Source organism: Corallococcus sp. Z5C101001, from assembly GCF_007352635.1.
GTDB lineage: Bacteria > Myxococcota > Myxococcia > Myxococcales > Myxococcaceae > Corallococcus > Corallococcus silvisoli.
The window spans coordinates 454446-568804 of sequence record NZ_VKLU01000008.1 but is presented as its reverse complement, the minus strand read 5'-3'; the positions used below and the strand labels follow the sequence as shown (position 1 = coordinate 568804).

92 protein-coding genes, 1 pseudogene and 1 CRISPR repeat array (1 of these 94 only partly in view) are annotated in these 114359 nt (G+C 70.9%); of the genes and pseudogenes, 43 read left to right on the top strand and 50 right to left on the bottom strand.

From position 1 onward, the window contains the following. The first annotated feature begins 362 nt into the window (after positions 1-362). From FOF48_RS20245 to FOF48_RS20230, 4 genes are all read left to right on the top strand, one after another. A complete protein-coding gene (locus FOF48_RS20245) occupies positions 363-1376 on the top strand; it encodes a protocatechuate 3,4-dioxygenase (protein ID WP_255442429.1) in 1014 nt (337 codons plus the stop codon). Between the two features lie 217 nt (positions 1377-1593). Then, positions 1594-2427 (top strand): aldo/keto reductase, encoded by an 834-nt coding sequence (locus FOF48_RS20240; RefSeq protein ID WP_143904081.1) that lies wholly within the window; start codon positions 1594-1596, stop codon positions 2425-2427. Between the two features lie 51 nt (positions 2428-2478). Beyond that, on the top strand, positions 2479-3009 hold the full coding sequence (locus FOF48_RS20235; RefSeq protein ID WP_221938242.1) for a hypothetical protein: 531 nt from the start codon (positions 2479-2481) through the stop codon (positions 3007-3009). A gap of 258 nt (positions 3010-3267) precedes the next feature. Further along, the gene (locus FOF48_RS20230; protein WP_143904079.1) at positions 3268-3765 is read left to right on the top strand and encodes a hypothetical protein; all 498 of its coding nucleotides are present in this window, start codon (positions 3268-3270) and stop codon (positions 3763-3765) included. Between the two features lie 95 nt (positions 3766-3860). On the opposite strand, the gene FOF48_RS20225 is transcribed toward FOF48_RS20230, so the two are convergent. From FOF48_RS20225 to FOF48_RS20190, 8 genes are all read right to left on the bottom strand, one after another. After that, complete coding sequence (locus FOF48_RS20225; protein ID WP_143904078.1) at positions 3861-4406, bottom strand: hypothetical protein; 546 nt, start codon at positions 4404-4406, stop codon at positions 3861-3863. Between the two features lie 485 nt (positions 4407-4891). Further along, positions 4892-11727: direct repeats of the CRISPR family, unit length 37 nt; unit sequence GTTTCAACCCACGCTCCGCCCCGGAGAGCGGAGCGAC. A 182-nt stretch (positions 11728-11909) separates the two neighbouring features. Further along, entirely contained in the window at positions 11910-12200 is a 291-nt protein-coding gene (cas2, locus tag FOF48_RS20220) for a CRISPR-associated endonuclease Cas2 (protein ID WP_143904076.1), read from the bottom strand. 4 nt (positions 12201-12204) lie between these two features. Continuing rightward, complete coding sequence (cas1c, locus tag FOF48_RS20215) at positions 12205-13233, bottom strand: type I-C CRISPR-associated endonuclease Cas1c (RefSeq protein ID WP_143904074.1); 1029 nt, start codon at positions 13231-13233, stop codon at positions 12205-12207. After that, positions 13230-13889, bottom strand: a complete 660-nt coding sequence (gene cas4 / locus FOF48_RS20210; RefSeq protein WP_143904072.1) for a CRISPR-associated protein Cas4 — start codon at positions 13887-13889, stop codon at positions 13230-13232. The genes cas1c and cas4 overlap by 4 nt, the downstream gene beginning before the upstream one ends. Beyond that, on the bottom strand, positions 13886-14833 hold the full coding sequence (gene cas7c / locus FOF48_RS20205; RefSeq protein ID WP_143904070.1) for a type I-C CRISPR-associated protein Cas7/Csd2: 948 nt from the start codon (positions 14831-14833) through the stop codon (positions 13886-13888). The genes cas4 and cas7c overlap by 4 nt, the downstream gene beginning before the upstream one ends. A gap of 60 nt (positions 14834-14893) precedes the next feature. Beyond that, on the bottom strand, positions 14894-16612 hold the full coding sequence (gene cas8c, locus FOF48_RS20200) for a type I-C CRISPR-associated protein Cas8c/Csd1 (RefSeq protein WP_143904068.1): 1719 nt from the start codon (positions 16610-16612) through the stop codon (positions 14894-14896). Next, entirely contained in the window at positions 16609-17277 is a 669-nt protein-coding gene (cas5c, locus tag FOF48_RS20195) for a type I-C CRISPR-associated protein Cas5c (RefSeq protein WP_143904066.1), read from the bottom strand. Before cas5c ends, cas8c begins: the two co-directional genes overlap by 4 nt. Positions 17278-17305: 28 nt before the next feature. Next, positions 17306-19609, bottom strand: coding sequence for a CRISPR-associated endonuclease Cas3'' (locus tag FOF48_RS20190; protein ID WP_255442428.1), 2304 nt, complete (start codon positions 19607-19609; stop codon positions 17306-17308). Positions 19610-19822: 213 nt separating this feature from the next. On the opposite strand from FOF48_RS20190, the gene adh reads away from it, so the two are divergent. Beyond that, the gene (gene adh / locus FOF48_RS20185; RefSeq protein ID WP_143904065.1) at positions 19823-21349 is read left to right on the top strand and encodes an aldehyde dehydrogenase; all 1527 of its coding nucleotides are present in this window, start codon (positions 19823-19825) and stop codon (positions 21347-21349) included. A gap of 8 nt (positions 21350-21357) precedes the next feature. After that, positions 21358-21747, top strand: a complete 390-nt coding sequence (locus tag FOF48_RS20180) for a DUF779 domain-containing protein (RefSeq protein WP_143904063.1) — start codon at positions 21358-21360, stop codon at positions 21745-21747. A gap of 29 nt (positions 21748-21776) precedes the next feature. Here FOF48_RS20180 and FOF48_RS20175 read toward each other — a convergent pair whose 3' ends face one another. The 8 genes from FOF48_RS20175 to FOF48_RS20140 form a co-directional block, all read right to left on the bottom strand. After that, the gene (locus FOF48_RS20175; RefSeq protein ID WP_143904062.1) at positions 21777-24635 is read right to left on the bottom strand and encodes a GAF domain-containing protein; all 2859 of its coding nucleotides are present in this window, start codon (positions 24633-24635) and stop codon (positions 21777-21779) included. A 157-nt stretch (positions 24636-24792) separates the two neighbouring features. Further along, on the bottom strand, positions 24793-25746 hold the full coding sequence (locus tag FOF48_RS20170; protein ID WP_143904060.1) for an aldo/keto reductase: 954 nt from the start codon (positions 25744-25746) through the stop codon (positions 24793-24795). Positions 25747-25777: 31 nt separating this feature from the next. Next, a complete protein-coding gene (locus FOF48_RS20165; protein ID WP_255442427.1) occupies positions 25778-26053 on the bottom strand; it encodes a DUF5985 family protein in 276 nt (91 codons plus the stop codon). Positions 26054-26066: 13 nt separating this feature from the next. Continuing rightward, positions 26067-26324 (bottom strand): DUF5985 family protein, encoded by a 258-nt coding sequence (locus tag FOF48_RS20160; RefSeq protein WP_143904058.1) that lies wholly within the window; start codon positions 26322-26324, stop codon positions 26067-26069. Then, positions 26317-26724: a hypothetical protein gene (locus FOF48_RS20155; RefSeq protein WP_143904056.1), complete on the bottom strand. Its 408-nt coding sequence runs from the start codon at positions 26722-26724 to the stop codon at positions 26317-26319. Before FOF48_RS20155 ends, FOF48_RS20160 begins: the two co-directional genes overlap by 8 nt. A gap of 127 nt (positions 26725-26851) precedes the next feature. After that, positions 26852-27673, bottom strand: coding sequence for a hypothetical protein (locus tag FOF48_RS20150; RefSeq protein ID WP_143904054.1), 822 nt, complete (start codon positions 27671-27673; stop codon positions 26852-26854). 32 nt (positions 27674-27705) lie between these two features. Next, positions 27706-28095, bottom strand: coding sequence for a response regulator (locus tag FOF48_RS20145; RefSeq protein WP_143904052.1), 390 nt, complete (start codon positions 28093-28095; stop codon positions 27706-27708). 14 nt (positions 28096-28109) lie between these two features. Next, entirely contained in the window at positions 28110-29582 is a 1473-nt protein-coding gene (locus tag FOF48_RS20140) for an ATPase domain-containing protein (RefSeq protein WP_143904050.1), read from the bottom strand. A gap of 79 nt (positions 29583-29661) precedes the next feature. Here FOF48_RS20140 and FOF48_RS20135 point away from each other — a divergent pair, with 79 nt between their 5' ends. Then, positions 29662-31008, top strand: a complete 1347-nt coding sequence (locus FOF48_RS20135) for a short-chain fatty acid transporter (RefSeq protein WP_143904048.1) — start codon at positions 29662-29664, stop codon at positions 31006-31008. Between the two features lie 125 nt (positions 31009-31133). Next, on the top strand, positions 31134-31634 hold the full coding sequence (locus FOF48_RS20130; protein WP_143904046.1) for a hypothetical protein: 501 nt from the start codon (positions 31134-31136) through the stop codon (positions 31632-31634). 81 nt (positions 31635-31715) lie between these two features. Here the strand turns inward: FOF48_RS20130 and FOF48_RS20125 are convergent, their stop codons facing one another. The 4 genes from FOF48_RS20125 to FOF48_RS20110 form a co-directional block, all read right to left on the bottom strand. Beyond that, positions 31716-33485, bottom strand: a complete 1770-nt coding sequence (locus tag FOF48_RS20125; RefSeq protein ID WP_143904045.1) for a DUF4397 domain-containing protein — start codon at positions 33483-33485, stop codon at positions 31716-31718. Between the two features lie 49 nt (positions 33486-33534). Continuing rightward, positions 33535-36264 carry a hypothetical protein gene (locus FOF48_RS20120; protein WP_255442424.1) on the bottom strand — a complete coding sequence of 910 codons (2730 nt, stop codon included), beginning with the start codon at positions 36262-36264 and terminating at the stop codon, positions 33535-33537. Between the two features lie 196 nt (positions 36265-36460). Next, positions 36461-37501, bottom strand: coding sequence for a Virginiamycin B lyase (locus FOF48_RS20115; protein WP_143904042.1), 1041 nt, complete (start codon positions 37499-37501; stop codon positions 36461-36463). Positions 37502-37620: 119 nt separating this feature from the next. Further along, on the bottom strand, positions 37621-38610 hold the full coding sequence (locus FOF48_RS20110) for a substrate-binding domain-containing protein (protein WP_143904040.1): 990 nt from the start codon (positions 38608-38610) through the stop codon (positions 37621-37623). A 586-nt stretch (positions 38611-39196) separates the two neighbouring features. On the opposite strand from FOF48_RS20110, the gene FOF48_RS20105 reads away from it, so the two are divergent. Together FOF48_RS20105 and FOF48_RS20100 are read left to right on the top strand one after the other, a co-directional pair. Further along, positions 39197-40606, top strand: a complete 1410-nt coding sequence (locus tag FOF48_RS20105) for a hypothetical protein (protein WP_255442421.1) — start codon at positions 39197-39199, stop codon at positions 40604-40606. A 250-nt stretch (positions 40607-40856) separates the two neighbouring features. Further along, positions 40857-43364: a sodium-translocating pyrophosphatase gene (locus FOF48_RS20100; RefSeq protein WP_143904038.1), complete on the top strand. Its 2508-nt coding sequence runs from the start codon at positions 40857-40859 to the stop codon at positions 43362-43364. A gap of 94 nt (positions 43365-43458) precedes the next feature. On the opposite strand, the gene FOF48_RS20095 is transcribed toward FOF48_RS20100, so the two are convergent. Continuing rightward, on the bottom strand, positions 43459-44007 hold the full coding sequence (locus FOF48_RS20095) for a hypothetical protein (protein ID WP_143904036.1): 549 nt from the start codon (positions 44005-44007) through the stop codon (positions 43459-43461). Between the two features lie 279 nt (positions 44008-44286). On the opposite strand from FOF48_RS20095, the gene FOF48_RS20090 reads away from it, so the two are divergent. Together FOF48_RS20090 and FOF48_RS20085 are read left to right on the top strand one after the other, a co-directional pair. Continuing rightward, positions 44287-44490 carry a cold-shock protein gene (locus FOF48_RS20090; protein ID WP_120537647.1) on the top strand — a complete coding sequence of 68 codons (204 nt, stop codon included), beginning with the start codon at positions 44287-44289 and terminating at the stop codon, positions 44488-44490. 258 nt (positions 44491-44748) lie between these two features. Beyond that, complete coding sequence (locus FOF48_RS20085) at positions 44749-45105, top strand: hypothetical protein (protein ID WP_235685634.1); 357 nt, start codon at positions 44749-44751, stop codon at positions 45103-45105. A gap of 251 nt (positions 45106-45356) precedes the next feature. On the opposite strand, the gene FOF48_RS20080 is transcribed toward FOF48_RS20085, so the two are convergent. From FOF48_RS20080 to FOF48_RS20065, 4 genes are all read right to left on the bottom strand, one after another. Beyond that, positions 45357-48476 (bottom strand): efflux RND transporter permease subunit, encoded by a 3120-nt coding sequence (locus FOF48_RS20080; RefSeq protein ID WP_143904032.1) that lies wholly within the window; start codon positions 48474-48476, stop codon positions 45357-45359. A gap of 64 nt (positions 48477-48540) precedes the next feature. Beyond that, entirely contained in the window at positions 48541-49647 is a 1107-nt protein-coding gene (locus FOF48_RS20075) for an efflux RND transporter periplasmic adaptor subunit (protein WP_143904030.1), read from the bottom strand. Beyond that, positions 49644-50402: a TetR/AcrR family transcriptional regulator gene (locus tag FOF48_RS20070; RefSeq protein ID WP_143904028.1), complete on the bottom strand. Its 759-nt coding sequence runs from the start codon at positions 50400-50402 to the stop codon at positions 49644-49646. The genes FOF48_RS20075 and FOF48_RS20070 overlap by 4 nt, the downstream gene beginning before the upstream one ends. 58 nt (positions 50403-50460) lie before the next feature. Continuing rightward, positions 50461-51162 carry a DUF2293 domain-containing protein gene (locus tag FOF48_RS20065; protein WP_143904026.1) on the bottom strand — a complete coding sequence of 234 codons (702 nt, stop codon included), beginning with the start codon at positions 51160-51162 and terminating at the stop codon, positions 50461-50463. A gap of 125 nt (positions 51163-51287) precedes the next feature. Between FOF48_RS20065 and rnz the strand changes: the two genes are divergently transcribed. After that, a complete protein-coding gene (gene rnz, locus FOF48_RS20060) occupies positions 51288-52211 on the top strand; it encodes a ribonuclease Z (protein WP_143904024.1) in 924 nt (307 codons plus the stop codon). Positions 52212-52253: 42 nt separating this feature from the next. On the opposite strand, the gene FOF48_RS20055 is transcribed toward rnz, so the two are convergent. Beyond that, positions 52254-52778, bottom strand: a complete 525-nt coding sequence (locus tag FOF48_RS20055) for a hypothetical protein (RefSeq protein ID WP_143904022.1) — start codon at positions 52776-52778, stop codon at positions 52254-52256. Positions 52779-52992: 214 nt separating this feature from the next. Here FOF48_RS20055 and FOF48_RS20050 point away from each other — a divergent pair, with 214 nt between their 5' ends. Together FOF48_RS20050 and FOF48_RS20045 are read left to right on the top strand one after the other, a co-directional pair. Further along, positions 52993-53766, top strand: a complete 774-nt coding sequence (locus tag FOF48_RS20050; protein ID WP_143904020.1) for a rhomboid family intramembrane serine protease — start codon at positions 52993-52995, stop codon at positions 53764-53766. A 115-nt stretch (positions 53767-53881) separates the two neighbouring features. Next, positions 53882-55288 carry an NAD(P)/FAD-dependent oxidoreductase gene (locus FOF48_RS20045; protein WP_143904018.1) on the top strand — a complete coding sequence of 469 codons (1407 nt, stop codon included), beginning with the start codon at positions 53882-53884 and terminating at the stop codon, positions 55286-55288. Positions 55289-55297: 9 nt separating this feature from the next. Here FOF48_RS20045 and FOF48_RS20040 read toward each other — a convergent pair whose 3' ends face one another. Continuing rightward, a complete protein-coding gene (locus FOF48_RS20040; protein WP_186001985.1) occupies positions 55298-55954 on the bottom strand; it encodes an HAD-IA family hydrolase in 657 nt (218 codons plus the stop codon). Positions 55955-56119: 165 nt separating this feature from the next. Here FOF48_RS20040 and FOF48_RS20035 point away from each other — a divergent pair, with 165 nt between their 5' ends. Further along, positions 56120-57826 carry an amidohydrolase gene (locus tag FOF48_RS20035; protein ID WP_143904286.1) on the top strand — a complete coding sequence of 569 codons (1707 nt, stop codon included), beginning with the start codon at positions 56120-56122 and terminating at the stop codon, positions 57824-57826. A gap of 21 nt (positions 57827-57847) precedes the next feature. Here FOF48_RS20035 and FOF48_RS20030 read toward each other — a convergent pair whose 3' ends face one another. Then, positions 57848-59863: a hypothetical protein gene (locus tag FOF48_RS20030; protein ID WP_143904014.1), complete on the bottom strand. Its 2016-nt coding sequence runs from the start codon at positions 59861-59863 to the stop codon at positions 57848-57850. Positions 59864-60176: 313 nt separating this feature from the next. On the opposite strand from FOF48_RS20030, the gene FOF48_RS20025 reads away from it, so the two are divergent. Then, positions 60177-61415 carry a DUF6068 family protein gene (locus tag FOF48_RS20025; protein ID WP_143904012.1) on the top strand — a complete coding sequence of 413 codons (1239 nt, stop codon included), beginning with the start codon at positions 60177-60179 and terminating at the stop codon, positions 61413-61415. A 12-nt stretch (positions 61416-61427) separates the two neighbouring features. Here FOF48_RS20025 and FOF48_RS20020 read toward each other — a convergent pair whose 3' ends face one another. Further along, on the bottom strand, positions 61428-63257 hold the full coding sequence (locus FOF48_RS20020) for a patatin-like phospholipase family protein (RefSeq protein ID WP_143904010.1): 1830 nt from the start codon (positions 63255-63257) through the stop codon (positions 61428-61430). A 167-nt stretch (positions 63258-63424) separates the two neighbouring features. Here FOF48_RS20020 and FOF48_RS20015 point away from each other — a divergent pair, with 167 nt between their 5' ends. Both FOF48_RS20015 and FOF48_RS20010 read left to right on the top strand, forming a co-directional pair. Continuing rightward, the gene (locus tag FOF48_RS20015) at positions 63425-64321 is read left to right on the top strand and encodes a bestrophin family protein (protein WP_143904008.1); all 897 of its coding nucleotides are present in this window, start codon (positions 63425-63427) and stop codon (positions 64319-64321) included. Next, positions 64302-65702, top strand: a complete 1401-nt coding sequence (locus tag FOF48_RS20010) for a rhodanese-like domain-containing protein (protein ID WP_143904006.1) — start codon at positions 64302-64304, stop codon at positions 65700-65702. Before FOF48_RS20015 ends, FOF48_RS20010 begins: the two co-directional genes overlap by 20 nt. Positions 65703-65764: 62 nt before the next feature. On the opposite strand, the gene FOF48_RS20005 is transcribed toward FOF48_RS20010, so the two are convergent. Together FOF48_RS20005 and FOF48_RS20000 are read right to left on the bottom strand one after the other, a co-directional pair. Beyond that, a complete protein-coding gene (locus FOF48_RS20005; protein ID WP_143904004.1) occupies positions 65765-66211 on the bottom strand; it encodes an organic hydroperoxide resistance protein in 447 nt (148 codons plus the stop codon). A 40-nt stretch (positions 66212-66251) separates the two neighbouring features. After that, complete coding sequence (locus FOF48_RS20000) at positions 66252-66686, bottom strand: MarR family winged helix-turn-helix transcriptional regulator (RefSeq protein ID WP_143904002.1); 435 nt, start codon at positions 66684-66686, stop codon at positions 66252-66254. Positions 66687-66833: 147 nt separating this feature from the next. Between FOF48_RS20000 and FOF48_RS19995 the strand changes: the two genes are divergently transcribed. The 3 genes from FOF48_RS19995 to FOF48_RS19985 all read left to right on the top strand — a co-directional run bounded on the left by FOF48_RS19995 (position 66834) and on the right by FOF48_RS19985 (position 69141). Beyond that, complete coding sequence (locus FOF48_RS19995; RefSeq protein ID WP_143904000.1) at positions 66834-67616, top strand: HipA family kinase; 783 nt, start codon at positions 66834-66836, stop codon at positions 67614-67616. Next, on the top strand, positions 67594-68019 hold the full coding sequence (locus FOF48_RS19990) for a DUF3037 domain-containing protein (protein ID WP_143903999.1): 426 nt from the start codon (positions 67594-67596) through the stop codon (positions 68017-68019). The genes FOF48_RS19995 and FOF48_RS19990 overlap by 23 nt, the downstream gene beginning before the upstream one ends. A gap of 150 nt (positions 68020-68169) precedes the next feature. After that, positions 68170-69141 carry an endonuclease/exonuclease/phosphatase family protein gene (locus FOF48_RS19985; protein ID WP_143903997.1) on the top strand — a complete coding sequence of 324 codons (972 nt, stop codon included), beginning with the start codon at positions 68170-68172 and terminating at the stop codon, positions 69139-69141. Between the two features lie 7 nt (positions 69142-69148). On the opposite strand, the gene FOF48_RS19980 is transcribed toward FOF48_RS19985, so the two are convergent. Continuing rightward, positions 69149-70009, bottom strand: coding sequence for a J domain-containing protein (locus tag FOF48_RS19980; RefSeq protein ID WP_143903995.1), 861 nt, complete (start codon positions 70007-70009; stop codon positions 69149-69151). Positions 70010-70173: 164 nt separating this feature from the next. On the opposite strand from FOF48_RS19980, the gene FOF48_RS19975 reads away from it, so the two are divergent. From FOF48_RS19975 to FOF48_RS19965, 3 genes are all read left to right on the top strand, one after another. Then, positions 70174-72783: a M1 family aminopeptidase gene (locus FOF48_RS19975; protein WP_143903993.1), complete on the top strand. Its 2610-nt coding sequence runs from the start codon at positions 70174-70176 to the stop codon at positions 72781-72783. A 202-nt stretch (positions 72784-72985) separates the two neighbouring features. Next, a complete protein-coding gene (locus tag FOF48_RS19970; protein WP_143903991.1) occupies positions 72986-74929 on the top strand; it encodes a PAS domain S-box protein in 1944 nt (647 codons plus the stop codon). Between the two features lie 144 nt (positions 74930-75073). Next, on the top strand, positions 75074-75253 hold the full coding sequence (locus FOF48_RS19965) for a hypothetical protein (RefSeq protein WP_143903989.1): 180 nt from the start codon (positions 75074-75076) through the stop codon (positions 75251-75253). A gap of 27 nt (positions 75254-75280) precedes the next feature. On the opposite strand, the gene FOF48_RS19960 is transcribed toward FOF48_RS19965, so the two are convergent. Continuing rightward, positions 75281-75811: a TspO/MBR family protein gene (locus FOF48_RS19960; RefSeq protein ID WP_143903987.1), complete on the bottom strand. Its 531-nt coding sequence runs from the start codon at positions 75809-75811 to the stop codon at positions 75281-75283. Positions 75812-76065: 254 nt separating this feature from the next. Here FOF48_RS19960 and FOF48_RS19955 point away from each other — a divergent pair, with 254 nt between their 5' ends. Genes FOF48_RS19955 through FOF48_RS19945 form a run of 3 tightly spaced genes read left to right on the top strand, consistent with a single transcriptional unit; the run spans position 76066 to position 80036 of the window. Then, the gene (locus FOF48_RS19955) at positions 76066-78423 is read left to right on the top strand and encodes a CHASE2 domain-containing protein (protein ID WP_143903985.1); all 2358 of its coding nucleotides are present in this window, start codon (positions 76066-76068) and stop codon (positions 78421-78423) included. Positions 78424-78453: 30 nt separating this feature from the next. After that, a complete protein-coding gene (locus FOF48_RS19950; protein ID WP_143903983.1) occupies positions 78454-79041 on the top strand; it encodes an SH3 domain-containing protein in 588 nt (195 codons plus the stop codon). After that, on the top strand, positions 79041-80036 hold the full coding sequence (locus FOF48_RS19945; RefSeq protein WP_143903981.1) for a M48 family metalloprotease: 996 nt from the start codon (positions 79041-79043) through the stop codon (positions 80034-80036). Before FOF48_RS19950 ends, FOF48_RS19945 begins: the two co-directional genes overlap by 1 nt. A 34-nt stretch (positions 80037-80070) precedes the next feature. Here FOF48_RS19945 and FOF48_RS37165 read toward each other — a convergent pair whose 3' ends face one another. From FOF48_RS37165 to FOF48_RS19930, 3 genes are read right to left on the bottom strand one after another with little or no spacing between them, the layout of a single operon-like run. Further along, a complete protein-coding gene (locus tag FOF48_RS37165; RefSeq protein WP_255442414.1) occupies positions 80071-81954 on the bottom strand; it encodes a hypothetical protein in 1884 nt (627 codons plus the stop codon). Between the two features lie 9 nt (positions 81955-81963). Then, positions 81964-82926: a ParA family protein gene (locus tag FOF48_RS19935; RefSeq protein WP_143903980.1), complete on the bottom strand. Its 963-nt coding sequence runs from the start codon at positions 82924-82926 to the stop codon at positions 81964-81966. Between the two features lie 48 nt (positions 82927-82974). Then, positions 82975-85383 (bottom strand): HEAT repeat domain-containing protein, encoded by a 2409-nt coding sequence (locus FOF48_RS19930; protein ID WP_143903978.1) that lies wholly within the window; start codon positions 85381-85383, stop codon positions 82975-82977. Between the two features lie 239 nt (positions 85384-85622). Here FOF48_RS19930 and FOF48_RS19925 point away from each other — a divergent pair, with 239 nt between their 5' ends. Together FOF48_RS19925 and FOF48_RS19920 are read left to right on the top strand one after the other, a co-directional pair. After that, positions 85623-86504 (top strand): nitronate monooxygenase family protein, encoded by an 882-nt coding sequence (locus tag FOF48_RS19925; RefSeq protein WP_143903976.1) that lies wholly within the window; start codon positions 85623-85625, stop codon positions 86502-86504. 447 nt (positions 86505-86951) lie between these two features. After that, positions 86952-87326, top strand: coding sequence for a helix-turn-helix transcriptional regulator (locus tag FOF48_RS19920; protein WP_143903974.1), 375 nt, complete (start codon positions 86952-86954; stop codon positions 87324-87326). 25 nt (positions 87327-87351) lie between these two features. Here the strand turns inward: FOF48_RS19920 and FOF48_RS19915 are convergent, their stop codons facing one another. From FOF48_RS19915 to FOF48_RS19905, 3 genes are read right to left on the bottom strand one after another with little or no spacing between them, the layout of a single operon-like run. Beyond that, the gene (locus FOF48_RS19915) at positions 87352-88716 is read right to left on the bottom strand and encodes a sensor histidine kinase (protein ID WP_143903973.1); all 1365 of its coding nucleotides are present in this window, start codon (positions 88714-88716) and stop codon (positions 87352-87354) included. A 40-nt stretch (positions 88717-88756) separates the two neighbouring features. Further along, complete coding sequence (locus FOF48_RS19910; RefSeq protein WP_143903971.1) at positions 88757-89365, bottom strand: glutathione S-transferase family protein; 609 nt, start codon at positions 89363-89365, stop codon at positions 88757-88759. Next, positions 89362-89988 carry a phospholipase D-like domain-containing protein gene (locus tag FOF48_RS19905; RefSeq protein WP_143904284.1) on the bottom strand — a complete coding sequence of 209 codons (627 nt, stop codon included), beginning with the start codon at positions 89986-89988 and terminating at the stop codon, positions 89362-89364. The genes FOF48_RS19910 and FOF48_RS19905 overlap by 4 nt, the downstream gene beginning before the upstream one ends. A 126-nt stretch (positions 89989-90114) precedes the next feature. On the opposite strand from FOF48_RS19905, the gene FOF48_RS19900 reads away from it, so the two are divergent. The 6 genes from FOF48_RS19900 (at position 90115) to FOF48_RS19875 (ending at position 94997) form a co-directional block, all read left to right on the top strand. Further along, positions 90115-90789: a TetR/AcrR family transcriptional regulator gene (locus tag FOF48_RS19900; protein ID WP_143903969.1), complete on the top strand. Its 675-nt coding sequence runs from the start codon at positions 90115-90117 to the stop codon at positions 90787-90789. Between the two features lie 39 nt (positions 90790-90828). Continuing rightward, complete coding sequence (locus tag FOF48_RS19895; protein WP_143903967.1) at positions 90829-92280, top strand: aldehyde dehydrogenase family protein; 1452 nt, start codon at positions 90829-90831, stop codon at positions 92278-92280. Between the two features lie 27 nt (positions 92281-92307). Continuing rightward, positions 92308-93747 (top strand): aldehyde dehydrogenase family protein, encoded by a 1440-nt coding sequence (locus tag FOF48_RS19890; protein WP_143903965.1) that lies wholly within the window; start codon positions 92308-92310, stop codon positions 93745-93747. 13 nt (positions 93748-93760) lie between these two features. Beyond that, the gene (locus FOF48_RS19885; RefSeq protein ID WP_143903963.1) at positions 93761-93967 is read left to right on the top strand and encodes a hypothetical protein; all 207 of its coding nucleotides are present in this window, start codon (positions 93761-93763) and stop codon (positions 93965-93967) included. Next, on the top strand, positions 93964-94569 hold the full coding sequence (locus tag FOF48_RS19880) for a nucleotidyltransferase family protein (protein WP_143903961.1): 606 nt from the start codon (positions 93964-93966) through the stop codon (positions 94567-94569). The genes FOF48_RS19885 and FOF48_RS19880 overlap by 4 nt, the downstream gene beginning before the upstream one ends. A gap of 170 nt (positions 94570-94739) precedes the next feature. Further along, complete coding sequence (locus FOF48_RS19875; protein ID WP_143903959.1) at positions 94740-94997, top strand: hypothetical protein; 258 nt, start codon at positions 94740-94742, stop codon at positions 94995-94997. A 46-nt stretch (positions 94998-95043) separates the two neighbouring features. On the opposite strand, the gene FOF48_RS19870 is transcribed toward FOF48_RS19875, so the two are convergent. Both FOF48_RS19870 and FOF48_RS19865 read right to left on the bottom strand, forming a co-directional pair. Beyond that, the gene (locus FOF48_RS19870) at positions 95044-96666 is read right to left on the bottom strand and encodes an ABC-F family ATP-binding cassette domain-containing protein (RefSeq protein ID WP_143903957.1); all 1623 of its coding nucleotides are present in this window, start codon (positions 96664-96666) and stop codon (positions 95044-95046) included. A gap of 162 nt (positions 96667-96828) precedes the next feature. Then, on the bottom strand, positions 96829-97191 hold the full coding sequence (locus FOF48_RS19865) for a cupin domain-containing protein (RefSeq protein ID WP_143903955.1): 363 nt from the start codon (positions 97189-97191) through the stop codon (positions 96829-96831). A gap of 81 nt (positions 97192-97272) precedes the next feature. On the opposite strand from FOF48_RS19865, the gene FOF48_RS19860 reads away from it, so the two are divergent. After that, positions 97273-97899: a phenylalanine--tRNA ligase beta subunit-related protein gene (locus FOF48_RS19860; RefSeq protein WP_143903953.1), complete on the top strand. Its 627-nt coding sequence runs from the start codon at positions 97273-97275 to the stop codon at positions 97897-97899. Positions 97900-97908: 9 nt separating this feature from the next. Here FOF48_RS19860 and FOF48_RS19855 read toward each other — a convergent pair whose 3' ends face one another. The 7 genes from FOF48_RS19855 to FOF48_RS19825 all read right to left on the bottom strand — a co-directional run bounded on the left by FOF48_RS19855 (position 97909) and on the right by FOF48_RS19825 (position 106958). After that, entirely contained in the window at positions 97909-98421 is a 513-nt protein-coding gene (locus FOF48_RS19855) for a gluconokinase (protein WP_143903951.1), read from the bottom strand. 165 nt (positions 98422-98586) lie between these two features. Beyond that, positions 98587-100692, bottom strand: coding sequence for a neutral/alkaline ceramidase (locus FOF48_RS19850; RefSeq protein ID WP_143903949.1), 2106 nt, complete (start codon positions 100690-100692; stop codon positions 98587-98589). Positions 100693-100929: 237 nt separating this feature from the next. Next, the gene (locus tag FOF48_RS19845) at positions 100930-103029 is read right to left on the bottom strand and encodes an ATP-binding protein (RefSeq protein WP_143903947.1); all 2100 of its coding nucleotides are present in this window, start codon (positions 103027-103029) and stop codon (positions 100930-100932) included. A gap of 152 nt (positions 103030-103181) precedes the next feature. Beyond that, positions 103182-103850, bottom strand: coding sequence for an acyltransferase (locus FOF48_RS19840; RefSeq protein ID WP_143903945.1), 669 nt, complete (start codon positions 103848-103850; stop codon positions 103182-103184). 27 nt (positions 103851-103877) lie between these two features. Then, positions 103878-105638 (bottom strand): histone deacetylase, encoded by a 1761-nt coding sequence (locus tag FOF48_RS19835; protein ID WP_143903943.1) that lies wholly within the window; start codon positions 105636-105638, stop codon positions 103878-103880. A gap of 100 nt (positions 105639-105738) precedes the next feature. Further along, positions 105739-106467 (bottom strand): phosphatase PAP2 family protein, encoded by a 729-nt coding sequence (locus FOF48_RS19830; RefSeq protein ID WP_143904282.1) that lies wholly within the window; start codon positions 106465-106467, stop codon positions 105739-105741. Between the two features lie 68 nt (positions 106468-106535). Further along, positions 106536-106958, bottom strand: a complete 423-nt coding sequence (locus FOF48_RS19825) for a biopolymer transporter ExbD (protein WP_186001984.1) — start codon at positions 106956-106958, stop codon at positions 106536-106538. Between the two features lie 287 nt (positions 106959-107245). Here FOF48_RS19825 and FOF48_RS19820 point away from each other — a divergent pair, with 287 nt between their 5' ends. The 5 genes and pseudogenes from FOF48_RS19820 to FOF48_RS19800 all read left to right on the top strand — a co-directional run bounded on the left by FOF48_RS19820 (position 107246) and on the right by FOF48_RS19800 (position 110693). After that, positions 107246-107854, top strand: coding sequence for a polymorphic toxin-type HINT domain-containing protein (locus FOF48_RS19820; protein ID WP_186001983.1), 609 nt, complete (start codon positions 107246-107248; stop codon positions 107852-107854). 1 nt (position 107855) lies between these two features. Then, positions 107856-108215, top strand: a complete 360-nt coding sequence (locus FOF48_RS19815) for an Imm10 family immunity protein (protein ID WP_143903937.1) — start codon at positions 107856-107858, stop codon at positions 108213-108215. A 15-nt stretch (positions 108216-108230) separates the two neighbouring features. Continuing rightward, positions 108231-108698, top strand: a pseudogene (locus FOF48_RS19810) (HNH endonuclease); the annotation flags it as partial. A gap of 5 nt (positions 108699-108703) precedes the next feature. Continuing rightward, positions 108704-109180, top strand: a complete 477-nt coding sequence (locus FOF48_RS19805) for an SMI1/KNR4 family protein (protein WP_143903935.1) — start codon at positions 108704-108706, stop codon at positions 109178-109180. Positions 109181-109286: 106 nt separating this feature from the next. Continuing rightward, positions 109287-110693 carry an NAD-dependent succinate-semialdehyde dehydrogenase gene (locus FOF48_RS19800; RefSeq protein ID WP_143903933.1) on the top strand — a complete coding sequence of 469 codons (1407 nt, stop codon included), beginning with the start codon at positions 109287-109289 and terminating at the stop codon, positions 110691-110693. A 6-nt stretch (positions 110694-110699) separates the two neighbouring features. Here FOF48_RS19800 and FOF48_RS19795 read toward each other — a convergent pair whose 3' ends face one another. After that, entirely contained in the window at positions 110700-111833 is a 1134-nt protein-coding gene (locus FOF48_RS19795) for a hypothetical protein (RefSeq protein ID WP_143903931.1), read from the bottom strand. Between the two features lie 147 nt (positions 111834-111980). Between FOF48_RS19795 and FOF48_RS19790 the strand changes: the two genes are divergently transcribed. Beyond that, complete coding sequence (locus FOF48_RS19790; RefSeq protein WP_143903929.1) at positions 111981-112955, top strand: COX15/CtaA family protein; 975 nt, start codon at positions 111981-111983, stop codon at positions 112953-112955. 6 nt (positions 112956-112961) lie between these two features. On the opposite strand, the gene FOF48_RS19785 is transcribed toward FOF48_RS19790, so the two are convergent. Then, on the bottom strand, positions 112962-114359 hold the 3' portion of the coding sequence (locus FOF48_RS19785) for a glycine betaine ABC transporter substrate-binding protein (protein WP_143903927.1). 99 nt of this gene lie beyond the right edge of the window; only the last 1398 of its 1497 coding nucleotides appear in the window; its start codon lies beyond the right edge, outside the window — the gene reads right to left on this strand; it ends in the stop codon at positions 112962-112964.

The following is a 114359-nucleotide window of genomic DNA, read 5'->3' as shown; positions in this document are numbered from 1 at the left end:
AGGCTGGAAAACATCTCGTTCACTCTCGAAGAAAGCCGCGTTTGCCAGTCTCGCGGTGGGCACCGGGAAGCCCTTGAGGAGTGCGAGGAGGGCGCGGATCCACGGCGTGTTGGGGGCCGGACAAAGCCCCCGGACTGAAGTGTCCTGCATGGATGACCGGGGTTCCGGGGCTCCAGCTGGAACGCAGCCGCGTTCGGCGGGGACGCGGGTGCCGGAGCGCGCGGCGTCCACTTCCAACTTGGGCGGAAGCCGAGGCGTCGGGGCTGGAACAGGGGGTGCGTGATCCACCGGACAGGGAGGGAGAAGCGCGCGGACACCGCGCCCGGTTCGTGGACCCTGTGGGCCGCGACGGGGGGAAGGACATGCGGGATGAACGAGGCGCGGCGGTGGGGCCCGTGGGAATGCCGGTCACGGCGGCGTTTTCGCGGCGGAGGGTGCTGCGGGTGCTGGGCACGGGGCTGGTGGCGTTGCCGTTCCTGACGCAGCTCGAGTGCGGCGATGACGACGACACGGGGACGCCGGACGCGGGGACGCACCCGACGTGGGCGACCACGGGGACGGCGGCCATCACCCAGGCGACGCGGGATTTTGATCCATTCACGGAGGCGCCGAGCGCGCCGTGCACGTTGACGTGCGCGATGACACAGGGGCCGTGTTACGCGCCGACGCGGGTGGCCCAGGACGTCACGGATGGGCTCGCGGGCGTGCCGGTGCGCTTCGCGTTCCAGCTGTTGGATGAGGACTGCCAGCCCATCACGGATGCGTCGGTGGACATCTGGCACGCGATGCCGACGGGGGTCTACTCGGGCGAGTCGGAGAACCTGGCGTTCTGCGCGGGCAGCGCGGCCAGCGAGGTCGAGCCGTTCCAGTACTTCCGGGGCGTGCAGTTCACGGACTCGCGGGGACGGGTGGACTTCTATTCGTGCTACCCGGGTTGGTACTCCAGCCGCACGGTGCACCTGCACCTGACGGTGCGGCGGGGCGTCACCCCGGACGGGGGCTACAGCGAGCAGACGGAGTTCCTGACGACGCAGCTGTTCTTCGACGACGCGCTGTCGGACGACATCTACGGCACCGTGGCGACGTATGCCCGGACGGAGACGCGGGACACGAACAACACGGACGACACGGTCATCGCGGCGTCCGCGGTGGATGAGTATCTGTTCGAAGAGACGGTGATGGACGACGGGTCGCTGCTCTGCGCGAAGACGCTCATCCTGCGTGCGTCCACGTCCGAGGCGCTGTGCGACGCGCCCGGCGGTTCGGGCTCGACGGACGGCGGCGAGGGCGGGCCGGGGCCAGGAGGCAGCCCGCCGCCCGACGATGGGGGCTTCATCCCACCACCGGGCGATGGGGGTGCGCCACCGGCGCCCTGAGCGGCAGGCGGCTCGAGGCCAGGAGAGCAGCCGGCCGGGTGAACGGTGCCAGGGCTGGGCCCGCGGTTGGCGGACGGCGCGGGGGGATGCCCACCCTTCTCGGGATGCTGCTGTGGAACGCGGTCATGCGGGGACCTTCACCGTCACGGGCTGGGATGGCGCCGGGTGGTGTCGGGCGTGCCCGCCGCTGGGAAGGCCCCTCACTCAAGGAGACGTCATGGCCACGCAGGCTCCGCGCGAGTTGGACGACGGGAACTCGATTCCTCCCCTGGGCTTCGGCACCTGGCCGCTGAAGGGCGACGAGGCGGCCCGGGTGGTGGAGATGGCGCTGAGGGCGGGATACCGGCTCATCGACACGGCGGCGCGGTACGACAACGAGGAGGCGGTGGGACAGGGGCTGCGGGCGTCTGGCATTGCCCGCTCGGAGGTCTTCGTCACGACGAAGCTGCGCGGGGCGGACCACGGCTACGACGCGACCCTGCGGGCCTTTGATGCGAGCGCGCGAAGGCTGGGGTTGGAGTCGGTGGACCTGTACCTCATCCACTGGCCGCTGCCGGGGCGGGACCTCTACGTGGATTCGTGGCGAGCGTTCGTGCGGCTGAGGGAGGAGGGCCGGGTGCGCTCGGTCGGGGTGTCCAACTTCGAGCCGGAGCACATCCAGCGGCTGGTGATGGAGACGGGCGTGATGCCGGTGGTGAATCAGGTGGAGCTGCACCCGGACTTCGCGCAGCAGGCGCTCCGGGAGGACGCCGCCGCGAGGGGAATCCTGGTGGAGGCGTGGAGCCCGCTGGGTCAGGGTGGGGACCTGCTGAAGCGCGAGGTCATCACCCGGCTGGCGAAGAAGTACGGCCGGAGTCCGGCGCAGATCATCCTCCGGTGGCACGTGGAGCTGGGGGACGTGCCCATCCCCAAGTCGCAGAACCCCCAGCGCATGCGCGAGAACCTGGAGGTCTTCGACTTCCGGCTGGACGCGGACGACCTGGCCGCGCTCGCGACGCTGGACCGAGGCCACCGGTTGGGCGGCGACCCGAAGGTGTACGTCGAGTTGTAGGGACGGTCCCAGGCTGGGATTGCGTGGGGGCCCGGCGGAAGGAGTCGTGTCATGCGTTCACGGTTTGGAGCGGGTCCGTTCCTGGTGGGCTGCGGACTGGCGGTCGTGCTGGGCGGGGGTGGAGCGGCGCGGGCACGAGAACCGGCTCCGGTGTTCAGCTACTGGCACAACTGGACGGACGACCACGGGGTCAGCCACATGACCCGGTGTCCCGTGCGGAGCTTTGATTTGAAGAGCATGTCGCCGCCCGCGGATCCGCAATGGCAGGCGCGCCAGCCTCCCGGGCAGGCGCAGGTCCTCTTCACGGTCCAGCCTGACGGATGGAAGGGTTCGTGGCACGAGGACCCGAAGGTCCAGTGGATCATCCCGCTCTCCGGGACGTGGTTCGTCGAAGCAATGGACGGCACGCGCGTGGAGTTGGGTCCGGGGGAGGTGTCCTTGGGCGAGGACTTGAACACGCGGCCGGACGCGCAGGGGCACAAGGGGCACCTCTCCGGCAACGTCGGTCCCGGGCCGGTGACCTTGATGGTCGTGCAGTTGGAGGAGCAGGCCACGGTCAATCAACCGTGCCGGTTCAAGTGAGGGAGGCGCGGATGGCGCTCAGGTCCAGATGGATGGCATCCGGAGAAGAAAGAGCGCGTGCGGAAGGCGTTGGAGCGGCAAAGGAAGAAGTGAGCAACCGTCTGTGATGGGTTGGCTGCACTGCGAAGAGATGGGAGGTCGCCAGTTCCAGGGTGCGGCATCTGCTACCCTCACCGGATGCTTCGTCGCGCCCTTGCCCCTATCGTGCTCTGCGCCACGGCTCTCTGGCCGCTGTGGGCGCTCGCTTGCATCAACTCGATGGACCGCATCGCCAGGGACGTCACCGTTCCCCTGTGGGCCGATCTGATCCCCTGGACCATTGGCTCGGTGGTCCTGAACCGCGTCGTCCTCGTCAACGTCCGGGGGTCGGCTGCAATGGACCGACCGAAGCCGTCCTGGTTCCGACAGGCCTTCTTCCTGCTTGTCGGTGCCGTGATCTTCTTGGTGCTGACCACGATCTCCGCGGGCGGGCCGCTCGTCGACCTCACCTCGGCGGACTTCGACAGGTGCACGGGGAGCGGTCCCCTGATTCTGGCGCTGGTGCTCAGTCCCGCGGTGCTGCTCATCCTGCAGGCCGCGTTCTTCCAGGGTACGGGCAAACAGCTGCTCGGTGACAAGCGCGGGGTCGCCCTCGCGAGCCTGGTCCTCTCATCCATCCTGCTGGTGATGGGGCTGAGGATGACCCGTGACGCGTTCATCATCCCGCAGCTCTGTCCGCTCGCCACGGCCGGGAGGCCCCCGGGGCCCTACGACTGATTCAGGACGTGTGAAGGTCGTGCAACTGGTCGGGTGCGCGTAGGACGGTGCGGGGTTTGCGCTCGCTCATCCCGTGGACAGCGTGCGCGGCAGCATCACGGCAAGCGACTCCTGAGCAGAAACCAGTCATTCAGCTCGGGATGCTTTTGCACCAGTCCTGTTTCAGAGATGAGGACCAGGGTATTGAGCGCGCTCTTGATGTAGCGCAGCCTGAGGAGCAGAGCTGTTGGAATCAGGCTCCAGTCCTGAAGGGACACGATCCTGGCTGCCTCCTCAATGGGGATGGAGGCAAGTTCCTGGAACCAGTCAAAGATGACTTCCGGCTCCAAGACAGCATCCCCTTCCTGCGCGCCAAGCTCCCTGATCATCCAGGCCCGCAGACTCATCGCTGAGAGCATGATGGAGTGGGTATCGCCGCCAGCCGAACGCCCTGCGAGCACTCCATAGACAAGGAGTGCGATATGCGCCCATGGAACGCTCCGCTCCTCTCTGGCTCGGGCTGCGGCGGTGAAGGCGAATCCATCCCAATTGAAGTTCTCGCCGCCCACTGGCTCGCCGATAGAAAGCCCGTCGAGCCAGGCTCGCACCTGCGGGAGCGGCCACTTCAGGACGGTTTGCAGAAGAGGAGTCTTCGTTTCCATAGTTACCGTCACGGAGCGAACGTGATTCCAAATCTGGCAAATGCCCGCCGACCGAGCTCCAGGACACTCTCGCTCGCGGCCTGGGAAGCCCCGTTCAGATAATGGCCGCTGCGAGACGTCAACTGGATTCCGAAGCGAGTGGTGCCGTGAATCGAGAGTTCTGCTTCACCGGCAGCCAACACGGGGCGACCTCCGCTCGCGACCGCATGAGAAAGCTCAACCCCCTGCCATGTATGTGGAATGACTCTCAGCTGGCCGTCCGCGGTGATGACCCATTTGATTCGTTCCGCGCTCGCATACCGCAGGGACTCAGGTGAATCCACGCTGACCGGCTAGATTCAAAATCGTCGAGAGTTTCAACCCTTGCTGCGCCCCATTGAGCAGAGCGACCTTGCCTATGGCTGCGACACGCAAAGACCGAACGCCGTTTCAATCCACGCCACGCCACGCCACGCCACGCCACGCCACGCCACGCCACGCCACGCCACGCCACGCCACGCCACGCCCGGAGAGCGGAACGACCTGCTCCGCGTTCGTAAACGAGACGCCGTACTTGAGTTTCAACCCACGCTCCGCCCCGGAGAGCGGAGCGACTGCCAGGGCCCGCGAGGGTGTACGTGTTGAGCTTCTTGTTTCAACCCACGCTCCGCCCCGGAGAGCGGAGCGACCGCCACTGGCGGGACTCCTGACCGGGCACGGCCCGTTTCAACCCACGCTCCGCCCCGGAGAGCGGAGCGACATCACCGCCTCACGGCTGAAGTGGCGAAGCTCAAGTTTCAACCCACGCTCCGCCCCGGAGAGCGGAGCGACATCACCGCCTCGTCGGTGAAGTGGCAAAGCTCAAGTTTCAACCCACGCTCCGCCCCGGAGAGCGGAGCGACCGTCCTTCCCAAGCGAATGCCCAGGACTGGGCGAAGTTTCAACCCACGCTCCGCTCCGGAGAGCGGAGCGACAGGCCACCTTGATGCCACTCTCACGCCAGTAGGTCCCGTTTCAACCCACGCTCCGCCCCGGAGAGCGGAGCGACCGCCCAGGCCGGCTTCACCGCCGCAGAGGCCATGTTTCAACCCACGCTCCGCCCCGGAGAGCGGAGCGACGCCGTCACGCTGTCGCGCTGCTCCTTCAACTGCTGTTTCAACCCACGCTCCGCCCCGGAGAGCGGAGCGACCAGGAGGCGGGCCCACCGGCCAGACGCCGCGGAGCGCGTTTCAACCCACGCTCCGCCCCGGAGAGCGGAGCGACCCACCAGCGCCGCCTTGAACTTCCACGAGGCGAGGTTTCAACCCACGCTCCGCCCCGGAGAGCGGAGCGACCAAGGTGCTCCATGTCCCGTGCCTGTCCCTCCAGAGGTTTCAACCCACGCTCCGCCCCGGAGAGCGGCTCACGCGGAAGGCGCCCGGCACGTACGACGTGCCAGAGGTTTCAACCCACGCTCCGCCCCGGAGAGCGGAGCGACCTCCGCAGGCGAGGGCACGGTGAGGTCCAAGCGGTGGTTTCAACCCACGCTCCGCCCCGGAGAGCGGAGCGACACGACGGGCCCGCGCAGGCCGTTGGTGCCCGCGTGGTTTCAACCCACGCTCCGCCCCGGAGAGCGGAGCGACCAGTCGTCACATCGCAGGGCTCGTGCTTGCGGGGTTTCAACCCACGCTCCGCCCCGGAGAGCGGAGCGACGCGCTCTGCATGGACAACCTCGATTGGATAGGGAGGTTTCAACCCACGCTCCGCCCCGGAGAGCGGAGCGACTCCCGGGGACAGGTGATCACCCGGGGGCGATGCTGTTTCAACCCACGCTCCGCCCCGGAGAGCGGAGCGACCGATCGGCCCCGCTCCGTTCACCGACCACGGGGTGTTTCAACCCACGCTCCGCCCCGGAGAGCGGAGCGACCCGCGCCGTCAGCGCCACAATCCCGGTGTTGCTGGTGGTTTCAACCCACGCTCCGCCCCGGAGAGCGGAGCGCCGTCGGGGCGCTGAATCACCACGGTCAAAAGCAACATGGTTTCAACCCACGCTCCGCCCCGGAGAGCGGAGCGCCGGTCCAGGAGACGCTCCTGGGCCTCGCATTTCCCAGCGTTTCAACCCACGCTCCGCCTCGGAGAGCGGAGCGACAGCGTCAGCCTTTCCGGCGCGCTCCCGAGTCGCTGGTTTCAACCCACGCTCCGCCCCGGAGAGCGGAGCGACCGGCGACGACGCGGCGCCGTGACGTGGAGGCCGGGTTTCAACCCACGCTCCGCCCCGGAGAGCGGAGCGACCTCTCTTCGATGTCGCCTATGCCCAGGAGCTGAAGGAGTTTCAACCCACGCTCCGCCCCGGAGAGCGGAGCGACCGCCCCACCTATGAGCGCTCCGAGGACACCAGCATGTTTCAACCCACGCTCCGCTCCGGAGAGCGGAGCGACGACGCTCCCCTAGCTCCCACGCGCGGTCCGTCGCGCGTTTCAACCCACGCTCCGCCCCGGAGAGCGGAGCGACCCTGGGGGACGACGGCGGGCACCGCGAAGCGCTTGGGGGTTTCAACCCACGCTCCGCCCCGGAGAGCGGAGCGACCTTGCCGGTGGTGGGCAGCGACGCGAACCGCAGCGTTTCAACCCACGCTCCGCCCCGGAGAGCGGAGCGACAGTAACCCGGCGCGTCGAGGATCGCCTCGTCCGCGCGTTTCAACCCACGCTCCGCCCCGGAGAGCGGAGCGACGAGGTGGAGGGGGAAAACTCCTGGCGGCTGCTGGTGTTTCAACCCACGCTCCGCCCCGGAGAGCGGAGCGACATGCACGCAGTCTATGACGACAGTGGCGAGCATGAGTTTCAACCCACGCTCCGCCCCGGAGAGCGGAGCGACGTGGTGATGCTCATCTTCGCGCTCATCGTGGCTTGGTTTCAACCCACGCTCCGCCCCGGAGAGCGGAGCGACCATGCGCAACCGAGTGATTCGGTACGAGTTGAAGGTTTCAACCCACGCTCCGCCCCGGAGAGCGGAGCGACGACGCGTGATCCTATGGAGAACCTTCGCACGGCGATGTTTCAACCCACGCTCCGCCCCGGAGAGCGGAGCGACGGGTGTCGGGGCAGGCCATGGAGGAGTTGTCCAGGTGTTTCAACCCACGCTCCACCCCGGAGAGCGGAGCGACGGGTGGCGGAAGGTGAGCCCCCCGCGCTGTCGACCATGTTTCAACCCACGCTCCACCCCGGAGAGCGGAGCGACCCAGCACCGTGTGCGTGTAGCTGATGTAGGCCCCGGAGTTTCAACCCACGCTCCACCCCGGAGAGCGGAGCGACTTCACCTGTGGGCGCACCGAGACGTACTGGCGACAGTTTCAACCCACGCTCCACCCCGGAGAGCGGAGCGACCGTGACCTGCCTCCTCCTCTGCGTACTCCGCGCAGCGAAGGCGTTTCAACCCACGCTCCACCCCGGAGAGCGGAGCGCCCGCGCGCTGAACGAGGCGGGCGACAGTGCAGGGGTGTTTCAACCCACGCTCCGCCCCGGAGAGCGGAGCGACCTCCTCCCCGGGCAGTGGAAGGTCGCGGATGGCGTCCTCGTTTCAACCCACGCTCCACCCCGGAGAGCGGAGCGACGCACGAGCCTCCGAGACCTTCACCACCTCGCGCAGTTTCAACCCACGCTCCACCCCGGAGAGCGGAGCGACTGCCCCGCGTGGGCCGGGCGCCCGGCCCACGACTCCGTTTCAACCCACGCTCCACCCCGGAGAGCGGAGCGACACGGCCCCCGACTCCGACGAGGGCGCGACCTCGGAGTTTCAACCCACGCTCCACCCCGGAGAGCGGAGCGACTGGGCGCACAGAGAAACTTGGTACGGTCGCACAGAGTTTCAACCCACGCTCCGCCCCGGAGAGCGGAGCGCCGACGGGGGCGCCGCGCAGCCCCCTCGTCTCGTTACTGTTTCAACCCACGCTCCGCCCCGGAGAGCGGAGCGCCGCCCACCTGCGTGTCACCGTCCACGCTGCTGTCGAGTTTCAACCCACGCTCCGCCCCGGAGAGCGGAGCGACGCCAGCGCGTCGTGCACGCGTTGCAGCCCCTGCACCTTGTTTCAACCCACGCTCCGCCCCGGAGAGCGGAGCGACCGCGGGCCTCCTGGGCGGCTGCGCGCTCAGCCTCGTTTCAACCCACGCTCCGCCCCGGAGAGCGGAGCGACACGAACATCTTCGCCACGACTGGCGGGACTGGACGTTTCAACCCACGCTCCGCCCCGGAGAGCGGAGCGACCGGAGGATCTTCAGGCTCGCCGCTGCGCAGTCGTTTCAACCCACGCTCCGCCCCGGAGAGCGGAGCGACCCGGAGGGACATGAGCGCCGCCACCGTCACGGCCTGGTTTCAACCCACGCTCCGCCCCGGAGAGCGGAGCGACGCCCCGGGAGCTGATCCGGACGCTGCAACTGGCCGTCGTTTCAACCCACGCTCCGCCCCGGAGAGCGGAGCGACCACGTGGAGATCATTTCGACTGGCTGAATTCGAGCGCGTTTCAACCCACGCTCCGCCCCGGAGAGCGGAGCGACCGTAAAAGAGCGCCGCATGTATGACTGGTGCGCTCGTTTCAACCCACGCTCCGCCCCGGAGAGCGGAGCGACGCGCTCCGTGCGGTGTGGGCGGCGCGCGCGGCGAAGTTTCAACCCACGCTCCGCCCCGGAGAGCGGAGCGACCGCCGGGCGCGGACGCGTGCGGCGCGAGGTCGGGTTTCAACCCACGCTCCGCCCCGGAGAGCGGAGCGACCTGACCAGGACCGACTGATGCCCCCCAGACCGAGACAGTTTCAACCCACGCTCCGCCCCGGAGAGCGGAGCGACGGGGATGGTGTCGTCGCGCGTGGGGTCCATCGACGAGTTTCAACCCACGCTCCGCCCCGGAGAGCGGAGCGACGGGAGCGCCCCGGGCAGGCGCCAGCCGCAGCCGGAGGTTTCAACCCACGCTCCGCCCCGGAGAGCGGAGCGACCGAGTTGGGCGGGGGAGCACAAACGGTGCCAAGTGTTTCAACCCACGCTCCGCCCCGGAGAGCGGAGCGACGTGGGGCCCTCGGCGGTCTGCGTGCCCAGGTGATGTTTCAACCCACGCTCCGCCCCGGAGAGCGGAGCGACTGTTGGGGCGTGAGGACTACGCGAGGCGCGCGATGACGTTTCAACCCACGCTCCGCCCCGGAGAGCGGAGCGACCAACACCGCGCGAGCGGCGGAAGGCCTTCTTCAAGTTTCAGCCCACGCTCCGCCCCGGAGAGCGGAGCGACCACCCCGCGTTATCGCGGGTGCGCCGCAGCGCGAGGTTTCAACCCACGCTTCGCCCCGGAGAGCGGAGCGACGGAGCACCGGAGCGCGCTGGACGTGTGGCTGGAGTTTCAACCCACGCTCCGCCCCGGAGAGCGGAGCGACCCGTCCAGCTCCGCCACAGGGCACCCCGCGCAAAGAGTTTCAACCCACGCTCCGCTCCGGAGAGCGGAGCGACCGTCACCTGCTCACTCATGAGCCGCGAGAAGTCGTTTCAACCCACGCTCCGCCCCGGAGAGCGGAGCGACATGGGATTGCACATGCGGGAGTGGCTACCACTACATGTTTCAACCCACGCTCCGCCCCGGAGAGCGGAGCGACTGCTGTCCAGGGCGTGGAGCAGGGACCAGGGCTGGATGTTTCAACCCACGCTCCGCCCCGGAGAGCGGAGCGACCTCATATACCGCCTACGTCTGCCCTGACGGGAGCGTTGTTTCAACCCACGCTCCGCCCCGGAGAGCGGAGCGACGCACGAACAGCCGCATCCCGGCCTACTGGGCGGCATGCGTTTCAACCCACGCTCCGCCCCGGAGAGCGGAGCGACCAGCAGCAGCAGTATTACAACCAGAGCGAGACCGAGTTTCAACCCACGCTCCGCCCCGGAGAGCGGAGCGACTACGGCCAGACCGGGGACCGGCTCTGGGTGAAGGTTTCAACCCACGCTCCGCCCCGGAGAGCGGAGCGACCGCCTGCGGCACTGCCGGGGACCTTCCTCGTAGTCGTTTCAACCCACGCTCCGCCCCGGAGAGCGGAGCGACACCTGCAGGTCCGGCGTCCCGCCACCCGCCGGGAAGTTTCAACCCACGCTCCGCCCCGGAGAGCGGAGCGACCACCGGGCGCGGGCGGCGCCTCGGAGGACCCAGGTTTCAACCCACGCTCCGCCCCGGAGAGCGGAGCGACAACTCCGTCTACAGGCCATGGTACGCATGGCCACGTTTCAACCCACGCTCCGCCCCGGAGAGCGGAGCGACCGAAGTACGACCGCGTGACGCCCATCCCGACCTGGTTTCAACCCACGCTCCGCCCCGGAGAGCGGAGCGACCACCCGGGCCAAGGCGATGCTGGCGGACGCCATGTTTCAACCCACGCTCCGCCCCGGAGAGCGGAGCGACCATTCACCAGCAGGACGGCGACAAGGGCACCACGAAGTTTCAACCCACGCTCCGCCCCGGAGAGCGGAGCGACGCCGCACGCTGGCGTTGCTGCGGCGGGTGACGGGATGTTTCAACCCACGCTCCGCCCCGGAGAGCGGAGCGACCGGGCACGTGAAAGACGAAGGGCCGCGTCTCCATGCCAGGTTTCAACCCACGCTCCGCCCCGGAGAGCGGAGCGACCGCACCGGGAGACGTCCACCGCTACTTCCGCCGGGTTTCAACCCACGCTCCGCCCCGGAGAGCGGAGCGACGGAGGGGCGAACCGCACGAAGCACCGCACCTGTGGGTTTCAACCCACGCTCCGCCCCGGAGAGCGGAGCGACTCGACCTCGCCGGCGTTTCTGGCGACGCGAACATGTTTCAACCCACGCTCCGCCCCGGAGAGCGGAGCGACCACCACGGGCGCAACCTCGACGAAACGAGCTGATGTTTCAACCCACGCTCCGCCCCGGAGAGCGGAGCGACGAAGTACGACCGCGTGACGCCCATTCCGGCGTGGTTTCAACCCACGCTCCGCCCCGGAGAGCGGAGCGACTGAACGCGAACCCCGCGAGCGGGATGGCTCCTCCGAAGTTTCAACCCACGCTCCGCCCCGGAGAGCGGAGCGACCGCCCGCAGGCAATGGGGGCGGACGTGACGCGGCAAAGGTTTCAACCCACGCTCCGCCCCGGAGAGCGGAGCGACCGGCGGTCGGGACCGTGGAGCTGCTGAGCCTGGAAATGGTTTCAACCCACGCTCCGCCCCGGAGAGCGGAGCGACGGCCTTGATGCGGCTCAGGGCGAGGCGGGGTCGTTTCAACCCACGCTCCGCCCCGGAGAGCGGAGCGACCTCGTGTCGCCCGCGCAGAAGCAGCTTCTCTTCAAGTTTCAACCCACGCTCCGCCCCGGAGAGCGGAGCGACCCTACTGGCTCTAACGTATGAAGTTTCCAAAGAAAATTCGAAGCTTTCCGCGAACCCATCCATCGCCACCATTCCACCTCCCTCGCGAAGCCATCCCCTCCCAACAACCCCCTGTTCTTCCTCGGAATTTTCCGAGCGCGAACCTCAGGGGAGCCCTCCACTGTGAAGGGTTCGCGCTGCCCCTCAAACGATGAGGGTTCCTGTGGGATCCATCGGGGGTCGAACCCCGTGATGCTCACATCGAGTCTCTTCATCCGCGTGCAGAAAATAGAAACGCAGGCTGTCCTTCGCCAGGTCCGCCTCATCCAACAACCGCTGGCGCAAAGCCACCCACTCACGCTTCCCGACGCGGCACTCGAACAACGAATACTGCACCCGCACCCCGCGGTCCTTGCACGCCTCCGCGATCCTCCTCAACCGCCGGGCCCCCGCTGCGTCGTCGTTCGCCACGTCGTAACAGACCAGCACCAGCATCGCCTCACCTCATCCTGAAGGGCGGATACACCTCCAGGTCCCCTCGGATGACCCTCGCCAGTAACAGGGCCTGAAGGTGCGGCACCCTCCCCCACGGCACCTGCTGCCCCAGGAACTCGTGCTGGACCTGCACCTGCTTCGCCTCCTGGTACGCCACCAGGAATGTCTTCCTCGCCGCATCGCTCATCCTCCAGCCACCCGCCGCGTCCTCCACGAAGTCCCCCGCCCCCACCTGCCCCCGGTTCACCAGCGACAACACCAGACGATCCACCACCGCCGCCCGAAGCTCCTCCATCAGGTCCAATGCCAACGACAACCTGCCTGGGCGCTCTCCATGCAGATACCCCACCGCCGCATCCAACCCGACCCCTGCCGCCGCACCCGCGCAGTCCTGCGCCAACAGCGCATACCCGAATGACAGCAACGCGTTGATCCGATCCTTCGGCGGTCGCCGGCTCCTCCCCTCGAACCGAAACGCCTCCTCCTCGCGCTTCACCAGCAAGGGGAACACCGCGAAGTACTCACGGGCCGCGTTCCCCTCCACGCCTCGCACCGCGTCCAATGTCTCCGCGCTCCCCAACGTCCGCAGGCTCGACGCCAGCCGCTCCGCGGCCTCCGCCAGACCCTGCCTCCGCGCATCCGCTGCGTCGCGCTTCGCATGCAGCAGGAACTGCCGCGTGTTGTAGACCTTGCCCGCCACCATCGCCCGCGCCAACGCCAGCGTGCGCGGCCCATCATCCGCGCACCGGAACTGCCCCCGGCGCAGCACCACGTTCCCACCTGGCATCCCTTCCACCCGCGCCAGGAACCGCCCCGTGGGAGAGAAGAACGCCACGTGGACCCCTGCCTCCGCCAGCGCCGACATCAGCTCCGGCGACACCCCCACCCGCCCGAAGCACACCACCGACGCCAGATGCTGCAAGGGCACCTGAACCCGGGTCGTCTCCTCCACTCGGACCACCACCGTCTCGTGGTCCTTGCGCAGGTACGCCCCCTCCGTCGTCACGAACAGCGTGTTGAGCTGAAGACTCATGCCTCCTCCTCCACCTTCAGCATCCGGGCCAGATGCCTCACCGCACGGCCCGGGTCCGACACCGACTCGGGCAGGCAGCGGGGCTTCAATGAGCACGGCGCGCACCGCGCGTCGTACACCGCGCGCGGCACCCGTCGCTCCAGGATGAGCGTCGCCAGCCTCCGCGCCGCGGACTCCGTCGCTTCGCGCAGCGCCACGTCGAACACCACCCCCACCCTCCGGTGGCTCGCTCCGTAGAAGAGCGCGCCCTCCGGGACCGACACGCCGTGCATCTCCTCCAGACACAGGGCCTGCGCGCAGAGCTGCACTCGATCCGCGCGCTCCGACTTCACCCTTCCCCGCTTGTACTCCACCGGGAAGGGCCGCAGCCCTCCCGGTGCCGTCGCGTCCGGGTGGTACTCCACCGTGTCCGCCTGCCCCACCAGGCCCAGCCGTTCCGAGCGCAGCGGCAGCGCCCTCGCCACCCTCCCTGTCTCACGGCGGTCGTTGCCCACCCGGTCCACCCGCTCGTGGAAGAGCTTGCCCGCCACTGTCGCGGCGTCCTCCTCCCAGATGCGTTCGACGTGGATGAGCGCGGCCTGCCGCTCGCAATACACCAGATGCTGGAGACCGGAGATGGGCACGAAGGCTTCGGATTCGCTGGGCCCGGCGCTCATCCGCCCAGCTCCATCACCTCCACGCCCGGCGGCACGCTCCCCATGCTCAGCGCGTAGTCCGTGAAGTCGCGCGGCGGCCGGGACTCGTCCTTGCGCCGCACCGTCACCGCGTCGAACAGCTTGTGCGCGGGCGCATTGCCCAGCTCGCTCGCGTGGCGGAACACCAGGAGCCGCCGCGTCGCCATCAGCCCGCGCGCCGCGCTCCGGTCATGGTCGAACATCTCCAACAACGCCTTCCACAGCAGGCCCAGGTCCTCCTCCCCGAACCCCGTCTGCTTCGCCAGCGCCGGAGCCACGAAGCCGTGCGCGCGATACAGGCCGTAAGGCACCGTGTTCTTGCGCCCCATCGTCCGGTTGTCGCCCTGCTGCTGATCCGCCTCCTTGCGCGTCGCCACCGCCATCCGCGTGATGGTGTGCTCCGCCGCGACGACCGGATCCACCGAGCGACCAAAGGTGAGCTGCACCGGCCCACGCACCTGCCCCGCGTTCGCCTCCTTCAGCGACATCACCGCCCCGAACGTGCGCACATCGAAATAGCGCCGGCACATCTCGTCGCGCACCTTGCGCACCACCTCTCCATCCGAGGACTTGCGCTTCTTCTCCGCCTTGCCCTTCCCCTTGGCCTCCGCCTTCTCGGCTTCGGCCTCGGCCGGGGACTCCTCGCTGTCCTCCTGCACCTTCAACCCCAGCCGGCCGTACGCCTCCGCGTGGAGCGCGGAGAGCAACGCCCGCTCCTTCACGTAGATGTCCTGGCCGTCCGCGCATCCGTGCACAAGCTGCACGTAGTTCCGCACCTTGCGCTTGAGGCACACGTCGGTGACGAGACCATGCCCCGTCTCCAGGTCCAGACGCGGCAGGTTGCCCGCATCCGGGTCCCCGTTGGGGTTTCCATCCTTCACATCGAACAGCAGGACGAAGTCATAGCGATTCTTGATGAGCGACATGGATTCCACTCCTGATGACACACCGTTTCGTGAGAACAACCCATCCATCGTGAGCAGCGATCAGTCCTCATCCCGCCGCGTGAAGAAGTCCTGACGCTGGTGGTAGTAGCCAATGGCGAACTGGCCCTGCTCCTCCAACTTCAGGGTCGTCGACCACCCCCTGGGGGGAAGCCTGCCCATGACCTCCGCGATCAGCTTCTCCACCCACCGGGCGCTTCCCTTCGACCGCCCCAACAGCTTCGCCAGGTGATGGTTGGACAGCTGGAGCAAGCGCGGGAACACCACTCCAGGGTTCGCCATCGCCGCGCCGAAGTAGCGATCCTTGATGCTGGTGTTGACTCCCTCGAGCGCGATCCACTGGAGCCGCTCCAACACGGCGAACAACCGGCCCAACTGGTACGGCACCTCAGGACTGTCTGGATTCAACGACACGGACACCTCCATGGGTTTGATGCCATGCGGCGGTCGCCGCAACGTGGCCTTGATGAGTGCGCAACGCGTATGCAGCAGGAAGGACGCCCCGTCGTCCTTGTCTGGGACTCGCAGCCGTCGCAGGGCGGCGGCCAACAGCTCGCGGGGAAAGGGCCGGCCCCCCAGCGCCGCACCGATCAACTTCGTCCCCAGGTCCGGCGGAATCCCCCGAGCCCCTGGCGGCTCCACCGCCCTCACCGCGTCCCAGACGGACAACGGCCGCTCGCGTCTCCCCTCGAGCCTCAATGCCTCGAAGTATCCGAGAACATTGCGCTTGAGCTCACGGATGGAGAATTCGAACCAGTCGCGCACCACCACGCGTGCCGCGTTGCCCCCCAAGGTCATCGCGTAGAAGGGCGTCTCGTCGAATTCTCCGGGCTCCAACCCTCGCAGCGGGGACTCCGCGAAATGCACCGCCTGCGCCGGCTGCGGGAAGTCGAGCACGTTCAACAACGTGTCGACCACCGGGTCCGGCTCACGCGTCCAGAACACCACCACCGCGTCCTTCCCCAGCGACACGCCCTGCCGGTAGCGTCTATCCCCATCCCGCGCCAGCATGTGATTGAGCGCCGTGGCATACCCTTCCGCCGCGGCCCGGGAGATGGGGGCGTTCTCTCCTTGCGTCAGCCCCTGCGAGCAGAATGCCTCCTCGTTGAATGACACCAGCGCGGCCCCCGACGACTGCGCGCCAGGCACGTTCTTGATGGAGGGATGCAAGCGCGCCACCGGACCGATCTCTCCCGTGACCAGACAGCGCATCCTGCGCGCGGCCCTATCTCCCACCCCCTCCGCGCCTCTCCGTCGTGCCCACGCCTCGCGCAACGCGGGACGTTCGTGCACGAGCGTCCCCTCCTCATCCCCCGACCAGCGGAAGGCCAGACGCTCCTCGCCTGTCCACTCCTCACGCTGCTCCACCACCTTTGGGAGCTGCTTTTCGAGCTTCGACAAGAACGCAGCTACGGCCTGAGCACCGGGGTCGTTCGTCTCCTTCGCCACCACGTGCACCACGGCCTGGAACGCCTCCGCGCGCTCCGGGTTCTTCTTCGCCTTCGCCGCATCGCCGCCCCACCCCAGGACGTACCGGGCGTTGTCCACGAAGAAGCCCGGCTGGATGGCCACGGTCCTCTTGGGAATGCGTGGCACCGCACGCTTCAGCCCCCGGCCTCGTTCGTCCGTCGTCGGTGTCAACGACAGGAAACGCCCGTCGCTCCCCACCACGATGAGCGCATCCACCGCCAGCAGCTCGACGTCGGGGTCCTCCAGCAGACCCTCTCGTTGCGCATAGGCATACAGCGCGTTGAGCATCATCGGCGGCCCTCCCCCACTTCCCCCTGGGTCTTGAGCACCTGCTCCAAGGTCGGCACCTTCATCCGCCCTCTCTCAAGACGCGCCTCGAAGAAGAGGGGCACCGTCTCCTCCCCGCGATAGTCAAAGTCGTAGAACATCCAGCCCAGTGACCGGTCCAACTCCGGCTCGATGGGCCGCACCTGCTCCGGTGCGGGCTCCACGGCGGCGACGAACTCCCGGCAGCCGAGATACGGCGCCTGGAAGGTCTGACCCTTCTCCAGCCGCCGCTCGAACATCTCCTCGAACTTGCGCACCGAGTCTTCCGGCCCGGCCTTCTCCGTCAGATGGAACGACGCGGACACCACGTAGTCCACGTCCCTCAGCGCCACGGTGTTCCGCTGCGCCCTCCGGTCCGAGTCGTCCGCGAAGAACGTCACCCCTTCCGACATGCGCTGCTTCACCTCATTGCGGCGGAAGCTGGTCCACGCGATGGGCGCCAGCACCGTGATCTCATGCACCTGCCAGCGGATGGCCGGCTTCCACAGCACGGCCTCCAACAGGCCGCGCGCCGCGGAGGGCGTCATCACCTCGTAGCTCACCCGCTCTACCTTCATCTCCGGCCTGCTGAAGCACGCCACCGGCCCCCGGGCCCGGAGCCGGAAGACACGGCCTGACTGCGCTTTCATGTGTCACCCCCATGCATCGCGTGTTCGCTCATCCATCCACCAGCAGCGCCGTGGGACTCCACGTCCCCACCCGCTCGGGAACCAATCCCAGCCGCTCGTCGTATGCGGCCCCCAACCCCTCCCCCAGCACCACCACCGTCTCCGCCACCCAGCGCGCGCACCCTCGCGCGAGCCAGTCGTCGCGCTGCCGCCGGGAGACATTCACCGTGTAGCGTTGCAGCCAGCGCAGCCGGTCCCTCGAAGGCCCCTCCCGCTCCAGCTCCACCACCCACGCGGGGGACTCGCCGTAGGGCACGACCAGCGGCGCGGACCAGCCGTCCTCGATGAGCTGGAAACGCTCCGCCGTCTCCCGGAAGCGCAATCGCTCTCGCTGCTCTTGGATTCCCTTCGCATCCAGGGACTTCGACCCGTAGAGGCGCTTGAAGTAGGCCGCGAACGTCGAAGGCTCGAACAGCTCCAGCTCCGGGTTCGCCCCCAGCAGCTCACGCGTCACCCCCAGCGCCGTGGACGGCACCCCGGGCGGCGGCTCCGTGGACGACAGGAACACCCGCAGCTCCCCCAACCCGTCGAGCCGCCCCTCGCGATTGCACCGGCCCGCCGCCTGCGCCAGCGCATCCAGTCCCCCCAGCGCGCGGTAGACCACCGGGAAGTCCAGATCCACGCCCGCCTCGACGAGCTGCGTGGCCACCAGCCGCACGGACTCCCCTCGCGCGCGCCGGACTCGCACCTTCTCCAGCACGTCGCTCCGATGCGCCGGACACATGAGCGCGGACAGGTGAATCGTTCGCGTGTCTCCCAGTCGCGCGTCCAATGCCTCGCACGTCCTCCGCGCATCGTCGCGGCGGTGCACGATGGCCAGGACGCTCGACTCCCCGGCCAGCTCCTCCGCGAGCCGTTCCGGTGTCCAGGGCCCATCCTCCGCGGGCCAGCGCACGCGTACACGGCGAAGACGCCGAAAGGCTTCACGCGGATCCGGAAGGATCTCCCGCACCTGCTCGAAGCCCTCCGCCAACCCCGGCCGCTGTCCCAGCGCCGGCTGCGTGGCCGTGCAGATGACCACCGACGCCCCATGGTCGGACACCAACGTGCGCAGCACATCCAGGATGGGCGCGAGCAGACCCGGCGGCAGCGTCTGCGCCTCGTCCAGCACGATGACGCTGCCCGCGAGCCGATGCAGCTTCCGGCAAGCCCCCGGCCGGTTCGCGAACAGGCTGTCGAAGAGCTGCGCCGTGGTCGTCACCACGACGGGCCTGTCCCAGTTCTCCGCCGCCACCCGGTTGCGCGCCGTCTCCCGCTCCGGGTCTCCCCCCGAGTGGTGCTCCAGCACCGCGTCCCCGCCCAGCGCCTCCGCGTACACCGCCGCGTTCTGCTCGATGATGGAGGTGAACGGGATGGCCACCACCACGCGCTCCAACCCGTGTCTCGCCGCGTGCTCCAGCGCGAAGGCCATCGACGCCAGCGTCTTGCCGCCCCCCGTGGGCACCGTCAGGCTGAAGACGCCCGGGCGCTCCGCCGCCTTCGACAGACACGCCTCCAGCACCTCCGCGCGAACGCGGTTCACCTCCGACAACGGCCCCTGCGCCCGGACGCGCTCCCCCAACGCCTCCAGGTGCCGCGAAAGCCTGTCACGCAGCATTGGGATGGCAGGGGACTCCCCGCGCAGCGCCGCGCGCTCGGCGTTGAAGAACGCCTCCGTGTCCAAGAAGTCCGCGTCACAGAGCGCGGAGAACAGCATCCGCGTCCAGACCTCCACCCGCCGACGCCAGGCCTTGAGCTCACGAGGCGACGACGGGCGCGTGGCCAGGAACTCCGGCAACACGAGCGTCCCCTCCGCGCGCAGCAACGCCTCCGGCACCGGCCGCGACAGCACCTGTGCATACAGCCGCTGCCGAGGCTCCTGCTGGAGCCGGTCCGCCAGCGCCTCCGCGTTCGCCAACCCCGCGTGATGACCAGCGATGACGAATGCCAGCGGTGTGCCCAGCTCCCCGCCCAGCACCTCCCTGGCGTGCAGCGCCCCCGCCGTGGAGTGGTCCCGGGGCCCCACCGGCCCCTCCTGCTCCAGGTGGGCCTCCAGCCCGTTCTCCCGCCGGATGAGGTTCTGGAACGCGACCGTGTACTTCCCCAGGTCGTGCCACCGCCCCGCCAGCCGCGCGAAGCCTTCTGACTGGAACCTCCGCGCGAACCGCCCCGCCAGCTCCCCTACTCGCTCCAGGTGCTCCTCGAGCAGGTGCGGCCGACCCCGCGCATCCACGTGCGCCCATGCGCTCAGGTCCGCGGATGTGTGATTGGCGTCGTCGGACAGGATGCCCCCCAGGCAAAGGAGAGGCGGCAACGTGCCCTACTGCCCACGCGCTCCGACATCCCCCGGAAGAGGCATGGTCTCACCTCCCCATGTATGCCTTGTCGGCACCTGTCTGGGCGACCAACCATTAACAGACATTTACATCCTCCTCTCCTCACATAACGCGGAGCGTTACCTGCCTATGGTCTGTTCCGCGTCCAAACCCCTCAGGAGTGCGTCAAAACCCAACGCAGGGAGTCCCCCATGTCGAAGGTCTATGAAGCGCCGGGTCAGAAGGGCAGCAAGGTCGAATACAAGAGCCGCTATGGCAACTACATCGGCGGTGAGTTCGTCCCGCCCGTGAAGGGCCAGTACTTCGAGAACATCAGCCCCGTCACCGGGCGCCCCTTCTGTGAAATCCCCCGCTCCACCGCGGAGGACATCGAGAAGGCCCTGGATGCCGCGCACAAGGCCAAGGACGCGTGGGGCCGCACCGCCGCGGGCGAGCGCGCCAACATCCTGCTGAAGATCGCCGACCGCATGGAGCAAAGCCTGGAGATGCTCGCCGTCTCCGAGACGTGGGACAACGGCAAGCCCGTCCGCGAGACGCTCGCCGCGGACCTGCCGCTCGCCATCGACCACTTCCGCTACTTCGCCGGCTGCATCCGCGCCCAGGAAGGCTCCCTCAGCCAGCTGGACGACAACACCGTCGCCTACCACTTCACCGAGCCCCTGGGCGTCGTCGGGCAGATCATCCCCTGGAACTTCCCGCTGCTCATGGCCGCGTGGAAGCTGGCCCCCGCGCTCGCCGCCGGCAACTGCGTCGTCCTCAAGCCCGCGGAGCAGACCCCCGTCACCATCCTCAAGTTCGCGGAGCTGGTGGGCGACCTGCTCCCCCCCGGCGTGCTCAACATCGTGAACGGCTTCGGCATCGAGGCCGGCAAGCCGCTCGCCAGCAACAAGCGCATCTCGAAGATCGCCTTCACGGGTGAGACGACCACCGGCCGCCTCATCATGCAGTACGCCTCCGAGAACATCATCCCCGTCACCCTGGAGCTGGGCGGCAAGTCCCCCAACATCTTCTTCGAGGACGTCTTCGCCAAGGACGACGACTTCGCCCAGAAGGTGCTGGAGGGCTTCGCCATGTTCGCCCTCAACCAGGGCGAGGTGTGCACCTGCCCGTCCCGCTCGCTCGTCGCCGAGCGCATCTACGACGACTTCATGCACAAGGCCGTGGAGCGCACCAAGCGCATCATCCAGGGCAACCCGCTGGATGTCTCCACGCAGATTGGCGCGCAGGCCTCCAATGATCAGCTGGAGAAGATCCTCTCCTACCTGGACATCGGCAAGAAGGAGGGCGCCAAGGTGCTGACCGGCGGTGGCCGCAAGTCCTTGTCCGGCGCGCTGTCGGAGGGCTTCTACGTGGAGCCCACCATCTTCGAAGGCCACAACAAGATGCGCGTGTTCCAGGAGGAGATCTTCGGCCCTGTGGTCGCGGTGGCGAAGTTCAAGGACGCCGCGGACGCGCTCGCGCAGGCCAATGACACCCTCTACGGCCTGGGCGCCGGCGTGTGGACGCGCGACAACAGCACCGCCTACCGCATGGGCCGCGGCATCCAGGCGGGCCGCGTCTGGGTGAACTGCTACCACCTCTACCCCGCGCACGCGGCGTTCGGCGGCTACAAGCAGTCCGGCATCGGCCGCGAGACGCACAAGATGATGCTCAATCACTACCAGCAGACGAAGAACATGCTCGTCAGCTACGACCCGAAGCCCATGGGCTTCTTCTAGGGACGACGATGACCGTGCCGCGCGTCGAGCTGACGCCGGCCGCCGAGGCCCTGCTCCACAAGATGCAGGGCCTCCACGGCCCGCTGCTCTTCCATCAGTCCGGCGGCTGCTGCGACGGCAGCGCGCCCATGTGCTTCCCGCGCGGCGACTTCCGCGTGGGCCAGGAAGACGTGTACCTGGGCCGGATCGCCGACACGCCCTTCTACATGTCCGGCCCGCAGTTCGAGTACTGGCGCCACACCCACCTCACCGTGGACGTGGTGCCCGGTCGCGGCAGCGGCTTCTCCGTCGAAGCCCCCGAAGGCGTGCGCTTCCTCATCCGCTCGCGCCTGTTCACCGACGACGAGTACCGCGCGCTGGAAGCCGAAGGGCCCCCACCCAAGGGACCCCATCACTGACGTGAAGCGCCCCCGCCTCCCGTCCTCCCTCACTTCGAGGGGGGACGGGACCGCGCCGCTCCCCCTGGAGCCGCGCGGGGCAGCCGCAGCGTGAACGTGGCGCCCATCCCCGGCTGGCTGGTCACGTCGATGCGGCCGCCCAGCGCATCGACAATCTGGCGGCTGATGTAGAGCCCCAGCCCCATGCCACCGTAGTGCCGGTCGGACACGGCGCGCTCGAACCGGCCGAAGAGGCGCGGCAGCGCGTCCGCTTCGATGCCGATGCCCTCGTCGCGCACCTCCAGCCAGGCCTCGTCGCGAGCGTTCACGCCCGCGCGCACCGACACCGGCCGGCCCGCGCCGTACTTCGCCGCGTTGGTGAGCAGGTTCACCAGCACCTGGTCCAACCGGAGCGCGTCCCACTGGCCCGTCAGCGTGCTCGGCAGCTCCAGTTGGAGCGGGCACCGCGCCTGCGCGAACACCTCCCCCAGCCGCTCCGCCGCGTCGCGCGTCACCTGCGTCAGGTCCACCTCCGCGCGCTCCAGCGACAGCTTGCCCAACGACATCCGGCTCACGTCCAGCAGGTTGTCCACCAGCGCCGTCAGCCGGAACACCTGCCGCTGCGCGGTGTGCAGCCGTCCGATGACGGGCCCCGGCGTGCCCGAGCTCTCCAGCGCCCGGCCAATCAGGTTGTGCTGGAGGATGAGGCTGGTGAGCGGCGTCTTCAGCTCGTGGCTCGCCACGGAGAGGAACTCGTCGCGCAGGCGCACCGCGGACTGGGCGTCATGGAACAGGCGCGCGCTCTCCAGCGCCACGCTCACGCGCAACGCCAGCTCCTCCGCCATCGTCACGTCCGCGGCCACCAGCGTGCGCTGGGGCGCCGCGGTGAACAGCGTGATGACGCCCAGCGTGCGGCCCCGCGAGCGCAGCGGCACCGACAGCACCGACGTGGGCTCCAGGCTGGCCACCAGCGCCCGGTGGGACTCGCTCGCGGAGACAGCGTCGCGGTGCTTGAAGTCCAGGCGCGACACGAAGCAGACCTCCCCCGACTCGAAGCACTGGAGCGCCGGGTGCGCCGCCCCCCGGTCCTCCGCCGACAGGGACGCCTTCAGCCGCGCGTCATGGGCCGGCACGCGGTGCGCCGCCGTCACCTGCCGCAGGGTGCCGTCCGGCGCGACCAGGTCCACCAGACAGCCGGTGGCCACATGGTCCACCACCAGCCGCGCCACGCTTGGCAGCGCCTCCTCCACGTCGTCCAGGCGCGGCGCCAGCACGCGGCTCGCGTCCAGCAGCAGCTGAAGCCGCTCCTCGGCCTCCTTGCGCCGTGTGACGTCCGCCATCGCGCCGGTGAGCTCCGCCACCTTCCCATCCGGCCCCGCGAAGGACTGCCCCACGCTGTGCAGCCAGCGGACGCCGCCGTCGCGGCGCACCACGCGGAACTCCAGCTCGAAGAAGCCCGGCGCCTCCCGCTGGTAACGCAGGTACTCCGCCTCCACGTGCGGACGGTCCTCCGGGTACACGCGCTCCAACAGGTCCCCCACGGACGACGCGGAGTCCACCGCCGGCAACCCCAGCATGTGGTTGAGCGCCGCGTCGCGCAGCTCCCTGCCGTGCGACAGGTCCACCCGCCACGTCCCCATGTCGCCAGTCACCAGCGCCTGCCGCAGCCGCTCCGTGCGCTCGCGCAGCGCTTCGTAGAGCGCGGCCCGCTCCAGCGCCTGCGCGCACTGGTGCGCCAGCGCCTCCAGGAAGCCTCGCTCCGCGGCCGAGAAGACCCGCGACTCCGGCCACGCGAGCAGCAGCAGCCCCCGCACGCGCGTCTCGCACCACAGCGGCACCACCGCGCGCGCCCCGGGGCCCAGGCTGCGCGCGAACGCCTCGTCCCGGGGATGCTGGGCGATGAACTCCTCCAACGAGGAGAACCACGCCGCCTCCCGCCGGAGGACCTGACACACCTCCGGGCGCGAGGGCTCATGGGGAGGCCGGGTGAAGCGGGTCAGCGCCTCCTGCGAATAGCCCAGCAGGCGCAGCGGACGCAGCAGGCCGTCCTCCTCCAGGGCCAGCACCGCGACGCGCGTGGCGCCGCTGGCCTCCCACACCTCGCGCGCCAGCACCTGCGCCACCGCGTCCTCGGTGGCCGCGCGGGACAGCGCCGCCGTCACCGCTTGCAGCCGCGCGGCGCGCGCCTGGGATTGACGGGCCTCGCCGTACAGCAGCGCGTTGTCCAGCGACAGCGCGGCCCGGCGGGCCAGCTCCCGCGCCAGCTCCAGGTCGTGCTCGTCGTAGCGGCGGCCGGACTCGCCGGCGACCAATGACAGACATCCCAACACGCGCCCCCGCGCCGCCAGCGGGACCTGCATCACGGAGCGGCAGCCCAGGCGCCACGCCTCGGCCAGCGCTTCGTTCCCCTGCGCCACGGCCTCCCGCATCCGGGCCTCGGTGAGCTCCGGCACCAGGAGGGACTGACCGGTCCCCAGCACGTAGCCCACGGACCGCGGCTCATCCGCCCGGGGCGGCCAGCGCTCCGCAATCGCATACACCGCGGGCACCCGCGCGGGGTCCCGGTGCGCGGCGGCCCGGCGCACCACGGTCCGGGCCGGGGTGAGGAGGTCCACCGTGCACCAATCCGCCAGCTCCGGCACCACCAGCTCCGCCAGCTGGCGCAGCACGGTCGGTTCATCCAGCGACGACGACAGCACCTCGCCCGCGCGGGCCAGGAACGCGAAGCGCCCCTCCGCCATGCGAGGCGCCACGGACTCCAGAGGCCCCGGCTCCCGCGCGGAGGGGGCGTCCCCGGCCCCCAGGAACACCTCCGGGGAGCGGGGCGTCGCGCCCTCCCCTGTCGGGGCGCGGGGCCGCGACGGCTCACCGGCGGGCTCGGTCAGGGGCTCGATGGAAGGTTCGGGCATGGAGCGCGATCACGGCGCCATGGGAGGACGCCCTTTCACCCAGGGGACGCCCCGATAATGACGAGCCCCGATGCCTCGCGAGCCTTCATCGCCGCGGGATTCAAATCGAGTGTCCGACAGGCAACCCGCCACTGCCCGCCTGCCCACGCGCGGAGGCTCAGCCCGCGACAGCCTCCGGTGAAGGCGGGTTCCACCACACCTCGCCCTTGCCCTGGATGGCCTCGCGCGCCCGCTCGCGCACCGTCCGGAGCCCGGCCGCGTCCAGGGGCCGGAAGGCCGCGGCCGCGTGCAGCGCGGCGTCCTGTTCGTTCGCGAAGCCCATCCCCATCAGCATCACGTCCGGATCCAACGTGAGCGTGTAGTGCACGCACTCCGCCACCGTCAGGTGCGGCAACACCGGCGTGTCGCGCGCCTCGCCGCCGGAGCTCACCTTGCCGCGCGGGCGTGCCTGGAGTGGCCGGCCATAACCCTCCGTGTCGCCCAGCAGCTTCCCCGCGCCGAACGTCTTGAAGGACACCACGCCCACGCCGCGCTCGCGCGCCAGGGGCAAGACCTCCTCCACGTAGCGCGCGTCCACGAAGGGCCCCAGCGGGAACATCACCACGTCGCACCGCCCGGAGCGCACCGCCGCCACGAGCGCGTCCGGGTGGTGGCAGGAGATGCCCTTGAAGCGCGCCCGCCCCTTCGCCACGCACGCCTCCAGCTGCTCCAGCGCGCCGCCCGGCCGGGCCACCGCCTCCCACTGCTCCAGCGACCTCACCGCGTGCAGCGCGAACAGGTCCACCGACGGCAGCCCCAGCCGCGCCAGGCTCGCCTCCACCTGCGGCGCCACCGGCGCGTCCAGCACATCCACCTTGTCGATGACGAAGACGCCCTCGCGCCGGCCCCTCAAGGCCTCGCCCACGACCTCCTCGCTCAGGCCGTCCTCGTAGCCCGGCGCGGTGTCGATGACGTTGAGCCCCGCGTCCAGCGCCCGCGCCAGCGTGGCGACGAGCTCCGCGCGCGGCACCGTGCGGTCCGCCACGTCACCAATGCCCACCGCCGTCGCGGTGAAGCCCGTGCGCCCGAGCCCCCGGCGAGGAGGGAAGCGGGGGAGCGATGTGTCTGCCATGCGAGGGTCCTCCTGGAGGAGGAACAGCATCTCACCGCGAAGCACGCCCCGCGCGGTTCTTGTCCCAGATGGCTCCCAGGATGAGCAGGTAGGCCACCAGCCGCACGACGTACAGATAATAGACGCGCTCGGCGTCCAGGTCCGGCGCCACCAGCGCGCCCAGCAGGTTGTGCACGCCCATCAGCGTGAAGGCCAGGGAGAACAGGGCGAAGAGCCGGTCCTTCGACTGGAGGTAGAAGCGGAGGAAGAACAGGGCGCAGGCCAGGTACGCCATCAGCACGGCGCCATCGAGCAGGGTCTTCAACACCGCGCCCCCTTCCTCACGACACGTCCCAGATGAGGCCGAAGAGCAGCACCCCGCTGGCCACCAGCGAGGTGACGGTGCGCGCCATCGTCAGGTCCCCCGCGGGGATGAGCACCAGGTCCACGAACAAGAGCACGTTGTTCACGGTGAAGAACACGAAGCACAGCCCGCTGTAGAGCAGCAGCTTCATCCGCGTGCGCCGCCACGCCCGCAGCAGCAGCACCGCGCACGCCGCGCTCGTCAGCGCGCACAGGATGTAGACCGCCTCAGCCATTTCCGTCGCCGTCCTTGTCCGTGTCCGGCTTGAGCACGAACGCGTCCGCGAAGCCCCTCACCCGGTCCATGGGCCGGGAGAAGATGAACGAAATCACACTCACGCGGCGCGCCGCGTACGCGGTCGCCAGCTCCGCGGTGGCCTGCACGTCGTCCGACCGGCCAGGACTGAACCGGAAGGAGGCTTCGCCGTCCTGGAGCAGGAGCCCTCCCGTCTTCAGCTCCGCCAGTCGGCGGGCCGCGGAGGCTTCGGTGATGCGCAGCTCCAGTGCCACCGCTGACGCCGTCCACGCCCGGTCGGTCCGGGCGCGAAGCAGGAGGAGCACCTCCAGCTTCTCGATGGAATCGATGTGCGTCGTGAGGAAGCGCTGGACCCGAGGAGTGAGGCCGGCGTCAGTCACGTCTCCACCTATGGACCCAGATACTTTGTGAATCAACCTTTACGATGACGAAGGTTGTTCACAGTTCCACACAGCCCGTTCCCCCGCCTGGCGCGGGGGCGTCACGGCAGGGGGTGCCTGGTTCCGCCTAGTTGCGCACGCGGGGGGCGGGGGCCCGCACGCGGACGTCCATGCGGGCATCGCCGGCCACCATGCTGCTCAGGGCCTCCGGCTGCGCGGGGGACAGGCGGGCCACGGCGCGCAGGGCGGCCACCAGGATGAGGGCCTCCAGGCTGGAGGGGACGGTCAGGCCCTGGGGGCCGGCCTTCACGGGCAGGGGCAGCCGGGGCAGGCGGCCCGCGGCGGACAGCGCCTCCACGGCGTAGGGGGGGCGGGCCTCCAGCGACACGGTGATGGCGGGCAGCGCCTTCGCCTCCTGGTCGTCGCCGTGCACCTGGAGCTCCAGCAGCCACGCGAGCGCGCCGGGGGCCAGGTAGAGGGCCAGCCCCGAGGGCCCCTCGTCGTCGCCGTGGAAGACGCAGCCCTCGTAGGTGTGCGCGTGCGCGCCGGTCACCTCCACGACGAAGGGCTGGCTGTCATCCCAGTGCGTCCAGGGCTTCGCGTCCCAGAACTCGGTGGCGGCCTGGACGAAGAGCAGCGCCTTGTCCGACCCCAGCCCGGACACGCCCAGCTGCCCCCACGCGAGGAAGGTGGCGATGGCCGCCCTCGCGGAGAGCGCCGCGGGCGAGGGGGGCGCCACGGCCAGGCCCAGCTCGGCGGCGGCGTCCGCCAGCGCGGGCTCGCAGGACACCTGGGACGGCTCCAGCCCGGCGATGAGGGCGCGCACCCCGGCGGCGTCCGTCTGCTCGAAGACGGGGGCGGACGGGTCGCCCGTCTCGCCAATGCGCAGGTACACACCCGTGGTGCCCACGGAGAGGGGCACCGGACCCAGCTTCAGCAGGTGGAACATGGCGGGACCCTCCAGACGCGCGGCGCTTCGCCTCACCCTCCCTGGACGGAGGGGGTGGCGTCCAGGGCCCTGCGCACCAGCTTCATCAGGGCGCGGATGTCGAAGGGCTTCTGGAGGAATTCCATGCCGGGGTGCTGGCGCCTGAGGCCGCTCACGTCCACGGCGCTCATGCCCAGCACGGGGATGCCGCGGAGCGCGGGGTCCTGCTGGAGGCGCTCGATGAGCGCGGGGCCGTCCAGCACCGGCATCATCCAGTCCGTGAGGACCAGGTCCGGCTTCACCTCCGCCAGGCGCTCCAGGGCCTCGCGGCCATGGGACGCCGTGAGCACGCGGTAGCCCTCTTCACGCAAGAGGTCCGCCAGCGCTTCCAAGATGCCCTGTTCGTCGTCCACCACCAGCACGGTCTCGGTCGCGGGAACCACGGGTCCTCAGGGGGTCAGGAGTGGTTGCCCGGGAAGCGGGCGATGCCGGTGAGCAGCAGCTCGGGCGACGGCTGGAAGGGAGGCTGGACCTCGATTCCCTGGGAGGTGATGAGGAACTCGCGCAGCGTCGGGTCGTAGTCCGCGTCGCGCAGCTTGAAGATGGACAGCAGCCGCCGCAGCCGTCCGTTGAGTTCCAGGTGACGCATGAACAGCAGGTTCTCCGCCACACCGGACAGGCCGGTGCCCAGGGGCACATCCATGTCCGGGCCGAAGAGGCGCGGCGTCTCCAGCGTGAAGACGGTCGTCACCCCGTGGCGTCGCAATTCCTGCGTGAGCGCGGCGAAGAAGGGGCTGATGCGCGCCGGCTCGTGGGTCGTCTCCACCATGGCGCTCAGGCCGTCCACGAACAGGCGCTTCACGCCGCGCTTGCGCACGTCCTCCATCATCGCGTGCACCACCATGTCCAGGTTGCACTCCGCGGGCATGTTCCACTGGAGCACCAGCCGGCCATCCTTCACCGCGCCCCCCAGCGACAGGCCCACGCTGGCCGCCTTGTGCAGCAGCCGCTCCGGCCCCTCGTAGAAGCTCACCATCAGGCCGGGCTCGCCCAGCCGCAGGCCCTCCGCCAGGTGGCTGGCGCCCAGCAGCGTCTTGCCGCAGCCCGGAGGCCCCATCACCAGCGTGGTGGACGCGGCGGCGATGCCCTCCGGAATCATCGCGTCCAGCGTGGGCACGCCAAAGCGCACCCGCTGCGCGCCCCAGTCCGGCGGCTGCGCGCGGCTGACCATCGACTCCAGGCGGGGGAACACCTCCACGCCCGCCTCGGAGATGCGGAAGTGGTGCGAGCCGCCGAGGCTGGCGCTGCCCCGGAACTTGCGCACCTGCAGCTCCCGCCAGGAGCGCATGGCGGCCGTGCGCTCGCGCAGCTCCAGGATGCCGTCCACCATCGTGTATTCCGGATGCACGGTGGGGCCCACGCTGCTGGTGAGCAGGAGCGCGGTGAAGCGCGACAGGCTGGCGGACACCTGGAGCTCGTGGATGAACTTCTTGAAGTCGCGGCTGCTGCCCGCGGCCTCCTGCGCCTGCACCAGCCCGTCCAGCACCAGGATGCCCGCGCCGTGGTTGCGCATCTCCCGGCGCAGCAGCTCCAGGAGCCCCGGCAGGCCCTGCTCCTCCAGCATCCGGAAGCCGCTGACGTAGTAGATGCGCTGGGGGAGCTGGGACGCGTCGAAGAACGCCATGCCTCGCAGGTTCGAGAGCATGCGCGAGTGGGACTCCGCCAGCAGCGTCACATAGAGACAGCGCGTCCCCTGGCGCGCCTGCGAATAGCAGAGCTGGTTGGCGAAGAGCGTCTTCCCCGCCCCCGGTTCCCCCACGACGATGTAGACGCCCGATGCCATCAGGCCACCGCCCAGGATGGGATCCAGTCCGGGCACGCCTGTCGCGATGCGCTCGAAGACGGGAGGGTGCTGCTCGCTAGGGGACATGGCGACCGCTCTTACCGTAAAACACCCCGTGCCGCCCTGGGAGTTTCTGGGGTCGCCTGACCGCCTGGAGCCCGCCACCGTGGAAACCCTCGTCCGGTTCGCCGAAGGCCTGGGCCGATTCTCCGCGCGCTTCGTGCCCAGCGCCTTCGCCATCGCCGTGCTGCTCACGCTGCTCACGATGGCGCTGGCCATGGGCTGGGGGGGCGCCGCGCCGCCCGCGGTGCTGGACGCCTGGGGCGGCGGGTTCTGGGAGCTGCTCACCTTCTCCATGCAGATGGCGCTGGTGATGTTCACGGGCTACCTGCTGGCGCTCACCGCGCCGGTGAAGGCGCTGCTGGAGAAGGTCGCGAGCCTGCCCAGGAGCCCGCGGGGCGCCACGGCCCTGATGGCGGCGGTGTCCATGGCGCTCGCGTATTTCAACTGGGGCCTGTCGCTGGTGGCCAGCGCCATGCTGGTGCGCTTCATCGCGCGGCGCCGCCCGGACGTGGACTACCGGCTGCTGGTGGCGTGCGCGTACTTCGGGCTGGGCGCCACCTGGCACGCGGGCCTGTCCGCCTCCGCCCCGCTGCTGGTCGCGACGCCAGGGCACTTCCTGGAGAAGCAGCTGGGCCTCATCCCCATCAGCCGGACGCTGTTCTCCCCCTTCAACGTGGGCCTCACGCTGGCGGCGGTGGCGCTGCTCACCGGGCTGGCGTGGGCGCTGCACCCGTCCCCCGCGCGCACCGTGCGGGTGGACCCCGCGGTGCTGGAGAAGCTGGGGGACTTCACTCCGCCCCAGAAGCCCCGAGGGCCGCTGAGCCCCGCCGAGTGGTTGGACAACGCCTGGCTGCTCAACGCCGTCTTCGGCGTGCTGGGACTGGTGTGGTTCGCCCGGCACCTGTGGCTGAACGGCGGCTGGAAGGCGCTCAACCTCAACGGGGTGAACTTCACCTTCCTCACGCTGGCGGTGCTGCTGCACGGCACGCCCGCGCGGCTGCTCAAGGCCAGCGAGGAGGCCGCGGGCGTGCTGCACGGCATCGTGCTGCAGTTCCCGCTGTACGCGGGCATCTACGGCATCTTCAAGGCCACCGGGCTCACGGACCGCATCGGGGCGCTCTTCGTGTCGCTGTCCACGCGCGACACCTTCCCCGCCGTCGTGTACCTGTACAGCGGCGTGGTGAACTACTTCGTGCCCTCCGGCGGCTCCAAGTGGGCCATCGAGGCGCCCTACCTGCTGGAGGCGGCGGGGCGGCTGGGCGTGGCGCCGGAGAAGGTGGTGCTGGCGTACGCCTGGGGCGACATGGCCACCGACCTCATCCAGCCCTTCTGGGCGCTGCCGCTGCTGGCCGTGGCGCGGCTGGAGTTCAAGGACATCCTCGGCTTCCTCCTGGTCGCGTTCCTCGCGTACCTGCCGCTGGTGACGCTGGCCTTCTTCCTCTTCGGATAGCGCGGCACGCCATGCGCCGGGGCCGGGAGGGAAGCAGGGGCGCGCGCTGTTCCATGCTAGACACGCACACCCAAGGGCCGGATGTGGGCCGGCCCCCCATGACATCAACGAGGGGACCCCAAGACATGATGAACGTGTTCAAAGGAAGCGTGCTGTGCGCGGTGCTGGGAATGGCGACGGTGGCGGGAGCCCAGGAGGCGGCCCCGGCGGCCGAGTCCGTGAAGCCCCCCAGCGCGGACGCCGTGCGTGACACCTGGAACTATTTCTACAAGGGCCAGGGCCAGGGCCCCGTGCTGGTGGAGGCCAAGCTGTGCACGGAGGTGGCCAAGGACGGCCCCAACAAGTACGAGTGCACCGCCGAGGTGGGCCCCGAGGGCGTCAAGGCGGGGGCCTCCGTGATGCTGTGGCAGAGCTACCTGGTGCCCCAGGGCGACTCCGTGGAGGACCTCACGGTGCAGGTGAAGCAGGGCAACACCGTGCGTGAGACGAAGGACGTGAAGGTGAAGGGCGAGGGCTGGCGCGCGCGGCAGTGGACCGGCGTGAAGCTGGCCAAGCCCGGCAACTGGACCGTCGTCATCATGCGCGGCGACCAGGTGCTCAAGGAAGTGCCGGTGAAGGTGCTGTAGCCCTTCGCGCCTGGAAGTCCGGTCGCGCCGACGCCCGCCCGGGAAGGACTCCGGGGCGGGCGCCGTTGTCTTCGGGGGCGGCTACGGACGGAAGACGTCGTCACCTCGCGGCGTCAGGACGCTCCAGGTGTTGGAGCGCAGGTTGAAGGCGCGGAACGTGGGGCCGCTGTCCCAGTTCCCCATCAGCAGGAACAGGTGGGGCCGGACGATGGGCAGCCCCTGCACGGAGCGGTTCGTGGGAGCGCCGCTCACGGTGCCCCGGACGGCGTAATAGAAATAGGAGCCCGTCACGTCGGTGCCCGTGGGCGCGGGGAAGGCCACGCCGTCCGTGGCGCCACCGGCCGTGCCGTAGGCCACGTCCTGGATGACGGGCGTGAAGGTGGTGCCCCGGCTGGAGCCATCCAGAGCGACGTCGAAGTAGCCCAGGCTGGCGCCCGTCGCGGGCGAGGCCGCGCAGGCATTCACGAACCGCACGCGCGCGTCCTGCGCCTCCGACGGGAAGGTGTCCGGCACGACGAAGGCCCGCGGGGCCAGGGCCCCGGTCCCTCCCGCCTGCCCCGACACCACGACGAGGTAGCGGCGCCCCGCCTCCAGCGGGCCCGTCTGGACGCCGCCCAGCACGGACGTGGCGCCATCCGACTGCAGGACGAACGACAGCGTGTGGCCCGCCGCGCTGGCGGGGAGGTCGCCCGGCTTCGGGTCGGAGCCGTAGCGGAAGTCCGCCGCCACGGGCACGCCCTGGCTGAGCGCCTTCAGCGGGGCGCCGGAGTCGAGCGCGTGGAAGAAGTACAGGAGCGGGTCCCGCTTCATGCGCACCGCGCCGTCCTTCCCCACGGGAATCAGCCACAGGGTGGACGCGCCCGGGTCGTTCATGGCGCGCCGGTCGTCGCCGGAGGACAGGACGTAGTAGGCCTGCCCCTTCACCAGCGCGCCGGCCGGCAGCGTGTAGCCCAGCTCCCCGCTCTGCGAAGGCTCCGGCGTGTCGATGCTGCCACGCACCAGCAGGCGAGTCGTCGCCTCCGGGATGACGCGCCCCTTCACCTCGGGATCCGCGGTGAAGGGCGTGACCTCCGGAAGCTCGTCGCCCGAGTCGGTCTTCAGGAAGCGGGGGAAGAAGTCCGCGATGACCTGATCCGCGGTCACGTGCCGCACCCGCACCTCGCCCGGAGGCACGGCACCGAAGGCGGAGTCATCCAGCACGAGCAGCTTCGGCGCGTTGACCTCGGAGGTGCCCTGGCTGGCCACTCCACCCATCGCCAGCAGCGTCAGCCGACCGCCTTCCGCCAGTGACACCTCCGCGCTCGTCGCCACGGCGGGCTGCGAAGGAGCGGCGCCCGTGCGGCGGAGGGTGAAGGTGAGCTTCGCGCCCGGCGTGACCGCGATGAACGCCTTCGCGCCCGCCGCTCCCGGCTCCACGCCGGTGAACAGCGGCTGGGAGGCCGCGCTGGAGTGGACCTCCATCCGGTACCGGGCGGCGTCCCACGGCGTGTTCGCATCGTCGAAGTTGCCCTCGTAGAGCGAGTTGACGAAGCGGACATAGGCGACGGGCCCCGCGTCCGCACCCGCATCCACGCCCCCGTCCACACCCGCATCCACGCCCCCGTCCGCACCCGCATCCACGCCCGGGCCACCATCCACGCCCGCGTCCGCGTTCGTGCCCGCGTCCTTCGCGGGGACCAGCGTGACGGCGACGCATAGGGACTCCTGGCACGTCCATGCCTGTCCTGCGGGGGCCGTCCCTTGGTCGCGGCAGTCGAACGCGTCCTTGCACTCCTCTGCATCGCAGCCGGCCAGCACGGGCAGCAAGCCCAGGCCAGCCCACAACAGGAACGCCCTCAAGCGGTTTTTCATCACGCGGTCTCTCCCTCCGGGAGCAGGTGCTGCGGGGTCATGGGTGGGCTCAGGGCGCGGCGCGCTTCTCGCACTCGGTCCGCAGCGGATAGATCCACCCAGGCGGGTTCTTCGACAGCGAGTCCCTGAGGAAGAAGTAGGCCATCACGCCGACGTTGAACTCCGCGTGGCGCAGCCACTCCTGGAGCCCCGCCGTGTCCGAGCCGTCACGGATGCCGTCCGTCAGCGGGTTGTCCACGGTGCAGACCCGGGTCCACATCCGCGTCCCGCCCAGGGCGGTGATGTTCGCGCTGGGCGGCGTGGCGGTGCCGAACTTCCCCAGCCGGATGAGGTCGCAGGCGCCGCGCGCCGCGCCCAACATGTTCGCCCCCCACGACGCCCAGTCCCGCGTGTCCGCGGAGAAGTCGATGTCGACCTCGCCGTATTTCACCCAGGCCTGCATGAACTCCTCCGTGAAGTGGACCGTCGTGCCGCCGCTCGCCATCCAGAGCAGGTAGCGCGCGCCGCCATGCGGGCCGTACGCCTGTTCGAAAGGCGCCAGGTGAGGGCGGCCGTCCGTCGTGCCGAAGAGCCCCGCGGTGAGGTTGGCCACCCGCGCGCCGTTGAGGGCGACCAGCGTCTTGGCCGCGCCGCTCTGACCGTCGCCCGCGCGCCCGTGGCAGTTGGCGCAGATGCCCTGGAACGTGGTGGCGCCCGGCGTGGACTCATACAGTCGCCCCCAGCTGTTGCGGGGGCGCCCCAGCGAATCCAGCATCCAGGGTTCGATGGGGTCCGGGGCGGACCGGGTCGGAAAGGCGCAGCCCGTCTTGCCCACCCACCAGTTCGTGGGGAAGGGCTCGCGTGCCAGCGCCTCGTGTTCGGCGGTGATGGGGTAGCGGATCAGGTGCTCGTAGGGGGGCTTCCCGATGGCCTCCTTCCAGCCCGTGTTCCGGGGCTCGTAGGGCACCTTGTCCGTGAAGTCCTCGGTGATCCACCGCACGTCGGTGGGGTTCGCGCACGAAGAGCTCACGGCCAGCGCCGCCTGACGCAGGCGCTCCTGCTTCATCGCCGCCTGCTGCTCCGCCGGCAGGCCCGCCTCGCCCTTCCATTCCAACGATGCCAGGTAGCGCGCCATCAGCAGCGCGGCGCGGCAGTCCAGGCCAGGGACGTTGGCGGGCATGTGGATGACGCGGGCATCCGTGTCGCGCGCGACGCGCTGGTAGAGCGTGCTGCCGGGCGTCTTGAGCAGCAGGTCCTTCAGGAAGAAGTCGGACTGGGTGCCAGCATCACAGACGGCGTAGCTGCGCAGCCCATTGCTCTCCTTCACCCCACACGGATTCCAGCCGAACAGGATGCCCCGCGCGGAGAAGTCCAGCGAGGCGATGGCCGGGTTGCTCTGCACGGCGAACCCATTCGGGTTGTGGCACTGCGCGCAGTTGCCGACGAAGTACCCCTGGAGCTCCAGGACCTCCCGGCCCGGCGCCGGCTGGCCCGAGGGCACCGCTTGCCGGGCAATCACTTCCAGCTTGGGAAGCAGGTCCGCCAATTCCTGGCGCGACCCGGAGGCCGGCAGCCCCGTGATGACGCCCGCGCGCACCAGCCGCTCCACCTGCCCCAGTTCGTCCTCCTGGATTCTCGCGTTCGGGTCCACGCCCGCCTCCCCCGGGGCGCGGCGGTTGAGCTGCAGCGGCGTGAAGCCGAGCACGAAGTTCTGGCCCTCGGAGCCCGAGTGGCAGTTCACGCACCGGTGCGCCCCGGGGATGGCGTAGTTGCGCGTCTTCCCCGTGACCTCGTTCTCCGTGTAGACGACGACGCGGTCGGAGAATGACTCCCCGTTCCGGTAGCGCAGGTCGTGCAGTTCGGCGACGGTGCCCTCGGAGTTCCAGAGGTAGGTACCGAAGAGCGACTGGTTCCAGGGCTCGCGCACGACGATGAGCCGCGTTTCGATGCGCTGATAGCGCACGTCGCCGTCCTTGCCCGCGACCGCCTTGAAGAACGTCTTGTAGAAGCGGGTATTGGGCGGGATGTGGAACGCGCGCGTCTGGACATCGTAGCGGATGGACTGGCCCGCCGGCACATGCACCTGGCGCAGCTTCTTCGCGGAGTCGGAGAAGAGCGGGTAGGTGGGCGCGAAGGCGAAGGTGCCGCGTGCCGCCAGCTTCTCCGCGTCGAAGGTCGAGATGTCCGTGTCCGTGTCCGACAGCAGGGGCGGCAGCTTCGTGAGCGCGGCGAAGACCGCGTCCTTGTCCGGGTCGCTGCCCAGCCGCTCCGTCGCCGCCACGTCCGGGATGCAGTTGCCCAGGTCGGTCATCGCCTCCGCCACGCTGGCGGACACGGCGACGCCGCCCGGGGCCTGGGACTCGCAGCGCACCGGGAACGTCCCCGCCGGAGCGCCCTGCCCCAGCCAGGACTGGAGCACGCACGCCAGCTCCACCGCCTTCTTCGTCTGCTCCGGCGTGGCCAGCGGCGGCATCTCACCCTGCGAGGCCTTCAGCGCCAGCCGCGCCCCATCCTTCTTCAAACCCTCCAGGTCGGGGCCATACTGGAAGCCGCCCACGGCATTCGGTGGCGCGTGACACTGGGAGCACTGCGCGTCCACCCGGGCCTTCAGCCCATCGAAGGTCTCCGTGAAGGTCACCGCGGGCGCCCCGGCGCGCATCGGGATGCGCTCCCCCGAGCGCGCCGGCTGGCACGTCACCACCGGGGGCGGAGAGGGCGGAGGCGGCGGGGTCGGGGACTCCGAACACCCCGCCGCGAACAGCACGGCCAGCAGCAGCCCTCCCCAAGGAGAGCCTGGCACGGCCCCCCGGCGTGTCATCCTCATGTGCTGGACCCCGTTCATCGATGGCGGCGACCAGGGCCTGTCTGACAAGACACGACGGCAGGCGCCTGGGAATGGATTGGCACCCTACCGCCCAGGGCATGTCTTTCTTTGACAACTCCCCGCAACACCTTACGTCACGAAAGCACAGACATTCCGTGACAGAGGCTTCGCCTCACGGCGTCGCGACGACCTGGAGTCTGCCAATCCGGTCTCCGAAGCGTTCGGTGAACCAGACATTGCCGTCCAGGCACAAGAATCCAGCCGGACCGAAGGAGATGCCAGAAGGCAGACCCTCAGGCGTCACGAGGTCGAACTCGGTGATGTCGCCGGCGGGGGTGATGCGGCCCAGCTTGTTGCCGAACTGCTCGACGAACCAGACGTTGCCGTCGGCGCCCACGGTGAGGGCGGCGGGCCCGCTGTCGGCGGTCGGGATGGCGTACTCGGTCACCACGCCCTGGGGCGTGATGCGGCCCACCTTGTTGGCGAACTGTTCGGTGAACCACATGGCGCCGTCCAGGCCCGCGGTGATGGCGGAGGGGCCGCTGTTCGGCGTGGGCACGCTGAACTCGCGCAGGACGCCCTTGGAGGAGATGACGCCAATCTTGTTGCCGGCCAGTTCGGTGAACCAGACGTTCCCGTCCACGCCCGTGGCAATGCCTCGCGGCTGGGAGGCCAGGGTGGGGATGGCGTACTCGGTCACCACGCCCGCGGGCGTGATGCGGCCAATGCGATTGCCCGTCACCTCGGTGAACCACACGTTGCCGTCCAGGCCCGCGGTGATTCCAAACGGGGACGCGCCCCGCTCCGGCAGGGGGAACTCGGTCACCACGCCCTGGGGCGTGATGCGGCCAATCCGGTCCACGCTCAACTCGGTGAACCAGACGTTGCCATCCAGCGCGGGCGTGAGGTTCTGGGGCGAGGCGGCGGGCGTGGGCAGCGCGAAGAGGGTCACCTGGCCCTCGCGGGTCGCCCGGCCGATGCTGTTGCCCCCGGCCAGGGTGAACCAGACCTTCAGGTCAGGCCCCACGGTGATGCCCAGCGGCTCCGAGCCCGGGGCGAGCGCGATCTCCCGCTGCGTTCCCACGGGGCCACGGGGCTGACGGCAGACCCAGGACGGGCCCAGGGAGGACGCGCTCAAGGAGGGGGCTTCGGCGAGCGCGGGCGCGCTGGCGAGGAACGAGGATGCGACGAGCAGCGTGGCGATGGAACGCATGGCTTCGGGTTCTCCAGGGACAGCGGGGGGGTGAACGGCGGACAGCCCACGGCACGACGGGCCAGGAGGGTTCCCCCTCCCAGCCCGGTGCCGCGTCCTGCGTGGCAATCAGCGGCGGACTACTGGCAGAGGCCCGCGCCCTTGCCGTCGTTGTTCGCGCCGCCGCACTTCAGGGGGCCCGTGGGGTCGCAGGCGATGAAGCCCTGGTTGACCAGGATGTTCTCGAAGGCCTGCTTGTTGGCGGCGCTGTAGGCCCAGGCGTAGAGGATGCGCTCGTTGCTCGAGCGGGCGTTGGTGGTGCTCTCGTTCAGGAACAGGGCGCGGGACAGCGGGTAGGCATTGGCCTTGTCCGTGAGGAACTTGCGCACGTTGGTCGTGGACGGGGCGATGCCGTTCACGGTGAGCGCGCGGTTGCCCGTGCGGCCCGCGGAGTCGCCGGAGTAGCCAATGGCGTTGGCGTCCGTCGCGGTCAGCTTGCCAATGCACTTGGTGGCGCTGGTCTCACCCGCGCAGGCGGCCGGCAGGGTGCCGTCGGAGATGACCACGACGTCGGAGCAGAAGGTGCCGCCGCCCACCAGCGTCTTGAAGGTGTCCGTCGTGCCGGACAGGTCGTCGCGGCGGTACTTGGTGAGGGTGCTGGTGCAGGAACCGCTGACGGGGGCGCCCGCGGAGTCCGTGGCGAAGAAAATCTTGCGCAGGTCCGTCAGGGAGATGTCGGTCAGCGGGTTGGCGGAGTTCACGAACGCGTTCACCGCGTCCAGCGCGATGATGTTGCTGCGCTCGCCCGTGCGGCAGGGCGCCTTGAAGTCACGCGACATGGGGGCCAGCGCCTGCTGCTGCGCGGTGCAGAAGCCCGTCGACCCGTCCCGCAGACAGCCCTCGCCCACGCCGGAGCCCTTGCCCTGCACGTTCAGGTTGGCGCTGGAGGCGAGGCTGGCCGCGATGATCGCGTCCTTCAACGTGTCAGACCCGTAGAACTCACGGTTCGGCCCCAGCGCCTGCACCGCCGACGCCGGCCCCTCCATCACCGCGCCATCGGTCGCGCCACCGCAACCCACCACGGACATCGCCACCACCGCGGCGGACATCACCCACGTCGTCATCTTCATGGACAGCTCCTGGTTGGTGCTTGATGCAGGTTGAACAGCCCTGGAACGACGCCCGGGCGCTCCCGGGCGGACTCCGGCCCTGCCGCGTCACGCGGTCACGAAGACGTGGCGATGGCGGTGAAGCCGCCGAACCCGGCGCGTCCCGGATTCGACGAAAGGCAAGATGCCCCAATGGCAGACAGCCAGCTGCCTCAAACGCGTCAACTTTCCGCGTTGGTCAGGTCACACCGCGCGAGTGGATTGTTCCAGGGCAATCCCTGACATTCTCGCAACGGGATTGCGCGAGCAGCCTTGTCACGAAAGCGCATCACCGCCTCCGCGAAGGCACGAGCGCTCGCGCGCCGCCAGGGCGCCTGGGCCGGAGTGATGACTTTCACGCAGTCATCCCGGCGGCCGGGACGTCTGGGTGTTTTTTCATCCCGGCCGCCTTGGGCCGAGGAAGTTTTTTCAGGAACGACGACAGTCTCCCCCGCCCCAGGGGCGGTGTTCTTTCGGGTTCCGGAGGGGCCACCTTTGCCGGGACACGTTGGCCGCGCGCTTGCACTAGGGCCGGGGCGCGGTTCGAAGGGCGGGGGAGTCGGGGTTGGTGGCTCGAGACCGGGACGGGGTGGCGGCGGTGGCGTGGTTTCGGATGGCGGTGTGCGTGGGGTGGTTCTTCCTCGTGGGGTGCGAGGAGGCCCGAACCGCGTCACCGCGCATCCCGGTGCTCGGCGAGGTGGGGGGACAGGTGGCGCGGGAGGGCGTGGAGGCCCACGTGTGGTCGCGGACCTTGAGGGTGGGGGACCCTCAGGCGCCGCACGCGGTGATGACCTCCAACGGGGACGTCCTCGTGGCCGCCACCTATCAGGAGCCCATCGACCTGGGGGCGGGGCCCCTGCCCTTCGACCGCGGCGTCGCCGCGCCCCACCTGCTGGTGGCGCGCTATTCGCCGCACGGCGCGCTGAAGTGGGCCCAGGGCTGGACGCCTCGGGGCCCGGCGCGCGCTCGCGTGGGCGGCGTGGCGGTGGACGCCACGGACCACCTCTTCCTGTCGGGCCTGTCCGCGGGCTTCACCCGTGGCGGCGCCACGCTGCCGGCGGGCCCCTTCCTGGCCCGCCTGGACGGCGCGGGCGCGCTGGACTGGGTGCGCTCGCTGCCCGGTGAGGGCCCCGTGGCGGTGAACGCCGTCGCGGCCGCTCCGGATGGCGGCGCGGTGCTGGTGGGAGACTTCTCCGGCACGCGGGACTTTGGAGAGGGGCTGAAGACAGCCCCGGGGGCGAGGCACGCGGGCTTCGCGCTGCGCGTGGGCCCGCAGGGCGAACAGCGCTGGAGCCGCGTGTGGCTGCCCGTGGGCGAAGGCGAGGTCTCCGCGCGCGCCGTGGCGGTGGATGTCTTCGGCGACGTGCAGGTGGTGGGCGGCTACGCGGGGGCCGTGTCCTTCGGCGACGCCACCTTCCTCACCGTGCGCCAGCACACGCCCTTCGTGGTGAAGCTGGACCGCGACGGCGACCACCTCTGGAGCCACGACGTGCGCGGCACGGACGGCACCGCGGTGTCCGTGGCGGTGGGGCCGGACCGCGTCTTCGTGGGCGGCGGCTTCAGCGGGCGGCTCTACTTCCAGGACACCTTCCACCAGGCGGACTCCCGCGACGGCTTCCTGCTGGCCTACGACGCCCACGGCGCTCAGCGCTGGGCCCGCACCTTCCCCACCAGCGCGCCCATGGTCGCCACCGACGAGGCGGGCCAGGTGACGGTGGCCGGCGCCCACGACGGCGGCCATGCCCTGGGCGGCGGGGACCTGCCTCCCGGGTTGTATGTCGCCAAACTGCTCCCAGACGAGGGCACGTCCCTGTGGGTGCGAGGCTTTGCCAGCCCCGGCACCCAGGCCAACGCCCGGACCGTGAGCGTGGATTCTTCCGGTGGGGTGCTGCTCGCGGGAGGCCTCGACCGGCTCGCTTCGGACGGCGGCCCCGCCCCGCGCCTGCAGGACGGCTTCGTCCTCCGGTTGAATCCCTGACACATCCCGCCACCCTCCTTGGAGGGTTGCGTCAGCATTTGCACCTTTCCCCTGGTTGACGGGGTGCGGCAAGTCTTTGCGGGATTCGACTTCCAACTTTGGAGCGTGATTCAATGCAAGCTGCCTTCAAGGGCATGTCTTGCCTTGAAGGGCGAGGCTGCGCTGAAGCGTCTGCGCTCGGAAGTGCTCGGTCGCAGGCGGCCAACCCCTCGACATCACTCCCTTGAGTCACTGTGAGAGGTTGCACCCCATGACACCCACCGTTCCACGGCTGGACACTCTTCGGAAGAGTGTCACCGGACCGGCGGCGCGAGCCCTCGGGCTCCTGGCGCTGCTGGCAGGCACCACCGCGAGCGCGAGCGAGGCGGACCTGGTCCTCCCCGACTTCAGCTCCGTCACCTTCGTCGGCGGCCTCAACGGACAGCAGTTGCTGATGTCCGGCATCGCGGTCTGCGTCTTTGGCCTCATCTTCGGCTTCCTGCAATACGCGAGCCTCCAGAAGATGCCCGTGCACCGGGCCATGCTGGAGATCTCCGAGCTCATCTACGAGACGTGCAAGACGTACCTGATGACGCAGTTGAAGTTCATTGGCGTCCTCTGGGCGCTCATCGCCGTGGTGATGGTGGGCTACTTCGGCTTCCTGAGGCACATGGAAGTGGGCCGGGTGCTCATCATCCTCTTCGCCAGCCTGGTGGGCATCGCCGGCAGCTGCGGCGTGGCCTGGTTCGGCATCCGGGTGAACACCTTCGCCAACAGCCGCACCGCGTTCGCGTCGCTGCGCGGCAAGCCCTACCCCACGTACGCCATCCCGCTGCAGGCGGGCATGTCCATTGGCATGGTGCTCATCAGCACGGAGCTGATGCTGATGCTGTTCATCCTCCTGTTCGTGCCGGCGGACTTCGCGGGGGCGTGCTTCATCGGCTTCGCCATCGGTGAGTCGCTGGGCGCGTCCGTGCTGCGCATCGCGGGCGGCATCTTCACGAAGATCGCGGACATCGGCTCCGACCTGATGAAGATCGTCTTCAAGATCAAGGAAGACGACGCGCGCAACCCCGGCGTCATCGCGGACTGCACCGGTGACAACGCGGGCGACAGCGTGGGCCCCTCCGCGGACGGCTTCGAGACCTACGGCGTCACCGGCGTGGCGCTCATCACGTTCATCCTGCTCGCGGTGGGCGGCGAGTACCGGGTCCAGCTGCTGGTGTGGATCTTCATGATGCGCATCGTGATGGTGGTGGCCTCGCTGGTGTCCTATTGGATCAACAACGCCGTCCAGGGCGCCCGCTACAAGGCGGCGGACCACATGAACTTCGAGTCGCCGCTCACCGCGCTGGTGTGGCTGACGTCGCTCGTGTCCGTGGGCCTGACGTTCCTGGTGAGCTACCTGCTCATCCCGAACATCGGCGGGGATGACAGCCTTTGGGTGAAGCTGTCCGCCATCATCACCTGCGGCACCCTGGCCGGCGCCATCATCCCGGAGGCCATCAAGGCCTTCACCTCCACGGAGAGCCGCCACGTTCGCGAGGTCGTCACGGCCAGCCGCGAGGGTGGCGCGTCGCTCAACGTCATCTCCGGCCTGGTCGCGGGCAACTTCTCCGCCTACTGGATGGGGCTCATCATCGCGGGCCTGATGGGCGCGGCCTACTGGTTCAGCACCCTGGGCGTGGGCACGCTGATGATTGCCCCGGCGGTGTTCTCCTTTGGCCTGGTGGCCTTCGGCTTCCTGGGCATGGGCCCGGTCACCATCGCGGTGGACTCGTACGGCCCGGTGACGGACAACGCCCAGAGCGTGTACGAGCTGTCCCTCATCGAGAACGTCCCCAACGTGAAGGAGGAGGTGAAGAAGGACTTCGGCTTCACCCCGGACTTCGACAAGGGCAAGGAGTACCTGGAGGAGAACGACGGCGCGGGCAACACGTTCAAGGCCACCGCGAAGCCGGTGCTCATTGGCACGGCGGTCGTGGGCGCCACGACGATGATCTTCTCCATCATCGTGCTGCTGGTGGGCATCACCACCAACGCCGCGGGCCAGCAGGTGCTCAACACGGCCAGCGCGCAGAACCTGTCCCTGCTGCACGCCCCCTTCCTCCTGGGCCTCATCACCGGCGGCGCCATCATCTACTGGTTCTCCGGCGCGTCCATGCAGGCGGTGTCCACGGGCGCGTACCGCGCGGTGGAGTTCATCAAGGCGAACATCAAGCTGGAGGGCGTGGAGAAGGCCAGCGTGTCCGACTCCAAGAAGGTGGTGGAGATCTGCACCCAGTACGCGCAGAAGGGGATGATCAACATCTTCCTGGGCGTCTTCTTCAGCACCCTCGCCTTCGCCTGCTTCGAGGCCTACTTCTTCGTGGGCTACCTCATCTCCATCGCCATCTTCGGTCTGTACCAGGCCCTCTTCATGGCCAACGCCGGCGGCGCCTGGGACAACGCCAAGAAGCTGGTGGAGACGGAGCTGAAGGCCAAGGGCACGGAGCTGCACGCCGCCACGGTCGTGGGCGACACGGTGGGCGACCCGTTCAAGGACACCTCGTCGGTGGCCCTGAATCCGGTCATCAAGTTCACCACGCTGTTCGGCCTGCTCGCGGTGGAGCTGTCCGTGGAGCTGGAGGCCGCGGGCCAGGGCACCCTGCTGCGCGTCTTCTCCGCGGTGTTCTTCGTCCTGTCGATGGTGTTCGTCTACCGCAGCTTCTACGGCATGCGCATCGAGAGCGCCGGCGCCAGCGAGCCCAAGGCCGCGGCGCAGGTGAAGACGGCCTGAGGGCCCCCGCCCGTCCCTGACGCGAGGGAAGGCGGGAGGAACCCGAGCGGCGGGGTGCCCCAGGCGCCCCGCCGCTTCTTCATGGGACCGGGGCTCAGCCCCCGATGCCCTCGGGGTCCGTGGCCAGCTCCCCGCCCAGGTGCATGCCCGTCTGGCAGCGGTAGTCGGTGAGCAGCGCCACGGTCAGCGTCTTCACGCCCAGGAGCACGTGCAGCCCGGCCGCCAGGGGCGCGCGCCGCGCGTACCCGAACACGAAGGGCGCCAGCACCGCGCCCAGGCCATAGGCGTAGTCCACCAGCTCATGCGCTTCGATGGGGATGAGCTTCGTCAGGCTCAGCCGGAAGTCCGTGAGCAGTGACACGCCCACCAGCGCCCCGCCCAGGACCTGGCCGGCCCGCTTCGCCGCGCGGTCGCCGGAGAGCCGGCCCACCGCCACCATCGCGGCGCCGTTCACGTAGTCCATCACCGAGTGCACGTCCGGCGCCCCCCAGCGGCGCAGCGGCAGCCGGCCGAACAGCGGCCGCGACAGGATGCCCGCCGCGGCGCTGTGGTCCACCAGCCGGCGCCACTCGCGGTGGGCGGCGCGCTCCGGGCGCGGGGGGACGGGGGGCAGCACTGGCTCCGGGGCTCGGACCTCGTACATGACATGGCTCCTCTCCCGCCGTCGTGGGGGCGGGACCCTTGGAGCCAACGGTAGCCACGCCCTGGGACCCGAGCGCCGGCCCCTGCACGCCCGCCCGCGCCATCCAAGGGTAGGCCTGCTGACTACCCGGCGAACTGTTGACAGGTGGGCAGGGGGGCTTCCACCTACCCCGCCCCCGGGGGCAGACTGGTGTTCGCACTCAGGTCCTCACATTTCGAGAGGACCGACCGCCCCCGGGCGGTGGGTGCCGCGCCCCACCCAACAAAGAGAAGACGATTCATGGCTACTGGAACGGTGAAGTGGTTCAACGATGCGAAGGGCTTTGGCTTCATCACGCAGGACGGTGGTGGTGAGGACGTGTTCTGCCACCACAGCGCCATCAACATGGACGGCTTCCGCACCCTGGCCGAAGGCCAGAAGGTGGAGTTCGAGGTGACGCGCGGCCCCAAGGGCCTGCAGGCCCAGAACGTCCGGGCGGCTTGATCCACCCTCCCGGGTCACCCCGGGGTCCGGAAGCCCGGTCTCGCTCACGCGAGGCCGGGCTTCTTCATTTTTACAACCCACCGAGAAGGAAAAACGCGCAATTCCTTTCAAACCTTCCACCGTCCAAGGAATCAAGGGGGGGCTGGTGAAAGTCCGAAAGACGTCTGTTAGTCTTTGTTCCGCGAGGGAGGGCGCACCATGTTCGAAGTCACCAACGATGTCAGCCGTCGAACGATCACCGCGCGCATGAGCGGCTTCATGCGACCGAATGAAATGAAGGAGTACGTGGCCGTCTACAAGAAGGCCACGGACAGCTACGGCGGGGGGCGGCACCTGGTCCTGGCGGACATGCGGGGCCTGCGCCCGCTGGAGCCGGAATCCGCGAACCTGTTCTCCGAGGTCATCAACCACGGGCGCAAGAATGGCTGCGTGATGTGCGCGCACGTGTCGGACTCCACCATCGCGCGGCTGCAGACGGCCCGGGTGGCGTCGGAAGCATCCCCCAACGACGACATCACGGTGGACTGTGTGTCGCTGGAGGAAGCGCAGAACCAGCTCGCCAAGGCGCGCGTGCGCCTGCTCAACGGCGAGACCCACGCGGCCGCCGGCCGCTGAAGTCCCCCCGGGAGGGCCCCCGCGCGCGCCCCGTCTCCGGCATGGCCCGGAGCCGGCTGCCCCGCGGAAGGCGACCCCCGGGGTTGTTTCTCCATCCCCTGGATTCAAGGCTCCAAGCATCCAAGACACGGGTGACGGCTCCGTCATCCGTGTCTTTGTGTTTGCGATTGCCCGGGCATGAAGAAGGGCGCGAAGGCTGTATGCCCTCGCGCCCCGGGTGAACCGTGGCGCCCGTCACCGGGCCCTCCGCGTCAGGCCGCGCGGCCGTGCGCGGCGGGCGCGTCCGCGGGCGGCGCCGCGACCGTGTCCGGCGCGCGGGGCTTCTTGCGGCGGAAGGTCAGCTTCTCCATGGCCGCGAACACCACCGGCACCACCAGCAGGGTGAGGAAGGTGGAGGTGATGACGCCGCCGATGACGGAGATGGCCATGGGGGCGCGGAACTCGGAGCCGGTGCCCGTGCCCACGGCGGTGGGCACCATGCCGATGGCCATCGCGGCGCTCGTCATGAGGATGGGGCGCAGGCGGCGGGGGCCGGCCTTGAGCAGGGCCTCGTCCACGGAGTCGCCCTCGCGCAGGTGCTGGAGGGCGCCGTCGATGAGGAGGATGGCGTTCTTGGTGACGAGCCCCATCAGCAGGATGACGCCAATCATCGCGCCCATGCTGACGTGGTAGTTCGTGACGACCAGGCCCAGGAGCGCGCCCACCAGCGCCAGCGGCAGCGACACCATGATGGTGAACGGGTGCTTGAAGGACTCGAACTGGCTGGCGAGCACCATGTAGATGAAGACGAACGCCAGACCGAACGCGATGCCGAACGCGTCGTTCTGCTCGTCCAGGCTCTTCATCTGGCCGTCGTAGACGATGGCGTAGCCCGGGGGCAGCGGCTTCTGGGCGATGGCGGCCTTGAGCCTGGTGGCCACGTCCCCCAGCGCGGCGCCCTTGGCCAGCTGGGACACGACGGCCACCTGACGCTCGCGGTTCTCGTGCTCGATGACGCTGGGGCCGTCCTTCAGGGCCACGTCCGCCACGTCCGTCACCTGGTGCAGCCCGCGCGGCGTGGCCACCATCAGCTGGCGCACGCGCTCCGGGGTGGCGCGGTCCGCTTCGCGCAGGCGCACGCGGATGTCCGTCTCGTCGGTGCCTTCCCGCAGCTTGGCGGACACGTCACCGTCGATGGCGAGCCGCAGCTGCAGGGCGAGCGCCCCCGCGGACAGGTCCATGTCCGCGGCGCGCGCGCGGTCGATTTGAATCTGGAGCTCCGGCTTGGCCGGGTTGGAGTCCACGCGCACGTCGGAGGTGCCCAGGGTGCGCAGGATGCCGGCGATGCGCTCGGCCTCCTCGTTGACGCGCTTCAGGTCCGGGCCCACCACGCGGACCATGATGGGGAACCAGTCGCCCAGGCCTTCGATGGACGGCGGGTCCGACAGGGTGATGGCGGTGGAGACCAGGTTGGGCACGAGCAGCGCGCGGGCCTCCTCCTTGAGGACGCCAATCGTCTTCTTGCGCTTGTCCTTGGCCACCGTGAGCACGCGCAGGCGCGCCTTGTAGACGTCTCCGTTGGGGCCGACGGTGGTGTAGATGTCGGTGACCTCCGGAATCTGCTTGAGCAGCGTCTCCGCCTCCGCGGCGCGCTCCGTCGTCTGCGCGAGGTTGGCGGAGTCCGGCAGCTGCAATTCGACGATGAGCTGCGAGCGGTCCTCCGCGCTCATGAACTCCACGCCCAGGCGGCTGGCGGCGCCGAAGGACAGCACCAGCGCCAGCAGGGTGAGGCCCGCCGTCGCCCACTTGTGGCGCAGCACCCAGCCCAGGATGCGCGAATAGACGGCCTCCGTGGCCTCCAGGAAGCGGCGCAGCGCGCGGAAGACGGCGGCCTCCTGGTGCTCCTCGCCCGGCTTGCGCGCCTTGGCGAAGCGCGCGGACAGCATGGGGTCCAGGGTGAAGGAGATGAACAGCGAGATGAGCACCGCCACGGAGATGGTGATGCCGAACTGCTTGAAGAACTGGCCCACGATGCCGGGCATGAAGGCCACCGGGATGAACACCGCCACCAGGGACAGCGTGGTGGCGAGCACCGCCAGACCCACGTCCCGGGTGCCGTTGGACGCGGCGCTCATCGGGTCCTCGCCCTGCTCCAGCCGGTGGGTGATGGCCTCGCGCACCACCACCGCGTCGTCGATGAGCAGGCCGATGGCCAGCGACAGCGACAGGAGCGTCATCTGGTTGAGCGAATAGCCCAGCACGTACATCACGAAGAACGTGCCCACGACGGAGGTGGGCAGCGCCAGCGCGGAGATGAAGGTGCCGCGCGGATCCAGCAGGAACATCAGGATGATGAGCACCGCCATCAGGCCGCCGAAGATGAGGGCGACCCACACCTCGTGGGTGTTGGCGCGGATGAGGTCCGACTGGTCGATGAGGAGCGTGGCCTGGAAGCCCTGCCCCACCACCGGGCCCATCTGCCCGAGCGTCTTCTTCACCGCGTCGCTGACGCTGACCGTGTTGGAGCCCGGCTGCTTCACCAGCTCCAGCACCACGGCGTCGCGGGCGTTGAGGCGCGCGGTGGTGCGGCGCTCGGCGACGCCGTCCGTCACGGTGGCGATCTCCTCCAGGCGCACCTGGGCGCCCGTGCTGCTGCGGGCGATGGGCAGCTGGCGCAGGTCGTCCACGTTGGTGAACTCGCCCATGGCGCGCACGGTGAGCTCATTGGGCCCCAGCTGGAGGCGGCCCGCGGGCAGGTTCAAATTCTCCGAGCCGATGCGCTGGGCCACCTGCGAGGGCGTGATGCCCACCGCGCGGGCCTTGTCCAGGTCGATGTCCACCTGGACCTCGCGCGTGTCGCCGCCGGTGATGCGCACCTCCGCCACGCCGGCCAGCTGCGCGAGCGCGGGCTTGATGCGGTCATCCAGCAGCTTGCGCAGCGCCTGGGACTTCATGTCCGCGGAGATGGCGTAGGTGAGGATGGGCGCGGCGGACAGGTCCACGCGGCTGACGATGGGGGCCTCCGCGTCGGTGGGCAGCTTGTTGACGGCCTGCCCCACCTTGTCGCGCACGTCCTGGACCGCGGTGTCCAGGGCGGTGCCCAGCGTGAAGGACACCACCACGGTGCCCACGTTCTCACGGCTGAAGGAGTGGATTTTATCCACGCCGCTGATGCCGGCGACCGCGTCCTCCAGGGGCTTGATGACCTGGGTCTCGATTTCGCCCGGGCCCGCGCCCTTGTAGAGGGTGTTGACCACCACCACGGGGAAGCTGACGTCCGGGTAGAGGTCGGTGCCCAGGCGCTTGAGGCCCATCACGCCCAGCACGATGAGCAGCAGGGACACCATGGCCGTGAACACCGGCCGTCGGATGGAAACGTCACTGAGAATCATGGAAGGACTCACGCACGCCGCGCCGGGGAGGCCGTGGCGAAAAGGGGTGCCTTGACGGCGACGTCTACTTCACGGAGACGCGGGTGCCGGGCGACAGGGAAGGCGTGGGGAAGTCCACCACCTGCAAGAGGGCGGACGCGGCGCGCACCACCACCTCGCGGTCGCGGCGCTCCAGGACCTGCACGTCCACGCGCTGGAGCGCGCCGTCGCTGACGATGAGGACGTGGTCCCCGTTGGAGGAGGACAGCGCCGTCGTGGGCAACAGCTGCGCGTCCCGCGCCTCGCCCAGCTTCAGCACCGCGCGCGCCAGCGTGTGGGCCACGAAGCGGCCGTCCGCGTTGGGCACGGTGAGCTCCACCGGGATGCGGCGGGTGGTGGGGTCCGCGGAGGGCAGGATGGTGCGCACCACCGCCTCGTCGGTGGAGGCGCCGTTGCCCAGCGCCGCCACGCGCACCTTCACGCCCGGCTTGAGCAGCGCCCGGGCGGACTCCGCCACGGTGGTGCGGAAGGTGAGCGTGTCCAACTGCTCCAGGGTGAAGAGCGGCGAGCCCGGCCCCACCGTGGCGCCCGTCTGGTCCGGCGCTTCGATGAGGGTCCCCGAGAAGGGCGCCTTCAGGTCATGCCGGCGGCGCGACGCGCGCACCTGGGCCAGCTGCGCCTTGGTGGCCAGCACCTGCGCCTGCGCCTGCGCGGCGGCGGCGACGGCGTTCTTGTGCTGCTGCTCGCTGACGCCCCCGCCCGCGCTCAGCTGTTCGGTGCGGTCGGCCGCGTCCTTCGCCATGGAGGCGGCGGCCTCCGCGGCGGCGACGGCGGCCTCCGCGCCGGCCACCTGCGCGTCCACGATTTCGGCGTTGAGCTGGGCGAGCACGTCGCCCTTCTTCACCGTCTGCCCCTTCTGGGCGCGCACCGTCTCCAGCCGGCCGCCGACCTCGAAGCCGACCTGGAGGCCCTGGGCGGGGTACAGCGTGCCGGTGACCTCCTCCGACTGGGAGGCCTGCACGCCGCGGGCGGCGACGACCTTCACCGCGGGCACCGGCTTGTCCGGCGCGGCGGCCGGGGTGGCGGGCGGAGCGGACGCGTTCGCCTTGTCGCAGCCGGTGAGCGCGAGCGCGGCGGCCATGCCCACGGCGGCGAGTGCACGGGAGGCGGAGGGCTTCGTGGAGGGTTTCACGGGCGTTTCCTTGGCGGACGGTGCGGGTTGGCCGCGCGGGCGTGGCGCCGGCGCGTGGAAGGCGGGGAAGGCGTGCGGGCGACGGACGCGGACCGGGGCAGGGCTTCGCGGGGCAGCGTGCCTTCGTGCATCAGGCGCTGGATGCCCACGGCCCAGGAGGCCAGGTCCGGCTTGTGCGTCAGCCGCCCCATGCGCCGGGCCAGCAGCAGGTACGTGCCCACGACGAAGGAGCCGAAGAGGCTGGGGTCCACGTCCGGGGTGTCCGGGTGCTGGCCGCGCAGCTGGTGGAACTCCCGGGCGATGCGGTCGACCTCGCGGTCCACCACGTCCCACATCACGGATTCGAAAGGGGTGCCCTGGCTGCCGACGATGAGCGTGGTGACCAGCTCGCGCCGGTCCCACATGAACTCCAGCATCTCCACGTCGAGCGAGGCCTCCATGTGGAGGAAGTGGCAGTAGCGCTCCGAACGCGTGGCGAAGTCCGCGGGGCCCGGCTGGCCGTGCTCCGCGCGGAAGCAGTCCATGCTCGCGACGCGCTGGAGGCTCAGCCGCTCCAGCTCCTGCACGAAGTCCTCCACCAGCGCCGCGAAGAGGGCCTCCTTGGAGGGGAAGTGCAAATAGAAGGCGCCCTTGGACAGGCCGCTGGCGGCGGTGATGTCGCTGATGCGCGCGCCCTTCACCCCCCGCCGCGCGAACTCCGTCCGCGCGGCCGCGATGAGCGCGCTTCGGGCTTTGGGGTCGGCGGGGCGGGGCATGGCGGACGCATTCCTAACCCGCGGGTCAGAAATAAAACAACCATTCCTGAACGCCGGGTCAGGAATCCGAGGGGCGTGTCGGCGCGGGGCGCAGGAGGGCGGAGCAGAGCGGACACGCGGGAGGTGCGTGGGGGGTGTCCCGGCGGTGGAGGTCCAGGATGGCGCGGGAGACCTCCGCCAGCTCCCGGCGCACCTCGCGGCGGGCGCCCTTCACGCGCTGGATGCGCATGTCGTCATAGCCGGTGGTCTGGTGGCGCATCCAGGCGATGACGGCGGCCTCGGCGCGCCGCTCAATGGGGATGCGCTCCGTGCGGGCCACGGTGCCGCTGCCCACGGGGGTGGCGTGGCCGGCGACGAGGACGGCCAGGCGCTTGGCGTGGGGGAGCCACGCGGGGCTGAAGGCGAGGAAGCGCAGCACGGCGTTGGCGAAGTCGACCTCGTAGACCTCCTGCTCCCGGGCGCGGCGCTCACGGCCCTGGGCCAGCTTCTTCGCGTAGGCGGGGGTGGCGCGCTCCCCCTCCAGGGCGGCGCGGGCGTGGGCGATGTGGGCCTCTGGCGCCCAGACGCCCCGGGAGAAGAGCTTGCGGCCCACCTTCTCCACCACGGTCCAGGAGGGGCCGGCGGCCTTCACGCGGCGGGTCAGGCCGGCGTCGCCAGGGGGGAGGAGGGCCCAGCCCTCGGGAACGGAGAGGAGGCGGCCGTCCTGGGCGCGCACGCGGCGGGGGTCGGCCGTGGGGCCGACCGTCAAGGAATCAGGCATGTCGGGTGTCCGAAAGGGCCGGCTGCATAGCACGCCCCTTCACACCCTGGTAAATGCCCCCGGGTGCGCGCCCGACGCAACGGAGCGCGCGCGAGGAGGCCCCTTTCTTCGTGGGAAGCGCCGGCATGTCCCTTCTCAGGCTCACCTTCCTCGGCACCTCCGCCGCGCAGCCCACGCTGCATCGAGGGCTCTCCGGCCTGGCGGTGAAGGCGGACGCGGATCTGCTCCTGTTCGACTGTGGCGAAGGCAGTCAGCGCCAGATGGTGCGCTTCGGCACGGGCTTCATCGTGGACGCGGCCTTCTTCACGCACTTCCACGCCGACCACTACCTGGGAATCATCGGGTTCCTGCGCACGCTGGGGATGATGGGCCGGACGGCCCCCATGCACCTGTATGGGCCGCCCCCCGCGCGCCGGCTGCTCCACCAGGCCGTGCACCTGGGGCTGGAGTCGACGGCCTTCCCGGTGGAAATCCATGAATTGAAGGACGGGGACGTGGTGCGCCGGGGTGGCTACTCCGTGCACGCGGTGGGCGTGGACCACCGCATCCACGCGCTGGGCTACGTGCTGGTGGAGGACGGGCGTCCGGGGCGCTTCCACCTGGAGAAGGCGCGGGAGCTGGGCGTGCCGGAGGGGCCGGCCTTCGGGAAGCTCCAGAAGGGCGAGCCGGTGACGCTGCCGGACGGGCGCGTGGTGAAGCCGGAGGACGTGCTGGGTGAGTCACGGGCCGGGCGGCGGCTGGTGATTTCCGGCGACACGCGGCCCTGCCCCGCGCTGACGCTGGCGGCGAAGGACGCGGACCTGCTGGTGCACGAGTCCACCTTCTCCGACGACGAGCAGGCGCGCGCGCTGGAGACGCGGCACTCCACGGCGCGGGAGGCGGGACAGGTGGCGCAGGCCGCGGGGGCGAAGCGGCTCATCCTCACCCACCTGTCCAGCCGCCACGACACCGACCCCGGCCGGCTGCTCACGCAGGCGCGCGAGGCGTTCAAGGGGCCGGTGGAAGTGGCCTTCGACGGCCTCACCGTGGAGCTGCCGCTGCGCGACTGAGCTTGCCTCGCGCAGCGGGCGGCCGGTGGGCGTGGGGGGGGGCTACTCGATCTTCTTCGCCTCGGCCTGGAGGGAGGAGGCGGCGGCGGGGTCCACCTTCTGGAGCAGCTGCCACTCCAGCTCCGAGTCACGCCTCATCTGGGAGTTGCCGGCGCCGACCACGGACTCGCCCTGCTGCTGGGGGCGGCCGTCGGTGTTGTCCGCGCCGCGGGACTCGGTGCGGTCCTGGCGGCGGAACTCCACGGAGCACTGGCCAGGGCCACGCTCGGTGCCGCGCACGTGGTAGCGCGCGTAGGACGTGCCCAGGGAGGACGGCGCGCTCGTCATGAGCCACTCCGTCGTCCCCTCGTAGCCCTCCTGGCCCTTCATCATGGAGAACCCCTTCTCCTTGAGCACGGCGAGGGCCTCCGGCCACACCTCCGCGATGGGCTTGCGGTAGACGTGCGTCATGGCCTTGTCCTCCAGGTACGCCTGCTGCCGGCGCGCTGCGCAGCCGGTGAAGGCCAGGGCGAGGACGGACACCACGAGCAACGCCGGGATGCGGGACGACGACTTCAAGGAATTCATGCTCCAGACTCCATGAAAGGGAAGGCGATTGCGGAACATCACCCGGGGCGGCCTTGAAGCCAAGTCCCGGACGGTCCGTGAAAGGGATTGCCTCCAACAGGCAACCTTCATTTCCTAGGAGCCCCGCCACGCTCCGGTGATGCGTGAGACGTCGCACATCCGCGCACGGGAGGTGGCGGCGGGCGCGGCGGCGGGGCCATGCTGGCGGGCAGCCATGATTCCCATCAGCGACGACAACCCGACCCTGCGCACCCCGGTGATGACGTACCTGCTGCTGGCGGCCCTGGGCCTCACCTGGGTGTTCTTCCAGGGGGCGGGCCTGAACGTGGTGACGCTGGCCACCAGCATCTGCGAGCTGGGGCTGGTGCCGGGGGAGCTCACGGGACGCGCGCCGCTGGGCCAGGCGGTGCCGCTGGGAGACGGGCTCGCCTGCGTCGTGGACCACGACGCCCTCAACCGCGTCACGCCGCTCACGTCCATGTTCCTGCACGGCAGCTGGGGGCACCTGCTGGGCAACGTGCTGTTCTTCTGGGTCTTCGGCAACAACATCGAGGACAGCATGGGGCGGCTGCGCTTCCTCGTCTTCTACCTGGTGTGCGGGCTGGTGGCGGCGGCGGCGCACGTGGCGGTGGACCCCACGTCGCCGGTGCCCACGGTGGGCGCGTCGGGGGCCATCGCGGGGGTGCTGGGCGCGTACCTGGTGCTCTACCCGCGCGTGCGGGTGAACATGCTCTTCATCCTCTTCCTCTTCATCCGCGTCATCCCCATCCCGGCGTGGGGCGTGCTGCTCTGGTGGTTCGTGCTCCAGCTCATCACCGGCCTGCCGCAGCTGATGACGCTCCGGCCGGACGTGTCCGGCGGCGTCGCGGTGTGGGCGCACATCGGCGGCTTCGTGGCGGGCATGGTGCTCATCAAGCTGTTCGAGAACCCGCGCTACACGTCCCAGCGCACGACGTGGCGGCACCGGCTGCACCCGAACCACCCCTGATGTCCCTGGCCCGCCCGGCGGCCGGGGAGGCGGGCCCCCGCTGGTGACAGGTGCCGATGCGACGGAGCGCCCCGAGATTGGTGGGTGATGTTCTTCGCATCATGAGGAGGCGGGCATGGGGGCGGACAACCAGCCGGAAGGCATGTGCGTCGAGACGCCGGCCCGGCGCAAGCGGGTGCTCATCCTGGGCGGGGGCTTCGCGGGGATGTACGCGGCGCTGCACCTGGAGCGGCGGCTGGGCGGGCGCGACGACGTGGAGGTGACGCTGGTCAGCCGCGACAACTACTTCCTCTTCACGCCCATGCTCCATGAGGTGGCGGCGAGCGACCTGAACGCGAGCGCCATCGTCATCTCGCTGCGCAAGCTGCTGCCGCGCCTGTCGTTCGTGGAGGGCGACGTCACCGGGCTGGACCTGGAGGCGAAGCAGGCCCTGGTGGCGCACGGCGGACTGGACGGCCACAGCCACGCGGTGCCGTACGACTACGTGGTGCTGGCCATGGGTTCGGAGACGAACTACTTCGGCAGGCAGGGCCCGCGCGAGCACTCGCTGACCATGAAGACGCTGGGCGACGCGATGCTCCTGCGCAACTCCCTCATCGACCGGCTGGAGGAGGCGGACGCGGACTGCGTGACGGCGGGGCAGCGCAACGCCATCGTCACCTTCGTGGTGGTGGGCGGCGGGTTCGCGGGCGTGGAGACGGCGGGGGCCATCAACGACTTCGTCCATGGCGCCCTGCCCTTCTACCCGAACATCCAGCACGCCAACGTGCGCGTGATGCTGGTGCACGGCGGCGAGGAGGTGCTGCCGGAGCTGGGCCAGGACCTGGGCGCGTACACGCGCAAGAAGCTCATCGAGCATGGCGTGGAGGTGCGCACGGGCACTCGCGTGGAGGACGTGACGGAGACGGGCGTGCTGCTCCCGGATGGCTCCGTGGTGCCCACGAAGACGGTGGTGTGGGTCGCGGGCGTCACGCCGCCCTCCCTCCTGAAGAAGCTGCCCTGCGAGAAGGTGCACGGCCGCCTCAAGGTGAACGAGCGCATGGAGGTGCCCGGCTTCCCGGGCGTGTGGGCGCTGGGCGACTGCGCGTCGGTCCCGGACCTCACCCAGGGCGGCAAGCCCTGTCCGCCCACCGCGCAGCACGCGATGCGCCAGGGCAAGCAGGCGGCGCTCAACGTGTGCGCGGCGCTGAAGGGCCAGCCGGGCAAGGTGTTCCGCTACAAGATGCTGGGGCAGCTGGCGGCCATTGGCCAGCGCGCGGGCGTGGCGCGCATCCTGGGGCTGAAGTTCTCCGGCACCTTCGCGTGGTTCCTCTGGCGCACCATCTACCTGGCGAAGCTGCCGAAGCTGGAGACGAAGCTCCGCGTGGCGATGGGCTGGACGCTGGACCTGTTCTTCCGCAAGGACGTGGTGCAGTTGATTGGCCCCCGGGAGCTGGATCAGCTCACGCTCCCCGCCGGGCCCCTGCCCAGCCGGGGACAGGCGCGTCAGGTGCAGGCGCTCCACCCCCGGCCCCAGCACTGAGGCCCGCGCTCAGCCGAGCGGGGGCAGGTGGTGCAGCAGCCGCTCCAGGTCGGGCTGGAGCTCATCCGGCGAGGCGCTGGCGAGCTCCTCGTGGGAGTGGGTGCCCCAGGTGACGGCGTAGGTCTTGAGGCCCGCGGCCTGCCCCGCGCGCAGGTCCAGCGTGGTGTCCCCCACCATCCACAGCCCGCCGGTCCCCAGCGCCGCGAGCGCGTGGTGGAGGACGTCCGGCGCCGGCTTGTGCGGGAAGCCGTCCGTGCCCTGCACGTGGTGCAGCAGGTCCGCCAGCCCCATGGCGTTCACGAAGCGGCGGGCCATGTCGCCGCGCTTGGTGGTGGCGACGGAGAGCAGGTAGCCCCGCTCGCGCAGGGTGCGCAGCACGCGCTCCACGCCGGGGAAGGGCCGCGAGCGCTTGTGGAAGTGGAGCGGGTAGTGCTCGCGGTAGGCCACGCAGAGGGAGGTGACGTGCGCGGGCGCGAAGCGCGCGTACATCGCCTCCAGCGGCTGTCCGATGAGCGCCCGCACCTCCGCGACGGAGGGCGCCGGCAGGCCATGGTGCGTGAAGCCGTGGAGGAAGCTGTCGATGATGTCCGGCAGCGAGTCCACCAGCGTGCCGTCGAGGTCGAAGAGGATTCCGCGCGAGATGACCGTGTTCACGCGCCGTTCCATACGCCGTCCGCGAGCGTCGTGCACGGGTTGTGCGGCGCGGTCCTCATCCAGGCCCACCGGGCAGGCGTCCGGACTGGCCGGCGCGCACCGCGTGCGTCAGAGTGCCGCGCGCGATGCCCCGGGACGGATGCCCGGGGCCGCTTGCCAGGAGCGGGTGCGCGGATGATGCGAGGACGTCTCGGTTGGACCCTGGGAGCCCTGCTCCTGCTGGTGGGCACGGCGGGCTGCTCCAAGCGCGTGCCAGAGGCGGCGGCTTCGGAGCAGCCGGCCGTCCCCGGCGTGCCCACGGTGTACGTGGCGAAGCGCATCCGCACGTTGGATGCGGCGAGGCCGGAGGCGCAGGCGCTCGCGGTGCGTGACGGCAAGGTGCTCGCCGTGGGCACCCGTGAGGAGGTCCTGGCGGCCGTGGGCCCCACCGCTCGGGTGGTGGAGCTGGGCGACGCGACGGTGGTGCCCGGCCTCACCGACTCGCATGGGCACCTGGCGGGGCTGGCGAGCGCGCTCGTGGGCGTGCGGCTGGAAGGCACCGCGACCCGGGACGAGGTGCGCGACCGGCTGTCCAAGGCGCCCCCCACCGCGTACCAGGGCGAGTGGCTGCTGGGACAAGGCTGGGACCAGAATCACTGGCCGGAGAAGGCCTTCCCCACGCACGCGGACCTGGACGCGGCGTTCCCCCGGACTCCCGTGGCGCTGGGGCGCGTGGATGGCCACGCGCTGTGGCTCAACAGCGAAGCGCTCCGCCGCGCGCGCATCGATCGGAACACGAAGGATCCACGAGGCGGCCGCATCCTGCGCGGCCCGGACGGCGAGCCCACCGGCGTGCTGGTGGACAACGCCATGGACCTGGCGGCGTCGGCGTTGCCCGCGCCCACGGACGCGCAGCGCGCAGCGCGGCTCACCGCGGCGCTGGAGCACTGCGCGCGCGTGGGCCTCACCGGCGTGCACGACGCGGGCATGGACCTGCGCACCTTCCGGCTGCTCCAGGACTGGGACAAGGCGGGCACCCTGCCCCTGCGCATCTACGCCATGGCGGATGGACAGACGGCGGACCGCGAGCAGTACCTGAAGGACGGTCCCTTCCAAGGCAAGCTCCTGACGATGCGCGCGGTGAAGCTCACCCTGGACGGCGCGCTGGGCAGCCGCGGCGCGGCGCTCCACGCGGCCTACAGCGACGAGCCCGGCCACCAGGGCCTGCTGCTCCTGTCGCCGGAGGAGTACGCCGCGCGCGTGCACGCCTTCGTCGCGCGGGGCTTCCAGGTCGCGACGCATGCGATTGGCGACCGCGCCAACACGCTGGTCCTGGACACGCTGCTGCATGAGATGGAGGCCACCGGGAAGAAGGACGGCCGCCACCGCGTGGAGCACGCGCAGATCATGACGGAGCAGGACATCGCCCGGCTGGGCGCGAACGGCTTCGTGGCGAGCGTCCAGCCCACGCACGCCACCAGCGACATGCCCTGGGCGCAGACGCGCGTGGGCCCGGAGCGCATCCACGGCGCCTATGCGTGGCAGAAGCTGAAGGCCGCGGGCGCGGTGCTGACCTTGGGCAGCGACTTCCCGGTGGAGCGGCCGGACGTGCTCGCGGGGCTGTACGCGGCGCGCACGCGGCAGGACGCCAGCGGCCAGCCGCCCGGGGGATGGCAGCCCGACCAGCGCCTGAGCGGAATGGAGGCGCTGGAGGGCTTCACGGTGGGCGCGGCCTACGCGTCGTTCGCGGAGGACCGGCGCGGCCGGCTGAAGCAGGGCCAGGACGCGGACTTCGTGGCGCTGTCGGTGGATCCGGTGGACGCGCCCCCGGCGGACCTGCTCACCGCGCAGGTCCGGATGACGGTGGTCGCGGGCCGCGAGGTGTTCCGCGCGGACGCGAAGTAGCGCGGGCGCCCCGGGGCGGGCCTACAGGTCCGCCTCGTAGGCGAGCGACTGGATGCGCTGGTTGACGTCCTCCTGCAGGCGGGCGCGCTCCTGCTCCAGCCGCTCCAGCTCGCGGCCAATGGTCTCCAGCCGGTCCTCCTGCGCGTTGAGCTTGGTGACGAAGCGCTCCACCAGCTCGCGCTGGGAGGCGCCGCTCTTGAGCGAGTCGATGTTCGCGCGGATCCGCTCCTGGTCCTTGAAGAGCTGGGTGCGCTCCTCGTTGAGGCGCTGGCCGTCGCGGGTGAGCTGGGCCAGCGTCTCGCGCACCGCCACCACGTCGCGCAGCACCTGGGCGACGCGCGGGTCGATGAAGCGCGAGTCGAGGAAGAACGCCACCTGGTCCAACCCCAGGTTGCCGATGTGGTACTGGCGCTGTCCCCGGGTGCGCTCGGTGACGGTGAGCGTGTCGGAGGTGCCCGGCGCCAGGTCGCGCTTGAAGCGCCAGAAGCCGTCCGTGGTCTCCGCGGGGACATCCGTGTCCTTCAGCTCCCAGCCGGTGCGCGGGTGCTCCACGTAGAGCACCTGGGGGCGCTTCGCCTTGTTGCGCGCGAGGACCTTGGTGCGGCGCTGGTGGTAGAACTCGACCACCAGGGTGCCCCGGTGGAGCTGCGCGCGGAACACCGGGCCGTCCTCCTGGTCCTCCTCCACGGACACGGTGCAGGAGAGCTCCACGGCGTAGGGGACGAAGCGCACGTCGTCGGGCTTGAGGGTGTCGAGCATCGCCTCGCCCACGTAGGTCTCGTCCTCCGTGATGGTGACGGGGCCGCCCTCCAGCGTGAGGCCGGTGGTGTTCTTGAACTCGATGCACGCCATCGGGTTCTTCTCGCGCGTGGCGCGGTTGTAGAGCAGCACACGGCGGCCCTCGAAGGGGCGGTGCAGGATGGGCACGAGCGCGCTCTGGTTGCGGTGCACCGTCACGGGGCGGTCCACGCCGTACTCGAAGAGGTCGCCCACCTCCTTGGTCACGGTCTTCACCTGCGTGCTCTGCTCCAGCCGCTCACGCATGATGCGCGGACCGCCGCCCCCCACGGCGCCCGGGCCCCCCTTGCGCCGCGGGGCGGGCGCGGGAGACGCGGCCACGGGCCCCATGCTGGACATGGGGGCCTCGCCCCGGCTGCCGAAGCCGCCTTCGGAGTCCATGTCGGGTGCGAAGGCGCTCTCGTGCGCCTCCTCGGGGATGACGGGCGCGACGCCGGTCTCCGAGCGCACCTCCACGATGGGCCTGCGCAGGTAGCGGGGGTTGTAGAGGTCGTGGACGAAGGACACGGGCAGGCCGGCGATGAGCGACAGCTCCACGTCCACCCAGTCCTCGTCGCCGGTGTTGTCCACCAGGGCCCAGCCCTGGAGGAGGGGCGGCTTCGCCTCGTCCAGGAGGATGCGGTAGCTGGTCTTCCACACGGGGGACTCCAGCACGTAGCTGACGAACAGCTCGCGCGGGCCCTCTCCGGCGGTGAGGATGGACAGCCGCTTGGAGTCCTTCTTGTACGAGGACATGACGGTGGCCAGGTAGAACTCCAGATCCTTGCGCACGGCCTCGTCGAGGAACTCCAGCTCGCCCAGCTCCAGCACGTCGAAGGTGCGCAGCGAGGCGCCGACGAGCAGCGTGAGGAAGGGGCGCACGACGCTGGCCTCACCCTGGACGACGGGAAGGGATTCGAGTCCGACGATGGCGCCCTCCACCTGGGCACCTCCGACGCGAGCGCGGACGCGGGCGCCCTTCACCTGGCCGAGCAGCGCGGTGAGGCTGCCATGTTCGGGGATGCGGATGGTGGCCTCGGAGAGCAGCTGCTCCAGGGGCTTGGTGGAGTCGTAGCTCACGGCCGACACGGAGCCGCCGGACAGGTCCAGCACGGTCATGGACTTGAGCACGTCGTTCATGTCGCGCGCCTTGAAGTCCAGGTGCGCGGTCTCGCTGCCGGTCACCTTGCCCCGGCGCTCGAAGTAGCCGACGCCGTGCTTGTAGAGGACGACTCGGCGGATGGACAGGGGCGTGGGCATGCGCGGGGCTCCGGAAGCGGGGAACAGGGGTGAGGGTCTAACAGCGCTGGGGCGATGGTTGCCACCAGGAGGCATTGTTTGGCGGAAACGCCTCTCCATGCCTCAATGGCAGACAAGGCGCGCCGCGAAGGCCCGGTTCGAGCAAACCCTCGCCAAGCGCTTCGCCGCCTCCGTGGCGGGGACTTCACGGCGTCGCCCACGGCCCACTCCTGTCGACAAGGACACGTTGTCCCCGCACGGCGACCCACGGTCCGCGCGGGACCGCATCGGGCTCCGGTTATCTAGCGTGCCTGTCCCTCCCGAGGACCACCGCATGCACCGCACTTCCTTCAGGCCCTTCCTCCTGTGCGCCGCGCTCGCGCTGGGAACCAGCTGCGAGAGCATGAAGCCTCGCGCGACGTCCCCCGCCAATGGCACCACCGCCACCGAGCAGCCCGACGTCGCGCCACCGCCCATCGCTGTCGCGCAGCAGGAGGACGCGGGGACTGTCTCCTCCGTCACCAGCGCCTCGCCATGGCAGCGCGCCCGCGTGGGCGACCGCGTGGAGTATGCCTTCTCCGCCCACCGGGGCCGCCCCGGCGCGGAGCGCGGCGCGGGCGTGGCTGGCCACGTCAGCCTGGAGGTGGTCGCCGTCCAGGCCCCGTGGGCATGGCTCACCGTCACGTTCACGGATGATCAGGGCAAGCCCCTGCCCCACCCGCGCCTGTCCCAGCCCCGCGTCCTGCCCATGCGCATGGAGCAGACACAACCCTGGGACACCGAACACCGGGGCCAGCGTTCCACCGAACAGACCACCGCCGCCGGACGCGACTGGGACGCACAGCGCTTCCTGGACGACCGCCGCCCCAGCGACGGCCCTCTCGAGAACCGCCTCTATGCCACGAAGCCGGGGCCGCTCTACCTCACCCACGGCCTGCTCGATGCCAGCACCACCCTCTCCGGCTTCGGCGTGAGCGGCAGCCAGCAGCTCACGCTCGTGTCCTTCCGCCAGGGCACCGACGCCGTGGGCGCCCTCCCCGCGCTCGAGCGGCCCTGGGGCCCCGGCACCTGGTACGACGTGCGCCAGGACGTCTCCGGCACGCCCTCCGTGCGCCGCGTCTGCCTGGGCGCAGAGCGCGGCTTCCTCCTGCGCAAGGAAGCGACCGGCCCCACCGGCGACGCCCCGTGCGCGAACTTCCTGGAGGCCGAAGCCACGCCCCTGGAAGAGGCCCTGCTCACCACCGTCAGCGAGGCCATCCGCCTGCCGCGGCAGTGGCCCCCCGTCGCCGCTGGCACCCCGCCGGCGCGCCGCGAGACCTTCACCGTGGGCCAGCACCCCATCCCCGCCGTCGTCTTCGAAGCCCCCCTGGGAGAGGGCCTCGAGCGCCGCGCGCAGGTCGCCACCTACGCCGCCGAACCGTGGGGCGCCGCGCTCCACGGGCTCGCGGATGAAGCCCGCTTCACCGCGCTGTCGGAGACCGTCTTCCGCGCCCCAGCCAAGGGCCCGCGCGTCGCCGAGGATGGCGCCTCGCTGGCGGGCTGGGGGCGGTGGGTCGTGGACGGCGGGAAGTAGGCCCCGCCCTCGTCAGTCACACGTGCGGCGCGCCGGCTTGTTCGCGCGGCACTGCGCCACGGACGGGAGCGCGTCGCGCGCCTCGTCCGCCACCTCCTCCACCTGACGCGCGCACTCGTGCGCCGCCAGCGTGCCCTGGACGCCGAACAGGCCCATCACCTCGCGGCACCGCTTCTGGAACGACTCCACCCCGGCCACGAAGAGCGGCTGCATGACCTCCGGCGAGAACGCGTAGCCGCTCGCCGTCTCCAGCCCCGACTCCGGCTTGAACATCCACGCGCTGCGCCAGCTGGTCGCCACCTGGTCGAAGCGCGCCGCCCCCATCCACACCGCCTGCCCCGGCTCCGGCGCCACCAGCGTCGGCGGCTGGAAGCCCGGGCCCTTGCGGCGGCAGAAGTCCTCCGTCGCGCCGCGCAGCGTGCAGACGTTGTACTCGCCCAGCCGCCGCGTCACCGCGAGCAGCTCCGCCTGCTGCACCTCCGCCACCCGCGGCTGCGCCGAGAACAGCTCAATCGTGCGCAGCAGCACGTCCACCGCGTTCTTCGGGTCATTCGCCGGAGCCGGCGTCGGGGCGCCCGTCGAGATCACCAGCACCCGCTCCGCCCCGCGCTGCACCGCCTGCAGCAGCGGCAGCCCCGAGCGCACCCCGCCGTCGTAATACGTCCCCGTGCGATGACCCGACGCCGACGGCAGCCGGGTGACGGGATCCGACAGCACCGGCTCCACGATGGACGCCACGATGGCCCGGGTCATCCCCCGCTTGCGCTCCGCGTCCGTCGCCCCCGCCTTGAAGTCCGCGGGGTCCTGGTCGCTCACCCCGAACACGTCGCCCGTCTGGAAGTCCACCGACACCGACACCAGCTCCGTGCCGTTGTGGAACATCCCCGGGTGGACCACCTGATCCAGCTTCGTGTACATGCCGTCGAAGCGCACCAGGCCCCGCGTGTCGTCCGCCAGGTTCCACAGCCACGTGGAGTTCACGCAGTACAGGTCCGACTCCACCGTGCACGTGTAGTTGCCCAGCAACAGCCGGCGCGCGTTCGCCTCCTGGCCCGGCGTGTGGAACAGGTCCACCAGCGTGCTGATGAGCGCGCCCGTGCTCGTCCCCGCCGCCAGGTCGATGCGCGCGTCCCCGCACCCCTCCGGCGCGGGCTTGCCCCGGCACTGCTCCAGGATGCCCAGCAGCCGCCAGATGGCCCCCGCGCTGAACGCGCCGTTGGCCCCGCCGCCGCTCAACACCACCGCGTTGGTGGGCCGCCGCAGGTCCCTGCGCCACGTCCGCGCCCGCACGTAGGCCGCCGCGGACGCCGCGCCCTGCTGGATGCCCTGCGCGAGCACCTCGCGCGGCAGCGGCACCTGCAGCGTCTGCTGCAACGCCGCCAGCGACGGCCCGATGCCCATCGCGTTCGAGAGGAAGCGCTCCGCATCCACCTCTTCCTCGGACGGCGCCGCCACGGAGAAGGACTGCACCGGCAGCGGCACGCCCCACGCCGACGCCTTCACCACCCGGTCGACGAAGCCCGTGCGCGCGTCATTCTCATAGCAGGACGCCGTGTCGCCTCCGGCGCGCTGGACGAGACAGGCCGTCATGTCCAGCACCACGTCCGGCGAGGCGCCCAGCGCCTCCATCCACGTGCCCGCGCGCCCGGTGTCCACGTACGCGTCCGTCAACTGCGCGTACGTCAGCCCCGCCACGCGCTCCACCGCCGGCACCCGCGTGTGCGCGTCCGCGGGATTGGAGGGCGCGTTGAGCGTGTCCAACACGATGTCCGTCCGCAGGAAGCTGCAACCGCTCGCCGTGGCGAGGAGGAACGTCAACAGGAGCGTGGGGTGACGGCGCATGAGGACGCCTCCTTCTGGGATGACCGAGCCTGCCTCCTCCTTAATCGAACCGCCCGAGCCCCGGCCATCACTTGAACCGTCTGTCATCCGCAATCGCGCAAAGCGCCGCTCGCGACGCGGCGCGGTGCGGCTAGCATGCGCCCCCATCTGGGAGGCGGAAAAGACAGATGGTTGAGTATGACCCGCATCGCTGGTGGAGCTACTTCCACTACCTCCGTGGTTCGATGGTGAGGGAAATCGTCGGCCGGGTGTTGTTGTGCGTCGTCTGGGCGGGCGCGGTGGTGGCCTTCTCCCAGAACGTGCGAAACGTGGGCGTCGCCCCGACGGTGCACACGCTCTCGGGCATGGCGCTGAGCCTGCTGCTCGTGTTCCGCACCAACGCCTCCTATGACCGCTTCTGGGAGGGCCGCAAGCTGTGGGGCGGCATCGTCAACGAGACGCGCAACCTGCTGCGTGCGGCGGAGGTCTTCCTGGGCCCCACGCCGCTCTTCGCGCCGCTGGTGCGCTGGACCGCGACGTTCCCCTTCGCCACCGCCGCGTGGCTGCGCGGCCAGCAGCGGCACCTGGGGAGCCAGGCGGACCTGCTGCCCCCGTCCGACGTCCAACAGACGCTGGCGGGCCAGCACGTGCCCCTGGCGGTGGCCCGCAGGATGACGGCCGTGTTGGACGAAGGACGAAAGCAGGGGCTGTATCCGGAGTACGTGCAGATGCAGCTCGACCAGAACGTGCAGCTGCTCATTGACTACCTGGGCGGGTGCGAGCGCATCCACAAGACCCCCATGCCCTTCGCGTACATGGTGCACCTGCGCCGCGCGCTCATCCTCTACTGCTTCACCCTGCCCTTCGCGCTGGTGGACACCTTCGGCTGGGTGACGGTGCTGGCCACCTTCCTCGTGGCGTATGTCTTCTTCGGCATCGAGGAGATTGGCGTCGAAATCGAAGACCCCTTCGGCGTCGACGACAACGACCTGCCGCTCGACAGCATCTGCCAGGGCATCCAGTCCACCTTGCTGGCGTTCCTGCCGGAGCCTCCCCTGAAAGCCCATGACGACTCCGCCACCTGAAGCCCCGGCCCCCCACGTGAACACCGTCCTCTTCCAGCTCAAGTGGAAGGCCGAGCTGCGCGCCAGCGGCGCGATGACGCCCCGCGTGCCCGTGCAGTTCGTCGCCGAGCAGGGGCGGGCCCTGCGCGTCATCGACCTGAGGGACAAGGAGGAGCTCACGGGCATCATGGGCCACATCCCCGGCTCGCTGTGGGTGCCCCTGGAGCGCATCGCGGAGGTCGCCAGACACCTGGCCCCGGACGTGCCCGTGGTGCTGGTGTCGCACAGCGGGCGGCGCGCGGGGCTCGCGGCGCAGTACCTCCACGCGCTGGGTATGCGGTACGTGGCGGCGCTGGCGGGCGGGATGATTGCCTGGCGCACCGCGGGCTACTCCACCTCGCGCCGCGCGGCCCCCTTCGAGCGGAGCCTCACCGCGCCCGCCTTCGCACCGGAGGAGGGCCCCAGCGCGGGGCCGCTGACGAAGGAGCACCTCGAGCGGCACGTGGGCGACCCCAGCCAGGTGCGGTGGGCGCGGCTGTCCGCGCTGCTGATGACGGGCCGGCGCTCGTGCGTGGACGGCCGCGACGAGCAGGGCGTCATCGGGACGCCGGGCGGCGACGCGGGCGAGTTCCTCCTGGCGCTCGCCGCCGTGGAGCGCGTCACCGGCGCCCTGTTCGACGACAAGACGGTGGAGGAGGTGCTCTTCCAGGAGCTGGAGGTGTTCGGCCGCTTCTACATGCACACCGACACGCACGCGTGGGAGACGCTGGTGGCGGCGCTCGCGAGCGACCCGGGGCTCTCCGCCCACCGCCTGCCCGACCTGAAGGATGAGGCGGGGTGGCACGCCTTCGTGGACCACCCGCCGGTGGAGCTGCGCCCCAGGGTGCTGGAGCGCCTGCTGGAGCCCGCGCACCTGGGCTGCGGCCACCTGAAGCTGATGCTCACGCGGCCCCAGGACTACGGCGTGCGGCCGGACCTGGTGCGCGCGTTCCTGCGCGCGTACCACGGCCTGCGCTGGCAGGGCGTGCCGGAGCTGGAGTTCGTCACGCTCTCCGGCGTGCACGACGAGGCGGCGGTGCTCACGGTGTACGTGGAGGAGGACCTCTGGGACATGACGTCCATCCCGCTGGTGTCGCCGTCCGTGGGGCCCAAGCAGGTGTTCGTCGCGCACCCGCAGGTGGCGGCCAAGCACCGCGACCACTACGTGGAGTTCTTCCGGCGCCTCACCCGGTGGGTGAAGCTGGAGCCCCATCAGGTGGAGCCGCTGCGCACGGAGATGAACGCCATCGCGGCCACGCAGCTGGGCCACACGCTCAAGAGTCTGGCCAACGGGCTGCCCCTCTTCGAGGCGCGCTTCGAGGGCACCGACCGGGTGCGCGTGGTGGAGGCGGGCAAGGTGTAGCCCCGCCAGCGGGCCCGGGCGCCCTCGCTCGTTGGAGGGGGCCCGGTGGCCGCGTCCCGCGACTACTGCGCGACGGAGACCTTCACTTCGATGTTGCCGCGCGTGGCGTTGGAGTACGGGCACACCTGGTGGGCCGCCTCCATCAGCTGCTGCGCCTCCTCGTGGGGGATGCCCGGGAGGATGCCCTGGAGCTCCACCGCGAGGCCGAAGCCACCCTCGGGCGTCTTGCCGATGGTGACGGTCGCCTTCACGCCGGCCTTCTCATCCAGCTTCTTGCCGGCCTTGCCCGCCACCAGGCGCAGCGCGCTCTCGAAGCAGGAGGAGAAGCCCGCGGCGAAGAGCTGCTCGGGGTTGGTGGCCGTCGTCTTGCCGGAGCCGCCCAGCTCCTTGGGCATGGCCAGCTCCAGGCCGTCCAGCGGGCTGTCCGTGAGCAGCAGCCGGCCGTTGCGGCCGCCGTGCGTGACGGCGGTGGTGGAGTAGAGCTTCTGCGCGATCGTGACCTGGGCCATGGCGTTGCTCCTTCGTGAGTGATTGCTGCGTGTCTGGGAACTACCTTGAAATCTTTTCGAACAGCCGCTGGATGTCCCGGCGCAGCCGGGTCATCTCCTCCAGCGAGAGGCCGGTGCGGCAGGCGATGGCCTCCGGGATGGCCGCGGCCTTGCGGCGCAGCGTCCGGCCTTGCGACGTGAGCGACACGCGCACCGACCGCGCGTCCTCCGTGGACCGCTCGCGGCGCACCAGCGCCAGCGTCTCCAGCCGCTTGAGCAGCGGCGTGAGCGTCCCTGAATCCAGGTACAGCTTCTCCCCCAGCTCCTTCACCGACACCCCGTCCGTCTCCCACAGCACCAGCATCACCAGGTACTGCGGGTACGTCAGCCCCAGCTTCGCCAGCAGCGGCGTGTAGGTCTGCACCATCGCCCGCGACGCGGCGTAGAGCGGGAAGCACAGCTGCAGGTCCAGGCGGAGGAGGTCTTCCGACGACATGGAGAATATGTAGTGCGCAATTGAATTGCGCGCAACTGAATCGGAGTTCGGCGGGAAGGTGGGAGGGGGTGCGGCGTGTTTCCCGCCGGGCAGGGCCGTGGTACAGCCGCCACCCCCGGAGTGCCCGGGAACTGTCGAGGACGAGGGATGCTGAGGACGGTCACCGCCACGCGCTACGTGACGCCCTTGCGCGAGGGGGGCTCGCTGCCCGCCATCGTGGAGGCGAACGACGCGGGGCTCTATGTCGTGAAGTTCCGTGGAGCGGGCCAGGGGGCCAAGGCGCTCATCGCCGAGCTGCTGGCGGGCGAGCTGGCGCGCGTGCTGGGCCTGCGGGTGCCGGAGCTGGTGTTCGTGGAGCTGGACACGTCGCTGGGGCGCAACGAGCCGGACAGCGAGATCCGGGAGCTGCTCAAGTCGAGCGCGGGGTTGAACCTGGCGCTGGACTACCTGCCGCGCTCGGTGACGTTCGACCCGCTGGCGGTGCCGGTGCCGGAGGCGCAGGTGGCCTCCGCCATCGTGGCGTTCGACGCGTACGTGACGAACGTGGACCGCACGCCGAAGAACCCCAACCTCCTGGTGTGGCACCGCAACCTCTGGCTCATCGACCATGGGGCGGCGCTGTACTTCCACCACTCGTGGGACGGGTGGGAGGAGCGCAGCCAGGGGCGGTTCGCGCCCATCAAGGACCACGTGTTGCTGCCGTGGGCGAACGCGCTCGCGGAGGCCGGGGAGCTCCTGCGGCGCAAGGTGACGCCGGAGGTGGTGGAGCGCATCGTGGGGGCGATTCCGGAGGCGTGGCTGGGCCAGGAGCCCGCGTTCGCGTCCGCGTCGGAGCACCGCGCGGCGTACGTGACGTGGCTGCTGCGCAGGCTGGAAGCGGCGCCGGCGTTCATCGAGGAGGCGACGCGTGCCCACGCCCAGCTCGTTTGACTACGCCATCATCCGGCTGGTGCCTCGCGTGGAGCGCGAGGAGTTCATCAACGTGGGCGTCGTGCTCTTCTGCGTGCAGCACCGCTTCCTGGGTGCGCGCGTGGACCTGGACGTGGCGCGGCTCAAGGCGCTGTCGCCGGACGCGGACGTGGAGCTGCTGAGCGGCCACCTGGAGAGCTTCCGCCGCGTGTGCGTGGGGGGGAAGGACGCGGGGCCCATCGGGCGGCTGCCGCAGAAGGAGCGCTGGCACTGGCTGGTGGCGCCCCGGAGCACCATGCTCCAGACGGGCCCCGTGCACGCGGGCCTCTGCGACGACCCGGACCGCGCGCTGGAGCACCTGCTGGACACGATGGTGCGGGTGAAGCCCGCGACGGGACCGGGCCTGGACGCACCTCCTCCGTGAGCGGCCAGGCGAGCAGCGGCTTCGTCCGCTTGTCGGCACATCGCGGGCGGCGCTCGCGAATCCCAGCTTGAAGGGAGTGGGCAGCCCTGGACGTTCTCCTCGGGGCTTCCCACCTTTCGCCGCGAGGCCACGGGAGGTGGCGACCGGACCATGGAGCCGTCAGCGCTGCGCATCGTCACGTACAACGTCCGCTACTTCGGACACATGCTGAGGGGGCTCGCGAGCACCGTGGGCCCCAAGCGCCGGGTGGCGGCCGCCCTGGCCACCCTGGACCCGCTGCCGGATGTCGTGTGCCTCCAGGAGGTGGAGACCTCGTCGCTGCGCAGCAACATCGTCCACCGGCCGACACGCCCTGGCGAGACGCAGCTCGAGGCCTTCATGACCCGCGTGGAGGAGACGTTCGCCCTCCAGGGGAGAGAGCTGCCCTACGAGGCATTCTATTTTCCCGCGCACCACTACAAGGTGGGCGAGCTGTCGCTCTACACCACCGGGCTCGCGATGCTCATCAACACGCGCACCCTCCAGGTGGACCGGCACAACGTGGGGTCGCCCGAGCACATCACGCACCACCACGTGCAAGGCCTCAAGGAGCGCAAGCAGAGCCGCATCTGCGCGCACATGCGCGTCTTCCGCCGCGCCGACCAGCGCGCCTTCCACATCTTCAACACGCACCTGAGCCTGCCCACGCCGTTCGCCCGCGAGTTCTGGGCCACGCGCGACAAGATGGGCTGCGGCGTCAACCAGCTCCACGAGGCGCGCAAGCTCGCGGACTTCATCGGCCTGCACGCCCGGGGGGAGCCGTTCGTGGTGTGCGGGGACTTCAACTCGCCGCCGTCGTCGCCGGTGTACCGCTACCTCACGGGGGACGCGCACCTGACGTGCGCGCAAGTGGCCGTGGGGCAGATCAACCCGAGCCTGTCCCGCGCGTTCCCCACCGCGGGCTTCATGCGCCTGCGCATGCACCTGGACCACCTGTTCTCCGGCGGCGGCGTGAGCTGGCTGGACGCGGACGAGACCCGGCCCTTCGGCGACCTCACCAGCCGCTTCCACGGCCTGTCCGACCACGTGCCCCTCATCGCGCGCTTCCGCCTGGAGGCCCCGCCGCTGGTGCTCGCGACCTGACGCCGGCTCACCCGGCGTCGCGCTCCAGCGCCTCCCACGCGTCCAGGATTTCGCGCGTGCGGCGCTCCGCGAGCACGTGGAACTCCGGCGCCAGGTGCGCCACCTTGTCCGGGTGGTACTGCGCGATGAGCACGCGGAACGCCTTGCGTGCTTCGTCCCTCGGCGTGCCCCGCTCGATGCCCAGCACGACCCAGGGGTCCTTCGCCTCGGGTTCGGCGGGCGGCGGCTCCACGGCACGGCGGCCTCGCGGCGGCGTCTCGTCGGACGTCCGCGCCCCGGCGCCGTCACGCGCCCACCCCGCCCTCCCGGCCCTGCCGGCTCCGTCGCGGGCCCCCGCCTCTTCACGGGGCTCGTCGGAGCGCGCGCTCCCACCCGCGCTGGCGGGCCCGTAGCGCGGCGGCGCGCGCGGGGCGGGTTCGGGGCGGCGGTGGCCGGGGCGCTTCTCGGGGTCCGGCGCGGGGACGCTCGGGGACAGCCGGCTCAGGGCCTCCTGCAGGAACCACAGGTCCTCGGCGGGGCTGGCGTGCTTGCGCACCACCGCGCGCGGCTTGCCGTCCTCCAGCAGCACGTAGCCCGTGGCCACCGCGTAGGCGCGCTTCTTGTCGGCCGGGTAGAGCCGGTCCCCCAGGTCCCCCAGGGGGTCCCGCCACATGCCCTCCGCCGTGCCCTCGTCCGCCACGATGACCTGGGACAGCACGTGCCCGAAGACGTCCTCCAGCGCGGCGAAGGGCTCGCGCGCCTGCGGCGGGCGCGTCATCCCCGCGTCGTGATGCACCCCCGCCACCAGCAACAGCCCCCCGGCGGCGTCCACGAACGCGAAGAGCTTCTCTCGCACCTGCTTGTCGGAGAAGTAGAGGACGGCCTGCACGGTCCGCCCATCCTGGGGAACCCCCCGCCATTTCTCAACCACCGCGGGCTCCCAGGCCCCCCTCCCCTGCCCGACCCGGCGGGTCCTGCCCCAGGAATTCCGACAAGACCCGGTTCGATGCGGCTCGACCCGGGGGCGGGCTTGCGGAAGAGTCACCCCCTCCTATGCGCTGCTGCCACCGCCACGCCCCCGCCGCCGGGTTGTCCGACCCGCACCCGTTCAGCCTCCCCGGCGCCACCGAGCACTACGCCGCGCCGCGGCCGGTGCGCGCCGAGCACGTGCGCATCGAGCTGGACCTGGACTTCGGCCAGCGCACCCTGACCGGCACCTGCACCACGCGTGTGTCCGCGGTCCGCGCCGTGTCCACGGTCAGCTTCGACGCGGTGGACCTGGACATCACGGAGGCGCGCGTGGACGGGCGCGTCGTCCCCTTCTCCAACTCCGGGTCCCACGTGCGCGTGGAGCTGCCCCGCGCGCTGGAGACGGGGCAGGCGTGCGACATCGCGCTCAGCTACCGCGCCCGTCCCCGCCGGGGCCTCTACTTCTGGGGTCCCGACGCGGGCTACCCCGACCGGCCCCTCCAGGCGTGGACGCAGGGCCAGGACATCGACGCGCGGTGCTGGTTCCCCTGCCTGGACACGCCCGCGCAGAAGGCCACGTCGGAGGTCATCGCCACCTTCCCCGCGAACATGACGTCGCTGTCCAACGGCGTGCTCGTCAGCGACGTCACCCTGGGCGAGCGCCGCACGCAGCACCACCGCATGGCGCAGCCGCACGCGCCCTACCTCGTCACGCTGGTGGTGGGCGAGTTCGACGAGGCCACCGACACCGCCGGCACCACGCCGCTGCGCTACCTGTTCCCCAAGGGCCGCCGCGAGGACGCGCTGCGGTGCGTGGCGCGCACGCCGAGGATGATCGCCGCGTTCGAAGCCCTCACCGGCGAACCGTACCCGTGGAGCGGCTACGCGCAGGTGTTCGTCACGGAGTTCATCCTGGGCGGCATGGAGCACACCACGGCCACCACGATGGTGGACACGGTGCTGCACGACGCGCGGGCGCACCTGGACTTCACCGCCGAGCCGCTCGTCTCCCATGAGCTGGCGCACCAGTGGTTCGGCGACCTGCTCACCTGCCGCGACTGGCCCCACGGCTGGCTCAACGAGGGCTTCGCCACCTACTTCGAGGTGCTGTGGAAGGAGCAGGGCGACGACCGGGACGAGGCGGACCACCACCGCGCGCTCGACCTGGAGGCCTACCTGACGGAGACGCGCGAGCGCTACGCGCGCCCCATCGTCGCGCGGAAGTTCCAGGCCCCCATGGACCTGTTCGACCGCCACCTCTACGAGAAGGGCGGCCTGGTGCTCCACGAGCTGCGCCGCCGCGTGGGGGACGACCTCTTCGTGCGCGCCCTGCGCCACTACGTCGCGTCGAACCGTCACGGGGTGGTGGAGACGGTGGACCTGGCCCGCGCCTTCGAGCAGGCCACGGGGCACAACCTGGATCCGGTCTTCGACCAGTACGTCCACGCCCCCGGCCATCCGGAGCTGAAGGTGGAGGTCCGCTACGAGGCCGATGACGCGCGCCTGCGCATCGCCGTGCGGCAGGCGCAGCGCACCGACGCGGGCACGCCCGTGTTCCGCCTCCCGCTGGAGGTGGTCGTCACCGTGAACGGCCAGGACACGCGCCACCGGCTGGACGTCACCGACGCGGAGCACCGCTTCCACCTGCCCTGCGCCGCCGCGCCCTCTCAGGTGCGGGTGGATCCGCGCCGCGACGTGCTGGGCTCGCTGGACGTGGACAAGGCCGTGGGGCTGTGGCGCGAGGAGCTGGCCCGCGCGCCGGAGGCCCGCGCCCGCACGGAGGCGGCGCACGCGCTGGGGAAGGACGGCGGCCTGCGTTCGGTGGAGGCGCTGGGCCGCGCGCTGACGGACACCGGCCTGTTCTGGGCCACCCGCGCCGCGTGCGCGAAGTCGCTGGGGCGCATCCGCACCCCGGAGGCCCGCGCGGGCCTGCTGGGCGCGCTCACCACCCCGCACCCGCGCGTGCGCCGCGCCGTGGTGGCCGCGCTGGGCGAGTTCCGCCACGACGCGGAGGTGGCCGGCCGCCTGCGGGCGCTGCTGGAGGCCGGGGACGCCAGCTACTTCGTGGAGGCGGAGGCCGCGCGGGGACTGGGGCGCGTGCGCGCTCCGGACGCGCTGCCCCTGCTGGAGGCCGCCGCCGCGCGGCCTTCGTTCCAGGACGTCATTGGCGCGGGCGCGATGGACGGGCTCGCGGAGTCACAGGACCCGGCCGCGTTCCCGGTGGCGGTGGCGCGCACCGCGTACGGGCAGCCCGCGTTCCTGCGCCGCGCCGCCGTGGGCGCGGTGGCGAAGCTGGCGGAGGTCGCGAACCGCAAGCGCGAGGCGGTGGACCTGTTCGCGCAGCTCCTGCGCGACCCGCAGTTCCGCGTGCAGCTGGCCGTGTGCGACGCGGCCTCCACCCTGGGCGACCGGCGCCTGCTGCCCGCGCTGGAGGGCACGACCTTCAGCGACCCGCGCACCCGCCGCTATGCCCGCGAGGCCGTGCGAGCCCTGCGCGACGGCGCGCCCCAGGCCCGTGAGGTCTCCGCGCTGCGCGAGGAGCTGGATGCGCTCAAGCAGGAGACGCGGACCCTGCGCGAGAAGCTGGAGGCGCTCACCCTGGGCGCGGCGCCGCCCCGCACCGCGCCCCGGAAGGCCGTGCGCAAGCGCTCGGCGAAGCGCGGACGCACACCGGCCCCGAAGCGCAAGCGCTAGGCCCGCCCGACCGCTCACCAGGGGTCCCGCCAGCGCCGGGGTTTCCGGCTTCGCCGCGCCATCCCAGCCCACAGTGTGCATCTGTAGGCAAAGGGAACGCGCACGGGTGCCACTCCGCGCACCCGCCAACGCCGGGGGTCCCCTGTCCCGGCAGGACCGTCCGCGCCGTGTGCGCACGGACGGTTCCCACCAGGAGCGAGGCATGGCTGGAGGAGCCATACGGGAGCTGGAGGCCGTCCTGGACGCCGCGGTGGATCCCGTCATCGCGTGCGACTCCGGCGAGCACATCCTGCACGTCAACACGGCGACGGAGCGGCTGGTGGGGTGGGACCGCGAGCAGCTGCTGGGCAAGCCCGTCACCAAGCTCTTTCCCTCTCGCCTGCACTCCTTCCAAGGCGTGAGCCTGGTGCGCTACCTGCTGTCGCGCAGGAAGCTGCTCAGCGGGCGCCCCACCCGCGTCTTCGCCCGGCGCAAGGACGGCGTGGAGCTGCTGGTGGAGCTGACGGTGGGCGCCGCTGGCGTGAACGAGGAGGAGCGCATCGTCCTCACGATGCGCCGGCTGCACGAGGTCATCGACACGCTGGACGAGCCCCTGGAGCACGTTGCCAACGGCCCTGAAGCGCCGGTGCGTCCGGAGGAGACGGGGGATCGGCTCTACCAGCTGGTGGTGGAGAACGCCCCCCAGGGCATCTTCCACTTCGACCGCGTGCCCATCCTCACCGCCTGCAACGAGCAGTTCGCGCAGCTCATGGGCACGTCGAAGCGCAACCTCGTGGGCGTGAACCTGCTCACGCTGCGCGACGAGAACATCATGGCGTGCGTGCGCGAGTCGCTGGGCGGACAGCGCTGCGACTACGAAGGGGACTACCGCGCGCTCAGCACCGGGAAGGTGACGCCCGTGCGCGTGCGCTTCGCGCCGTGCTACGCCGAGGACGGCTCGGTGGAGGGCGGGGTGGCCATCGTGGAGGACATCACCGACCGCCGCCGCGTGGAGGCCGAGCGCGAGGAGAACATGGCCCAGCTCGACCTGCTCTTCCGCGGCGCCCCGGTGGGCATCGGCTTCCTGGACACGGAGCTGCGCTACGTGCGCATCAACGAGACGCTCGCGCGCATCAACGGCCTGCCCGCGGAGGCGCACGTGGGCCACACGCTGCCGGAGCTGCTCGGGGCGCCGGGCGCCGTCGCGGAGCTGGGCCCGCGGCAGGTCCTGCGGACCGGCGAGCCGATGGTGAGCCAGGAGGCCACCACCGAGGACCTGGGCGCGCCCGGCCCCATGCGCTCCTTCTCAGGCAGCTTCTACCCGGTGCGCACGCCCGACGGCCGCGTGCTGGGCGTGGGGGTCCTGTTGGAGGACGTCACCGAGCGCAAGCGCGCGGAGGAGGAGCGCGCGCACCTGTACGGCGAGGCCCAGGAGGCCGTCCGCGTGCGCGACGACTTCCTCTCCATCGCGAGCCACGAGCTGAAGACGCCGCTCACGCCCCTGAGCCTGCGCCTGGCCACGCTGGAGCGCCGCCTGGAGCGCGGCGAGCACCTGGACCCGAGCGTGCTGCGCCACGCGCGCCACCAGCTCACCCGCCTCACCGGCCTCATCAACGACCTGCTGGACGCGTCGCGCATCGAAGCGGGCCGGCTGGCCCTGCACCCGGAGGACACCCGCTTCGACCAGCTGGTGGAGCACACGCTCGCCAGCCTGGAAGGACAGAGGGGCAACCACGTCTTCGACTTCGAACGGCCCCCGCGCACCATCTCCGTGCACGGCGACGCGTACCGGCTGGAGCAGGTCGTCCTCAACCTGCTGGAGAACGCGCTCAAGTACAGCCCGGATGGCGGCACCATCCGCGTGCGCCTGTCGGTGGACGAGGACGTGGCGGTGCTGTCCGTGAAGGACCCGGGCATCGGCATCCCGGAGGACCAGCAGCGGCAGCTCTTCGACCGCTACTTCCGCGCGCGCAACGCCTCCAGCCGCTCCTACGGGGGCCTGGGGCTGGGCCTCTACATCAGCCGCGACATCGTGGAGCGCCATGGCGGCCGCATCTGGGTGGAGAGTGAACCGGGCCAGGGGTCCACCTTCTACGTCGCGCTGCCGACGCTCGCCGCCGCGCGGCCCGGCCTCCCGCTCGCCTGGGCGGACCGCCACCTGCACTGAAGCGGTCACCCGGCGCGCGCTGAAAGAACTTCAGCCCCGGCTGTTCCCCCCCGTCGCAAGCCGCATGCAAAGGGCTGGAATCTCACGCTCACCAGCCCTGGCACGCCCCCTGCTCTGGATGGCCGCACGGGAGGGAGAGCACACATGGAAAACCTGACGATGCCGAGCGAGACCCCGGTGAGCCGCGACAACGAGGGATGGGTCGTCCGGGTGAAGGTCGCGGGACGCGTCCAGGAGGTGCGCTGCACGTCGGAGAACCAGGCGCGCTACTTCGCCGCGGTGCTCTCCTTCAACGCGGCCCGGCCCTCCCGCCTGCGCAACTGAAACACCGCGGACCAGCGGCGCCCGCCGTCAGGCATTGCGGCGGGCGATGTCGGCGGACAGCACGTTGGCGAAGGACACCCAGCCCAGGTACGGGGCCATCAGCCACGGGGCCTTGCGGTCCACGCGGCTCGCGGCGACGGTGTAGGCCACGATGCTGCCCAAGAGCGCCCCGTTCTCCACCGCCGCGGCCGTCAGTTGGCGCCTTCCGAAGAACAGGTGGGACCACGCGGCGTTGAGGCCCAGCTGGACGAACCAAAGCCCCAGGGCGCGAGAGCGCTCAGCGCCCGCGGGCGAGCCCCAGATGCGCCAGCCGGAGACGGCGATGAGCGCGTAGAGGGCGGTCCAGACCGGCGCGAAGGCTTCGCGGGGCGGCTGGAACGGCGGCTTCCGGAGCCGCTTGTACCACCCCTGTGACACGGCCTCGCGGGTGCTGCGCGCGCCCACGTAGACGGCCCCGGCGGTGAGGGCGGCGAAGGCGCCCAGCGCCACCGCGGACTCGCGGTTGAGCGTGGGGTTGTGTTCCAGACCCTCGGAGCCTCCCAGCGCGCTGATCCGCATGGCATTCCTCCCCGCGTGTGAACGTGCGAAGCCACAAGCTGTGTCCTCCCGCAGTGGGCCGCCATGCGCGCCTGCCTGCCCGTGTGACGCGGGCGCTCGCACGCCCGCCCCACGGGGGGCCCTCCGGCATCACAGGGACTCCTGCTATCACTGACCTTGATACATGCCCGTCGGGCTGAAACAGCCTGGAGGCGGTGTGTCGCGGAGGCGCGTCCCGGGGTAGCGTGCCGGCGCCGGCCTCGCGGGGAGGGTCCGTGACGGGTGAGCTGTGGAAGAGCATCCAGGAGCGTTGGCGCCACCACGGGTCGCAGATGCTCGGGGTCGCGCTGGTGGCCACCCTCGTCGCGTGGGCGGGCGAGTGGAGCGGCGTGCTCCAGGACGTGGAGCACATCGCATACGACCGCGCGCTGGTGACGTTCACCGGCGGCCGGGGGCTGTCCTCCCACGTGGTGGTGGTGGCCATCGACCAGCGCACGCTGGATGGCATCAACCAGGATGAGCAGCTGCGCACCAACTTCGGCAACTGGCCGTACACGCGCACGCTGTGGGCGCGCATCGCGCAGGAGCTGAAGGCCGCGGGAGCGAAGGCGGTCCTCTTCGACGCGGTGATGGACGAGCGCGCGTCGGACGAGTCCGCCGACCTCGGCTTCGCCCAGGTGCTGCGAGACACGGGGCTGCCCTTCTACGTGGGCATGGTGACCAGCGGCACCGCGAGCCCCCTGCCCCGCGCGGACTTCACCGCCGCCGTGCCATTGACCGCCCCGGAGGCCGCGCCCTCCCCAGCGCCCACGGACGCCCCCCCCGCTGACGACGAGGCGTTCCCCGAGGAGTTCGAGGACGCCCCCGCCACGGCCACGCCCACACTGGAGCCCGGGGCGCTGGCGCGGGCGCTCGCGTTCCCCGCGCGCCGGACGGATGGGGGTGCGCTGCCGGCGTTGCGGTACCGCGCGCAGGGCGGGGAGTGGCGGCCCCGCTACCCGGTGCCGCCCACGACCGCGCTGGTGGGGTCGGTGACCGGCTTCGGGCTGGTGGACACGGAGGCGGACACGGACGGCTTCATGCGCCGCACGCACTTCGCCTACTCGGATGGCGTCAACACCTACGTGACGCTGCCGGTGCGCATGCTGGCGGACCTGGTGGGCGCGAAGGAGCTCACGCTCTCCGGCCGCACGCTCCAGCTAGGCGAGCGCGCGTGGCACGTGGACGCGGACGGCAGCGCGGCGCTGGACTACGGCGGCCCGCTCCATGAGCGCTTCACCCTGGTGCCCCTGCTGGACGTGCTGGAGGATTGGATCCGCCGAAGCGCGCACAAGCCCGTGGCGCTGGGCGCGGACACCTTCCGGGACAAGGTGGTGGTCATCGGCGGCACGGCGGTGGGCGTCAACGACATCAAGGCGACGCCGTTCTCTCCCACGCAGCCGGGGTTGGTGAAGCAGGCCACGGTGGTGGACGCGCTGCTGTCCGGCGCCTTCATCACGCGGGCGCCGGCGGGCGTGGACCTGGGCATCACCTTCCTGGTGGCGCTGGTGTCCGCGGTGCTGTTGATGACGGCGCGCTGGACGCCGCTGGAGGTGGGCTGGCCGCTGGTGCTCGTGCTCGGGCTGTATGGGTTCACGGGCCTGTTGCTGCGGACGACCCAGACACATGTGTTGATGGCGATGCCGGCGCTCGCGGGCATTGGCGCCAGCGTGGCGGCGCTGGCGTTCAACCACCTGGTGGCCAACCGCGAGACGCAGTTCATCCGGCAGGCGTTCCACCGCTTCATGGAGCCGAAGCTGGTGGAGCAGATGATCCGCTCGCGGCAGCTGCCGCGCCTGGATGGGGAGAACAAGGAGATCACCGCCTTCTTCAGCGACATCCGCGGCTTCTCCACCTTCAGCGAGCGCTTCAAGGAGGACCCGCGCCAGCTGGTGCGCATCCTCAACACGTACCTCACGACGGTGAGCGGGGCGCTGCTGCGCGAGGGCGGCTGCCTGGACAAGTACATTGGCGACGCGGTGGTGTGCCTCTTCGGCGCGCCCATGGCGCAGGAGGACCACGCGGTGCGCGCGTGCCGGGGTGCGCTCGCGGCGAAGGCGGCGGTGGAGGTCCTGCGCGAGGACTTCCGGCGCAAGGGCTTCCCGGATGTGTACACGCGCATCGGCGTGAACAGCGCGGTGAACTTCGTGGGCAACTTCGGCAGCGACCAGCTCTTCAGCTACACGGCCATTGGCGACGGGATGAACCTGGCCGCGCGGCTGGAGGGCGCGAACAAGGCCTACGGCTCGGTCATCATGATTGGCCCGCGCACGTACGAGCTGGCGCGCGAGCACATCGAGGTGCGCGAGCTGGACCGCGTGCGGGTGGCGGGCAAGACGGAGGCCGTCACGGTCTACGAACTGCTCGCGCTCAAGGGGCAGCTGGATGCCGCCACCCAGCGCACGGTGGCGCGCTACCACGAGGCCCTGGGGCTGTACCGGGAGGCGCGCTTCGCGGAGGCGGTGGCGGTGCTGGAGGCGGAGGCGGCGCGGGCGCCGGAGGACGGGCCCACCGGGAAGCTGCTGGAGCGCTGCCGCGAGTACCTGGAAGCGCCTCCGGAAAAGTTCGACGGCGTCGCGAATCTGGAGAAGTGACGGCGTAATGACGTTGGGAGCACGACGACGATGAAGCGACTGACATGGGGCCTGGTGCTGCTGACGCTGGGGGTGCCGGTGACGGCCGCGTGGGCGGTGAAGAAGGACGAGAAGCTCTACGTGAAGGCGCGCAACACGCGCGTGCTCAAGAGCGCGGTACCCACCGCGGACGTGGTGGCGGTGCTCCAGCCCGGCCAGCAGGTGACGTGGAAGGGCGCGGACCCCACGAACAAGCAATGGCACCAGGTGACGGAGCCCGGAGGAAAGCCCGGCTACGTGTTCCAGACGAACCTGTCCACGAAGCCGCCCGACATGGAGCTGGTGGCCAAGGACGGGAAGACGCGAAGCATCGACCCGGCGGCCTTCGTCTCCAGCGGGGCGGCGGTGAAGGCGCTGAGCCCGGGCGCGGAGAAGTACGGCCGCGAGAAGGGCGGTGGCTACGCGGACGCGGTGGCGCAGATCCAGAAGGTGGAGGGGATCGCCAGGCGGGTGACTCCGGTGGAGATCGACGCGCACGTGAGGCAGGCCGGGCTGTTTCCCGTGGTGGCGCCCAACACCGTCGTGGGTCCGCAGAAGGTGGCGAAGGGCTCCAACAAGCCGACGAAGGGGGCGAAGTGATGCGCTCGCGCATGGGGATGCTCGCGGTGGCGGGCCTGGGCCTGTGTCTGACGTCCTGCGCCCAGGTGACGAAGAGCCTGAAGGCCACGAACCTGGGCGGCGAGGTGGGCCGGGCGGCCGTGGCCACGTCGGAGAAGGTGCAGGCGTGCGACAAGCTGAAGGTGGAGCCCGCCATCCAGGAGGAGTACGCGCTGGGCAGCGCGGTGGCCATCCACTGGGCGCAGCAGGGCGGCGGGTTGATGCTCGCGAGCGCCGCGGAGGAGGGGCTGAACACCTACGTCAACACGGTGGGCCGCAACCTGGCGATGCAGTCACCGCGGCCGGAGCTGGGCTGGACGTTCGCCGTGCTCAAGGACCCGAAGAACTTCAACGCCCTCTCCGCCCCGGGAGGCTACGTCTTCGTCACGCGCCGGCTGCTCCAGGGCGTGGACAACGAGGCGCAGCTCGCGGGCGTGCTGGCGCATGAGATTGCCCACGTCGTGCTCAAGCACGCCCTGCACCAGTATGTCTCCGTGAAGGTGAACACCTGCCAGCTCGCCACGGTGGGCAACGCGGTCGTGTCGGCGGTCGCCGCGAAGGTGCTGGACGCGGGGGGCCGGGATGGCCGGCTGGACCTGGATTCGGACACGGGCCTGATGGCCAAGATGGCCGAAGGCACCGTGGAGGCCCTGGGCAAGGGCAACCGCAAGGACGAGGAGATGGCGGCGGACGCGCTCGCGGTGGAGCTGCTGCTGTCCGCGGGCTACGACCCGCGGGAGTACTCGCGGCTGCTCGAACAGACGGCGGGCGGTGGCGGCATCCTGGAGAACCACCCGAAGAAGGAGGAGCGCATGGCGCAGATCTCCCGCATCCTGGCGGCGCGGGAGCGGGACGAGGACGCGCTCGCGCGGTTGGATCCCGCGTCGCTCCAGAGCCCCGCGCTGCCCACCGCCTTCGCCATCGTGGGCCCCGCGCCGGGCGGGAAGGCCCGGGGCGTGGCGAAGGACACGAAGTAGGGCCGGACGGGGACCCGCGCGGGTCCCCGTGGCTTCAGCGCACCGTGGCCTGACTGAGGGCGCGGTGCACGGACTCCAGGGCCTTGCGCGCCTCCAGCAGCTCGGCGCGCTCGGCGGTGAGGGACGCGACCTGCTGGGCGAGCACGTCGCGCTCGCCCTGGAGCGTCTCCACCGCGCGGCGCAGCGACGAGGACTCGTCCTTGGCGCCCTCCAGCTCCACGGCGAGGCGCTCCTCCTCCGCGAGGCTGTCCGCGAGGGCCTGCTTGCCGCGCGTGACGACCTGCGCCAGGGAGTCGTGCTCCTTCGCGGCGGCCTGGAGGGCCTGGCGGGACTCCTGGAGGGACAGGAGCGCTTCGTCGCGCTCGCCTTCCAGCGCGGCCAGCTCCCGCTCCAGGTCGGCGAGCAGCTTCACGCGGCCCTCCATCTCCGCGGACAGGCGGCGGGCCTCGTCCATGCGCAGGCGGGCTTCCTCGGTGGCCTTCTCCGCCTGACGGCGGGCCACTTCCAGGTCCTGGGTGAGCGTGAGGTTGAGCGCCTTGACCTTGGTGAGCTCCGCCTGGAGGTGGGTGATGCGCTCCACCGCGCGCTGTCCGGCTTCGGCGACGGTGGCGGGCAGCGGCTCCGGACGCGGGTTCTCGCGCACGGCCTTGAGGCGGGCCTTGAGGCGCTCACGGCGCGACTCCGAGTCCAGCTCCTCGCGAGGAGGGGCGGGGGTCTGCACCTCGACCTGCGCGGGCGGGGTGTCCTGTCGGGCCACCGGCTCGGTGGTGGTGACGGTGGAGGCCTGGACGGCAGCGTACGTCGTCATGGGCTCGGCCTCGGCAGGCATGCGGAGGGCCTGAACGCCCATCCGTCCATCGAACTGTACTCCGGGCGGCGGGCCCGCGAGCGTGACCGGAGCGCCCCGGGCCGCGTCGGCCTGTGCCACCGGAGGCGGCGAGGCGAACGTGACCGGCGCACCCCGGGCCGTCTCGGCCTGTGCCACCGGAGGCGGCGAGGCGAACGTGACCGGCGCGCCCCGAGGAGCCTCCGGCTGCGCCATGGCGGGAGGCGGTGAAGCGAACGTGGCCGGCGTGCCATGGGCGGCGTCCATCCGCGCCACCAGTGGCTGCGAGGCGGAGGTGGCAGGGGCTCCCCAAGCGGCTTCCGGCTGGGCGGAGGCGCGCGGAGCATCGCTGTGCGTCGCGGAGTGGGCCAGGGGTGCGATGCGCGTCGCGTCCACGTGCACGGCGGCTTCCGGCCGCGCCGTGAGCGCATCCCAGCGCGCGGCGGCGGGGACCGGGGCTTCCGGCGGCGCGGCCTGCACGAACGTGGGCGTCGGCTCGGCGGCCACCGGCTCCCGGGCGAACGCCTCGACCGCGGACTCCCGCTGCTGCGCGACGTGCGCGGCGGAGACGCTCCATGCGGACGCGGCCACCGCCTCGGCGACCTCCCGGTGCGAGACGGGGGGCACGGCGTCCGCGTCCCAGGCGGACTCCTCGGGCGCGGGCGCCTGCGCCACGTTCCAGTCGGCCGAGGCCTCCGGAGCGTCCGGCTCCAACCACGGCGCCGGGGGGGCTTCTTCCTCTTCGCGCCGCGCCTCCGGGGACACCAGGGCGGACAGCGCGTGGGACACCGGCGAGAACGTCGGCGCCGTCACCGCGGGCAGGCCCTGCGGGGACGCGGCCTTGGGGGCGTGCAGCGCGGCCTCCAGCGCCTCGGCGGCGGTGGGGCGCGGGGCGCCGCGGCGCTCGATGCGGGCGCGCACTTCGGCGGACAGGTCCGGGGCCTCCGCGACGGGCGGCGCGGCCGGCGCGGCGGGCTCCGGGTTGGCGGCGGCGGTCCCCGTCGGGTCGGCCGGGTCGAGTGCGCCCGTCAGCGCCCCCAGGCGGAGGCGCGGCTTCGCGCGGGACACGTTCTGTTCAAAGGCTTTCTTCATGGCGGAATCTCAGCCGGCTTTCGTCGCGGTGCCGCTCTTGGACGCGGCGGCGTGCGCGGCCACCAGGCGGGGCAGCACGTTGTCGAGCATGGCCTGGATGTCGCTGGCCCCCTTGGACGTGGGGTCCGCCACGAACACCGGGCGGCCCTCGCTGGAGGCCTGCGCGAACTTGGTGCACTGCCGGATGATGGTGGGCAGCAGGTACTCGGGGTAGTGCGTCTGAAGTGCCTCCAGCGCCTCCTTCGCCAGCTTGAAGGTGGCGTTGAAGGAGTTCACCACGATGAACACGTGGTCCAGCACGTGGTTCAGGTCCTCCTCCAGGCTCTGCACCGTCTCAAAGAGCAGCTTGAGGCCGTGGAAGGAGAGGAAGTCCGCGAGCACCGGCACGAACAGGTCGTTCGCGGCCATCAGCGCGTTGAGGTTGAGCAGGCCGAAGGACGGGGGCGCGTCGAAGACGATGAAGTCGTACTGGGCCTCCACGTCCTTGAGCGCGTTGCGCAGCTTGAACTCACGGCCGGCCATGGGCATCAGCGCCAGGTCCACCGTGGACATGCTCAGGTTGGACGGGATGAAGTCCAGGTTGGGCAGGGTGGACTTCTGCACCACCTGCACGAGGGGCGTCTTGCGCACCAGCACGTCCAGGAGCGTCTTCTCGAAGTCCTCGCCTTCGTAGCCCAGGCACTTGGTGGCGTGCCCCTGGCTGTCCAGGTCGATGAGGAGCACCGCGTAGCCCATCTCCGCGAGCCGCCACGCGTACGAGGTGGACAGGGACGTCTTCCCGGTGCCGCCCTTGAAGTTGAGGAAGAGCTGGCGGCGGTGGCCCGCGGTGGGAGGGAAGCGGTCGAGCGTCGTGCGCAGCTCCCACACGTCCTCCGGGCCGTAGGTCTCCTTGCGCAGCTCCGAGGGGATGGCCTTCGGAGTCACGCCGAGCATCTCGGCCACCTGCTTCGAGCTGTACGTCGGCGCTTCCATGAACGACCCTTCGGATGACGTGTGAGGCCCGGCGCGCTGCACCTTGCCTCAAGCGGCGAAGTATTTGTGCCCCCTTCGCACGATGGCCCCTCGGGCCACCAGCAGGGCAACAGCCTCCTGGGCCAGCTCCGGGGGAGCGGAGAGTCCGGCCGTCAGCTCGGCGAGCGAGCGTCCCCGGACGGCGACCCGCACCTCCTGCAACATGGCCCCACACAGCGATTCGACGGGAGAAGGGCCCCGGCGCGGAGGCACCGGAGGCGTGACGGGGGCGGCCACCGGCGCGCGAGCCGGAGGAGGCGCGCCCATGGCCACCAGCGCGGCCTGCACGGGCGTCCGCCGCACGGCGGGCTGCGCGGGAGCGGCGGGCGGAACCGAAGCGACGGGCGGCACGGCGGGGCCTGAGCCGAAGGACACCGGCCCGCCGTTCGCGACCCTCGCGGGGGCGGCGCCGTTCATCACGGCGGGTGCGGAGCGGGCCACGCCCACGGTGGCGACGACGTGCGCAGGGGAGGCCACGGGGACCACCGCCCACTGCGAGCTGCTCGCGGCATCATCCGCACGTGGAATCGGCGCGGCGTGAGCCGTCATCGGGGGCGCGGGCCGCGGGGCTTGCGCCGCGACGGCCTGCACGCCATTCGCCGCGACAGGCCGCGGTGCATGCGCCGCCCAAGCCTGCATGCCATTCGTTGCAACGGGCTGCTGCGCCTGAACGCCATTCGCCGCGACGAACTGCTGCGCCTGCGCCACCAAGGACTGCGCGCCATTCGCCGCGACGGACTGCTGCGCCTGCGCCATCACGGCCTGTGCGCCATTCGCCGCGACGGGCTGCTGTGCCTGCACCGCCACGGCCTGCGCGCCGTTCGCCGCGACGAACTGCTGCGCCTGCGCCATCACGGCCTGCGCGCCATTCGCCGCGACGGGCTGCTGTGCCTGCACCGCCACGGCCTGCGCGCCGTTCGCCACAAAGAACTGCTGCGCCTGCGCCGCCACGGCATGCGCGCCATTCGCCGCAACGGGCTGCTGCGCCTGCGTCGCCACGGCATGCGCGCCATTCACCGCGACGGGCTGCTGTGCCTGCACCGCCACGGCCTGCGCGCCATTCACCGCGACAGGCTGCTGCGCCTGCGCCACCGCGGGCTTCACATCCAGCGTCGCGCGCACGGGCTTCACCGGCAGCGTCGCCAGCCGGCGGATCTCCCGCCGACGGTGCGCATCATCCAGCGCGACCACCGCGGACACGTCCTGCCCCAGGATGCGCGACACGCTCTGCGCCGCCGCCTTGCGAACGCGCGCCTCGTCGTCGTCCAGCGCCTCCAGCAACAACGTCCGCGCGTTCTCGCCCCGGCCCGCCCCCAACGCCAGCGCCGCCAGCGCGCGCACTTCCGGATCCGTGTCGTGGATCGCGTCCTCGCCCAGCCGCCGCGCCGTCTCCCCCTCCAACCCCAACGCCAACAACGACGCGCGCCGGCGCACCGACCGGTCCGAATCCTTCATCGCCTGCGCCAGATGCGGCGCCGCGTCCTTCGGCGCCAACACCAGCAGCGCCTTCAACGCCGCGATGCGAACCTCCGGCACCGGCGAGGACAGCAGCGGCGACACCACCGACGCGCCCTCCTCCCGGCACAGCCCCGCGAACGCCTGCACCAGCGCCACCTGCGCCACCGCGTCCGTCTCCGCATGCAGCGCCGCCGCCAACGCGGGCGCCGCCGCCGGATGCGCCAGCGCCTTCAGCCGCTCCGCCGCGCGCACCCGGGCCGCCGCGTCCGCCGCCGACAGCTCCCGCACCGAGAACCCGAAGAGCGTCTCGTCCGTTGGGCTGCCCGCATGACCGGACAGCTCCGCCATCTGCTCCGGGCTCACCCGCAGCCGCCCCTCGTCCTGCAGCCGCTGCGCCTCGCGCGCCACCGGCGACAGCCCCGAATGCAAGGGCGCCGAGGCTCGCGGAGGAATGGGCGGCGCGGGACGGTCCGTCCACGGCACGCTCGGCTCCGAAGCCTTCAGCGGCACCGCCGGCCCGCTCACCCGCGAGCGCACCGCAGGCACCGCGTCACCCCGGAGGATCACCTCGCTGCGCAGCTGCGAGATGAACGACGCCAGGTCGAACCCCAGCTCGTCGTCATCGTCGTCCGCCACCGCGCGCGCCTGCCCGGAGGAGTGGATGCGGCTCGCATCCAGCAGCTTCTCCATCAGCTGGTTGCGCTCCAGGCGCAGCGCGTGGTTCAGCCGCGTCAGCTCCTCGCGCTCCGCCTGCGCGCGGCCCCCGCGCACCTCCAGCTCCGCCAGCTCCCGGCGCAGGTCCAGCTCCCGCTGGTGCGCCTCCGCCAGGTCCTCCTTGAGGTGCGAGAGTTCGTCGCGCGCGCTCGCCAGCTCGCCATGCAACTGCTGCGCACGGGCCTCGAAGTAGACGATCTTTTCGAGTGCGCTCTTGAGCAGCGCGTCCGGACGCTCGTCACTCACGACTGGCTCTGGCCTCCCCGCGAAGGCGCTCGGCGGCGCTCCCCGGTTCGCATCACCGAAGGGACTCCCCGGCTTTCCCGACCTGACGTCGGGGGGCGCACCTTACGTCAGCCCTACGTGCTACGTAAACCACGGAAACACCAGGGGTTTTCCCCCGCGAAGGCACGCCAGGATTGACAACGCCGCCCAGGCCGATTTTTCGGCCTCGCGCCCGCGTGCACGCATGGTCCAATGCGCGCATGGCTCCTTCGCGCATCGACACCGCGGTGACCCGGATGTTGGGGATCCGCTATCCCATCATCGCCGCCCCCATGTTCCTGGTGTCCAACGCCGCGCTGCTGGAGGCGGCCGGCCGCGCGGGGGCCATTGGCGCGGTGCCGTCGCTCAACTACCGCACCGCGCAGGCCTACCGGGACTTCCTCGCCGCGTTCCCCAGGGACGTGCCCTTCGGCGTGAACCTCATCCTCAAGTGGGCCGAGCGCCTGGAGGAGGACGTGGCCGCGACCGTGGAGCGCCAGGTGCCGCTCGTCATCACCAGCCTGGGCGACCCCACGCCCATCGTGGAGCGCGTGCACGCGTACGGCGGCAAGGTGTGGAGCGACGTCATCTCCCTGCGCCACGCGGAGAAGGCCGCGAAGGCGGGCGTGGACGCGCTCGTCGCGGTGGGCGCGGGCGCGGGCGGCCACGCCGGCAACCTGAGCCCCCTGGTGCTGGGGCCCTGGCTCAAGGAGGAGCTGGGCGTGCCGGTGGTGCTCGCGGGCGCGCTCTCCACCGGGCGCCACCTGGCCGCGACGCTCGCGCTGGGCCTGGATGGCGCGTACGTGGGCACGCGCTTCCTCGCCACCGAGGAGGCCGGCGCCGCGCCCGACTACAAGCAGGCGCTGGTGGACGCGAGCCCGGAGGACCTGGAGTACACGAAGGAAGTGACGGGCGTGCACGGCAACTTCCTCAAGACCGCGCTGGAGCGCTTCCGCGCGGGCCAGGGCAAGGCCTGGAAGGACACCTGGAGCGCGGGCCAGGGCGTGGCCTTCGTCAAGGACGTGCTGCCCGCCGCCACCGTCGTGGAGCGCATGGTGCGCGAGTACACCGAAGCGCGCGCCGCGCTGCCGTCCGAAGGCTGAACGCGGGCCGCGGCGCGAGTCCGCCCGCGCGCGAAAAGAACGTCCGGGTTCGAGCCCCGCTCCAGCCTGTCCCGCTGGAGCGCGCGGTCTCCCCGGACCCTTGAAGAAGTCGTCCACCGCACGAAGCGACCCGGCACGTCGGGCGACCTCGCACGGCCTTCCCGTGACGTGTTGGGAGGGGCCAGAGCGCGCGCGCCTACCACCCCGGTTCGGCGCGCTCAGCACGTGAGAAAAACGCACCCGGGAAGCCTTGCGAAACGCGTGCGCGAGAACGGCGGAAACAGCGAATTGTCGCGGGTTTGCGGGGCCTGTCCGTACGCCCGGAGATGTCAGACCCCACTCGTAATCTGTGTCTCACGAGGTCACGCAAGGCAGCGACTTCTCCCCGGTACCTCTCCGTCTGAAAAGCGGGGGGAGAAGCTCCTCTTTCGACAGGTTTTCCACGCCATGGAACAACGACTGGCAACCCTTATTGGAAACGCGGTGCGCGCCTCCCGGCAGCGCCTGGAGCTGACGCAGGCCGATGTCGCCGAGCGCGTGGGCATCGCCACGGAGGTGTACGGGCGGCTGGAGCGCGGACACATGTTGCCGAGCGTCCGGACGCTGCGGAAGCTGTGCCTCGTGCTCAACTGCTCGTCGGACGTGTTGCTCGGGCTGAGCGCGACGGCGGCGGTGACGGAGGACGGCGCGCCGCAGCTGTCGGAGGATCCGCCGGAGTACCGCGAGCGCCCCGAGGTGCGCCGCCTGCTGCGCACCGTGCGCAAGCTGGACTCCCCGCGGCTGCGGCTCCTGGGGCAGGTGGCGCACGCGCTGGAGCGATGAGCGAAGGCTCGCGCCGGGGGGAGCGCTATTCGGCCACGGGCTCCGCGTCCGCCTCCACGGGCGCGGGCGGTTCGCGGCGGACCGGGGGGCACGCCGTGCCCGCGGTGGGCAGCCGGAGGATGAAGCGCGCACCGCCCTCCGCGCGGTTCTCCGCCTCCAGCGTCCCGCCCGCGCGGGCCACGTAGTCGCGGCACAGCGCCAGCCCCAGGCCGGTGCCCTTGCCGGGCGGCTTCGTGGTGAAGAAGGGCTCGAAGAGGCGAGCCATCGCGGCCTCGGGGATGCCCGGACCGTTGTCCTCCACCTCCACCCTCACGCGGCCGTCATCCATGCGCGCGCGCAGCACCACGCGCGCGGGGCGGCTGGGGCGCGCGGACTCCAGCGCGTCCGCGGCGTTGAGCAGCAGGTTCACCAGCACCTGCACCAGGTGGCGGGCCGTGACGCGCGCGGGGGCCAGGCCCTGCGCCACGTCGCGCTCCACCACGCCCAGGCTCCGCAGGCGCACCGAGGCCAGCCGCTGCGCCTCGGCCAGCGTCTCCGCGACGTCGCAGGACTCCGCGCCGTCGGGGGCCTCGCGGGAGAACTGGCGCAGGTCGGTGACGATCTGCTGGATGCGCATCACGCCCTGCTGCGTCTCCTCCAGCACGCGGCGCACGTCGTCCATGTCCTCGGGGGCGCCCTCCGCCCACTCCTCCTGGAGGTAGCGCAGGTTCGACTTCACGTACGCGAGCGGGTTGTTCACCTCGTGGGCCACGCCCGCGGCCAGCTGCCCCACCACCACCAGCCGCTCCACCTCCGCGCGCTGCCGCTCCACGCGCGCGCGGCGCGACTCGCTGTCCGCCAGCTGGCGCAGGGCCTCCACGCGCTCCTGGTGCGCGGTGCGCTCGGCGCCGCGCAGGCGGCGGAAGGTCTCCGCGCCGTGCGCGGCCACCAGGAACACGAAGCTGAGGCTGATGGACTGGCTGATGACCGCCGACACGGGCGCGTGCGCCAGCCACGTCATCAGCACCACCGCCGCCAGCGTGCCCCCGATGGCGGTCCACACCGGCAGCCGCTGGCCCGGGGTGAAGACCGTGACGAAGAGCGGCACCGTGTAGAAGGCGGAGAACAGCGGGCTCTCCAGGCCGCCGGTGGCGTGGATGCTCGCCGTGAGCGCGGAGAGGCTCACCACGCCCGCCGCGATGCCGCTCAGCGGAGGGCGGAGCCGGCCCACGCCCACGAGCGCGCCCAGCACCACGAACGTCCCGGCCCACACCAGGTGCGCCAGGAAGAACGGAGGATGCACGCCGCCCAGCACCAGCGGATGCGCCAGGGCGCCCAGGGCGATGAGCAGCGCGCACCACCAATAGGTGCGCCGTCGCACCCGCTGCCGGGCCAGGACGTCGCCGTCCACGGCCTCCCGCGCTTGTGGATCCGAAGCCGTCACCCCGGGCCTAGTCCGCGCGGGCCCGCTGCGCGGCGGGACGCGCGAGCTGGCGCCTCGCGTACGCCTGCAGCCCCGGGAAGTCCTTCGTCCGGCCCAGGGAGCCGGCCCACGCGAGGATGGACGCCACGAGCACGTCCGCCGCGCTGAAGCGCGAACCCGCGACGAACTCACGTCCCTCGAGCCGCGCGTCCAGCACCCGCGCCGCGTCGGTGAAGCGCTGCACGGCGCGCTCGGCGAGGGCGGGGACGCGCTGGGCCTCCGGCAGGGACTGGGTGTGCTCGAGGAAGGCCTCCAGCGGCGGCTCCAGCGTGGTCATCGCGAAGGCCATCCACTGGTAGTAGGCGGCGCGCTCGGGCGAGCCGGGCTCCGGCGCCAGGCCCTTCCGCGGGAAGCGGTCCGCCAGGTGGAGCAGGTGCGCGGTGGACTCCATGAAGACCTGCCCGCCGTCCTCCAGCGCGGGCACGAGACCCAGCGGGTGGACGTGCTGGAGATAGTCAGGCTGCTTGTGCGCGCCCTGGGCCAGGTCCACGCGGACCAGCTCGTACGGCACGCCCAGCTCCTCCAGCAGCCAGCGCGGACGCGTCGAGCGCGTGCGAGGCGCGTAGTACAGCTTCATGTCGAGTCCTCCCGTGGGCGACGCAGGCGCCGGGCCTTGCCCAGGCGCACCGCATCCCGCCCCCGTTTCTTCGCCTGTCCCACGCCGGAGGGCAAGATGGGGTCAGGACACACCGAGCGCAGCCGGCAGCCTCGGCACTCGGCGCCGCTCCACACCGCGTCGAAGAGCGCCGTGGTCCGGTCGATGGTGTCGAAGTCCTCCGTGACGAAGCCCATCTCGAAGTTGCGGACGTCCTCCCCCTTGGCGCCCAGCCCCGCGCCGGTGAGGTTGGCGCTGCCCAGGTAGACCCACGCCCCGTCCACCACCACCGCCTTGAAGTGCACGCGCGGGCACACCTTCAGCTCCAGCCCGCCCTTCACCAGCCGCGAGCGCGCGTCGAACGCGGCCCGGAACGGACGGCTGGGCAGCTCCGCGTGCAACAGCCGCAGCGCCACGCCCCGCGCGGCCAGCCCGTCCAGCACCTCCAGCAGCGGCACGAACCGCCCCGCCGCCCGCTCCACGTACATCGCCTTCACGTTGGCCGTGGCCATCCACACCGACTCGCGGGCGTGCGCCAGCTTGCGCAGCACCACGTCCTGGTACAGCGCGCGCCCCGCCAGCAGCTCCGCGTCGATGGGTCTCATCATGTCACCCAGAGTCTCACATTGGATTACATGACTCCATCCCCCCGTGCCCTTGCACCGTCCACCGGTGGATGGATGACCGGCGGTCAGCTTGACGAATGACCGGCGGTCATTTAACCGAGGGTCATGGTGGCGGCACTGGCGGCGAAGAAGGGGGTTCCGCCGAGGGCGCGGCGGGACTCGGACAAGGAAGCGCGGCGGCGGGAGCTGCTGGACGCGGCGCGGGCGCTGTTCGAGGCCACGTCCTTCGCCGAGGTGAAGATGGCGGACGTGGCGGCGCGGACGGGGCTGGCGAAGGGGACGGTGTTCCTCTACTTCCCGACGAAGGAGGCGCTGTTCCTGGCGCTCCTGGACGACCTGCTCACCGCGTGGTTCGCGAAGCTGAACGGGCGGCTCTCCGAAGGCGGGGGGGCATGGACCGGGCCCCGGCTGGCGCGCACGGTGGCGGCGTCGCTGGAGGGGGAGGAGACGTTCACCCGGCTGCTGGCGCTGATGCAGACGGTGCTGGAGCAGAACGTGTCGGTGGAGCAGGCCCAGGCGTTCAAGGAGCGGGTGCTCGTGTCCATGGGGACGACGGCGGCGCTGCTCCAGGAGCGGCTGCCCTTCCTCACGCCGGACACGGCGGGGCGGCTCATCCGCCACGTGCACGCGCTGATGACGGGGCTGCGGCAGATGGCGGACATCGCGCCCGTGGCGCGCGAGGTGCTGACGCTGCCGCACATGGCGCCGCTGCGCGTGGACTTCACCGCCGAGCTGACGGCGGCCATCACCACCCTCCTTCGCGGGCTCGAGGCCCGTTGACCCCACCCATCTTCTTCCGAATCCAAAATGGAGCCCGTCATGCTGGAAGCCGTCGCGTCCCTCCTTCCGAAGCCCACCGCTGAAATCGACCGCATCCGTTCGGTGTTCGAGTCGCAGCGCGCGAACCGCTGGAACCTGTCGCGCGGCACGGCGGCGGAGCGCATCGCGCGGCTGCGCAAGCTGCGCGAGGCCATCATCGCGCGCCGCGAGCAGCTGGCGGAGGCCATCCACCAGGACTTCCGCAAGCCGGCGGTGGAGGTGGAGCTGACGGAGATCCACCCGACGCTGGAGGAGCTGAACCACACGGTGAAGCACCTGAAGTCGTGGATGAAGCCCAAGCGGGTGGCGACGCCGCTGACGCTCAAGGGCGCGTCCAGCCACGTGCGCTTCGAGGCGAAGGGCGTGGTGCTCATCCTGTCGCCGTGGAACTACCCGTTCCAGCTCCTGGCCGCGCCGCTCATCGCGGCGGTGGCGGCGGGCAACGCGGTGATGCTCAAGCCCAGTGAGAAGACGCCGCACACCTCGCGCTTCCTGGCGCAGCTGGTGCGGGACGTGTTCCCGGAGAACGAGGTGGCGGCGTTCGAGGGGGGCGCGGAGGTGGCGGAGGCGCTGCTCCAGCAGCCGTTCGACCACTTCTTCTTCACGGGCAACCCGCACATCGGCCGCAAGGTGATGGCGGCGGCGACGAAGTTCCTCTCCAGCGTGACGCTGGAGCTGGGGGGCAAGTCGCCGGTCATCATCGACGAGTCCGCGAACCTGACGGCGGCGGCGGAGGCGCTGGCGTGGGGCAAGTTCGTGAACGCGGGCCAGACGTGCGTGGCGCCGGACTACATCTACGTGCCGGCGTCGAAGCAGCAGGCGTTCCTGGAGGCGCTCAAGGCGGTGCTGACGCGCTTCTACGGGGCGACGGAGGCGGAGCGGCAGGCCAGCCCGGACTTCGCGCGGGTGGTGGATCCGGCCGCCTGGAAGCGGCTCAAGGAGGTGCTGGACCGCACGGTCGCCGCGGGGGCGAGGGTGGAGGCGGGCGGCACGGCGGACGGGCCGTCGCGGTACGTGGCGCCCACGGTGTTGTCCGGGGTGACGACGGCGATGCCCATCATGGAGGCGGAGATCTTCGGGCCGGTGTTGCCGGTGCTGACGTACGAGCGGCGCGAGGAGATCTACGCGCACATCCACGAAGGCGGGAAGCCGCTGGCGCTCTACGTGTTCGCGCAGGACTCGAAGGTGGTGGAGGAGGTGCTCGCCCATACGACGTCGGGCGGGGTGGTGGTGAACAACGTGCTCATCCACGTGGCGAACCCGAACCTGCCGTTTGGCGGGGTGGGGATGAGCGGGCTGGGGAACTACCACGGGCACTACGGCTTCAAGACGTTCAGCCACGAGCGGGCGGTGATGGTCCAGTGGATGAAGTCGCTGGCTTCGGTGTTCTTCCCGCCGTATCGGGGAAAGGCCCAGGAGTGGGCCTCCCGCGCGACCCGGATGCTGGAGTAGGTCCGGGAGCGGGAAGAGAGGACCGGCATGCGCGTGGTGTCAGTGGAAGAGGCCCTGGTCCCCAGCGACCTGCAGACGGTGTTCGACCGTTTGCAGGCGCGCCGTTGGGAGCTGGCGAAGACAGGGCCGAAGGAGCGCCTCGCGCGGCTGGAGAAGCTCAAGACGCTGCTGCTGGAGCGGCGGGAGGAGCTGGCGGACGCGCTGCACGAGGACTTCCACAAGCCGGCGGCGGAGGTGGAGGCGACGGAGATCCTCCCGGTGCTGCTGGAGCTGGCGCACGTGCAGAAGCACCTGAAGGCGTGGATGAAGCCGCGCAAGGTGGGCGCGCCGCTGCTGCTCGCGGGCACGAAGAGCGAGGTGCACGCGGAGCCCAAGGGCGTGGTGCTCATCCTGGCGCCGTGGAACTACCCGTTCCACCTGCTGGTGTCGCCGCTCATCGCGGCGGTGGCGGCGGGCAACGCGGTGCTGTGCAAGGCCAGTGAGAAGACGCCGGGCACGGCGCGCTTCCTGGCGCAGCTCCTGCGGGACGTGTTCCCGGCGGACGAGGTGGCGCTGGTGGAGGGCGGTCCCGCGGTGGGCGAGGCGCTGTTGCGGCTGCCGTTCGACCACTTCTTCTTCACGGGGGGACCGCGCGTGGGGCGGCGGGTGATGGAGGCGGCGGCGCGGCACCTGGCGGGGGTGACGCTGGAGCTGGGTGGGAAGTCGCCGGTCATCGTGGATGCGTCAGCGGACGTGGACGCGGCGGCGGAGCGGATCGTCTGGGGGAAGTTCCTCAACGCGGGGCAGACGTGCATCGCGCCGGACCATGTCTGGGTGCACGCGTCGAGGGAGGAGGCGCTGCTCGCGGGGCTGAAGGCCGCGCTGGAGCGCTTCTACGGGAAGACGGAGGAGGCGCGGCGGGCGACGCCGGACTTCTGCCGGATGGTGGATGACGGCGCGTTCCGGCGCGTGTGCGGGCTCATGGACGCCTCCGTGGCGGCAGGGGCGCGGGTGGTGGTGGGCGGCGGCGTGCACGCGGAGACGCGCTACATCGCGCCCACGGTGCTGGCGGATGTGACGCCGGAGTCGCCGGTGATGGAGGAGGAGATCTTCGGGCCGCTGCTGCCGGTGCTCCGCTTCGAGTCACTGGATGAGGTGGTGACGCAGGTGCGCGCGGGGGGCAAGCCGCTGGCCCTGTATGTCTTCAGCCAGCAGGAGGCGACGGTGGAGCGCCTGCTGAAGGAGACGAGCGCGGGCGGCACGGTGGTGAACAACGTGGTGTTGCACAACGTGAACCCGCACCTGCCGTTTGGCGGTGTCGGGCAGAGCGGGCTGGGCGCGTACCACGGCGAGACGGGCTTCAAGGCCTTCAGCCACGAGCGCGCGGTGGTGCGCCAGGGCCGCACGGCCTTCACGAACCTGTTCTTCCCGCCGTACCGGGGCAAGGCGCAGCGGCTGGCGCGGCTCGCGAGCAAGCTGTTCGAATAGGATGGAAGGCACGATGAGCTCCGAACACGCACCACCACCTCGAGGCCTGTATGGGCAGCGACCCAGCAAGAGCGCGGACGCGGCCCGCAGGCTTCAGTTCGAGCGACTGGCCGCGATGACGCCCCGGGAGCGCGTGCTGCTCGCGCTCAGCCTCAAGGAGCGGATGCGTTACATCACGCCTGCGCGTACCGAGAAGCCGGACCCTGGTGCTCCCCGATGAGTGACGCAGTGGGCGCCAACAGGCAGGAGCGGACGCTCGAGGTCGCGGAGCACGTGGTCGGAGTCCTGGAGCAGCATGGCATCCACGCCGCGGTCATTGGCGCAATCGCGCTGGCCGTTCACTACTACCCCCGGCAGACGGAAGACTTCGATCTGGCCATCAACATCAACCCCTTCCCGCGATTTCGTCAGCTCGACGAAGTCCTGAGGCAGGAGGGTTTCGAGACCGACCTCAGCTACCCCGATGCGGATGATCCCCTGGGCGGCGTCCTACGCGTTTCGGGAGCGGATTTCGAAACCATCGAGATCGTGAACTTCCAGAACCCCTGGCCCGGCGCGAAGGACAACACCCTGCTCGCGCAGGAGGCAATCCAGTCCGCCTCCTTGCCCTTGAACGCGGGCAGCCGTCTTCGAGTTGTCGGCCTCGCGCATCTCATCGCCTTGAAGCTCTTCGCGGGCGGATGGAAGTCGAAGGCCGACGTCATGGAGTTGCTGGAGCGCAACCGGCCACATCTGGATGTCACGGAGCTTCGTGACGTCTGCGAGCGCAACAAGCTTTGGCCTGAGCTCCAGCCCCTGCTCCAAGAGCTCGGCATTTCCTAGCGGGCGCGGCTCGCGAGCAAGCTGTTCGAATAATTCCCACGAGTCGTGTTCAGCGGCTCAGGGGTTGCCCGGATACAGGGCGAAAACGGTGTGGTTCACGTGGGTGAAACACCCTGTTTCACTCACGTTCCATGGTCCACGACCCATGGGTCATGATTCACCTCGCAGGCATGCGCACCCTTCTTCGCCTGCTCATCGTGGTCCCGCTGCTCACCGCCTGCGGAGGCTCCGACGACGACTCGTCGCCGGACTCCTGCTCGAACAACTCCGCCCCGGACACCTACAAGTCCGGCAGGAAGGCGGCCTGTTCCGGCCAGGCCACCGACGCCTACGCCTGCTGCGGCTACCAGACCGAGACCTGCAGCTACACCCTCTGCCGCAAGTCGCTCTGCGGCGAATGGGAGGAGCAGAGCTGGGCCTGCGGCTGAACCCCCGCCTCCAGCCCCCGGGGATGCCCGGGGGCCTTGGAGCGCGCTAGCTGCGCAGGCCCGGCGCTTCCTGGCCCGTGCGCGCGACGTACTCCGTGTAGCCGCCGCCGTACTTGTGGATGCCGTCCGGCGTCAGCTCCAGCACCCGGTTCGACAATGCGGCCAGGAAGTGCCGGTCGTGGGACACGAACAACATCGTGCCCTCGTAGCGCGACAGCGCGGTGATCAGCATCTCCTTCGTGCCCATGTCCAGGTGGTTCGTGGGCTCGTCCAGCACCAGGAAGTTCGGCGGGTCGTAGAGCATCTGCGCCATCACCAGACGCGCCTTCTCTCCACCCGACAGCACCCGGCACTTCTTCTCCACCTCGTCGCCGCTGAACCCGAAGCAGCCCGCCAGCGCCCGCAGCGACCCCTGCCCCGCGCGCGGGAACGCGTCCGACAGCTGCTCGAAGACCGTCTTCTCTCCGTCCAGCAGGTCCATGGCGTGCTGCGCGAAGTAGCCCATCTTCACGCTGCCACCCAACGCCACCGAGCCCTCATCCGGCTGCGTCGTGCCCGTCACCAGCTTGAGCAGCGTGGACTTGCCCGCGCCGTTCACGCCCATCACGCACCAGCGCTCCGCGCGCCGCACCAGGAAGTCCAGGCCGTCGTAGATGGTCCGCTTGCCGTAGCCCTTCACCACGTTCTTCAGGTTCACCACGTCGTCACCCGAGCGCGGCGGCGGCTGGAACTCGAAGAGCACCGTGGAGCGGCGCTTGGGCGGCTCCACCTTCTCGATCTTCTCCAGCTTCTTCACCCGGCTCTGCACCTGCGCGGCGTGCGACGCGCGGGCCTTGAACCGCTCGATGAACTTGATCTCCTTCGCGAGCATCGCCTGCTGACGCTCGTACTGCGCCTGCTGCTGCGCCTCGTTCTGCGCGCGCTGGCCTTCGTAGAAGTCGTAGTTGCCCGAGTACGTCGTCAGCGAACCGCCGTCGATCTCCACCACCTTCGTCACGATGCGGTTCATGAACTCGCGGTCGTGCGACGTCATCAGCAGCGCGCCCTCGTACCCCTTGAGGAAGCCCTCCAGCCAGATGAGCGACTCCAGGTCCAGGTGGTTGGAGGGCTCGTCCAGGAACATCGCGTCCGGGCGCATGAGCAGGATGCGCGCCAGCGCCACGCGCATCTTCCAACCGCCCGACAGCGCGCCCACGTCGCCGTCCATCATCTCCTCGCTGAAGCCCAGGCCCGCGAGGATCTCCCGCGCCCGTCCCTCCAGCGCGTACCCGCCCAGCTCCTCGAAGCGGCCCTGCACCACGCCGTAGCGCTCGACGAGCTTCTCCATCTCGTCCGCCTGGTCCGGGTCCCCCATGGCGGCCTCCAGCGTCTTCATCTCCGCCGCGACGGTGCTCACCGGGCCCGCGCCGTCCATCACCTCGGACACCGCGCTGCGGCCGGCCATCTCCCCCACGTCCTGGCTGAAGTAGCCGATGGTGACGCCCCGGTCGATGGAGACCTGCCCTTCGTCCGGGTACTCCTGGCCGGTCATCATCCGGAACAGCGTCGTCTTGCCCGCGCCGTTCGGGCCCACCAGGCCCACCTTTTCGCCCTTGTGGAGCGCGGCCGAGGCCTCCACGAAGAGAAGCTGCTGACCGTGCTGCTTGCCGATGTTGTCGAGACGGATCATGTGCGTACCGAAAGGGCCCGGGAATCAGGCGGCGCGCCCTTATGCCACGACCCGCCCGCCCGAGGGATGCTTCCGAACCCCCGGCACCCCTGGCCCCATCCCCGCGGCCGGGCAGGCAGGCCCCCGTCCGGGATTCCGCCCTGCCGGTAAGCCCCTCCGCCCTCAGGTGTCCCGGTGCACCGTGCCCGGGGAGAACGCCGGGGTGCAGATGGCCACGTACTCCGCGCCCTCTTCCTCGGGGGTGCTGTAGCGGACCCACTCGCCCGGCTCGCACACCACCGTCTGGCCCGCGTGCACGTCCATCACCCCGCCCTTGTGCTCCACCCGCAGCGTACCCGCGAGCACCAGCGTGATTTCACGGAACTCGGGCGTCTGCCCCGGCTCCTCCCACCCGCCCGGGCTGCGCATGTGCGCCACGCTGATGTTCGACGTCTTGGAGTTCACCCGGCCCACGTATTCGTCGATGAGCTTCGGCTTGTTGCCCACCGCCGTCACGCGGATGGGCTTCGGGATGAGCGTGGGCATGCGGAGGCTCCAGGAGGGGGGGACACGAGGGGGGAACAGCGGCCGCCCCTACCCTACCAGCGCGTGGCGTAGAGTGCCGCCGTGCTGACCGTCGACGCCCATCCCCTCCTCGACCTCGTTGCCTTCACCTCCTCCTTCCCTGCCCCCCTGGGGGAGCTGCCCGCGCCTGACTGGCTGCAGGCCCTGCTGAAGCCCGGCGCCACCGCGCCCCTCCAGAGCGACGACGCCGTGCGAGGCGCGGTGAGAGACCTGCTCCGCCATGGCGGCTACAAGCCCACCGGCCGGGGCAAGCCCGCGTCCGAGTACCTGGTGCGCGCCTCCGGCGACGGGACGCTGGGCACCATCAACGCCGCGGTGGACGCATGCAACGCGGTGTCGCTGCACAGCGGCCTGCCCATCAGCGTCGTGGACCTGGACCGCGCCCGGGCGCCCTTCCGCGTCGCCACCGCCATCCAGGGCGACCGCTACGTCTTCAACGCGTCCGGGCAGGCCATCGACCTGGAGGGGCTGCTGTGCCTCTTCGACGCCGAGGGCCCCTGCGCCAACGCGGTGAAGGACGCGCAGCGCACCAAGACGGACGGCACCACGCGCCGCACCCTCACGCTGCTGTGGGGCACGAAGGAGCTCCAGGGCCACACCGGGCGCGCCTTCGCCTGGTATCGCGAGCTGCTGGAGCGCCTGGGCGCCACCGTCGAAGCCGTCCGCTGAAGGCAGCCCCTACGGCTTCGGCGCGGGCGCCTCGGGCTCCAGCCCCAGCCCCGCCACGATGCGCTCCACCACGCCCTCCGCGGGCGGCGTCACGTCCACGGAGAGGGCGCCTTCGGGCGGCTCCAGCTCCGCCAGCTGGCTGCCCAGCAGCGCGGCCGGCATGAAGTGCCCCAGCCGCTGCTGAAGGCGCTCGCGGATGATGGCCGCGGACGCGTGCAGGTACACCCAGCGCTGGCGCGCGGCGTCCACCGTGAGCCGCGCGCGGTGGAGCTGCTTGAGGCCGGAGAACGCCAGGACCAGGTCCTCGTCCTCGTCCATCGCCTTCTCCAGCCGCGCGCGCAGCAGCTCCAGCCAGGGCTGCCGGTCCACGTCCGTCAGCGGCGTTCCCGAAGCCATCTTCCTGCGGTTCGCCACCGAGTGCAGGTCGTCCGCGTCCACGAAGCCCCAGCCCAACCTGTCCGCGAGCTCGCGGCCCACCGTGGACTTTCCGGTGCCTGAAACCCCCATGACGATGACCACCATGCGGTTGAAGCCTCCCAGCGCCCCGCGCCCGTCCCCTGATGCTGCGACCTTCCCGCGCCCCGCGCCACGCGAGATGCATGGCCGGTGGCGCACCGGACATCCCGAGCCTGGAGGGGAGCGTCCACTGCCCGACGCCGCGCCTTCGGCCCCCGCGACAAGCGCCCGCTACCGCACGGTGAACGGGCGCGAGCTGCCCGAGTACGGGTGCACGCGCCCGTCCCAGCCGGACTTCCAGTTGCCCTCGTGCACCAGCCGGTAGGTGCCCGGCGCCGTGTCCAGGGGGATGGGCCAGTCGATCCGCACCAGCGAACACGCGAGCGTGGGCACGCAGTACTCGCGCTGCCAGTGGTACAGCGCGCCGCCCTCCCCGTCGTGCGCCACGTCCCGCCACGTGCCGTCCGGCTGTCGCCGCTGGACGCGCAGGTAGGTGCCGTTCAGCTTCAGGTCGTTGCGCGGGTGGCCGCCCCAGAACGTGGCGCTCGCCATGTCGCCCCGCGCGTACGAAGGCTTCGCCTCCTCCGCGACGGCGCCGAAGTCCACCCACAGCAGCTTGTCGTCGAACACCACGCCGGGCTGGAGGCCCACCACCGCGCGGCGCAGGTCGCGGGGCCGGGGCCCGTGCGGCACGGGCGTCCCGTCGCGCAGAGCGCTGGCGAGCCCCGCGAAGGACTGCTGCAACGCGGCCAGCGTCCACGGGCCGAAGTGCGTGGACGCGCCCTCGTAGTCCTGGCGCGCGTACTCCTCGCGCGTGGCCACGTAGCCTGAGTAGGCGTTGGACAGCCCCGCGATGACCACGTCCGTCACGCCCGCGCCCTGGAGGTGCGCGCGCACGGTGTCGCGCAGCCGGCGGCCCGCCATGGTGGTCAGCTCGAAGGGCACGGCCACCAGCGCCAGCGGCCCCACCGTCACCAGCTGCAGGGGCAGCACCTCCGGCGTCCACGGGTAGGGCTTCATCGTGCCCATCTCCAGGACGATGGGCTTCTCTCCCTGACAGGGCGTGGTGACGGCCGCGCAGGTGAACTGGTTCCACACGTCGTGCACGGATTCGCACGTGGCGCCCTCGGAGCCGAAGCCGGGCCCGTCCTCCGCGCCGGCCAGCATCGACAGGCCGATGGACGCCGGGCACGTGCGGTGCGGGGCGCCGTCCGTGTACGCGGGCGCCACGTCCACCGCGTCCATCTTCACGTAGGTGTGCCGGTAGTCCACGCCGCCCATCACGGGCATCCCGGCGGTGGCCCACAGGTGCGCGGCGAAGTCGTACTGCTTCTTCGCGGAGATGGCCGCGTCCTCGAAGTCGTTCGCGCCGCCGCCGTTCGTGCCCCCCAGGATGTTGGGCGTGACGTCGCCCTCGTTGGAGTTGGCGAAGGCCGCGACGAAGGTGTCCGGCCCCCCGGGCAGCAGCCCGCCCTCCCCCACCTCGAAGGCGTGCGACGCCATCCCCTTGTTGTCCCCGCTGATGTACGTGTTGGTGTTGCCGAAGGACGTGGCGTGCACGGCGAACCAGTCGATGAGGCCCACCTCGTGCCCGTCCGCGCGCGTCAGCCGCAGGAGCGTCATCCGGGGGTCCACGTTGTCCGGGTAGCGGGCGCGCTCGGCCTCGGGGTTTCGCAGGTAGGCCTCCGGTGAGCGGTTGGCGCTCGCGCCGCGCAGGTCCCCCGAGGCCAACCGCAGCGAGCCCTCGGCCAGCCGCGCGTTGGCGCGCACGATGGAGTCCGTGATGCCGGAGACGATGGCCTCGAAGTTCTGGGGGATGAAGCCGAAGGTGGTCAGGTTGTAGAGCGTGTAGTGGCTGTAGCCGCCGGGCCCGGCGTGCGTGTGCGTGGCGCTGAGCAGCACGTTGTCGTCGGAGAACACGTCGCCCAGCTTCGCGCGCAGCCGCTCCACCACCTGCTGCCGCACCGCCTGGAACACCATGCCCAGGTCCGCGCTGACGAACGCCACGCGGCGGCCATTGCACGGCGAGGCGATGACGAACGCACGCGAGTACAGCCGCAGGTGGATGCCCTCCGTCTTCTGCGCCACCTGCGCGTAGCCCATCATCCCCACCTCCGCGGCGGGGCCGGTGATGTCGGAGCGCGCCGCGCCGATGAGGAAGTTCGCGGAGCCCGAGCAGGCGTCGACCCCCGGCCCGGCGGCGGCCTCCACCGAAGCCGGAGCCTCTTCCGCGCCCGCCAGGGAGGGCCCCAGGGAGGACCCCGCGGGCCCCAGCGCCAGCACGCTGCCCAACAGCAGCCCCAACACCGGGGCGAGGCGAGCGGTCAGCGTGCGCATGGCATCCTCCACGGCCTCCGGGCGGAAATGCCCTTGCGGCAAGGCGCCGTCGGGACCTGGACTCCTCACCGCGGCGCGAGGCCCAGCGTGGCTCCACCGGGCCTGGGAAGGCAGCGCACGCGAGGGCAGGCCGTCCGGCGCTCCACACTCGAACACGGAGGCGCGCCGGTTTCAGTCCATTTCGAGGCAGCGCCCGGGAGGATCGCTCCCCCGCCCGGACGCGGAATGCGGGCGGGCTCAGGCCACGCGTGCGGGGCGCGCGGCGGCGGCGTGCAGGGTGACGCGGAAGGTGGCGCCGTGGCCCGGAGTGGACTCCACGCCGATGCTGCCGCCCAGCGCGCGCACGATGGTGTCGCAGATGGACAGGCCCAGCCCGGTGCCCTGGCCCGGCGCCTTGGTGGTGAAGAACGGGTCGAAGATGCGGCGGATCAGCTCCGGCGCGATGCCCCGCCCCGTGTCGCGCACGTCCACCACCACGCGGCCGTCGCCGTCCACGCGGGTGACGAGGCGGATTTCGTGCTCGTCCGTGAGGCCCTCGGGGATCGCGTGCGCGGCGTTGATGACCAGGTTGAGGAACACCTGGAACAGCTTGCCCTCGTTGGCGCGCACCGCCGGCACCGCGCCGTACTGCTTCACCAGCCGGGCGCGCGGACGGATTTCGCTGGCCGCCATCTGCGTGACGGAGTCCAGCACGCGGTGCAGGTCCACCGGCTCGTCGTGCGCGTCGTCCACGCGGGAGAAGACCTTGAGCTGCCGGACGATCTGCCGCATCCGCTCGGAGCCTTCGCGCGCGTCGTCCAGCACCTGTTGGTATTCCAGCAGCTCCTCCGCCCCCAGGGGCCGGGGCATGGGGCCCAGCGCGCGGTGCAGGAACTCCAGGTTGGACAGCACGTAGGACAGCGGGTTGTTCAGCTCGTGCGCGATGCCCGCGGCCAGCATGCCCATGGAGGCCAGCCGGTCCCCCAGCATGAGCTTCGCCTGGATGTGCTTTCGCTCGGTGAAGTCGCGCGCCACCGTCACGCGCGCGGGCACGCCGTCGAAGAGCACGCCCAGCGTCACCAGGTCCGCGCTCACCACCTGCCCGTCGCGGCGCACCAGCGGCACCTCGTGCGAGCGGGCCGCCAGCGCCCCGTCCTGCGCTTCCTCCAGGTGGCGGCGCGCCACCTCCTGGTCCTCGCGCCGCACCAGCCCCAGCAGGTGCCGCCCCAGCAGCTCCGCGGGGTCCTGGTAGCCCAGGTACTTGGCCATGGCCGGGTTCACCGACAGGAGCATCCCGTCCGTCGTGTGCACCACCACCGGATCCGGGAAGCCCTCGATGAGCAGGTGGAAGCCCGCCTCCGTGCGCCGCAGCGCGGTCTCCGTGCGCACGCGCAGCGCGTCCGTCGTGTGCTGCTCCAGCGCCAGCGACAGCGCGCCCGCGGCGCCGGACAGCAGGTTCACCTCCACGTGCGACCAGGGCCGCGCGTCGTCGCAGTTGTCGAAGCCGATGAAGCCGAACGGCTCCCCGTGCACGAACAGGGGCAGGACCAGCAGCGAGCGGATGCCCTGCGCCAGCAGCACCGGCGCCGTGCCGTCCCCGAAGTCCTCCGGCCGGCCCTGCACCGGCTCCCCGCGGTGCAGCTGCTCCAGCTGGTGCAGCCGGAAGGCCTCGTCCACCGGCCAGGCCTGCGTGTCCGGGTTCTCCAGCTCGCGCGAGACGCCGGGCGCGGCCCACTCCGCCCGCTGGGACTGGAGGATCCGGCCGTTGGCCTCGCGGTGGAACTCGAAGACGTAGGCGCGGCTGGCGCCCGCGACGCGGCCCAGCGGCTCCAGGATGGCGTTGTACAAATCCCCGGAGGTCTCCGGCGCCAGCAACCGCCGCTGCACCTCCACCATCGCGCCCAGGTAGCGCTCGCGCGTGGTGGCGGCCTCCTCCGCCATCCGGCGCGGCGTGACGTCCACCAGCGTGCCCAACACACCGCCCAGGTGCTCGGGATCTCCCGTGGCGGACACCTCCACCCAGCGCGGCTGCGCGCCCCCCGCGAGCCGCAGCTCCAGCCGCGTCGGCACGTCGATGCGCGAGGTGGCCGTGCGCAGCAGCGCGCGCGCCTGATCCCGGTCCTCCGGGTGGAACAGGTCCACCAGCGCGCGGCCCGTCCACGCGCCCGCGGGCATTCCGACCAGCCGCTCCCACGCGGGGCTCGCGAGGACCAGGCGGCCGGCCGCATCCAGCTCGAAGAGCACCTCACGCAGGAGCGAACCGGCCCGCTGGAAGCGGCGGGTGTCCACGAGGGCGCTCGCCATGGAGGCCTGCTCCGGAGCAGCGGCGCTCCCCGTCTCGCGTTGCTCCTGCGACACCGCGGCCTCCTTCATCACGGATGAAACGGGCCAATACATGAAAAAGAGGCCGACCCAGCCGGTCCGTCCGGGTGTCCGCCCTCTCTCCGTTTCAGCGCGGACCGAAGCATAGGGCGCTCGAATGTTTCAAAGTCAATGGACCCACCGAGGACTCAGGGGTTTCCATCGGAGTCCGGGGGCTCCCAACCCCCTGGGATTCCAGAACGAGGGCGTTGACGACGGTCGCCGAGCAGGCGAGCAGGCACGCCCCCGACGATGGCCCACGGGGGCACGTCGCGGGTGACGACGGCGCCCATGGCAATCACCGCGTGGTCGCCCACGGTGACGCCGTCGGTGATGCCCGCGTTGGCGCCCACCCAGACGTCGTCGCCGATCACGATGCCCCTGGACGTGACGGGCTGGTCGCGCACGGGGCGGTCCGGCGCGAGGCCGTGGTCGAAGGCGTAGAGGGTGGCGCCGGTGGCGACGCGGCTGCCCTCGCCGATGCGGATGCCGCACGCGCCGCCGTCCAGGCTGACGCGCGCGTTGAGGCTCACGCGCGGCCCCAGCACCACCGGTCCGTGCACGAAGGCGTCCGCGCCAATGCTGCACCCGGGCCCGATGCGCACGGTGCGGCCGGGCTCCGCGAAGATGCGCGCCTCCGGGGCGATGAAACATCCCTCCGCGATGTCGACGGTCTCCAGCGCGCGCAGGCGGTCCTGCACCTCGCGCTGCCAGGCCTCCGCCCACTCGCGGTGACGCGGCTTGAGGCTGAAGTAGAGCCACGGCATCCACGACAGCCGCAGCTTGTGTTGTTCACGGCGTCGCGCTTCCAGGTCCACGCCGTCCTGACTACCACGGCGCCGGGTTCAGCCGGAGGCGGGCGCCACGGTGAAGTGGCAGCGCTCGCGCTCCCTCGCCACGGCGTCCGCGTCCAGGGGCGTAGGGAGCAGGCGGCAGAGCATGTCGTCCGGCTCCCACGGGTACGGCTGGCCGTCCAGGCGCACGCGGCCATCGGCGACGGCGTGGGTGGCCTCCACGAGGGAGAGCGCGGACAGGTCGCGCATCAGCGCCTCGAAGCGGCCCTGGCGCTCCGGGGTGGAGAAGTGGAAGCGGCCCCGCGCGACGACGGCCAGGTGGAACCACATGGGCCGGAAGGCCACGCCCGCGAGCCCCAGGCGCTGGGCCATGGCGAGCAGCACCTCCGTGGTCTCGCGAGACAGGCCCAGGCCGGGCACCTCCTGTCCGGGCAGCTGCGGGCGCGTGTCGCTGAAGCGGGCGCGCGGGTGGCGCAGGGAGAGCCAGTTGGCGAAGAGGAAGGTCTCCCCCTGGAGGACCTTCTTCTCCAGCACGGCGTCCGACAGCAGGTGCTCACGGCCGCCCGCGTGGCCCAGCACCTTGATGCGGTCGCCGGTGCCGCCGGTGGAGGACACCTCCACGCGGAGGCGGCTGTAGCCCAGGCGCTCCACGTACGACAGCAGGCCGTAGCGGAAGAGCGCGTACTCGATGCCCTGGGCGGTGTAGTGGCCCAGCACGCGCGGCTGCACCTCCGGGCCCAGCCGCAGCGGGCCCTCCAGGTCCTCCAGCGTGAGCGGTTCCCAGCCGGGGGTCGCGCTCGGGGAGTGCGCCGTCTCCGGGTCCAGCAGGTGCGCGATGCGCTGGAAGCGCGCGCTCAGCGGATCATACCGGGCGGTGATGCGCTGGTGGCCCAGGCCCGCGAGCACCAGCACCGTGCCCGCGAACAGCTTCCAGGACTCGGCGTGGTAGCCGCCGCCGGGCAGCCACACGCTGGCCCGTCCCCGCAGCGCCGAGGCGATGGCCACGTCGCGCTTGCGCGCGCCCTGGAGCGTGATGCCCACGCGGCCGAAGCGGTCCCCGGACAACACGTCTCCGCCGGCGATGACGAAGGTGATGTCGGAGTGGGGCATGCGCGCCAGCATCTCCTTCACCTTCTGCACGTAGGTGGCGTCGTCGCAGCCATCCGGCACGCGCGTCTCGTCCACGCCGACGGGGAGCACGCCCCAGTCGCTGCCGGACACGGAGCCGATCCAGACCTTCGGCTGTCCGGCGAGGCACGCGGCGGTGCCATCCGGCGGGTGCGCGTCCAGGTCCAGCACGGCCACGGAGCCGTCGAAGCCCGCGGCGCGCAGGTCCGCGACGGCGACGGCGATGTCATTGACGGTGCAGAAGCCGCCGCCCCGGTCCGGCCGGGCGTGGTGGAAGCCGCCGGCCATGTTGACCACGGGGCCCTGCCGCGCGAGCGCCAGCCGCGCCGCCCCCAGCGTGCCGCCACACACGGTGCGCACGCTGTCGAGCAGCGCGTCCACGGGGACCTCCGACGGGTCGGTGGCGTAGATGCGCGCGAGCGTCGCGGGGTCGGAGAGGGACTCCAGGTAGCGGGCGTCGTGCACGCGCGCGAGCTGGGCGTAGGACACCGGCACGGGGTGGCGGACGTCCGCGGCGCGCACCACGCCGGCCTCCAGCAGGTACCAGGTGGTGAAGTCGGTGCCGCGCGGCTCGATGCCCACGGAGGACTCGATGCCGGAGAGGGGCAGGCGGTAGGACTCGTCGTAGAAGACGTGCACCCGGCCGCGTCCCAGGCCCAGCCGCCACAGCCACGCTTGAATCATGCGCGCCTCGGGGACGGGGAGGGAGGGCGGGCGTTCACGGGAGACGGGGACACGGGAGGCACGGGCCCTTCATCCTGCGAGGGGGCCGTGGGCGCAAGCCTCATTCCACGGGGCGATGGGCCTCCTCGCGCAGCGCGGGGCTGCGGCGGCGCAGGCCCCGGGCGGCGACGGTGGTGAACAGGGCCCAGGCGAGGCCGGCCACCCAGCCGCCCAGCACGTCCGTGGGGTAGTGCACGCCCAGGTAGACGCGGGTGCAGCCCACGAGGATGGACAGGAGCAGGGCCACGGTGAGCAGGTAGACCTTCACGCGCCGCTGTTCAGCGAACTGGGCCAGCAGCGAGCCCAGCGTGAGGTAGGTGATGGCGGACAGCATCGCGTGGCCGCTGGGGAAGCTGGTGGACAGGGTCTCGGTGAGGTGGGGCACCACGGAGGGGCGCGGGCGGTTGAAGACGTTCTTGAGCAGGCCGTTGAGCAGCCACCCCGTCACGGTCGCGGTGAAGACGAACAGGCACGTGCGGTAGCGGCGGGCCACCAGCAGGAAGCCGCACACGGCCACGGTGATGAGCGACAGCACGGGCGCGCCGCCCAGCGACGTCACGTCGCGCGCGGTCTCCGCGAGCCACCAGGGGCCCCGGGGAAGCGCGGGGTCCTCCGGGCGGCGCAGGGCGCGCACGATGCGCTCGTCGAGGTCCTGGGTCTCGCCCTCGGTCACTTCGTCAGACAGGGCGACGAAGCCCAGGACGCACGCCATCACGAGCAACAGCAGCGCGAGCGGCCGCGTCACCATCACGTCCCAACCCGACAGCCACCGCCACGGCCTGCGCGCCATGGCGGTGACATAGGACGCGGCGCGCGTGCGGGCCACCGGCATTCACGCGGGAGTGTCGAACACGCGGCTCAGGGGGAGTCCACGGCGAGCCCCAGCGCCTCGGCGCCGGCGGACTTCGCGCCGTCGAGCGCCACCACCAGCCGCGCGTAGGGGGCGCGGGCGTCAGGCTGGAAGAACAGGCCGCGCTGGCCGCGCGGGCGGGCCTCCAGGAAGCGGCGCAGCCGAGGCACGTAGTCGGCTTCGCTCACGGGCTCGCCCTCCAGGAGCAGCGTTCCTTCCGCGGTGAGGCGCACGAGGCCCGGGGCGGGCTCCGCTGACGTCGGAGCGTCCGCGGGGGCGGTGTCCTGGGTGGGGAGCTGGAGCGGGAGCTCCCGGCGCATCAGCGGCGTGACGACCATGAAGATGATGAGCAGCACCAGCACCACGTCCACCAGGGGCGTGACGTTGATGTCCGCCTTCACTCCGCCCCGGCCTCCCACGGCCATGCCCATGCAATGCCTCCCTTGCGTCCGCGAGTTGGACACCATGGGACCACGGGCCCGGGAGGACATTGGCCGTGGGCACCCGGTGGTTCGGTCATCGTTCGGTCACGGCGCGCCCGAAGGCATGGCCTGCGCACGATGCACGCGGCTGGCTTTCCCGAGGCATCTCCAGGAGCACCCATGTTGGCGAAGGGACCGTGGACTCCCCAGCGACACGAGGCGTGGTCGCTGGCATGCATTCTCACGCTGCCCCTGACCTGCGCCTCCGCGCCGTTCGAAACGGATTCAGGCAGCGCATGGCCCGGGCAGCGCGACCCGCTGTACTGGAGGGGAAAGACAGAGTTCGTGAGGAAGTTGGCGTAACGGCGGAGCACCCATTCGGCGTCGAGGGCCAAGGCTGGACGGAGGCCCAGCAACTCAAGTCCGGCGACAGGGTCTACACTGCCTCGGGAGCGTCGGCGCGGGTGGTGTCTATCGGCACGGCTTCTGACCTGACGACGGTCTTCAACTTCGAGGTGGAGCAAGCCCATACCTACTTCATTGGGCAGGTGGCTGCGTGGGTTCACAACCAGTCGCGCATCGGGTTTCGCTCGGGCCGTGGTCCTCACGTCGCCAACGTGACGGTGTATCGAGATGGACACGTTGCGCATGCAGATACCCTGACCAGCGGAGGAATGACCGCAGAAGGATCTGCGCTCGGATTTTCTTTATCTGCCGTGGCTACACATACGGAGGCTCGTGCGGCACGCGGCATTCCGCTCCAGTCGGATGATGCGATGATTATTGACAACTCACATCCATCTTATCTGTCTTGCAAGGGGGCGATAAACAAGGCGACATCGGAGTCTGGAGCGACGAGCCGTTCCCTCTGGGAACAGAAAATCTGGACCACAGGAGGAAGATGACATGCGGAGATTCCATGCAGATGCAGTCAGTGCCGATGAGATGCAGGATATCAACACATATGCAGTTGTTCTCGCGGAGCGGCACGACGGGACTGGCATGCGCCTTGAGATCCAGAAAGCCCTCTCGTTCGACGAGCAAGATCGAGCAAACGGAATGGATACCTACTGCCTGTGTACGGAGAGCGGGGCTTGTCACTATGGTGGCGTAACAAAGTGGAGGGTCGGTGAAAACTCAATCGAAGTCCAACTCGACGAACAGGCATCGAATGCGCTTGGCGTCGACGGTGGATTCCATGTGGAGGTTTCAGGGCAGTACCTGCCTACGCTCCGAGAGGTCCTTCAGCGGCTGCTAGGGACTTGACCATGCTCTTCCCGCCGGGAGAGCGCATACCTCGCCGCGGAGTGGGGCGAAGCGGGAGTCCTTGCCCTCCATGAGGCCCGGGGCAACGGGACGAAAGCCCAGGCGCTCCTGGCGGAGGCGCATCGCGAGCGACGACGGCCTCCTGCGACGAAGCCTGGTTCAAGGGTTCCCACGAATGGGTACTCCACGGACGCCCCCATCCGGAACGCGCATCTGGCGGGCAAGCAGCACCCTGCGACGGGGGTTCCATTCGACGCGGAGGGATATCCGGACTTCAGGGCCGCCGGAGTCGTGAAGGCCGAAGTGAAGATTCCCGATCCTGGTTCCCGTGCCGGGGAGTTCGCCGCCGCGAACAAGGCCGCAGGCTTGAGAGAGACGCCCAAGAGAATGACCTGGCATCACCATCAGGACCGGACGACGCTCCAACTGGTTCCCACGGATATTCATGCCCGGACGGGACACACTGGTGGTTTCTCGGGAGGTCTCTCATGGCTCAGCCCGTGTGGACAACCGAGGGCGGGCCCCCGCTGGATGCGCGCGACGTCGATGCGTTCGAGCAGCGCTACAAACTCGCGCTCCCGCTTCCCCATCGGGAGTTCCTGCTGGCGACCAACGGCGGCCGGCCCGAGCGCGATCTCTTCAAGCTCCGGGGACTGCCCGGCAACCCGGTCGGCCGGATCCACTTCTTCTTCGGACTGAACGACCCCGTCGAGTCCAGCAACCTCGATTGGAACCTCCAGGTCTTCCAAGACCGCCTTCCGCCCGGGCTGCTCCCCATCGCGACAACGGAAGGCGCCGACAAGCTCTGCCTGTCGGTGGCCGGTGCTGAAGCAGGGCGGGTGTTCTACCGGGATGCGCATGCCCGGACAGGCACGAACAGCCTCCACCTCCTCGCGGAGGACTTCGGCGCCTTCATGCTGGCGCTCCAGTCGGATGCGCTGTCGCCCATCGTCCTGAAGTCCTGAGCCCGTGGCGCCCGCCGTACGCCCCTGGACGCTCGGGTGCGGTGGGCATTGTCCGCGCCGTGCGGGCTGCTATCACCGGGGCCTCGCACCCGGGAGGCACCCGCACATGGCCATCGCCACCATCAGCCCCACCACGGGCAAGACGCTGCGCACGTTCGATGCGCTCTCCGCCGAGCAACTGGAGCGCAAGCTGCAACGGGCCGCGGACACGTTCCGCGCCTACCGCGAGACGTCCTTCGCCGACCGCGCCCGCTGGATGCGCCGCGCCGCCGAAATCCTCGAAGTCGAGGCCGACCGCTTCGGCCGCATGATGACGGAGGAGATGGGCAAGCCCCTCGAAGCCGCCAAGGCCGAGTCCATCAAGAGCGCCACCGCGTGCCGCTACTACGTCACCCGCGCGGAGAAGCTGCTGCGCGACACCCCCATCGACGTGGATGGCGACACCGCCTTCGTGCGCTACCAGCCCCTGGGGCCCGTGCTCGCCATCATGCCGTGGAACTTCCCCTTCTGGCAGGTCGTGCGCTTCGCCGCCCCCGCCCTCATGGCCGGCAACGTCGGCCTGCTCAAGCACGCCAGCAACGTGCCCCAGTGCGCCATCGCCCTGGAGGAGCTCTTCCGCACCGCCGGCTTCCCCGAAGGCGCCTTCCAATCCCTGTTCATCGAGACCTCGGACGTGAACCGCGTCATCGAGGATCCGCGCGTGAAGGCCGTCACCCTCACCGGCAGCGAGGGCGCGGGCCGCGCCGTGGGCGCCGCCGCGGGCCGCGCCATCAAGAAGGTCGTGCTGGAGCTGGGCGGCAGCGACCCGTTCATCGTCATGCCCAGCGCGGACCTGGACAAGGCCGTCCAGACCGCCGTGTCCGCGCGCCTCATCAACAACGGCCAGTCCTGCATCGCCGCCAAGCGCTTCATCGTCGCGGAGCCCATCGCCCAGCAGTTCGAACGCCGCTTCGTGGAGCGCATGAAGACCATGGTGGTCGGCGACCCCATGGACCCCAAGACGGACGTGGGGCCGCTCGCCACCCCCGGCATCCTGCAAGGCCTGCACGCCCAGGTGCGCGACAGCGTGAAGGCCGGCGCCCGGCTGCTCCTGGGCGGCGAGCCCCTGAGTGGCCCCGGCAACTTCTATCCCCCCACCGTGCTGGCCGACCCGCCCCCCAAGGCCCCCGCCTTCCATGACGAGCTGTTCGGCCCGGTGGCCACGCTCCTGCGCGCCCGCGACCTGGAGCACGCCGTGGAGCTGGCCAACGCGACCCCCTTCGGCCTGGGCGCCAGCGTCTGGACCCAGGACGCGAACGAGCAGCGCCGGTTCATCGACGGCATCGAGGCCGGCATGGTGTTCGTCAACGCGCTCGTCGCCTCCGACGCGCGCCTGCCCTTCGGCGGCGTGAAGCACTCCGGCCACGGCCGCGAGCTGGCGGACCTGGGCATCCGCGAGTTCGTCAACGCGAAGACCGTCCGCATCAGCGGCGCGGCCGGGAGCGCGCCGCCGCCGAAGCACGCGGGCGAATAACGCCCGTCAGCGCGTGCGCACCCGGCCATCCATGGGCGCGCCGTGCACCTCTTCCAGCGCGGTGGTGACGGCGTCCACCTCCGCGCCCAGCTGCTCCACGCTGTCGCGCAGGCCCGCGCCCGCCACGTCCGCGTCCGCCGCGTCCGCCGAGCGCACCCGCAGCACCTGCGCGTAGAGGTTCTCCAGCGTGTACGACAGCCGCATGAACTCGGCCTCCAGCCGGTCCGCCGCCTTCGTCAGCTCCGCGCGCTGGCGCACCTGCTCGTCCAACACCTGCAACGCCGCGCGCAGCCGGTCGCGCACCACGACGTCCTCTTCGGCGGCCCAGCGCGTCTCCAGCTTCTTGCGCTCCTCCGCCAGCCGCTGCACGTCCTCCGGCGGCGCCACCGTGCGCAGCTCGTGCTCGCGGCGCACCAGCTCATGGCAGCTCTTCCGCAGGTCCTGCACGGTGCGCTCCGGCGAGCGCACCATCTCCTGCAACACCCCCGGCCCCTTGCGCAGCTCCGCCAGCAGCTTCTCGCAGACGGCGTCCACGCGCGTGAGGCGAGGATCCACCGGCGCCACCGGCGCCACTGGCACCTCCGCTCGCCGCGGCACCGGCGCGGTCGGCTCCTCCACGCGCGTCAGCAGCGGGTTGTTGTGCGCGCGCAGGTGCTTCGCCGCCCGCTTGAAGAACGCGAGCGCCACGAACAGGAGCCACCAGTACTGCTGCGGCGACTTCACCACCGTGGCCACGCACGCCAGCGCCACGACGAGCAGGCCCACGCCCACCACCGGGTTGCGCGACGCCTCCTCGCGGGCCGCCTTCTCCGCGCGCTTCGCGTCGCGGTGCGCCTGTTGCTGGGCGACATAGGCGTCGCGCTTGGCCTGCCGCTCCGCGCGACGCAGGGCGTCCTTGGACTCGCGCTCCCACTGCTTCTCCCAGCGCTGGCGCTCCCGCTCCGCGCCGCGCTCCCACTCCCGCTCCCAGCGGTCCCGCTCCTTGTCGGTGGGCAGGCGGCCCATCCGGCGCACCCACGCCTCCAGGGCCGCGTCCTTGCGCGCCCGCCCCTCCTCGATGGCCGCCTCCAGCCGGCGCAGGCGCTCGGCCGCGTCGTGAGAGGACGGGGAGTCAGGCGGCGCTTCGCGGTCTCGGGGCACGCGGTGACGCTAACAACTTCTCCCGGCCTTGGGGACTGTCGCGCGCCGCCCCATAAGCCCAGGTGTTGAGCCATTGGCCCACGGCAGGCAGGCGGCCAGCGCCGGGCGGTGGCCCCTCCGGGTGGGATGCGGTACTGGGAGGGCACGATGACCCTTCCCGTCGCCGCCACCCGCCGCTTCCAGTGGTTCAGCCAGGGCGTGCTCGTCTACAGCCTGGGCGTCATCCTCTGGGGCGCCTTCGTGCGCGCCACCGGCTCCGGAGCCGGGTGCGGCGACCACTGGCCCGTCTGCAACGGCGAGGTGGTGCCGCGCGCGCCCTCCCTCCAGACCCTCATCGAATACACCCACCGTCTCACCAGCGGCCTGGCCACGGTGCTCGCCGTCGCACTCTACGCGTGGGGCCGGCGCGTGTTCCCCAAGGGCCACCCCGGGCGCCGCGCGGCGCTTTGGGCGCTGGTGTTCATGCTCACCGAAGGCCTGGTGGGCGCCGGCATCGTGCTGCTCAAGTACGTGGCGCAGGACGCGCGCGTGGGCCGCGCGGTGTGGATGGGCGTGCACCTCACCAACACCTTCCTGCTGGTGGGCGCGCAGACCCTGGTGGTGTGGGCCTCCAAGGGGCGCGCGCGCATGACGTTCCAGGGACAGGGCGCGGTGGCCGCGCTCCTGGGCGCGAGCGTGGTCGGCATGCTGGTGCTGGGCGTCAGCGGCGCGGTGGCCGCGCTGGGCGACACGCTGTTCCCCGCCACCAGCCTCGCGCACGGCTTCGAACAGGACCTGTCGGAGACGGCGCACCTGCTGCTCCGCCTGCGCGTGCTGCACCCGGTGTTCGCGGTGGGCCTGGGCGCGCTCCTGGTGTTCGTGGGCCGGAGCGTGGCGCGGCTGAGGCCGTCCCCGGACGTGCGGCGCGCGGCCACGCTGCTCACCGGCGTGTACGTCGCGCAGCTGTGCGCGGGCGTCATCAACCTGGTGCTGCTGGCGCCGGTGGCGATGCAGCTCGTCCACCTGCTGCTCGCGGACTGCGTCTGGATGTGCGTGGTGCGGCTGTGCGCGGCGGGGCTCGCGGAGGACGCGCCGCGCCTCCAGCCCGCGTCGGCCCCCGAGTCCCGCGCGGAGCCCGTGTAGCCGCCCCTACCGCAGCCCCCGGGGCACCACCCACCGCGCCACGAGCTCGAAGAGGCCGCTGACCGCCAGCGCGAGCACCGCCGCGGGCACCGCCCCCTCCAGGATGAGCCCCACGTCGTCCAGGCGGATGCCGGTGAGGATGGGCTGGCCGTAGCCCCCCGCGCCCACCAGCGCGCCCAGCGTGGCCGTGCCCACGTTGATGACCGCCGCCGTCTGGATGCCCGCGAGGATGGACGGCGCCGCCATGGGCAGCTCGATGCGCCACAGCCGCGCGCGCGACGGCAGTCCCAGCGCCTCCGCGGACTCGCGCACCTCCCACGGAATCCCTCCCAGGCCCGCCGCCGTGTTCCGCACGATGGGCAGCAGGCTGTAGAGGAACAGCGCCGCGACGGCCGGCTTCGAGCCGATGCCCAGCAGCGGAATCATGAACACCAGCAGCGCCAGCGAGGGCACCGTCTGGATGACGCTGGACAGCCCCAGCACGCCCTGCCCCAGGCGCGGACGGCGCGCGGCCAGGACGCCCAGCGGGATGGCCAGCGCGATGGCCGCCGCGAGCGACAGCGTCACCAGGAACAGGTGCTCCCGCGTGCGCTGCCAGATGCGCGAGGCCCGGCCCTGCGTGCGCACCTCCGTGGACACGCCCAGCGACTCCCGGAGGAAGTCCGACGCCACCCGCGCCTCCGGCACGCGCTCCAGCCGCGCGCGGGCGTTGAGGTCCACCATCCGCGCCTCCGTCAGCGTGCCCTGCAACCGGAGCATGGACTTCAGCGCCAGGGGCGCCCGGGCCTCCAGGTCGTCGCGGTAGAGGAGCACGGCCTCGTACACGGGGAAGTGGTGCCGGTCGTCCTCCAGCACGCGCAGGCCATAGGCGGCGATCTCCGCGTCGGTGGAGTACAGGTCCGTGAGCTGGATGGCCCCGCTCGCCATGCCCCGGTACGCCAGGTCGTGGTCCAGGCCGCGCACGTCACGCTGGGGCAGGCCGTACGCGTCGCGCAGCGCGGGCCAGCCGTCGCCCCGCTGCATGAACTCGTTGCTGAAGCCCACGCGCAGCTCCGGGTGCGCCTTCAAGTCGGAGATGCGGCGGATGCCCAGCCGCTCGGCCTCCGCTTCCTTCATGCCCAGCGCGTAGGTGTTGTTGAACCCCAGCGACGCGCTCATCCTCAGGCCCTCCTCCGCGAGCGCCTTCCGCAGCGCGGCGTCATCCGGCAACGCGCGACCCGCGAGCAGCTCCTGGCGCAGCGTGCCGGTGTACTCGGGGTAGATGTCCAGCTCGCCCCGGCGCAGCGCCTCCCACAGCACCGTGGTGCCGCCCAGCTCGCGCCGGTGCGAGGCCCGCGCGCCGGCGGCCTGCGCCAGCTGCGTCACCATGTCCCCCACGATGACGGACTCGGTGAACTTCTTGGA

Excerpts from the sequence above, each read along its gene's own strand:
- FOF48_RS19965 (WP_143903989.1), top strand. The coding sequence starts at position 75,074 with ATGGAAAACCTGACGATGCCGAGCGAGACCCCGGTGAGCCGCGACAAC.
- cas1c (WP_143904074.1), bottom strand. The coding sequence starts at position 13,233 with ATGAGTCTTCAGCTCAACACGCTGTTCGTGACGACGGAGGGGGCGTAC.
- FOF48_RS19900 (WP_143903969.1), top strand. The coding sequence starts at position 90,115 with ATGGTGGCGGCACTGGCGGCGAAGAAGGGGGTTCCGCCGAGGGCGCGG.
- cas2 (WP_143904076.1), bottom strand. The coding sequence starts at position 12,200 with ATGCTGGTGCTGGTCTGTTACGACGTGGCGAACGACGACGCAGCGGGG.
- FOF48_RS20080 (WP_143904032.1), bottom strand. The coding sequence starts at position 48,476 with ATGATTCTCAGTGACGTTTCCATCCGACGGCCGGTGTTCACGGCCATG.
- FOF48_RS19870 (WP_143903957.1), bottom strand. The coding sequence starts at position 96,666 with ATGATCCGTCTCGACAACATCGGCAAGCAGCACGGTCAGCAGCTTCTC.
- FOF48_RS20030 (WP_143904014.1), bottom strand. The coding sequence starts at position 59,863 with ATGCCCACGCCCCTGTCCATCCGCCGAGTCGTCCTCTACAAGCACGGC.
- FOF48_RS20150 (WP_143904054.1), bottom strand. The coding sequence starts at position 27,673 with ATGTTCCACCTGCTGAAGCTGGGTCCGGTGCCCCTCTCCGTGGGCACC.
- cas5c (WP_143904066.1), bottom strand. The coding sequence starts at position 17,277 with ATGAAAGCGCAGTCAGGCCGTGTCTTCCGGCTCCGGGCCCGGGGGCCG.
- FOF48_RS20050 (WP_143904020.1), top strand. The coding sequence starts at position 52,993 with ATGATTCCCATCAGCGACGACAACCCGACCCTGCGCACCCCGGTGATG.
- FOF48_RS20045 (WP_143904018.1), top strand. The coding sequence starts at position 53,882 with ATGGGGGCGGACAACCAGCCGGAAGGCATGTGCGTCGAGACGCCGGCC.
- FOF48_RS19920 (WP_143903974.1), top strand. The coding sequence starts at position 86,952 with ATGGAACAACGACTGGCAACCCTTATTGGAAACGCGGTGCGCGCCTCC.
- FOF48_RS19815 (WP_143903937.1), top strand. The coding sequence starts at position 107,856 with ATGCGGAGATTCCATGCAGATGCAGTCAGTGCCGATGAGATGCAGGAT.
- FOF48_RS20095 (WP_143904036.1), bottom strand. The coding sequence starts at position 44,007 with ATGTACGAGGTCCGAGCCCCGGAGCCAGTGCTGCCCCCCGTCCCCCCG.
- rnz (WP_143904024.1), top strand. The coding sequence starts at position 51,288 with ATGTCCCTTCTCAGGCTCACCTTCCTCGGCACCTCCGCCGCGCAGCCC.
- FOF48_RS19875 (WP_143903959.1), top strand. The coding sequence starts at position 94,740 with ATGCGCACCCTTCTTCGCCTGCTCATCGTGGTCCCGCTGCTCACCGCC.
- FOF48_RS20005 (WP_143904004.1), bottom strand. The coding sequence starts at position 66,211 with ATGGCCCAGGTCACGATCGCGCAGAAGCTCTACTCCACCACCGCCGTC.
- FOF48_RS20170 (WP_143904060.1), bottom strand. The coding sequence starts at position 25,746 with ATGGCAGACACATCGCTCCCCCGCTTCCCTCCTCGCCGGGGGCTCGGG.
- FOF48_RS19910 (WP_143903971.1), bottom strand. The coding sequence starts at position 89,365 with ATGAAGCTGTACTACGCGCCTCGCACGCGCTCGACGCGTCCGCGCTGG.
- FOF48_RS19820 (WP_186001983.1), top strand. The coding sequence starts at position 107,246 with ATGGCCCGGGCAGCGCGACCCGCTGTACTGGAGGGGAAAGACAGAGTT.
- FOF48_RS19950 (WP_143903983.1), top strand. The coding sequence starts at position 78,454 with ATGAAGCGACTGACATGGGGCCTGGTGCTGCTGACGCTGGGGGTGCCG.
- FOF48_RS19850 (WP_143903949.1), bottom strand. The coding sequence starts at position 100,692 with ATGCGCACGCTGACCGCTCGCCTCGCCCCGGTGTTGGGGCTGCTGTTG.
- adh (WP_143904065.1), top strand. The coding sequence starts at position 19,823 with ATGTCGAAGGTCTATGAAGCGCCGGGTCAGAAGGGCAGCAAGGTCGAA.
- FOF48_RS19885 (WP_143903963.1), top strand. The coding sequence starts at position 93,761 with ATGAGCTCCGAACACGCACCACCACCTCGAGGCCTGTATGGGCAGCGA.
- FOF48_RS20040 (WP_186001985.1), bottom strand. The coding sequence starts at position 55,954 with ATGGAACGGCGCGTGAACACGGTCATCTCGCGCGGAATCCTCTTCGAC.
- FOF48_RS19800 (WP_143903933.1), top strand. The coding sequence starts at position 109,287 with ATGGCCATCGCCACCATCAGCCCCACCACGGGCAAGACGCTGCGCACG.
- cas4 (WP_143904072.1), bottom strand. The coding sequence starts at position 13,889 with ATGAGCGCCGGGCCCAGCGAATCCGAAGCCTTCGTGCCCATCTCCGGT.
- FOF48_RS20240 (WP_143904081.1), top strand. The coding sequence starts at position 1,594 with ATGGCCACGCAGGCTCCGCGCGAGTTGGACGACGGGAACTCGATTCCT.
- FOF48_RS20245 (WP_255442429.1), top strand. The coding sequence starts at position 363 with ATGCGGGATGAACGAGGCGCGGCGGTGGGGCCCGTGGGAATGCCGGTC.
- FOF48_RS19835 (WP_143903943.1), bottom strand. The coding sequence starts at position 105,638 with ATGATTCAAGCGTGGCTGTGGCGGCTGGGCCTGGGACGCGGCCGGGTG.
- FOF48_RS19805 (WP_143903935.1), top strand. The coding sequence starts at position 108,704 with ATGGCTCAGCCCGTGTGGACAACCGAGGGCGGGCCCCCGCTGGATGCG.
- FOF48_RS20125 (WP_143904045.1), bottom strand. The coding sequence starts at position 33,485 with ATGAAAAACCGCTTGAGGGCGTTCCTGTTGTGGGCTGGCCTGGGCTTG.
- FOF48_RS19945 (WP_143903981.1), top strand. The coding sequence starts at position 79,041 with ATGCGCTCGCGCATGGGGATGCTCGCGGTGGCGGGCCTGGGCCTGTGT.
- FOF48_RS20110 (WP_143904040.1), bottom strand. The coding sequence starts at position 38,610 with ATGAAGATGACGACGTGGGTGATGTCCGCCGCGGTGGTGGCGATGTCC.
- FOF48_RS20015 (WP_143904008.1), top strand. The coding sequence starts at position 63,425 with ATGGTTGAGTATGACCCGCATCGCTGGTGGAGCTACTTCCACTACCTC.
- FOF48_RS20020 (WP_143904010.1), bottom strand. The coding sequence starts at position 63,257 with ATGCGCCGTCACCCCACGCTCCTGTTGACGTTCCTCCTCGCCACGGCG.
- FOF48_RS20130 (WP_143904046.1), top strand. The coding sequence starts at position 31,134 with ATGATGAACGTGTTCAAAGGAAGCGTGCTGTGCGCGGTGCTGGGAATG.
- FOF48_RS20225 (WP_143904078.1), bottom strand. The coding sequence starts at position 4,406 with ATGGAAACGAAGACTCCTCTTCTGCAAACCGTCCTGAAGTGGCCGCTC.
- FOF48_RS19985 (WP_143903997.1), top strand. The coding sequence starts at position 68,170 with ATGGAGCCGTCAGCGCTGCGCATCGTCACGTACAACGTCCGCTACTTC.
- FOF48_RS20140 (WP_143904050.1), bottom strand. The coding sequence starts at position 29,582 with ATGTCCCCTAGCGAGCAGCACCCTCCCGTCTTCGAGCGCATCGCGACA.
- FOF48_RS19790 (WP_143903929.1), top strand. The coding sequence starts at position 111,981 with ATGACCCTTCCCGTCGCCGCCACCCGCCGCTTCCAGTGGTTCAGCCAG.
- FOF48_RS20085 (WP_235685634.1), top strand. The coding sequence starts at position 44,749 with ATGCGACCGAATGAAATGAAGGAGTACGTGGCCGTCTACAAGAAGGCC.
- FOF48_RS19975 (WP_143903993.1), top strand. The coding sequence starts at position 70,174 with ATGCGCTGCTGCCACCGCCACGCCCCCGCCGCCGGGTTGTCCGACCCG.
- FOF48_RS20100 (WP_143904038.1), top strand. The coding sequence starts at position 40,857 with ATGACACCCACCGTTCCACGGCTGGACACTCTTCGGAAGAGTGTCACC.
- FOF48_RS20055 (WP_143904022.1), bottom strand. The coding sequence starts at position 52,778 with ATGAATTCCTTGAAGTCGTCGTCCCGCATCCCGGCGTTGCTCGTGGTG.
- FOF48_RS20025 (WP_143904012.1), top strand. The coding sequence starts at position 60,177 with ATGCACCGCACTTCCTTCAGGCCCTTCCTCCTGTGCGCCGCGCTCGCG.
- FOF48_RS20175 (WP_143904062.1), bottom strand. The coding sequence starts at position 24,635 with ATGCCCGAACCTTCCATCGAGCCCCTGACCGAGCCCGCCGGTGAGCCG.
- FOF48_RS20235 (WP_221938242.1), top strand. The coding sequence starts at position 2,479 with ATGCGTTCACGGTTTGGAGCGGGTCCGTTCCTGGTGGGCTGCGGACTG.
- FOF48_RS19890 (WP_143903965.1), top strand. The coding sequence starts at position 92,308 with ATGCGCGTGGTGTCAGTGGAAGAGGCCCTGGTCCCCAGCGACCTGCAG.
- FOF48_RS19830 (WP_143904282.1), bottom strand. The coding sequence starts at position 106,467 with ATGGCGCGCAGGCCGTGGCGGTGGCTGTCGGGTTGGGACGTGATGGTG.
- FOF48_RS20160 (WP_143904058.1), bottom strand. The coding sequence starts at position 26,324 with ATGGCTGAGGCGGTCTACATCCTGTGCGCGCTGACGAGCGCGGCGTGC.
- FOF48_RS37165 (WP_255442414.1), bottom strand. The coding sequence starts at position 81,954 with ATGAAGAAAGCCTTTGAACAGAACGTGTCCCGCGCGAAGCCGCGCCTC.
- FOF48_RS19880 (WP_143903961.1), top strand. The coding sequence starts at position 93,964 with ATGAGTGACGCAGTGGGCGCCAACAGGCAGGAGCGGACGCTCGAGGTC.
- FOF48_RS19935 (WP_143903980.1), bottom strand. The coding sequence starts at position 82,926 with ATGGAAGCGCCGACGTACAGCTCGAAGCAGGTGGCCGAGATGCTCGGC.
- FOF48_RS19970 (WP_143903991.1), top strand. The coding sequence starts at position 72,986 with ATGGCTGGAGGAGCCATACGGGAGCTGGAGGCCGTCCTGGACGCCGCG.
- cas7c (WP_143904070.1), bottom strand. The coding sequence starts at position 14,833 with ATGTCGCTCATCAAGAATCGCTATGACTTCGTCCTGCTGTTCGATGTG.
- FOF48_RS19865 (WP_143903955.1), bottom strand. The coding sequence starts at position 97,191 with ATGCCCACGCTCATCCCGAAGCCCATCCGCGTGACGGCGGTGGGCAAC.
- FOF48_RS20090 (WP_120537647.1), top strand. The coding sequence starts at position 44,287 with ATGGCTACTGGAACGGTGAAGTGGTTCAACGATGCGAAGGGCTTTGGC.
- FOF48_RS20010 (WP_143904006.1), top strand. The coding sequence starts at position 64,302 with ATGACGACTCCGCCACCTGAAGCCCCGGCCCCCCACGTGAACACCGTC.
- FOF48_RS19925 (WP_143903976.1), top strand. The coding sequence starts at position 85,623 with ATGGCTCCTTCGCGCATCGACACCGCGGTGACCCGGATGTTGGGGATC.
- FOF48_RS19895 (WP_143903967.1), top strand. The coding sequence starts at position 90,829 with ATGCTGGAAGCCGTCGCGTCCCTCCTTCCGAAGCCCACCGCTGAAATC.
- cas8c (WP_143904068.1), bottom strand. The coding sequence starts at position 16,612 with ATGATGCTCAACGCGCTGTATGCCTATGCGCAACGAGAGGGTCTGCTG.
- FOF48_RS20230 (WP_143904079.1), top strand. The coding sequence starts at position 3,268 with ATGGACCGCATCGCCAGGGACGTCACCGTTCCCCTGTGGGCCGATCTG.
- FOF48_RS20035 (WP_143904286.1), top strand. The coding sequence starts at position 56,120 with ATGCGAGGACGTCTCGGTTGGACCCTGGGAGCCCTGCTCCTGCTGGTG.
- FOF48_RS19855 (WP_143903951.1), bottom strand. The coding sequence starts at position 98,421 with ATGGTGGTCATCGTCATGGGGGTTTCAGGCACCGGAAAGTCCACGGTG.
- FOF48_RS19825 (WP_186001984.1), bottom strand. The coding sequence starts at position 106,958 with ATGGGCATGGCCGTGGGAGGCCGGGGCGGAGTGAAGGCGGACATCAAC.
- FOF48_RS20000 (WP_143904002.1), bottom strand. The coding sequence starts at position 66,686 with ATGTCGTCGGAAGACCTCCTCCGCCTGGACCTGCAGCTGTGCTTCCCG.
- FOF48_RS19995 (WP_143904000.1), top strand. The coding sequence starts at position 66,834 with ATGCTGAGGACGGTCACCGCCACGCGCTACGTGACGCCCTTGCGCGAG.
- FOF48_RS20180 (WP_143904063.1), top strand. The coding sequence starts at position 21,358 with ATGACCGTGCCGCGCGTCGAGCTGACGCCGGCCGCCGAGGCCCTGCTC.
- FOF48_RS20115 (WP_143904042.1), bottom strand. The coding sequence starts at position 37,501 with ATGCGTTCCATCGCCACGCTGCTCGTCGCATCCTCGTTCCTCGCCAGC.
- FOF48_RS19905 (WP_143904284.1), bottom strand. The coding sequence starts at position 89,988 with ATGAGACCCATCGACGCGGAGCTGCTGGCGGGGCGCGCGCTGTACCAG.
- FOF48_RS19960 (WP_143903987.1), bottom strand. The coding sequence starts at position 75,811 with ATGCGGATCAGCGCGCTGGGAGGCTCCGAGGGTCTGGAACACAACCCC.
- FOF48_RS20070 (WP_143904028.1), bottom strand. The coding sequence starts at position 50,402 with ATGCCCCGCCCCGCCGACCCCAAAGCCCGAAGCGCGCTCATCGCGGCC.
- FOF48_RS20065 (WP_143904026.1), bottom strand. The coding sequence starts at position 51,162 with ATGCCTGATTCCTTGACGGTCGGCCCCACGGCCGACCCCCGCCGCGTG.